The following is a 111,259-nucleotide window of genomic DNA, read 5'->3' on the forward strand; positions in this document are numbered from 1 at the left end:
ATCCGCGGCGATCACGGCGGCAAAGAAGATCGCCGTGAAGGCGAGAAAAAAACCGACGGCGACATACATCGGCGCGTCGCGCCATTCTGTCATCGTCATCATCGAGATGACGCCGCCGATGTTGAACACGATCAGCAGCACCAATAACGGCATGATCGCGGCGGGAAACCTCAGCCCGCACAGCACCCAGATGCCCACAAGCCCGACCATGTAGAGTTCGTAAGGGGCCGGCTCGTTGATGACGAAACCGCTCAGAAAAGCGCCGACCCAAATGGCAAAGGCGGCCAGAAGGCCGCCCAGCACGCGGTTCCTGTCCACCGCCGGAAGGGTGAGGGCCACATCGGTCAATAGGCGTTTTCCGTGTTGAACAGGCTCATCGGCGTCAGGAACAGGATTTTCAGATCGAACAGCAGCGACCAGTTCTCGATGTAATAGAGATCATATTCGGTGCGTTTCTTGATCTTTTCGTCGCTGTCCACTTCGCCGCGCCAGCCATTGATCTGCGCCCAGCCGGTGACGCCGGGCTTGACGCGATGGCGCGCGAAGTAACCATCGACCACTTCACCGTAAAGCTTGTCGCGGGTCTGGGCATGGACGGCGTGGGGGCGCGGGCCGACCAGCGACAGATCGCCCTTGAGCGCGTTGAAGAACTGCGGCAGTTCGTCGATCGACGTCTTGCGGATGATCCGGCCGACCGGCGTGACGCGCGGATCGCCCCTGGTCACCGCGTTGCGCGCGGTGGCGTCCTGCTGGTCCACATACATCGAGCGGAACTTGTAGACGTTGATGATCTCATTGTTGAAGCCGTGCCGCTTCTGCACGAAGATCGCCGGCCCCTTCGAGGTCAGCTTGACGGCGATGGCGGTCGCCAGCATGACCGGCGACAGCACGATGATGCCCACAAGCGAGAAGAAGATGTCGAAGCCGCGCTTTGCGACCCTGTCCCAATCCCGGATCGGCCGGTCGAAAATGTCGAACATCGGCACCTTGCCGATGTAAGAATAGGTGCGCGGTCGGAACCGCAGCCGGTGCGAATGGGCCGAAAGGCGGATGTCGACGGGCAGAACCCACAGCTTCTTGAGCATGTGCAGAACGCGCTTTTCCGCGTCCAGTGGCAGCGAGACGATCAGCATCGAAATGCGCGCGCGGCGCGTGAATTCGACGAGTTCCTCGATGTTTCCCAGCTTGGGATAGCCGGCGACCACCAGCGGAGAGCGTTCATCGTCGCGATCGTCGAAGATGCCGCAGATGCGCACGTCATTGTCCGGCTGGGCTTCCATCGCGCGGATCAGCTTTTCGGCCGGCGTGCCGCCGCCGACGATCACCGCGCGGCGCTCCATGGTGCCATTGCGCGCCCACCGGCGCACGCGCCAGTTGAGCAACAGCCGCGTCAGGAAGAGAAAGACCAGCCCGCCCAGAAACCATGAGCCGAACCAGACGCGCGAATAGTCCTCCGATGCCTTCATGAAGAAGGCGGCCAGCGTCATCACCGCGAACGCTGCGGTCCACATCAGGGCGACGCGCGGAAACCATCGCAGCGTGTTGCGGATCGCGCGGATCTGGTAGGCATCGACGATCTCGGCAAAGACCAGATAAAGCGTGGAACCGGCGAGGATCGCGGCCGGATACTCGACCATCATCGTATAGGGCACGCCGACATAGGCGAGCATGATGGCCGTGGAGATGAGCGCCAGTCCAACGAACTCGCCGACCCGCAGCAGTCCGGTCACCATCGATGGCGACACCGTGTCCTTGCGATACTCGTCGGCGATACGCGCGGCCAGCGAATTGAGCTGGCCATCCTTGACGACCAGCTCGTCACCGATCTGATACGCCCTGACGCTTTCGGGCGTGTAACGCAGGCGCGGATCGATCTCGTTCATCATACTGTCCGTTGGCGATTGCCGCCGGACGCTAGCGCGTTCGGCTTAAGAAACGCTTGATGCGCCGTTGGTCTTCGGGCCGGCCGGCGAACGCTGTATCGCTGCCGGACGGGCGCGCGTCAGCGCCTCGCGATAGGCATTGACGATGCTTTCGGCCATTACAGCGGCGCTGAACCGGGACTTCAGCGTGGTCACGGGCACCATCTGGTTGCCGAGCCAGCCCGGCTGGTCGAGCGACCGGCGCATCGCGTCGGTCAGGGGGACAAGCGCCGGTTCGACCAGCGCAGCGTTGTTCTCGCCCATGATCTCGGGAATGCCGCCGACCTTTGTGGCGATCAGCGGCATGCCGGCGGCGAGTGCTTCGAGGACGATATAGGGCATGGCTTCGGCCCGCGACGGCATGACGACCGTACGGGCAAGGGCAAAGGCGTCCCGCGCGGGCATCGGTTCATGCATCGTGATGGCCCCGGCAAGGCCTTGCGCCCTGATGCGCTCCGCGATCGCTGCCCGATCGGGTCCGGCGCCGACCATCACCGCCCTGACATCATCATGGCCGCCGGAGCGCAGCGCGGCGATCGCGTCCACGAACAGATCCGGCCCCTTCAGCATTCGGATTTCGCCGATGAACAGGAACGCCGCGGCCTGGCTGGCGGGCACCACCGGCTCGAACTCGGCCGGTGTCAGTCCGTTATGGACCACTTGCGTCGTGCAGCGCGGCGTGCCGATCTTGGCCGCATAGACCGATCGCTCATAGTCGGCGACGAACAGGATGGTTTCGCAGGCGCGTTCCAGCAAGCGCTCGACGGTGAAATAGAGCTTTCCCTTGCGGCTTTGCGGGTCGAAATGCAGGCTTCCTCCGTGCGGGGAGTAAAGCCGGGCTGGGCGCGCATCGCGATTGGCCAGCGCGCCGATGGCACGCGCATAAACGCCGCCTTTCGCACCGTGGCCATGGACGATGTCGGGTTTCAGCCGCTTGAGCACCGAAAGCGATGCGCGGGCGCTGGCAATGTCGCCAAACCCGACGGCGCGGGCCATGGCGACCCGGTGCAGGCCGAGCGGTAGGTCGCCGGCCAGCAGTTCCAGCATGGTTTCGTTGTAGCCGTCGGTGCCCCGGACATCGCAGATGAGCGCGACCCGATGGCCGGCATCGACCTGGGCCAGCACCAGATCGCGCACATGGCGCAGGACACCGCCCATCGGTGCGCGGAGCAGATGAACGATGCGCAGGCCGGCCGTGTCGGACATGGCCGTCAGCTCCCGTCAGAACAGCCGTTCGCGGACATAGATGGTATCGCCGGGCATGATCGGATCGGAGATCAGCACGCGGCCGGTCATCACGCGGCCATTGATATGGCGTGTGATGTCGGCATTGGCCTGATTGGCGCGCGCCGAAAACCCTCCGGCCGATGCGATCGCGGTCTGCACCGTCATGCCGGGAACATAGGCATATTGGCCGGCCGAACCGACCTCGCCCATGATGAAGACCGGTCGGTACTGGTCGACCTGAACCGAGACGTCCGGGTCGCGCAGGAAACCCTGCCGCAGCTTGGCGGCGATCGCGCTTTCCATCTGTTGGACGGTCCTGCCTCGGGCCGGCACGGCGCCGACGAGCGGGAAGGAAATGTAGCCGGACTGGTCGACCGCATAGGAATTGGTCAGATCGACCTGGTCGAACACGGTCACCCGAACGCTGTCGCCGGCATCGAGCGTGTAGGGCTGGCTGATCGCTTCGTGAAACGCCGCCGGCGCGGGGCGGTACCCCGAACAGGCCGCCAGCGAGACGAGGGCGGCGGCTACAAGGCCTGTCGTCAAAAAGGAGCGCAACTGAACACCCATTGGCACATCCAAACGTCGAAAAGCAGAAGTGCGTGTGCACCTCGATCAGACGCCGTTATCGCCCTGTTAGGGTTAATGGCCGGTAAAGCGGCGGGCACGACCATTGCGCGCGCCGAGCGGCGGGGCGGGCGGTTTACCTATCGTCAATCGAGATGAACGAACCCTCAACGGCCGGTTTACGCGGTGGTTACCATAAACCTTTAGAACGGACGGCCAGTACTGCGTATCCGGAGTAATCAAATGGCCGTTTCGTCCTATCAGTCGCGCGACGCCGATATCGATATCGGCCGGCTCTCTGCGGCCGTCTGGCGCGACAAGTGGATCATCCTGATTGGTTCGTTGGTCATCACCGCGCTGGTCGCGGTTGCCCTGATGCTTGCCACCCCGCAATACCGGTCCGACGCGCGTGTGCTCATCGATGCCGGCGAATCCGTCTTCACCCGGCCCGAACGCGACCCGCTCGCCGATCAGACCCGCCTCGACCAGGAAGCGGTGGCCAGCCAGGTCGAAATCATTACATCGACCGATCTTTTGATGCAGGTGGCCGGGGAACTCGATCTGGCTTCCCGCAGCGAATTCAANTGCCGGGGAAAAGCGCGTCCTTGATGCGATGCGCGAGCGTCTGACTGTCTTTCCGGTCGAAAACTCGCGGGTGATCGTCATCGGCTTCCGCTCGTCCGATCCCGAGCTTGCCGCGCGCGTCCCCAATGCGCTGGCCCGGGCCTATGTGGCGCTTGAAAGCCGCGCCCAGTTGCAGAACACCGGCGCGGCCGCGGACTATCTGGAAAGCGAGATCGGTCCGCTCCAGGACGAGGTGCGCGCCGCAGAAGCGGCCGTTGCCGAGTACCGCGCCGCCAACGGCCTTTTCATGGGCCAGAACAATTCGGTACTTGCGACCCAGCAGCTCGCCGAACTGTCGACGGAACTGTCGCGCGTGCGCGCCGAACGCTCCGCGCTGGAAGCGCGCGTCCGCAGCGTCGAAAGCGCGCTGGACAGCGGCACGTCGGTCGACACGCTTCCCGACGTTATCGCCTCGCCCATCGTCGCCCGGCTGACCGAACAGCGCGCCAATCTGATGGCGCGTCAGGCCGATCTTTCGACGACGCTGTTGCCCGGCCATCCGCGCATGCAGGCCTTGCAATCGCAGATCGGCGGCCTGGAGGCCCAGATACGCGATCAGGCGCGCAACGTGTTGGCCGGCCTGCGCAACGAGGCGAGCATTGCGCGCGGCCGCGAGGAAGAGCTCAATGGCGATTTGAACACGCTCAAGGCCGCGTCCGCCGATGCCGGCGGCAGCGAAGTGGAACTGCGAGCGCTCGAGCGCGAAGCCGCCTCCAAGCGGGCACTGCTCGAAACCTATCTTCTGCGCTACCGCGAAGCCCAGTCGCGCGACCAGGGCGAATATGCGCCAGCCAAGGCGCGGCTGATTTCAAGCGCCACCGTGCCGCTCGAGCCATCCTTCCCGCGCATGGTGCCGATGGTCGGCGCGACATTCTTCGTCTCGCTGGTTCTGATGGTGGTGGTCACGCTGATGCGCGAACTGTTCTCCGGACGTGCGCTGGTGCCCGCGGCCGTTGCCGCGGGGTCCGGGGCAATCCCAACGGCAGATCGCGATGATGCGCCCGTGCTGCGGGACCGTGTCGCTGTCGAGCCGCCGACAGATGTCGATGAGCCGGCTGCCGCGCCGCCGGCCAACGACAATTTCTCGGTCGCCGCCGTTGCGTCCAAGCTGGTGCGCCGGGGTGCCGGCCGCGCTCTGATCGTCAGTCCGGCAGGCGGATCGGGCGCGCACAACACGGTCGCGATCGCCCGCGCGATCGACGCCAGGGGGCTGCGCGCGATCGTGCTCGATCTCAGCGGAACCGGGCTTGCCAGCCGGTTGATGGACGCCGATCCCGCCGATCCGGGCATCACCGACCTGCTGGCGGCCGAGGCTTCCTATTCCGATGTGATCTTCGGCGACGGCGCGTCCGGCGCGCACATCATCGCCGACGGCAATGCCGATCCCGACCGGGCCGTGTCCGGCATCGAACGTCTGCCGATCATCCTCGACGGGCTGTCGTCGGCCTACGATATCGTGCTGGTCGATTGCGGCGCGACCGACGCCGCCGGGCTCAACCGTCTTGTCAGCGCCGACAGCGAGATCGTCCTGTCGGTCGACGCGCAAAGCGGTGAAAGCGCGGTCGATGCGGCCCGCGACCTGTCCGAAGGCGGACATGACGATGTGCTGATCGTCATCGAGGAGGAGGGTGGAATGCCTGACCCCGTCGAACCCGAACCGATGCGCAAGGCCGGATAATGATGGCGGCCTGACGGCCCGCGGTCAGCGCCGGGCCAAAGCCCGGCGCGCCGTCTTGACCGCCGACCAGACCCGGTCGTTGGACTTGATGGCCCGCACGGCGCGGCTGCGGTTGGTCTGCGCGAATGCGCGTGCCTTGCCCGCCAGCGTCAGGCCGATGGTCGTGTCCATGTGAACCGTCTCGATGTCGCACCACGACCGCTTGTAGGGCTCGTCTCCGATCCCGAAATCAAAGATTTCGATGCCGGTTTCGCAGGCATGGGCGATCGCGCTGAAAAAGAGCAGTTCGCCGGGTCTCAACTGGGCATGTTCGGGCTCGAATGAACCGAATTCGACGGTCATCCGATTGGCGTGCCTGGTGCAGCCGATAACCGCGATGATCTCGCCGTCAAGCGTCAGCCCGTGCAGCGTGTGATCGGGCGCCCCGTCGGTGAAAAGATCGAGCAGGAAGGCCTTGATCCGGTCATCGCCGAAAACATTCGCAATTCCGGCCTGGCGAAACCTTTCGGCCTTGAGTGCCAGAAACCTGTCGAGATAGCGCGACACCTGTTCGGTCGGAACCGGATGGAGGAACTCGACCGATCCCTTCGCATCGAGCTTGCGGCGGTAGCTGCGCAACTTCTTGCGCTTGCTCTTGCCGCCATGGGTCTTCAGCACCGTGTCGAGGTCGCCATCGATGGAAAAGGACAATGCGATGTTCGGGCTGGCAACGCTCGATGCGAAGACGAACGGGTTGGCAAGGTTGTGCCATTTTGCGTGCTGGCGCTCGAGAAACAGCGAGTTGGCGGGAATGCCGGCCGCCTTGATGGCCGACAGGATCGCCGTTTCGCCGGCATCCGACAGCGCGGCGATGTCCTCGCGCCGCCCGACGGGGAAATTGCCGTTCGCGTGCCGCCCGCCGCAATAGCCGGCGACACCGTTGTCGCACCGTTCGAGCGGCAGCAGAACCGGACCATGTCCGACAACCGCGAACTTGAGGAACATCGGCGCGCAGCCGGCACTACCGACCCAGGCGGAAAGGAAGGCGGGGTGCTGGTATCCGGTGAACACCATGTCCGGTGTGATCGCTGCCACGGTGGCACGGATGACCTCGATGTCGGTGACGACATCGACCGCAATGCTGGCCGGCGCGGCCTTGGAAACGCGGCGGGGGGCCGCCATATTGGATGTCACGTCAACCATTGAATTAAGCCTCCGCACCCGATCTACGCCAATCGGGTTTCTTTTCCGTTGAGACGGGGCTTGAAAGGCGAACGGCCAAACAGGTTATCCGCTGTCGGTTTCCCTTGGGCGGCGTTCCATCCACGAGATGACGAACATGGCGGGCACCACCCAGAAGACGCCCGAAAAGGCGAAGAAGGCGAGATGCACGTACCACGCGCTTTCGGCCAGACGGTGTGACGCAATGGCCGTGGCGACAAGCGCGTAGATGACGACCAGCGCGACCAAAACCAGCATGCCGATGAATTTCTTGAGACGATAGGGCATGTTCTCTCCCGCGATGGGCTGCCATGTAGCACGACGGTCGCCATTGCCAAGGCCGTCAAGTGATGCCGCCATGCGGCAAAGCGGCACTTGAAAGGCCGAGTCCGATTTGCAATCAGGCGCGCACACTGCGTTTGGTGAAAGACATTCGATGACCGCCGCCACTGATCTCGCCGACACCGTCTCCGTGCCCGCCATGGCAACAGGCCGCGATTCCGAATTGCGCAATAGGGCGCAGGTTCGCGGCTGGCTCTATTTCACCGCGCTCGTGCTTCTCGTGCTGGTCGTTGTCGGCGGGGCGACACGGCTCACCGATTCAGGCCTGTCGATCACCGAATGGGCGCCGATCCACGGCGTCATACCGCCGCTGACAGAAGTTCAATGGCAGGAGGAACTGGAGCGCTACCGGCAGATCCCCGAGTACCAGCTGGTGAACAAGGGCATGTCGATGGCCGAGTTCCAGTTCATCTACTGGTGGGAATGGGGCCATCGTTTCCTTGCGCGCACGCTCGGCCTCGTCTTTGCCGTCCCGCTCGCCTTCTTCTGGCTGGCCGGACGGCTCGACCGGCGACTGAAATGGCCGCTCGTGGGTCTTCTTGCGCTTGGCGGCCTGCAAGGCTTCATCGGCTGGTGGATGGTCTCGTCAGGGCTGACAGAGCGCGTCGATGTCAGCCATTATCGTCTTGCCGTGCATCTGTGCATGGCCGCGCTGATCCTGGGCGGCATCGTCTGGGTGGCGCGCGCCATCGCGCCGCATGCGCCCGATCTCAAGCCGACGGCGAACTCCTCGCTCTGGGCCGGCGTCATCGCCGGTCTGGTCTTCGTCCAGATCTATCTGGGCGCGCTCGTCGCGGGTCTCGATGCGGGCTGGGTCTACAATGAATGGCCGATGATGGGCGAGGGGCTGTTCCCGACCATCATGTGGGAGCCGACGCTGGGCTGGCGCAACTGGGTGGAAAACCCAGCCATCGTCCAGTTCGCCCACCGCACCGGCGCGTATGCGCTGCTGCTGGTGGTGATCGCGCACGCCATCTCCTGCTGGCGCTGGGCGCCGGGCTCGACCCATGCGCGCCGTGCGGCTACGCTGCTTGCGCTGGTGGTCGGCCAGGCGCTGGTCGGCATCGTCACGCTGGTGATGGAAGTGCCGCTTTCCTGGGCGCTGGTCCATCAGGGGCTGGCCTTCTTCGTGCTGGCCTTTGCGGTGGCCCACTGGCGGGCCATGGTCGGCCCCATACCGCTTCTGGACGGCCGGCCGCACCGGCACGCCTGATCAGGCGCCGATCATCAGGTCGAGGTTCTGCACGGCGGCGCCGGACGCGCCCTTGCCGAGATTGTCGAGCGAGGCGATGAGGTTCATCTGCCCGTCGCCCGGCGTGCCGCACACATAGAGCTTCATCCGGTCGGTGCCAGCCATCTCGGTGGCATCGATGCGCACCGTCGCCGCGCTCTGATCCAGTTCGACCACCTCGACGATCGTCTGGCCGGAATAATGGTTTTCCAGCGCTTCATGCACGCGTTCCATCGGCGCATGGTCGTTCATATGCGCCGACAGCAGCGGCACATTGACCAGCATGCCTTGTGCGAACCGGCCCACCGATGGTGTGAAGACGGGCCGGGCGGTCAGGCCCGACCGCTCCATGATCTCGGGCACATGCTTGTGCCGCAGCGGCAGCGCATAGGCAAAGAACGGCGCGGCGATCCGGTCGTCGGCGGCCTGGTCCTCCATCTGCCGGATCATCTGCTTGCCGCCACCCGAATAGCCGGAGACCGCGTTGATGGTCACCGGATAATCCACCGGCAGGATGCCGGCCAAAACGAGCGGCCGCAAAAGCCCGATCGCGCCGGTCGAATAGCAGCCCGGATTGGAGACGAACTGCGCTTCGGCGATGCGGGTTGCCTGGCCCGGTTCGGCCTCGGCAAAGCCGTAGACCCAATCAGGATCGGTGCGGTGCGCGGTCGATGCATCGATGAAGCGCGTGCCGGCGCCATCGGCCAGTCTGACGGCCTCGCGGGCCGCATCGTCGGGCAGACACAAGATCGCAATATCCGCCTCGCGCAACAGCGCGGTGCGCTTGTCCATGTCACGCCTGTCGGCTTCGGCAAGCGAAAGGAGCGCGATGTCGGACCGCGCCGCAAGCCGGTCGCGGATTTGCAGTCCGGTCGTCCCATGTTCGCCGTCGATGAAGATTGTCGCTGCCATGTCGGTCCCGAAAGCTCTTTGTTTTCAATTCTTTTCCTGCGCTATCGGAATCAGCGTGAAAACACGTTGAATCATGGTGCCAAGCGCTTGAATCAGTCTCTCAACGGCCGGCTTTCCGCGCCGCGAGAAGACCCAGATAATGCATCGCCACCGCCGCACCGGCAATCGCGGTGATATCGGCATGATCATAGGCCGGCGCAACCTCGACGACGTCTGCGCCCACCATTTGGAGGTTCTTGAGGTGCATCAGCGTCGCCAGCATCTTGGCGCTCGACGGCCCTCCGGCGACCGGTGTTCCGGTGCCCGGCGCAAAGGCGGGGTCCAGGCAATCGATGTCGAAGGTGATGTAGGCCTTGCCGCCGCCGACCCGCTCGTAGATCGCCTCGGCGATCTCGACGGCACCCATCTCCTCGACCTGATGGCCGTGGAGGATCTCGATCCCGCAATCCTCGGGCGCATGGGTGCGGATGCCGATCTGGATGGATTTGTCCGGATCGATCACGCCGTCCCGAACCGCGCGGCCGACGAACGATCCGTGGTCGATGCGCTGCCCATCGTCGAACCATGTGTCCTGATGGGCGTCGAACTGGACCAGCGCCAAGGGGCCGTGCCTGGCGGCATGGGCCATGAGAAGCGGCCATGTGACGAAATGGTCGCCGCCCAGCGCGAGCAGAAACACGCCCTTGTCGATCACCGCGCGCGCGGCAGCTTCGATGGCGCCCGGCGTCGCGGCGTGATTGCCATAGTCGAGCAAGACATCGCCATGGTCGATCACGGCGAGCGTGTCGAAGAGATCGGCCGAGAACGGGTATTGCGGATCATTGTCCATGATCGCGGAGGCGCGGCGGATCGCCTGCGGGCCGAACCGCGCCCCGGGCCGGTTGGAGACCGCGGCATCGAACGGAATGCCCAGCACGGCCACATCCGCGCCGGACAGGTCCTTTGTGTATTTGCGGCGCATGAAGGACAGCGCGCCCGCATAGGTCGGGTCGCTTGCGGCGCCGGTCAGCGGGCCGGGCGTGATGGCATGATCGACAGTCTCGGAAGGCATGGTCGGCTCGTCAAAGCGGTGACACGTCCATCGCGTTCAACAGCTTTCGCGCCCCGTTGGCAACCGATTTGCGCCGATCGTCGCCCAGCGCGCGGGCGCGGATTTCGATGCGCGGGATGATGGCGGCGTCTTGTTTCACCCAGCGCTCCAGCGTCTTCATCGCCATGTTGAGCGCGATCCAGTCGTCTTCTTCGTGCAGGGTGCGGATCAGGATTTCCGTCGCCTCGGCGCGCTGCTCCGGCGTCAGCCGCCTCTGATGTTCGAGAAAGAGTTGCGCCAGCGTCCATTTGGCCGACGGCTGGTCGATCTGTGCGATCTCGCCGATGAACCGGTCGGCATAGGTCTCGAACCAGTCCGGCCGTTCCTTGAAAACACGCCGGCAGGCATTGGACGTGCGCAGGCGGACGATCTCGTCATCGCTGAAATAGCACTGGTAGAGCTCTTCCATGCGCGCCGGCTCGTCAAGCACGATCTCGACCACGTCCAGCGTGCGCCCGAGCGAATTGGGATGGCCGCCGGTGAGCATATGACGGAACGGTTCCATGGCGAGAACCTAGCGGTGCAACGCGCACAAAAAAAGCGGGGCCGGGGCCCCGCTTCGATCTCTGCTGACACGTTCCGAAAAATCAGCGCTTGGAGAACTGGAAGCTCCGGCGCGCCTTGGCCCGACCATACTTCTTGCGTTCCACCACGCGGCTGTCGCGCGTCAGGAAGCCGCCCTTTTTGAGGATCGAGCGAAGCTCGGGCTCATAATAGGTCAGCGCCTTGGAGATGCCGTGGCGCACCGCGCCGGCCTGGCCGGACAGTCCGCCGCCCTTGACGGTGGCGACGATGTCGTACTGGCCGTTCCGGTTCACCGCGACGACCGGCTGGCGCAGGATCATCTGCAGCACGGGGCGGGCGAAATAGGTGTCCATGTCGCGGTCGTTGACGGTCACCTTGCCGGTGCCGGGCTTCAGCCAGACGCGGGCGACGGCGTCCTTGCGTTTGCCTGTCGCATAGGCGCGGCCATGCTCGTCCAGCTTCTGGACGTGGACGGGCGCTTCGGGCGCGGCGGCCGGTGCCGCCTCGGTGCCGGCAACGGCATCGCCCAGTTCTTCAAGCGAAGTCAGATCAGCCATGGGTGTCATGCTCTCTTGTTCTTGGCGTTCATTGCGGCGACGTCGAGCACTTCGGGCTGCTGCGCCTCATGGGGGTGTTCGGCGCCGGCATAGACGCGCAAATTCTTCATCTGGCGCCGGCCGAGCGGGCCGCGCGGGATCATGCGTTCGACGGCCTTTTCGACGACGCGCTCGGGAAAACGTCCGTCAAGCAGCTGCGCAGCGGTGCGCTCCTTGATGCCGCCCGGATGGCCGGTGTGCCAGTAATACTTCTTGTCGCCGCGCTTGTTGCCGGTGAAGACCACCTTGTCGGCATTGATGACGACCACGTTGTCGCCATCGTCGACATGGGGTGTGAAGCTCGGCTTGTGCTTGCCGCGCAGGCGGTTGGCGACGATCGTGGCGAGGCGGCCGACAACCAGGCCTTCCGCATCGATCATCACCCATTTCTTCTGCACGTCGGCAGGCTTTTGCGAAAAGGTCCGCATGGGAGTGTCCTTGGTTCATCGGTCCCGTCGGGCTGTCACCGTCGGGGCTTTTCTTGTTGCTTGGATTGCCGGCAGAAGACCAGTGATCTTCGGGCAAAAACAAACGCGCGGAGGCTTGCTCCGCACGTCATGGCGGGCATCTAGACGCGTGACATCAAACTGTCAAGCCATATTTCGGGAGCGACCCAAGAAAAGCCCAGCAATTTCAGGAACTTAGAGATAAGGTATTATTTTACCGTATCTTTTCGGCCCGGTGGGATCGAATATGTGGCGGTGGCGTGCGCAACGATGGTGTCTTTCTCGTCGGTGATCGTCGCCTCGACCACCGCCAGCCGCCGACCCAGCTTGAGCAGCCGTCCGGTGCAGAAGATCGGCCCGGGCGCCGCCTTGTGCATGAAATTGATGTTCAGATTGGTCGTCACCGTGTGCTTGGCCGGCCCGATATGCGCCAGGATCACCATGTAGGCGCACACATCGGCCATCGTGAACAGGGTCGGGCCGGAAACCGTGCCGCCCGGCCGCAAATGCCGCTCCTTCGGTTCGAGCCGCATCGTCGTCGCGCCCGGCTCGACGGATGCGATGTGAAACACCCGCCCGTCCATGTGCACCTGCGGGAAATCGCGCTCGATGAAGGCTTCGAGGTCGGCCACGCTCATGATGGGCTTGTAGGGTGTGTCCGCCATGATCTCCGTCTTGCTCTCTGGTCGCGGCTTGCCGTGGCGGCGCCGCTTTGCGACAAGGGCGCTGTTACCGTTCCGCCGGCAGGGGAGGCAAGGCCCATGAGCGCCACCGTGACATCGTTGAGAAAGCCCGGCGGTCTGGTTCTGGCCGGCACCGAAGGCCCGATCCGCCGCCTTACGCTGAACAGCCCGCCCGCGAACGCGCTGTCCATCGCCATGATGGAGACGCTGCTGGCGTCCCTCAAGGAAGCCGCCGCCGACAAGGACGTCCGCGTTGTCGTGATCCGCTCCGACGAGCGCGTGTTCTGCGCGGGCCATGATCTGAAGGAACTGACCGCCCATCGGGCCGACGCCGACGGCGGAACGGCGTTCTTCAAGAAAACCTTCGATCTGTGCGCCGAACTGATGACGGCCATCGTCCGCCTTCCCAAGCCGGTGATCGCCGAGGTGGACGGACTGGCGACCGCCGCCGGCTGCCAGCTTGTCGCCAGCTGCGATCTGGCGATCTGTACGGACAGTTCGGGCTTCTGCACGCCGGGCGTCAATATCGGCCTGTTCTGCTCGACGCCCATGGTCGCCTTGTCGCGCAACGTCCACCGCAAGCAGGCGATGGAGATGCTGCTGACCGGCGAGACGATCGACGCGTCGACGGCCAGGGAGTTCGGCCTCGTCAACCGGATCGTGCCGCGCGAATATCTGAATCAGGTTGTCACCAAATATGCGCAAGCCATTGCCGAAAAATCGGCTTTCGTCGTGCGCACCGGCAAAGAGGCCTTCTACCGGCAGGCCGAGATGGATCTCGACGCGGCCTATGTCTACACGGCCGAGATCATGGTCGAGAACATGATGGCCGCCGATGCGGAGGAGGGTATCGGCGCGTTCCTGCAGAAGCGCAAGGCGCAATGGACGGACGAGCAATGAGCCGCAGCGAAACCGGCCTTTGCTGGACATGTGAGATGGCTTGCCGGGCGGCATGGCCGGCGGCCATCGAAGTGCGGCACGGAGATTGGACGGCGCGCTATGACGGAAGTCCGATCCGGCGCACCAACTCGCTCAACCCGCTGCCCGGCGCAACAGGGCCCACCCGCGATGTTCGCCAAGCCGCCGAGTCCTTTTATGCCGGTCGTGGGCGCCGGACGGTGATCCGTCTTCTCGATTTTGCCACGTCGGATCAAACGGCTCTTGAGAATGAAGGATATCGCTCTGAGAGCATCACTCGGACGCTCCACGCCCGGCTCAACGCGGATATTGCCGGAATCGGGCCGGACACCACACTGCACGACCATGCCTCAGCGGGCTGGCTTGGCCTGCGGGAAACGCTCAATCCCGATGCTGGCGGCTTCCGCGCCATGCTGCAGCGGATCGAAGCACCACTCTGTTTCGCCGAAACGAAGGTTGATGAGCGGGTTGCGTCCATCGCCTATGGCGTTCTCATCGACGATCTTCTGGTCGTCGAGGCCGTTGCCACCGATCCTGACTTCCGCGGGCGTGGCCTGGCTCGCCAGACCGTCGGTGCGCTGATCAACTGGGCCCGGCGGCAAGGCGCTGGGCAAGCCACCCTGCAGGTTGTCGCCGAAAACGCGCCCGCCCAGGCGCTCTACCGGAGGCTGGGCTTTGACAGGCTGTTGTTCTCATACAGCTACATGTATGCGCCGGAGCAGAACGATACGCAATGAACCACGCACAGAACCATGACGCCTATCCGGACGAACTGATCCGTTCGGTTCTGACCAGCGTCAAGTCCATCGCGGTCGTTGGCGCGTCGCCCAATCCGGCGCGTCCGAGCCATGGCGTGACCGGCTTTCTGGTGCGCAAGGGGTTCACGGTGTTCGCCGTCAATCCCGGTCATGCCGGCAAGACGATCGCCGGCGCGCCGGTGGTCGCAACGCTCGCCGATCTGCCGCAGCCCGTCGACATGATCGACGTGTTCCGCCGGTCGGAACATCTGGGCGCTGTGGTCGATGCGGCGCTCGCGCTCGATCCGCTGCCCAAGGTGATCTGGAGCCAGTTGGGCGTGCGCGACGATGCCGCCGCGGCCCGCGCCGAGGCTGCCGGGCTGACCGTCATCCAGGACCGCTGCCCGGCGATCGAGATGCCGCGCCTGGGCCTGTGATCCCGCAAAACCGTTGCGCCAGACGGCTCAGGCCAGCGTTGGCGCAACGCGAAATGGCTCCGACGCGCAAATTTGTTCTTTGCATTCGACCGGCCGCTCGCCGATAACGCCCCGGGACCAACGACAACCGACCATCCGGGAGGCACTTCATCATGGCAGACCACACGCCGGGCTTCGAGACGCTCGCCATTCACGCGGGCGCGCAGCCCGATCCGACCACCAATGCGCGCATCACGCCGATCTATCAGACGACATCGTTCGTCTTCGACAGCGCCGACCATGCGGCACGGCTGTTCGGCCTTCAGGAATTCGGCAACATCTACACCCGCATCATGAACCCGACCAATGCGGTGCTCGAAGAGCGCGTCGCGGCGCTGGAGGGCGGCACCGCGGCGCTGGCGGTGGCATCGGGCCATGCCGCGCAGCTCCTGGTCTTCCACACGCTGATGAATTCCGGCGACAATTTCGTCGCCTCGACGCGCCTTTACGGCGGATCGATCAATCAGTTCGGCCAGGCCTTCAAGAATTTCGACTGGCAGGTCCGCTGGGCCGACATGGACGATGTCGCCGCGCTCGAAGCGCAGATCGACGACCGCACCCGCGCTGTCTTCGTGGAAAGCATCGCCAACCCCGGCGGCGTGATCACCGATATCGAGGCGGTTGCCAAGGTGGCGCACAAGCACGGCCTGCCGCTGATCGTCGACAACACGATGGCGACGCCATACCTTATCCGGCCGATCGAGCACGGCGCCGACATCGTCGTCCATTCGCTGACCAAGTTCATCGGCGGTCACGGCAACTCCATGGGCGGCATCATCGTCGATGGCGGCACGTTCGACTGGTCGGCCTCGGGCAACTATCCGATGCTGTCGGCGCCGCGCGAGGAATATGGCGGCGTGGTGCTGCACGAAGCGCTCGGCAACATCGCCTTTGCCATCGCCTGCCGGGTGTTGGGCCTGCGCGACTTCGGCCCGGCGCTTTCTCCGTTCAACGCTTTCCAGATCCTGACCGGGCTCGAAACGCTGCCGCTGAGAATGCAGCGCCATTGCGACAATGCGCACGAGGTTGCCAAGCACCTCAACAAGCACGATGCCGTCGCCTGGGTCCGTTATGCCGGCCTGAAGGGCGACACCTACAAGGATCTGCAGAAGAAATATGCGCCCAAGGGCGGCGGATCGGTTTTCACCTTCGGCCTGAAGGGCGGCTACGAGGCGGGCGTCAAGTTTGTCGAAGGCCTCGAACTGTTCTCGCACCTTGCCAATATCGGCGACACGCGCTCGCTTGTGATCCATCCGGCTTCGACCACCCACCGGCAATTGAGCGACGAGCAGCGTGACGCCGCCGGCGCGGGCAACGATGTGGTGCGCCTGTCGGTCGGCATCGAGAATGTCGATGACATCATCGCCGACATCGACCAGGCGCTGGCCAAGGCCGGCTGACCGGGCATCAGAACCGCTTGTTTAGAGGGCCGCCCATGTGCGGCCCTTTTTGGTTGCGCGTATTGACCTGCCGCAAGGCGGACGGAGCGGCGGGATGCTTTTGTGAACCCAGGAGACGCAGGAAAACGGGAGTGCGCCGATGCGCCATCAGATCATCGCTTTTTCCGCCGCCGTGTTGGTGGCGGCAAGCCTGCCCGCGCTTGCCCAGTCCACCGACCCGGCGTGGCTCGATGCCGTCTCCGAGCAGTTGGCGCGAGACCAACAGTGCCAGGTCGAGTATTTCGTCAACATCCGTGAGGGCGAACTCGCCGGACGAAGAACGTTCGAGGCACGCGCCCAATGCCGGGACGGCCGACAGTTTGATGCGGCGCGCACCGAGCCGGAAGCCGAATTCACGCTCAAGATCTGCGAAGTCACGGTCTGCTGATCACCGCCAGCCAAGCACTGCGCGCTCCAGCCCGTGAAAATGGTAGGCGTCGGCATAGCGCGGCGTCTCGGCAAAGCGGATGCCCGGCAGCCGCGCGAACAGGACCGACAGCGCTTCCTGCAGTTCGATCCGCGCCAGCGGCGCACCGATGCAGAAGTGAAGACCGGCGCCGAAGGTGACATTGGCCTGACCGGTCCGATACGGGTCGAACCTGTCCGGATCGGCAAAGCGGCGCGGGTCGCGGTTGGCCGCGCCGAGCAGCAGGCCGATCCGGTCGCCCTTCTTCAGCGCGACCATCGTGCCATCGGCTTCCAGTTCCATGTCTTCGAGCGCATAGCGCGTGAACATGTGCAGCGGCGCGTCATGGCGCAGGCACTCCTCTACCGTTGTCGCCGTCGCCTCGGCATCGGCAAAGAGCCCGCGTGGATCAAGCTTCGAAGCCAGGATCGAGCGCATCGCATTGCCGATCTGGTGCACGGTCGCTTCATGACCGGCATTGAGCAGCAGGATCACCGTCGACACCAGTTCGTCCACCGACAGCGTCTCGCCGTCATCTTCCGCAGCGATCAGCGCCGAAAGCAGATCGTCGCCCGGATCGGCGCGCTTTTCGGCGATCCGGGCGCGCAGGAAGCCGGCGAAATCGCGAGCAGCGGTGTTCGCCGCGATCTGGTCGCCCATCGGCGGGTCGAGCACATACATTTTGACGATCGCATGAGACCAGCCGAGCAGTTGCGGCCCGGCTTCCACCGGCACGCCCAGCAGGGTGCAGATCGTTGTCAGCGGGATGGGCGTTGCGTAGGCCGACAGCAATTCGACCTGTCCGTCGGCCTCGAACCCGTCGATCAAAGCATGGCAGAGCGCGTTGATCTGCGGGCGTAGCCGTTCCACCTGCCGCGCGACGAACGCCTTGGTGATCAGCCGCCTCAGCCGCGTATGCGCCGGCGGCTCCAACTCCAGGAGCGAGTGCCGTTCGACGGCGTCGAAATCGGCCAGATGCGCCGGGCGCGGCGGCCAGCCCAGTTCCTCGCGCGTGGCCACATGCAGCACCTGCCGGCCGAACCGCCGGTCGCGCAGGAGCCGATCGACGGTCTCATATCCGGCAAAGCACCAATGCCCGTATTCCTCCCAGAAGAAAGCCTGACCATCGGCATGCCAGCGCCCGTAGGCGCGATAGACGTCCTGCACGAAGTGCGGATTGCGCGGGTCGACCGAACGTGCGCGCGGGCCGCTGCGTGGTGGGGTTCCGGCATTCACGATTACGTGTCCCTGATGGCTTGGTCCGGCCGCGTTCTGCGGCGTTTTCCATCGCCGGGCAACCAATTGGCCGGCCTCTCTTGCGAACCGCCCGGTGCCCGCCCTATCTAGATGGCCAGTTTGACACTGATTCCCGCCGTCCTGCCCGCGTTTGCGCGGCAAAACCCCGAAAAAGGTGACGCATGCCAAGCCCGATCGATACCGTGATGAATCTCGTGCCCATGGTCGTCGAACAGACCAACCGTGGCGAGCGCGCCTATGACATCTTCTCGCGCCTGCTCAAGGAGCGCATCATCTTCATCACCGGCCCGATCGAGGACGGCATGGCGTCGCTGGTCTGCGCGCAGCTTTTGTTCCTCGAGGCCGACAATCCGAAAAAAGAGATCGCCATGTACATCAATTCGCCCGGCGGCGTCGTTACGGCCGGGCTGGCGATCTACGATACGATGCAGTTCATCAAGCCGCCCATTTCCACGCTGTGCACCGGCCAGGCCATGTCGATGGGCTCGTTCCTTCTTGCCGCCGGCGCCAAGGACATGCGCTTTGGCCTGCCCAACGCCAATGTGATGGTGCACCAGCCGTCCGGCGGTTATCAGGGTCAGGCGACCGACATTCTCATCCACGCCGAATTCACCCAGAAGCTGAAGCGCCGCCTGAACGAAATCTATGTCAAGCACACCGGTCAGGATTACGAGACAATCGAAAAGGCGCTCGAGCGCGACAATTTCATGAGCGCCGAGGAAGCCAGGGACTTCGGGCTCATCGACAAGGTGATCACCTCGCGCGAGGCGATGGAGAACGAAGCCAAGGGCGACTGAGCCGATAATGCGCGCCGGGTGCGGCACATTTGCCACGCATTGGTGATTGCTCTGGGCGCGCGACGCGCTAGGGTTCCTGTCCGGAGCGCTTGGCGCGTTAAGGTCTTGTTGACAAAGGCAGCCTTAGCCTTTGATGATTCGGGTGTCGGGTTTGTGTCTTTGCTGCTTGTGTATATGGTGCCGAAGGGTTTTGACCCCGGCGTGGTCTGAGTGCTCCGTGATTGCGCGATCGCCGGCCCGGCCAGGCAGGTGGCCGCCCAGGTTCGGCGCAGGAAAGGATAGACGATGAGCAAGGTTTCCTCGAGCGGTGGCGGCGGCGACGCCAAGAACACGCTCTATTGCTCATTCTGCGGCAAGAGCCAGCACGAGGTCCGCAAGCTGATTGCCGGGCCGACCGTGTTCATCTGCGATGAGTGCGTCGAACTGTGCATGGACATCATCCGCGAGGAGAACAAGTCCTCGATCTCCAAGTCCAAGGAAGGCGTACCCACGCCGCAGGAGATCCTGGGCGTCCTCGACGACTATGTGATCGGCCAGGAGCGCGCCAAGCGCATCCTTTCGGTTGCCGTCCACAACCACTACAAGCGCCTCGCCCATGCCGAGAAGAACGAGGATGTGGAGCTTGCCAAGTCCAACATCCTGCTCATCGGCCCGACCGGCTGCGGCAAGACGCTGCTCGCCCAGACGCTGGCGCGCATCATCGACGTGCCGTTCACGATGGCCGACGCGACCACGCTGACCGAGGCGGGCTATGTCGGCGAGGATGTCGAGAACATCATTTTGAAGCTGCTCCAGGCGTCCGACTACAATGTCGAGCGCGCCCAGCGCGGCATCGTCTATATCGACGAGATCGACAAGATTTCGCGCAAATCTGACAATCCCTCGATCACCCGCGACGTGTCGGGCGAGGGCGTCCAGCAGGCGCTTTTGAAGATCATGGAAGGCACGGTCGCCTCGGTGCCGCCGCAGGGCGGACGCAAGCATCCGCAGCAGGAGTTCCTGCAGGTCGACACCGCCAACATCCTGTTCATCTCGGGCGGCGCCTTCGCCGGCCTCGACAAGATCATTTCCGACCGCGGCACCAACACGTCGATCGGATTTGCCGCCACCGTCGAGGCCGCCGACGAGCGCAAGACCGGGGAACTGTTCCGCAAGGTCGAGCCCGAAGACCTGTTGCGCTTCGGGCTGATCCCCGAGTTTGTCGGCCGCCTGCCGGTCTTGGCGACGCTTGAGGATCTCGATGAGGAAGCGCTGGTGCAAATCCTGACCGAGCCCAAGAATGCGCTCGTCAAGCAGTATCAGCGCCTGTTCGAGATGGAAAACGTGCAACTGACGTTCCACGAGGACGCCCTGCGGGCCATCGCCCGGCGCGCCATCGAGCGCAAGACCGGCGCGCGCGGCCTGCGCTCGATCATGGAAACGATCCTGCTCGACACCATGTTTGAGCTTCCGGCGCTGGAAGGCGTTCGCGAAGTCGTGATTTCGGACGAGGTCGTCACCGGCGGCGCGCGGCCGCTCTACATCTATTCCGACAAGGAAGACGAGGCCGAGGCCACCGCCGAGAGCGCGTGACGTTTTAGCCCGGCTGCCGGGGCCACCGGCCAGTGCATGAGTGAATCATCTTTGGGTTTCGCCGTCGCGGCACCATTGTCGCGATTGTGCGAATCTGCGTTCGGCGCGAAGGTGGACATCAGGGCCCGGCCGCAATGGTTGAAATGACGGTCTTCCGGCGCCAGTTAACCACCAGGGCATGACATGCCCGCTCCTGCCGCCGGGACTTCGGTACGGCGGCCAATCCGGCAAATGGCCGATATCGGCCAAAAGCCTTGAAAGGACGAAACGCATGACAGATGCAAACGAAACGGTGATGGCGGGTGGACCGGACGGGCTTTATGCCGTTCTTCCGCTGCGCGATATCGTCGTTTTCCCGCACATGATCGTGCCGCTCTTTGTCGGGCGGGACAAATCGATCCGTGCGCTTGAAGAGGTGATGGAGAACGATCGGCAGATCCTTCTCGCCACCCAGATGGATGCGGCCGACGACGATCCGTCCACCGATGCGATCTATACGACCGGCACGCTCGCCAACGTGCTGCAGCTTCTCAAGCTGCCCGACAACACGGTCAAGGTGCTTGTCGAGGGTGTAGAGCGCGTCGCCATCGAGCGGTTCTCCGACCGCAAAGACTATATGGAAGCGCAGGCCGTCGCGGTCGATGTACCCGATGAGGACGAGGTCGAAGTCGCCGCTCTCGCCCGTTCGGTGGTGGGCCAGTTCGAAGACTATGTGAAGCTCAACAAGAAGATTTCGCCCGACGTGGTCGGTGCGGTCGGCCAGATCGACGATCATGCCAAGCTGGCCGATACGGTCGCTTCGCATCTCGCCGTCAAGATCGGCGACAAGCAGGAGCTTCTCGAAACGTTGCCCGTCAAGGAGCGGCTGGAAAAGGCGCTCGGCCACATGGAGGCGGAAATTTCCGTCCTTCAGGTGGAAAAGCGCATCCGCAGCCGCGTCAAGCGGCAGATGGAGAAGACCCAGCGCGAATACTATCTCAACGAGCAGATGAAGGCGATCCAGAAGGAGCTGGGCGACGGCGAGGACGGTCAGGGCGAACTGGCCGAACTCGAAGAGCGCATCGAAAAGACCAAGCTCTCCAAGGAAGCGCGCGAAAAGACCGAGGCGGAGTTCAAGAAGCTCAAGCAGATGAGCCCGATGTCGGCCGAGGCCACCGTCGTGCGCAACTATCTGGACTGGATGCTCTCCATTCCCTGGGCCAAGAAGTCCAAGATCAAGTACGATCTGGAGCTGGCCGAAGAGGTGCTCGACACCGACCATTACGGCCTCGAAAAGGTCAAGGAACGGATCGTCGAATATCTCGCCGTGCAAAAGCGCCAGAAGAAGCTCAAGGGGCCGATCCTGTGCCTCGTCGGACCGCCCGGCGTGGGCAAGACCTCGCTCGCCAAGTCGATCGCCAAGGCGACCGGCCGCGAATATGTGCGCATGGCGCTTGGCGGCGTGCGTGACGAAGCGGAAATCCGCGGTCACCGGAGGACCTATATCGGCTCGATGCCCGGCAAGATCATCCAGTCGATGAAGAAGGCCAAGAAGTCCAACCCGCTCTTCCTGCTCGACGAGATCGACAAGATGGGCATGGATTTCCGCGGCGATCCGTCCTCGGCGCTGCTCGAGGTGCTCGATCCGGAACAGAACAACACCTTCATGGACCACTATCTGGAGGTGGAGTACGACCTGTCGAACGTGATGTTCATCACCACGGCCAACACGCTCAACATCCCCGCGCCGTTGATGGACCGGATGGAGATCATCCGCATCGCCGGCTACACCGAGGATGAAAAGGTCGAGATCGTCAACCGGCACCTGATGCCCAAGGCCATCCGCGACAATGCCCTCCAGGAAGGCGAGTTCGAGGTGACCGAGGCGGCCGTGCGGAAGATCGTCAGGCTCTACACCCGCGAGGCGGGCGTCCGTAATCTCGAGCGCGAACTGATGAAGCTCGCCCGCAAGGTCGTCACCGAAATCCTGCGCTCGGACGTCAAGACCGTCCGTGTCGATGAGGACAATCTGGACGACTATCTGGGCGTGCCGAAGTTCCGCTTCGGCGAGATCGACCAGGAGGATCAGGTCGGCGTCGTCACCGGGCTTGCCTGGACCGAGGTGGGCGGCGAACTGCTGACCATCGAGGGCGTCATGATGCCCGGCAAGGGCAAGATGACCGTCACCGGCAACCTCAAGGATGTGATGAAGGAATCGATTTCCGCCGCCGCATCCTATGTCCGGTCGCGGGCGATCGACTTCGGCATCGAGCCGCCCATCTTCGACAAGCGCGACATCCACGTGCACGTGCCCGAGGGCGCAACGCCCAAGGACGGGCCGTCGGCGGGCATTGCCATGGCGACGGCGATCGTCTCGGTGCTGACCGGCATCCCCGTGCGCAAGGATATCGCCATGACCGGCGAGATCACGCTACGGGGAAGGGTGCTGCCGATCGGCGGCCTCAAGGAGAAGCTGCTGGCCGCCGTGCGCGGCGGTATCACCAAGGTGCTGATCCCCCAGGACAATGCCAAGGACCTTGCCGACATTCCGGACAACGTCAAAAGCGTGCTGGAGATCATCCCGGTCGGTCACATCGGCGAAGTGCTCGGCCACGCTTTGACGGCCGAGCCCGAGCCGATCGAGTGGACAGAGGAGGACGAGAAGATGGCCGCGGCCGCGCTCGCCGCCTCGTCCGGTTCGGCGCCAAGCGTCGCCCACTGAGCCGCACAGGGCCTGCCAGACAATCCGAAAGGCGCCGTTTCGACGGCGCCTTTTTTGATTTGTGCACCTCAAGCGCGTGATTTTGTGTTGAATTCCGCCGATTGCCGATCGTTTGACGCCTAAATGCTTAGGAATCGCCCAGATTCCGGCTAGTGTCGCGCCATCGTGACGATGGGTAAGCGATTCGCGCCCGCGCCGAACAATTCCGAACGAGGGGAGATCACCCATGAACAAGAATGAACTCGCAGCAGCCGTCGCCGACAAGGCCGGCCTTGCCAAGGGCGACGCAGCGTCGGCCGTCGATGCCGTGTTTGCAACCATCACCGAGACCCTGTCGTCGGGCGGCGATGTCCGCGTGCTTGGATTCGGCAATTTCGTCGTCCAGCAGCGCGCCGCCACGACCGGCCGCAACCCGATGACCGGCGCCGCTGTCGACATTCCGGCCAAGCGCGTTCCGAAGTTCTCCGCCGGCAAGGCACTCAAGGAAGCCGTCAACAGCTGACGTGTCTCGCGCCGGCTCAGGCCGGTCGATGCGAAAACGACCAAGCCGTCCGGGCCACCGGGCGGCTTTTTTCGTTGGGGTGGTCGCTGAAACTCCGCCGACCGCTTGACGTTTGGCAGGATAGTGGTGGGCGATGAGAGACTCGAACTCCCGACATCTTCGGTGTAAACGAAGCGCTCTACCAGCTGAGCTAATCGCCCCCTGCGCAACCTTTGTGCGCCGTTCCGATCTAATGGGCGCGGGGCGCACATGCAAGCGCCGTCGCGCGCCCGGCGCGGCCGCCGACAATCGCCTTCCGGACCGCTTGACACCATCGGCCCTTCCACTTAAGTGACCCGAACGCCGGCCATGCCGGCGGCCAGCAAATGCGGGTGTAGCTCAGTTGGTTAGAGTGCCGGCCTGTCACGCCGGAGGTCGCGGGTTCGAGCCCCGTCACTCGCGCCATTTGCTGTCAAAGTCCGGTGGTCTCTATTGATCCGGCCTCCACTTTTCGAACTCCCAAGACGCGTTTGTTTCCAAAGCATTTTTCGCGTTGGCCGGGCCGCGCGCCAGCGCGCAGATATCCCAATGTGCCAGGCGAGACCGAGGCGGAAAAAGCGCTAGCGCGAAATCGGTATTGGCCACCCGTCCGCACCCTTGCGCGCGGCTCGGCAAACCGATAACTGCCCCTGCAAGACAAAAAAGGGCGTTCGGCTTGTGCCCCGTGCGGCTTTCGGCCATATGGTGCGGCGCGGGAAATCGGGCTAAGACGCCGATAAACGTTCATCGGGGTTCGCACACATGGAAGCCGTCGTCGCCTCCTACCTGCCCATCATCATCTTTCTGCTCGTCTGTATCGGCATCGGCGCGGCGCTTCTGATCGCGCCGTTCATCGTTGCCTATCAGAGCCCGGACCCCGAAAAACTGTCCGCCTATGAATGCGGCTTCAACGCGTTCGACGATGCGCGCATGAAGTTCGACGTGCGTTTCTATCTCGTCGCCATCCTGTTCATCATCTTCGATCTCGAAGTGGCTTTCCTGTTTCCCTGGGCGGTGTCGTTCGGCGAACTGGGCATGTTCGGTTTCTGGTCGATGATGGTGTTTCTGGGCGTTCTGACGGTCGGCTTTATCTATGAATGGCGCAAAGGAGCGCTGGAATGGGATTGAACGACGACCAGACCCTCGTCGCCCCGCAGCCCAAGGGCATCATCGATCCGAAAACCGGCAGGCCGGTCGGCGCGGACGATTCCTTTTTCGGCGAGATCGACAATGAACTGGCCGACAAGGGCTTTCTTGTCACCTCGACCGACGAACTGATCAACTGGGCCAGGACCGGCTCGCTGATGTGGATGACGTTCGGCCTGGCCTGCTGCGCCGTCGAGATGATGCACACTTCGATGCCGCGTTACGATGCCGAGCGGTTCGGCGTCGCCCCGCGTGCCTCGCCGCGCCAGTCCGACGTGATGATCGTCGCCGGCACGCTGACCAACAAGATGGCGCCGGCGCTGCGCAAGGTCTACGACCAGATGCCCGAGCCGCGTTACGTCATCTCGATGGGCTCGTGCGCCAATGGCGGCGGCTATTACCACTATTCCTATTCGGTGGTGCGCGGCTGCGACCGCATCGTGCCGGTCGACATTTATGTGCCCGGGTGCCCGCCCACGGCCGAGGCGCTGCTGTACGGCATATTGATGCTGCAGAAGAAAATCCGCCGCACCGGCACGATCGAGCGCTGACGGCGTCTCGGCGGCGGCACGACAGGGAAGCCATGCATGGCCACGCTTGAAAATCTTGATGATCTGGCGACTGCCGTTTCCGATGCGTTGGGCGAGATCGGCTACGAGCCGGCGATGGCACACGGCGAACTGACCATCACGGTTGCCATCGAGGACATTGTCGCCGTGCTGACGCGGCTGCGCGACTCGATGCAGACGCGGTTCGTCTCGTTCATCGACATTTCGGGTGCCGACTATCCGGCGCGCGACAAGCGGTTCGACGTGGTCTACCACCTTTTGAGCCCGACGCTGAACCAGCGCCTTCGGGTCAAGCTGATGACCGACGAGGAAACGCCCGTGCCGTCGGTGACCGGCGTTTATCCGGGCGCCAACTGGTTCGAGCGCGAGGCCTACGATCTCTACGGCATCCTGTTCACCGGCCATCCCGACCTGCGGCGCCTTCTGACCGATTACGGTTTCGAGGGCCATCCGCTGCGCAAGGACTTCCCGCTCACCGGTTTTGTCGAGGTGCGTTACGACGACGAGGCCAAGCGCGTCGTCAACGAGCCGGTCAGCCTGCGACAGGAATTCCGCGACTTTGATTTTCTTTCCCCCTGGGAGGGCACAGACTATGTGCTTCCCGGCGACGAGAAGGCCGACGGCAAGTGACCGAACACAACGTCCGCAACTTCAACATCAATTTCGGCCCGCAGCATCCGGCGGCGCACGGCGTTCTGCGCCTGGTGCTGGAACTGGACGGCGAGGTCTGCGAGCGCGTCGATCCCCATATCGGCCTTTTGCATCGCGGCACCGAAAAACTGATCGAGGCCAAGACTTATTTGCAGGCCGTGCCCTATTTCGACCGGCTCGACTATGTCGCGCCGATGAACCAGGAGCACGCTTTCGCGCTCGCCGTCGAACGGCTTCTGGAGATCGAGGTGCCGCGGCGCGGCCAGCTCATCCGCGTGCTCTATTCCGAGATCGGCCGGATCCTGTCGCATCTCCTCAACATCACCACGCAGGCGCTCGATGTCGGTGCACTGACCCCGCCGCTCTGGGGATTTGAAGAGCGCGAAAAGCTGATGATGTTCTACGAGCGGGCCTGCGGCGCGCGCCTGCATGCCGCCTATTTCCGCCCTGGCGGCGTGCATCAGGACCTGCCGCCCGAACTGGTTCAGGACATTGGCGACTGGATCGATCCGTTCCTCAAGGTTGTCGACGAAATCGACGGGCTTCTGACCGAAAACCGCATCTTCAAGCAGCGCAATGTCGATATCGGCGTCGTCGATCTGGACGATGCGTGGGCCTGGGGTTTCTCCGGCGTCATGGTGCGCGGATCGGGCGCCAAATGGGACTTGCGACGCTCGCAGCCCTACGAATGCTACGAGGAAATGGAATTCCAGATCCCGATCGGCAAGAACGGAGACTGTTTCGACCGTTATCTCATCCGCATGGAGGAAATGCGGCAGTCTGCCTCGATCATGCGCCAGTGCGTGGACAAGCTGCAGAGCGCGGACGGGCAGGGCCCCATCTCCAACACCGACGGCAAGATCGTGCCGCCCAAGCGCGGCGAGATGAAGCGCTCGATGGAAGCGCTGATCCACCACTTCAAGCTCTACACCGAGGGATACAAGGTGCCCGAGGGCGAGGTCTATGCGGCGGTCGAGGCGCCCAAGGGCGAGTTCGGCGTCTATCTGGTCTCCGACGGGTCCAACAAGCCCTATCGCTGCAAGCTGCGCGCGCCGGGCTTTGCCCATCTGCAGGCCATGGACTTCATCTGCCGCGGCCACATGCTGGCCGACGTCTCGGCGGTCCTGGGTTCGCTCGACATCGTGTTTGGAGAGGTCGACCGGTGACGGCATTGGTCGCACTGCTGGTGGTCGGCGGGGCAGCCTTCTTTTTCGTCGTGCTGCCCATCGTGGGGCAGGCGTTGAAGCATGCGCGCCCGATGGCCGAGGCCGACATGTTCGATCAAACCGATATGCACAAGAACGTCATCGGCTTTGGCGCCGCCATCTCCTGGCTTTTTGTCTGGCTTGAGCGGTTCGGCACGCAGCTGTTGAACCTGGCGTCGCGCGTTTGGGGGTTTGTCGGGTTCGTGATGGGCGTCTTGGTCTCGCTGTTCGCGCCCGAAATCAGAGCATTTTTGGGGATTGCCTAATGTCCGTTCGCCGTCTTGCCGAAGACACCGTCCAGCCGGAAGGCTTCAAGTTCGACCGTGCGCGGTCGGCCGAAGCCAAGGTCTGGATCAAGAAATATCCCAAGGGCCGCCAGCAGTCGGCGGTGATTCCTTTGCTGATGCTCGCCCAGGATCAGGAAGGCTGGGTCACCAGGGCATCCATCGAGCACATCGCCGAATTGCTCGACATGCCGCTGATCCGCGTGATGGAGGTTGCCACCTTCTACACCCAGTTCATGCTGCAGCCGGTCGGCACCAGGGCCCATATCCAGGTGTGCGGCACAACGCCGTGCATGCTGCGCGGCGCCGAGGATCTGATGAAGATCTGCCAGCGCAAGATCAACGAGCGGCAGTTCCACCGCAACGCGGACGGCACGCTCTCCTGGGAAGAGGTCGAGTGCCAGGGCGCCTGCGTGAACGCGCCTATGGTGATGATCGGGCGCGATGCCTATGAAGACCTGACGCCGGAACGGCTCGAAGAGATCATCGACGCGTTCGAGGCCGGCAAGGGCGACACGATCACGCCCGGCCCGCAGATCGACCGCGTCTTTGCGGCGCCGGTTACCGGCCTGACCAGCCTTCTCGACGACGTAAAACCGGCCTCGGGCAAGCGCGCGAAGGCATCGGCGAAAGCAGGCGGCAAGGCGTCCAAATCTGCGGGCACGTCCGGTGCCGCAACCAGGACCGGCGCTCGCAAGGTGAGCTCCACCGCCGAAATCGCGAAGACGGCGAGCGCGGTGCGCCCCAAAAGCAAACCGCCCGCGAAGACAGTCGAGGGCGGCAATTCGACAATGAAGCTGGCCGCCACCGCCTCGGGGCGCGCCAAGCCGCCGGCAAAATCGGCCAAAGCCGCAACGACCAAGGGCGCCACAACGGATGCCGGTAAAACCGGGGTGGACGACAAGAACCGGCCGCCCGTGATCGACAAGCCTGCGCAGCCCGACGATCTGAAGCTGATTTCCGGCGTCGGCCCCAAGCTGGAGGGCACGCTTCATTCGCTTGGCATCTACACGTTCGCGCAGGTTGCAAAGTGGAAGAAGGCCGAACGCGAATGGGTCGACGGCTATCTGAAGTTCAAGGGACGGATCGACCGCGACGACTGGGTCAAACAGGCGAAGGTCTTGGCCAAGGGCGGCGTAGACGAATATGTTCGGGTCTTCGGCAAGAAGCCGCGCTAGGAGTGCATGATGCTCGCTGACAAGGACCGCATTTTCACCAACATTTACGGCCTGCGCGACAAGTCGCTCAAGGGCGCGATGAGCCGTGGACACTGGGACGGCACCAGGGCGCTGATCGACAAGGGCCGCGACTGGGTGATTTCCGAGATGAAGGCTTCGGGCCTGCGCGGCCGCGGCGGCGCCGGTTTCCCGACCGGGCTCAAATGGTCGTTCATGCCCAAGGAAGTGGGCGAACGGCCGCATTACCTTGTCGTCAATGCCGACGAATCCGAGCCCGGCACCTGCAAGGACCGCGAAATCCTGCGCCACGATCCGCACACGCTGATCGAGGGTTGTGTGATCGCCGGTTTCGCCATGAATGCCCATGTCGCCTACATCTATGTGCGCGGCGAGTTCATGCGCGAGCGCGAGGCGCTGCAGGCGGCCATCGACGAGTGCTACGAGGCCGGCCTTCTGGGCAGGAACAACAAGTGCGGCTGGGACATGGACGTCTACGTCCATCATGGCGCCGGCGCCTATATTTGCGGTGAGGAAACCGCGCTTCTCGAGAGCCTCGAAGGCAAGAAGGGCCAGCCGCGCCTGAAGCCGCCGTTCCCGGCCAATGTCGGCCTCTATGGCTGCCCAACCACGGTCAACAATGTGGAATCGATCGCCGTCGCGCCGACCATTTTGCGCCGCGGCGCGGGCTGGTTCGCCGGGCTGGGCAAGGAAAACAACACCGGCACGAAGCTGTTCTGCATCTCCGGCCACATCAACGCGCCGTGCACGGTTGAAGAGGAAATGTCGATCCCGTTCCGCGAACTGATCGACCGCCATTGCGGCGGCGTTCGCGGCGGGTGGGACAATCTGCTGGCCGTCATTCCCGGTGGCTCGTCGGTGCCGCTGGTCCCGGCCGAGCAGATCATCGATGCGCCGATGGATTTCGACTCGCTTCGCGGGCTGCAATCGGGTCTCGGCACGGCGGCCGTGATTGTGATGGACAAGTCGACCGACATCGTCAAAGCGATCGCGCGGCTCTCCTACTTCTACAAGCACGAGAGCTGCGGCCAGTGCACGCCCTGCCGCGAGGGTACCGGCTGGATGTGGCGGGTGATGGAGCGCATGGTGGTCGGCAACGCCCACAAGCGCGAGATCGACATGCTGCTGGATGTCACCAAGCAGGTGGAAGGCCACACGATCTGCGCTCTGGGTGACGCTGCGGCCTGGCCGATTCAGGGGCTGATCCGGCACTTCAGGCCCGAGATCGAGCGGCGGATCGACGAGTTTTCCCACAATTCGCACCAGACCAGACCGGTTCTGGAGGCGGCGGAGTAGCTTTTTTCCGCGATTTATGCTGCAATGCAACAAATGAGGCCGGACACGCGCCTAATGTCGTGCTGACAGGGCCGCGTGTTTCAGCATAGAAGACGACAATGAGACCGGAACCGGTCCGGCCGTGCGGCGCTTTTGCGGCGACGCGGCAAGAGGAAACACCACGGAACGGCGGACGCAAGCGACTTTGAGGAGAAAACCGATGTCGATGTTTCCGTTCGCAGAGAACATGATCAGCCCGCAGGCGAAGGAAAACCCGTTTCTGGCGCTGATGCCGGGCATGGAGCCGCTGCAGAAGACCACCGAGAGCTTCATGAAAGGTATGGGTGTGCCCAATATGCCCAAGCTTCCGCCCATGCCGTTCTCGCCGATGATGGCGGACGCTGACGCGATCGAAGCCAACATCGAAACGATGATGAAGGCCGTCCCCGGCTTTGAAGGCATGCCCAATCTGGCCACCCACCCGATGGCGGCCATGGCGGCGGGTGCGGCCGTCTCGATGGGCGCGACCAGCCAGATGATGGGCACCATGTTCGGCGCAATGACCGGCATGATGGACAATGCCGTGCGGATGCAGAAGGCAACGCGCGACATCTCGCCCTTCGCGCCGCCGGCGCTCGACGGCGTCAACCCGCTGAAATTCGAATGGGCCTTCGGCACGGGTGAAGCAACCGCCGAAGCCAAGGCGCCGGCTGCCAAGACCGCGGCCACGCCGGCGCCGAAGCGCAAGGCCGAGACGGCCGTCAAGACGGCGGTTGCCGCCAAGGCGAAACCGGCCGCCAAAGCCGCGCCCAAGTCCGGCGTGAAGGCCGACGCAACGGCCGCCCCCAAGCCGGTCAAGGCACCCAAGGTGAAGGCCGCCGCGCCGGCGCCCGCGGCCGCGCCCAAGGCGTCCGCCAAGAAAGCCAACGGCACCGCCGAGGCCAAGGCTGCCGAGACATCGGTCGTCCGGCTGGTGCCGTCCGCCGAGCCGGTGGCGTCCGTGCCCGCACGCCCGGGCGGACCCGCATCGGCGGCTGACATCATGCCCGAGGACTTCAAGCAGCCCTCCAAGGCGGAAAAGCCGGCCAAACCGGACGACCTGAAGATGATTGCCGGCGTCGGCCCCAAGCTTGAATCGGTGCTCAACGGCCTTGGCATCTGGACCTTCGGGCAGATCGCCGAGTGGACCGCCAACGAAGTCGCCTGGGTGGATGACTATCTGCAGTTCAAGGGCCGTATCGAACGTGACGACTGGATCGCGCAGGCTGCCGCGCTCGCCAAGGGCGGCCGCGACGAATATGTCAAAAAGTTCGGCAAGGAGCCGCGCTGAGACGGACCCATCGGCCCGGGCGCCCAGGCGTCCGGGCCGGCCCATTGACCGGCCCGCGACAGAAGGCCGGCAGGACACGGAGGAAGGCTCGTGCTTCTGGCCGAGGCCAACATTGCCCGCGCGAAGCATCCGCTCGACGATCCGGCCATGGCCGGCTTCGTGCAACGCCTTGATGCGGTCAACGCGGTTGCCGACCGGTCGCCCGGTTTCGTCTGGCGCTTCCAGGGCGCCGATCTTGCCGCGCTCGGCAGACGCCTGTTCGGCAATCCACACGTCATCCTGAACCTGAGCGTCTGGCAAACGCCGGCCGACCTCGAACACTATGTGTGGAACACCGTCCACAAGCAGGTCTATCGCCGCAAGGCCGAATGGTTTGATGCGATCGCATCACACCATTTTGCCATGTGGTGGGTGGAGGATGGGCATCGACCTTCGCCTCTGGAGGCGCGCGAACGGCTTGACCATTTGGCCCGGCACGGCAATACGGACCATGCGTTCGACTGGGCGCATCTGCCGCACGGCAAGCTGTGGCAAGACCAGCGCTGCGCGTGAGACAAACGACGGATATGACGGAAAGCTTCCATGGCCCTGATCAAGGTTGACGGCAAGGAAATCGAGGTCCCGGACCACTACACGCTGTTGCAGGCGTGCGAGGAGGCGGGCGCCGAGATTCCGCGCTTTTGCTATCATGAGCGCCTGTCGATCGCCGGCAATTGCCGCATGTGCCTGGTCGAGGTGAAAGGCGGTCCGCCCAAGCCTGCCGCGTCGTGCGCCATGGGCGTTCGCGACCTGCGCCCCGGACCCGAAGGCCAGCCGCCGGAGGTGTTCACCAACACACCGATGGTCAAGAAGGCCCGCGAAGGCGTGATGGAGTTCCTGCTGATCAACCATCCGCTCGACTGCCCGATCTGCGACCAGGGCGGCGAGTGCGATCTGCAGGATCAGGCGATGGCCTATGGCATCGATTCCTCGCGCTTCCAGGAGAACAAGCGCGCCGTCGAGGACAAATATATCGGCCCGCTCGTCAAGACGATCATGACGCGCTGCATCCACTGCACGCGCTGTGTCCGCTTCACGACCGAAGTCGCCGGCATTTCCGAACTGGGCCTGATCGGCCGTGGCGAGGATGCCGAGATCACCACCTATCTCGAACAGGCCATGACGAGCGAATTGCAGGGCAATGTGATCGATCTGTGCCCGGTCGGCGCGCTCACATCGCGCCCCTACGCCTTCCAGGCCCGTCCGTGGGAACTGACCAAGACCGAGTCGGTCGACGTCATGGACGCGGTCGGCTCGGCCATCCGCGTCGATACGCGCGGCAAGGAAGTCAAGCGCATCATGCCGCGCGTCAACGAAGCGGTGAACGAGGAGTGGATCTCCGACAAGACGCGCTTCATCTGGGACGGGCTGCGCACCCAGCGTCTCGACCGTCCTTATGTGCGCGGCACTGACGGCAAGCTCAAGCCGGCCTCGTGGAGCGAGGCGTTCGGCGCGGTCAAGACGGCGCTTGACGGCAAGTCCGGCGAAGCGGTCGGCGCCATCGCCGGCGATCTGGCCGGTGTCGAGGAGATGTTCGCGCTCAAGACGCTGATGGAGAGCCTTGGTTCGGCCAACATCGATTGCCGCCAGGACGGTGCCGCACTCGATCCGGCGCGCGGCCGCGCCTCCTACATCTTCAACGCGACCATCGACGGCATCGAGGATGCCGACGCGATCCTGATCGTCGGCGCCAATCCGCGATTTGAAGCGTCGGTGCTCAACGCCCGCATCCGCAAGGCGTGGCGTGCCGCACCGCTGCCGATCGGCGTAATCGGCGACATGGGCGACTTGCGTTACGACCATGAATCGCTGGGCGCGGGTCCCGAAACGCTCAAGGATCTGGCCGACGGCAACCACAAATTCGCCTCCAGGCTGAAAAAGGCCAAACGCCCGCTGATCATCGTCGGGCAGGGCGCGATCGCGCGCGGCGATGGCGCTGCCATACTCGGACTGGCGGCCAGGCTGGCCGATCAGGTCGGCGCCGTTTCCGAAGACTGGAACGGCTTTTCGGTGTTGCACACGGCGGCGGCACGTGTCGGCGGGCTCGATCTGGGCTTCGTACCGGGCGAGGGCGGGCTCGACGCGGCCAGGATGGTCACCGACACCGATGTCCTGTTCCTGCTCGGCGCGGACGAACTCGATCTGCGCAAACGCAAAGACGGCGCGACCACCATCTACATCGGCACCCACGGCGACGTCGGCGCACACCATGCCGACATCATCCTGCCGGCTGCCGCCTACACGGAAAAATCGGCCATCTATGTGAACACGGAAGGCCGCGTGCAGGCCACCAACCGCGCCGGGTTCGCGCCGGGCGACGCGCGCGAGGACTGGGCAATCCTGCGCGCCCTGTCCGATGTGCTTGGCCACAGGCTGCCGTTCGATTCGCTTGGCCAGCTGCGCGCCAAGCTTTTCGAGGCGCACCCGCATTTCGCCGATGTCGGCGCCATCGAACCGGGCCTTGCGTCCGATGTTCAGGCCTTGGCCAAAAAGGGTGGGCGCCTTGGCAAATCGGCGTTTGCATCGCCGGTCAAAGACTTCTATCTGACCAACCCGATAGCGCGCGCATCGGCAGTCATGGCCGAATGCTCCTCACTGGCGCGCAAGGGTTTTGCGGAAGCTGCGGAATGAGCGGTGTGACAGCCATGATGGAACGGACCACCGGCCATGTTTGAGACCTACGTGCTTCCCGGCATCCTGATCCTTGTCCATTCGCTGGCGCTGCTGGTGGTGCTGCTCGTTTTCACCGCCTTCATCCTCTATGCCGACCGGAAGATCTGGGCGGCCGTGATGTCGCGCCGCGGCCCCAACGTGGTCGGCCCGTTCGGCCTTCTGCAGTCGTTTGCCGATCTTCTGAAGTTCGTGATCAAGGAACCGATCATCCCGTCGGGCGCCAACAAGGGCATCTTCCTGCTCGCGCCCCTGGTCTCCGCGGTTCTGGCGCTCGCCGCATGGGCGGTGATCCCGGTTCAGCAGGGCTGGGCGGTTGCCAACATCAATGTCGGTATCCTGTTCGTCTTCGCCGTCTCGGCGCTCGAGGTCTACGGCGTGATCATGGCCGGCTGGGCTTCGAACTCAAAATATCCTTTCCTCGGCGCCCTGCGCTCGGCCGCGCAAATGGTGTCCTATGAAGTCTCCATCGGATTCGTCATCGTCACCGTTCTGCTGCTGGTCGGTTCGCTCAACATGACCGACATCGTCCTGTCGCAGCAGGATGGACTTGGCACACGTCTCGGCCTGCCCAACACCTTGCTGGACTGGCACTGGCTGGGCCTGTTCCCGATGTTTGTCATCTTCTTCATCTCGGCGCTGGCCGAGACGAACCGTCCGCCGTTCGATCTTGTCGAGGCCGAATCCGAACTCGTCGCCGGCCACATGATCGAGTACTCCTCGACGCCCTACATGCTTTTCATGCTCGGCGAATACATCGCCATCCTTCTGATGTGCGCGCTGACGGTGATCCTGTTCATGGGCGGATGGCTGCCGCCGTTCGATTTCGCGCCGTTCACATGGCTGCCGGGCGTCTTCTGGTTCATGTTCAAGCTGTGCCTGGTGTTCTTCATGTTCGCCATGGTCAAGACGATCGTGCCGCGTTACCGCTACGACCAGCTCATGCGTCTTGGCTGGAAGGTGTTCCTGCCGATCTCGCTGTTCATGGTGGTGGCCACCGCCGCCTTCCTGAAGCTGACGGGCTGGGCATAAGAAGGGAAGAGAGCAGATGAGCACATTCGCACAAGCCGCCAAGTCGCTGCTTCTGGCCGAATTCGTCAGCGCCTTCTTCCTGGCGATGCGCCGGTTCGTGGCGCCCAAGGCGACGATCAACTACCCGCACGAGAAGGGCAAGCTGAGCCCGCGCTTCCGTGGCGAACATGCGCTGCGCCGCTATCCCAATGGCGAAGAGCGCTGCATCGCCTGCAAACTGTGCGAGGCGATCTGCCCGGCGCAGGCCATCACGATCGAAGCCGGACCGCGCCGCAATGACGGCACGCGGCGCACGGTGCGCTACGACATCGACATGGTCAAATGCATCTATTGCGGCTTCTGCCAGGAAGCCTGCCCCGTCGACGCCATCGTCGAGGGACCCAATTTCGAGTTCGCCACGGAAACCCGTGAGGAACTCTATTACGACAAGGACAAACTGCTGGCCAACGGGGACCGGTGGGAACGCGAGATCGCCCGCAACATGGCGCTCGACGCTCCCTACCGCTAGCCGGCCGGCACAACGACAACAACAGGGCCGACGCGTTCAACCAAATGCGTCTGGTCCCGATAGGCCGGGACTGCTAGAGGGCAGCCGGCAGACCATCGATCGGGGGAACACATGCTGTTGACCGGCATCGCAGCGGCGTTCTTTTACATGTTTGCATTCATTGCAGTCGCCAGCTCCGTCATGGTGGTGGTGGCGCGCAATCCCGTGCATTCGGTGCTCTATCTGATCCTCACCTTTTTCAACGCGTCTGCGCTGTTCGTGCTGACCGGTGCCGAGTTCCTCGGCATGATCCTTCTGGCCGTCTATGTCGGCGCGGTCGCGGTCCTCTTCCTGTTCGTCGTCATGATGCTGGAAGTGAACCGCGTGACGTTCAGGAAGGGCATCGCCGAATATGCGCCCATCGGCGTTCTGGTCGGCGTCGTCATCGCAGCCCAGCTTCTGATCGTCGTCGTCGGCCAGTCTCTGGCGATCGAGCCGTCTGGCACGCCCGCCCTGCCAACACCCGATCCGGCAGCGCGGCCCAACACGGCGGCGCTCGGCGACATCCTCTATACGGACTATGTCTATTTCTTCCAGATCGCGGGGCTCGTGCTTCTGGTCGCCATGATCGGCGCCATCGTGCTGACGCTGCGCGACCCCCGGCCGCACATCAAGCGCCAGAACATTGGCGAGCAGGTCGCCCGCGACCCCGAAAAGGCGGTCGAGCTTGTCGACGTCGAAAGCGGCAAGGGACTTTGAGACCGATCACATGACCATCACCATTGCCCATTATCTGACCGTCTCGGCGCTGATGTTCGTCATCGGCATCTTCGGCATCTTTTTGAACCGCAAGTCCGTCATCGTCATCCTGATGAGCGTCGAGCTGATCCTTCTGGCGGTGAACATCAATTTCGTCGCCTTCTCGGCGCATCTGCAGGATCTGGTCGGCCAGGTCTTCGCGCTGTTCGTCCTGACCGTCGCGGCTGCCGAAGCGGCCATCGGTCTCGCCATACTGGTCGTCTTCTTCCGAAATCGCGGCTCGATCGCCGTCGAAGACGTCAACATGATGAAGGGCTGATCGCACCCATGTATCACGCCATCGTCTTCCTGCCGCTTCTGGGCGCGCTGATTGCCGGCTTCGGCGGCCGCGCGCTGGGCGCCAAGGCCTGCGAATACATCACCTCCGGCTTCCTGGTGATTGCCGCGATCCTGTCCTGGATTGCGCTGATCACGGTCGGCTTTTCGGAGGCCGAGCCGCGCACCGTTCAGGTGATGCGTTTCATCGGGTCGGGCAATCTGGACGTCAACTGGGCCTTCCGCATCGACACGCTGACGGTCGTCATGCTGGTCGTCGTCAACACGGTCTCGTCGCTGGTGCACATCTATTCGATCGGCTACATGCACGACGATCCGCACCGGCCGCGCTTCTTCGCCTATCTGTCGCTGTTCACCTTCGCCATGCTGATGCTGGTGACGGCCGACAATCTGGTCCAGATGTTCTTCGGCTGGGAGGGCGTCGGTCTCGCCTCCTATCTGCTGATCGGCTTCTGGTACAAGAAGGCATCCGCCAACAACGCGGCCATGAAGGCCTTCATCGTCAACAGGGTGGGGGACTTCGGCTTCATCCTGGGCATCTTCGGCGTTTTCGTGTTGTTCGGCTCGGTCAATCTTGACACGATCTTTGCCAATGCCGCCGCCTTCGCGTCCGTCGATGGCGAGGCGTCCGAAGCCGCCCGCGAAGTGCTGTTCCGCTTCCTGTGGATGGACCTGACCGCCGGCGAGGCGCTGACCGTGGTCTGCCTGCTCCTGTTCCTGGGCGCGATGGGCAAGTCCGCCCAGTTCATGCTGCACACCTGGCTGCCCGACGCGATGGAGGGCCCGACGCCCGTCTCCGCGCTGATCCATGCCGCCACGATGGTCACGGCCGGCGTCTTCATGGTCGCACGCCTGTCGCCGATCTTCGAATTCTCGCCCGACGCGCTGACCGTCGTCACCATCGTCGGCGCGATCACGGCCTTCTTTGCGGCAACCGTCGGTCTCGTTCAGAACGACATCAAGCGCGTCATCGCCTATTCGACCTGTTCGCAGCTTGGCTACATGTTCGTCGCGCTGGGCGTCGGCGCCTATGGCGCGGCGATGTTCCACCTGTTCACCCACGCCTTCTTCAAGGCGCTCCTGTTCCTGGGTGCCGGCTCGGTGATCCATGCGGTGTCCGACGAGCAGGACATGCGCAAGATGGGTGGCCTTCGGAAGCACATCCCGATGACCTACTGGATGATGATCATCGGCACGATCGCGCTGACCGGCGTCGGCATTCCGGGCACCTACATCGGCACCGCGGGCTTCTTTTCGAAGGACGCCATCATCGAGAGCGCGTTTGTCGGCCACAACGCGGCGGCGGGCTTTGCCTTCGGCATGCTGCTGATTGCTGCGGTCATGACCTCGTTCTACTCGTGGCGGCTGATCTTCATGACCTTCCACGGCAAGCCGCGCGCCACCGCCGATGTCATGCACCATGTCCATGAATCGCCGCCGGTGATGCTGGTGCCGCTCTACATCCTCGCCGTCGGCGCGCTGCTGTCGGGCTTTTTCTTCTATTCGGCCTTTGTCGGCCACGGCCATCATGAGGGCTGGTACAACGACTTCTTCCGCACCGCTTTGTTCGCCGGTCCGGACAATCACATTCTCGAAGAGTTCCACGAGGTGGCGTTCTGGGTGAAGGCCAGCCCGGCGGTGGCCATGCTGATCGGCCTCGTCACGGCCTGGTACATGTATATCCGCTCGCCCGAAACGCCGGCGGCTCTGGCCCGCCAGCATCGCGGCCTTTACCAGTTCCTGCTCAACAAATGGTACTTTGACGAACTCTACGACTTCCTGTTTGTCAATCCGGCCAAGCGCCTGGGCACCTTCCTTTGGAAGCGCGGCGATGGCTGGCTGATCGACGGTTTCGGACCCAACGGCGTCGCCAAACGCGTCACCGATGTGACCGGCCGCGTGGTCCGCCTGCAGTCGGGATATCTCTACCACTACGCCTTTGCGATGATGATCGGCCTGGCCGCGCTCATCACCTGGATGATGCTCGGAGGAGCCCTGTGATGGCCGGCATGCCGCTGCTTTCGCTCGTCACCTTCCTGCCGCTGGTCGGTGTCCTCGTCATCTTCTTCATCTCCGACGAGACGGAGCTTGGCCTGCGCAACATTCGCATGGTCGCGCTGCTGACGACGGTCTTCACCTTCCTGGTCTCGCTCCTGATCTGGGCCGGATTCGACACGTCCAATCCCGGCTTCCAGTTCGTCGAGGAGGCCGCATGGCTCGGCGGCGGCTTGACCTACCGGATGGGCGTCGACGGCATCTCCATGCTGTTCGTCATCCTGACGACCTTCCTGATGCCGATCTGCATCCTGGCGAGCTGGGACGCGATCAAGGACCGCGTGAAGGCCTACATGCTGGCCTTCCTGATCCTTGAAACGCTGATGATCGGCGTCTTCTGCGCGCTCGACATCGTCCTGTTCTACGTCTTCTTCGAAGGCGGCCTGATCCCGATGTTCATCATCATCGGCGTATGGGGCGGCAAGCGGCGGGTCTACGCCTCGTTCAAGTTCTTCCTCTACACACTGCTCGGCTCGGTGCTGATGCTGCTGGCGATCATGGCGATGTACTGGGAGGCCGGCACGACATCGATCCCCGAGCTTCTGGCCCACGATTTCCCGCCGCAAATGCAGTTCTGGCTGTGGCTGGCCTTCTTCGCCTCCTTTGCGGTCAAGATGCCGATGTGGCCGGTGCACACCTGGCTGCCCGACGCCCACGTCGAGGCGCCGACGGCGGGCTCGGTCATCCTGGCGGGTGTTCTTCTGAAGCTCGGCGGCTACGGCTTCATCCGCTTCTCGCTCGCCATGTTCCCGCTCGCCTCGGCCGATCTGGCCTGGCTTGTCTTCGCTCTTTCGGTCATCGCCATCATCTACACCTCGCTGGTCGCGATGATGCAGCAGGACATGAAGAAGCTGATCGCCTATTCGTCGGTCGCTCATATGGGCTTTGTCACAATGGGCATCTTCGCCGCCAATGTGCAGGGCGTCGAAGGCGCGATCTTCCAGATGCTGTCGCACGGCCTTGTCTCCGGCGCGCTATTCCTGTGCGTCGGCATCGTCTACGACCGGCTGCACACGCGCGAAATCGCCGCCTACGGCGGGCTGGTGCACAACATGCCGGCCTACGCGGTCACCTTCATGGTCTTCACCATGGCCAATGTCGGCCTGCCGGGAACGTCCGGCTTTGTCGGCGAATTCCTCACCCTGATGGGCCTGTTCCGGGTCAATACATGGTTCGCGGTCTTTGCGGCCACCGGCGTGATCCTGTCGGCCGGCTATGCGCTGTGGCTCTATCGCCGCGTCATCTTCGGTGCGCTGGAAAAGGAAACGCTCAAATCGCTGCTCGACCTGACGACGCGCGAAAAGGTGCTGCTCTATCCGCTCGTCGTCCTGACCATCTTCTTCGGCGTCTATCCCGCGCCCGTCCTTGACGTGATCGGACCGTCGGTCGAGGCCCTTCTTGTCGATTACAATGCGGCGCTCCAGGCGGCAGCCGCGGCCGGCGATGTCGCCGCGCAGATGAACTGAACGGACCGCTCCCGATGACCGCACAAGAACTCGCACAAAGCCTTGTGATCGCCGCGCCGGAACTGCTCATCGCCATCGGCGCGATGGCGCTTCTGATGGTCGGCGTTTTCGTCCGCAAGGAAAGCGCCAACGCGATCGTCACTTCGCTGACCGTCGCGCTGCTGGTCGCCGCGCTCGGCTGGATGGTGTTCTTCGCGCCCATGGGCCCGGCCTTCGGCGGCGCCTACGTGCACGACGCCTTCACCTTCTTCATGAAGATGCTGGTGCTGATCGGCTCGATCGTGGCGCTGGTCATGTCGGTGGGCTTTGCCCGCGAGGAGAAGTTCGACCGGTTCGAGTTCCCGATCCTGATCGCGCTGTCGACGCTCGGCATGATGCTGATGGTGTCGGCGGACAATCTCCTGTCGCTCTACATGGCGCTCGAACTGCAGTCGCTGGCGCTTTACGTGATTGCCGCCATCAACCGCGACAGCGCCCGGTCGACCGAAGCGGGCCTGAAATACTTCGTCCTCGGCGCGCTTTCCTCCGGCATGATGCTGTACGGCATCTCGCTCATCTACGGCTTCACCGGCCATATCGGTTTTGACGAGATCGCCGCTGCCGTCACCGGCGGAGAGCGTTCGATTGGCGTTCTGTTCGGCCTTGTCTTCCTGCTGACCGGGCTGGCCTTCAAGATCTCCGCCGTGCCGTTCCACATGTGGACGCCCGACGTCTATGAAGGCGCGCCGACGCCGGTGACCGCTTTCTTCGCGGCGGCCCCCAAGATGGCCGCCATGGCGATGCTCGTGCGCGTCGTCATGGACGCTTTCCAGCCCGTGACAGCGGACTGGCAGCAGATCATCGTCTTCATCTCGATTGCCTCGATGGTGCTCGGCGCATTCGCCGCGATCGGCCAGCGCAACATCAAGCGCCTGATGGCCTATTCGTCGATCGGCCATATGGGCTACGCGCTTGTCGGACTTGCCGCCGGCACCGTGGCCGGCGTTCAGGGCGTCATGCTCTATATGGCGATCTATCTCGCGATGACGCTCGGCACGTTCGCCTTCATCCTGGCCATGCGGCGCAAGGACGAAGGCAATGTCGAGCAGATCAGCGATCTGGCCGGCTATGCGTCCAACAACCCGCTGATGGCCGCCATCCTGACCGCGCTGATGTTCTCGCTGGCCGGCATTCCGCCGCTCGCCGGCTTCTGGGGGAAATGGTACGTCTTTCTTGCCGCTGTCGAAGCGGGCCTTTGGCCGCTCGCCATCATCGGCGTTCTCTCCTCCGTGGTCGGCGCCTACTATTATCTGCGCATCGTCAAGATCATGTGGTTCGACGATGCCGAGGGCCGGTTCGTGGCGCCCGCTGGCGAGTTGCGGCTGGTGATGGGCGCCAGCGGCGTGTTCGTTCTGGCCTATATCGTCTTTGGCGGGCCGATTGCCGCCTATGCCGAAGCGGCCGCGCGGACCTTCTTCTGACGCATGTCCGAGACGCTCGTCTTCGAGCCGATCCCCGGTCTGCCCGACTGGCGCGCTGCCCACGTGGCGACCACCGGCTCGACCAACGCCGATCTTGCCGCGCTGGTGCGCGAACGGTCAGCGGGCGAGGGACGCTTGTGGCTCACCGCCGGCGAACAGACCCAAGGGCGCGGCCGGCGTGGCCGGCCCTGGTCGTCGCCGCCGGGCAATCTGTTCGGCTCGCTCGTGCTGGTCGATCCGGCTCCCGTCGATCGGATCGGCTTTTTGCCACTGGTGACGGGTCTGGCCGTGCGTGACGCGGTAGCAGCCGAACTGGGCGAGGGCGGTCCATCCATCGAACTGAAATGGCCGAACGACGTCCTGATCGATGGCGCCAAATGCTGTGGCATCCTGCTTGAAAGCCTGTCGGCGCCGGACGGCACGAACGCCGTCATCATCGGCTGCGGCATCAATGTTACGGCGCACCCCCTTGATACGCCCTATCCGGCGACCCATCTCACCGCTCATCGGCCGGATGCAACGTCGCGGTCGTTGTTTCACCATCTGGCCGGCGCATTCGCCAAAGTCCTCAATGACTGGAATCGCGGCCGGAACACCACAGCGATCCGTGAGCGCTGGCTCGATCACGCGCGGGGCCGCGGACAACCCCTGACCGTCACGCTCGACAATGCGACCCATCAGGGCATCTTCGAGGATATCGACGCGGACGGATATCTGATCTTGCGCCTGCCCGACGGCACGTCCACAACGTTTGCCGCAGGCGATGTCTTCTTCAAACAACCAGGGCGGTAAACGCCGCCCGCGCCGCTTGGCGGCAAAGGAACTACATGACTGAATTGGTATTTGTACCCCTGGGCGGTGTCGGCGAGATCGGCATGAACTTCGCCCTTTACGGCTATGGGCCGAAGGAACGCCGGCAATGGCTGATCGTCGACTGTGGCGTCACCTTTCCGGGTCCTGACCTGCCGGGCGTCGACCTGGTCCTGCCGGACATCCGTTTCATCGAGGCCGAGCGCAAGAACCTCGCCGGCATCGTCATCACCCACGCACACGAGGACCATTACGGCGCGCTGCTCGCGCTGTATGAAAAGCTCTCGCCCGACGGCGCCATGCCTGTTCACATGACGCCGTTCGGCGCCGGCATGCTGGAGGCAAAGGCGCAGGGTGAACATGGCGCGCCGAAAATTCCGGTTGAAATCTACGATGGCGGCCAGCGCTTCACGATCGGCCCGTTCGAGATCGAGGCGATCGCCGTGACCCATTCCATCCCCGAACCGGTATCGCTCGCCATCCGGACGCCGGCGGGCATGGTGCTGCACACCGGCGACTGGAAGAACGACACCGACCCGGCGCTTGGCCCGCTGACCGACGAGCCACGGTTCCGCGCGCTCGGCGACGAAGGCTTGCTGGCGCTGGTCTGCGATTCCACCAACGCGATGCGCGAAGGCGAATCGCCGTCGGAGCGGCAGGTCTCCGAAGGCCTCGCGGAGGTCATCACCAACGCCTCGGGCCGCGTCGCGGTGACGACCTTTTCGTCCAATGTCGGCCGCATCAAGTCGATCGCCGAGGCGGCGCAGACCGCCGGACGCCGCGTGCTGCTGATGGGTCGTTCGATGAAGCGCGTCGTCGATGTCGCGACCGACCTTGGCTACATGGAGGGGCTCGATCCGTTTCTCGGCGAGGACGAGTTCGGCCATATTCCCCGCAACCAGGTCGTGATCATCCTGACCGGCTCGCAGGGCGAGCCGCGTGCGGCGCTGGCCAAGCTCGGCCGCGACGAGATGCGCGATGTGAAGCTGACCGCCGGCGATACGGTCGTCTATTCCTCGCGCACCATCCCCGGAAACGAGAAGGCGATCCTGGAGACCAAGAACCGGCTGATCGACATGGGCATCGAGGTGATCGAGGACACGGACGCGCTGGTGCACGTTTCGGGTCACCCGCGCCGCAACGAACTGCGGCAGATGTACAAATGGACGCGGCCGAAGATCGGTGTCCCGGTCCATGGCGAGGCGGCCCATCTGGCGGCCCACGCCAAACTGATGCGCGAGGAGGGCATTGCCGACGTCATGGACGCGCGCAATGGCGACATGGTGAGGCTGGCACCCGGCGCGCCGGAAATCATCGACGATGTGCCGCACGGACAGATCTTCAAGGACGGCAAGATCATCGGCGACGATGATGCGGTTGGTGTCAATGACCGGCGCCGCCTGTCGTTTGCCGGTCATGTTTCGGTCTCGGTCATTCTGGACCGCAAGCAGGAAATTGCCGCCGAACCGCAGGTCGTCGCCATTGGCCTGCCGCGAGCCGACGCCCATGGCGAGGATCTCGAAGACATCCTGTTCGAGGCGGTTGTCGGTGCGGTTGAAAGCATGCCGCGCGGGCGCCGCAAGGACCTCGACGCTGTCGAGGACGCGGTGGGCCGTGCCGTGCGCGCAGCCGCCCGCAACGCCTGGGGCAAAAAGCCGCTCGTGACGGTGCTGGTCGACCGGGTGTAGGGAAGGGCCATGATCGGACGTTTGAACCATGTGGCCATCGCCGTGCCGGATCTGGCGGCAGCGGTGCGCAAATACCGCGACACGCTCGGAGCGACCGTCTCCGAGNGAGCCTTTGGGCGAGGGCTCGCCTGTGGCCGCGTTCATCGAGCGCAATCCGGCCGGCGGCATCCATCACATGTGCTATGAGGTCACCGACATCATCGCCGCTCGCGACCGGCTTTCGGCGCAGGGCGTGCGGGTGCTCGGCGACGGAGAACCGAAGATCGGCGCGCACGGCAATCCGGTGCTGTTTCTGCACCCCAAGGATTTCGACGGCACGCTGATCGAACTGGAAGAGGTGTCCGGCTGATGGGCTGGCTTTCGGCGGTCGCCATCTTCTTCATCATCTGGTGGGTGACGCTGTTTGCCGTGCTGCCCATCGGCGTGCGCTCGCAGGCCGAGGCCGGCCATGTCGAACCGGGCACGGAAGCCGGCGCGCCGGTCGCGCCGCGCATCGGCTTCAAGCTGTTGCTGACGACCGCCATCGCAATCGCCGTGTTCGCGGTCTTCTATTTTTTGACGGTCGTCATGGGCTGGAGCGTCGACGATCTGCCGCGCATCGTGCCGGACTACAGTTCGCGGGATTGACCGGTGGGCGTTTTCGCGCCGCCACAAGCAAAATGGCAGGACCGAAGTCCTGCCATTTCAAAACGGGTGATTTTCGTCCTCTTCCGCAGGGGAAGCGGCAGCTCCAAGAGCGCCAGAAAATCGGTTCCTCCCAAGACCTTGACCCGTTTCCGACCACGAGCGGCAAGCCGCCCTGCAGTCGAGGCCGGAAGCTAGCAACAGCGATGGCGCTTGTCACCCGTAAATTCAGGCTAACTTTTGATCCAAACGTCATAAATCGCGCCCTTTGCCTCCGTTGCGGACAAATTCGGGCCGCTTTCCCTTGAGCCTTTGCATTCGGTACCGCCCGGTCTAGAAGGTCCGCACGCGGGCCTTACGCTTGACTGATTCCGCGGCTTACATGCCGCCCTGCCTGAAGCCGGAACCTCCATGCGCCTTTCCAGATACTTTCTGCCGATCCTGAAGGAAAACCCCAAGGAAGCCGAGATCATCTCGCACCGGCTGATGCTGCGCGCCGGCATGATCCGCCAGCAGGCCGCCGGCATCTATTCGTGGCTGCCGCTGGGCAAGAAGGTGCTCGAGCGCATCAACGATATCGTGCGCGAGGAACAGAACCGCGCCGGCGCCATCGAGATCATGATGCCGACCATCCAGCCCGCCGATCTGTGGCGCGAAAGCGGGCGTTATGACGATTACGGCCAGGAGATGCTGCGCATTACCGACCGGCACGAGCGCGACATGCTGTACGGGCCGACCAACGAGGAAATGGTCACCGACATCTTCCGGTCCTACGTGCGCTCCTACAAGGATTTGCCGCTGAACCTCTACCACATCCAGTGGAAGTTCCGCGACGAGGTGCGTCCGCGCTTCGGCGTCATGCGCGGCCGTGAGTTCCTGATGAAGGATGCCTATTCGTTCGATCTCGATTACGAGGGCGCCAAGGCGGCCTACAACCGCATGTTCGTCGCCTATCTGCGCACCTTCGAGCGCCTCGGCCTCAAATCGATCCCGATGCGCGCCGACACGGGTCCGATCGGCGGCGACCTCAGCCACGAATTCATCATCCTGGCCGAGACCGGCGAATCGGAGGTCTTCTGCCAGAAGGCGTTCATGGACATGGGTGTGCCCGGAGAGGATGTCGACTTCGGCGACGACGGCGCCATCGCGGCGATCGTCGATCGGTGGACGACGCCCTATGCGGCGACCGACGAGATGCATGACGAGGCCGCATGGGCCGGCATCGCGGAGAGCGACAAGGTCTCCGCGCGCGGCATCGAAGTCGGCCACATCTTCCATTTCGGCACAAAGTACTCCGAGCCCTTGGGCGCGACGGTCGCGGGCCCTGACGGCAAGGATGTGCCGGTCTCGATGGGCTCCTATGGCATCGGGCCCTCGCGCCTGATCGGTGCGATCATCGAAGCCTCGCACGACGACAATGGCATCATCTGGCCGAAAAGCGTCGCACCCTTCGGCGCGGTGATCATCAACATGAAGCCTGGCGATGCCGATTGCGACGACTGGTCGGAGCGTGCCTACGGCGCCCTGGTCAATGCCGGCATCGATCCGCTCCTGGACGATACCGACCAGCGACCGGGCGCAAAATTCGCCACCGCCGACCTGATCGGCTTGCCATGGCAGATCGTCATCGGCCCGCGTGGCGTCAAATCCGGTGTGGTCGAACTCAAGGACCGCGCGACCGGCGAAAAGCATGAACTCGATCTCGACGCCGCGATCGCCCGCGTTTCGGAGGCCTGATCGCGGTGCGCGCCACAACGCCTGAAGCGACCGAGACACAAGCGGCCGGCAACGGCCGCACGGACGGATCCGCCGGACCGTTCTCGGCCTTCGAGCGCATGATCGCCTGGCGCTATCTGCGGCCCCGCAAGAAGGAGGCAGCGGTCTCCATCGTCACGATCATCTCGTTGGTCGGCGTGACGCTGGGCGTCGCCGCGCTGATCATCGTCATGGCGGTGATGAACGGCTTCCGCGCCGAACTTCTCGACCGCATCTTGGGGCTGAACGGCCATGTCATCGTGCAGCCGATCGAGCGCCCGCTCGACGACTATGACGCAGTCGCGGCCCGCATCACCGCCGTCGATGGCGTCACGCTGGCCGTGCCGCTGATCGAGGGGCAGACGCTGGCATCGGGCAATGTCGGCGCCGGCACGGGCGCGCTGGTGCGCGGCGTGCGCGCCGAAGACTTTTCGCGCCTTGAATCGATTTCCGGCAATCTGACCGAAGGATCGCTCGTGCCGTTCGCGGCGGGTGAGGGCGTCGTTATCGGCATCCGCATGGCGCGCAATCTCGGCCTGATCGCCGGCGACCGGATCACGCTCGTTTCGCCCGACGGCGATGTGACGCCGTTCGGCACGACGCCGCGCGTCAAGTCCTATCCGGTGGCGGCCATCTTCGAGATGGGCATGAGCGAATATGACGGTTCGATCATCTTCATGCCGTTCGAGGAAGCCCAGCTTTATTTCAACTCCGAAGGCGTCGCCCAACTGATCGAGATCTTCATCGACGATCCCGACGCGGTCGACGCCTACCGGCCGCTGATCGAGGAGGCCGGCGACCGGCCGATGTTCCTGGTCGACTGGCGCCAGCGCAACTCAGCGTTCTTCTCGGCGCTGGTGATCGAGCGCAACGCCATGTTCCTGATCCTGTCGATCGTCGTCCTTGTCGCTTCGCTCAACATCATCTCCAGCCTGATCATGCTGGTGAAGGAAAAGGGCAGGGGCATCGCCATCCTGCGCACCATGGGTGCCAGCCAGTCGTCGATCCTGCGCATCTTCATCATGGCCGGCACGGGCGTCGGCGTCGTCGGCACCGCCGCGGGCGTGCTGCTCGGCGTGATCGTGTGCTGGAACATTCAGGGCATTCAGCGCTTCATGAACTGGGTGTCCGGCGCCGAGGTCTGGGACCCGACGATCCGCTTCCTCAGTGAGATACCGGCCCGCTTGAACCCCGGCGAGACGCTGGCCGTCGTTTTGCTGTCGCTGGCCCTGTCGTTCCTTGCCGCGATCATCCCGGCCCGCCGGGCCGCCAAGCTCGATCCCGTCGAAGCGCTGAGGTATGAATGATGGCCGATCCGGTGCTGAAGCTGGAAGCCGTCGAGCGCGCCTATGAAGAGGCCGGCCATACGCTCGAAGTGCTGCGCGGCGCCGACCTTTCGCTGAAGCCCGGCGAAATGGTCGCGCTGGTCGCCCCGTCCGGCGCCGGCAAATCGACGCTGCTGCACACCGCCGGCCTGCTGGAGCGGCCCGATGGCGGCGAAGTGTACCTGTCCGGCCAACCCTGCGGCTCGCTCAGCGACCGCGAGCGCACCGCCCGCCGCCGCAACGACATCGGCTATGTCTACCAGTTCCACCATTTGCTGCCGGAATTCTCGGCGCTCGAGAACGTCATGATCCCGCAAATGATTCGCGGCCTTGCCCGCCGCGAGGCGGAGACGCGGGCGCGCGAACTGCTCGACTATATGCGCATCGGCCCGCGCGCCGCCCACCGGCCCGCCGAGCTGTCGGGCGGCGAGCAGCAGCGCGTCGCCATCGCCCGCGCCGTCGCCAATGCGCCGCTGGTGCTTCTGGCCGACGAGCCGACGGGCAATCTCGATCCCGAGACGTCGTCCTACGTGTTCGAGGCACTCGAAGCCTTGGTGCGCCAGTCCGGGCTGGCGGCGCTGTTCGCCACGCACAACCATACGCTGGCCCGCCGGATGGACCGGATCGTCACCATGGACGAAGGCCGGCTGGTGCCCTTCGCCGCCGCCTGAGCGTCCCGGCACCCTTCACGCTTTGATAACCATCGGACTGCCCCGTGCAGTGGCCACCATTATGGACCCTTTACAAGCGAGCAGAAAGAGAACATGATAAGAACATAAAGGGAATAGGAGTGAATAATGCCGGAACTTGCACGCGATTTTGCCGCCTTCTTTTCGATCGCTTCCTTCGTGGCGACACTCGCCCTGATGATTGGATATCTGTGAGCCGAGCGGCCTGAACATCGGGGATTTCGCCGCACGTCTCTGGACTCTCGCCGGCCCGCAAATGACGATGGATCGTCCGCTTGGCAAAGGCGCGCGATTCCGCGCGGAAGCGGCAGGGAGAAGACGGTTTGGCACCTCAGGACCCAGCGGGCGGCGCATCGCTCATCGAGCCCGGTTTCGTTCATCTGCGCGTCCACTCGGCCTATTCGCTGCTTGAAGGCGCGCTCAAGCTGCCGCGTGTCATCGATTGGGCAAAAGACAATGGCGCCCCGGCCATTGCCGTCACCGACACCGCCAACCTGTTCGGCGCGCTTGAATTCGCGCAGAAGGCTTCGGCAGCCGGCGTCCAGCCCATCATCGGGTGCCAGTTGCCGATCCGGTTCGATGGCGAGGGCGACGATGAGCGCGGGCAGGGACGGGGCGGCAAGGGCATGACGACCGACGCGGCGATCGTGCTGCTGGCGGCCAACGAGACCGGCTACCGCAACCTCGTCGAACTGGTCAGCCGCGCCTATCTCGACGAAGACGATCTCGATTGCGTGCGCATCCATGATGGCTGGCTGGCTCAACGCGCCGAAGGAATCATCTGCCTGACCGGCGGGCCGTCGGGGCCCGTCGGCAGCGCCCTTGCCGACGGGCATGGCAGGCTGGCCGAACAGCGTCTCGTCACTTTGAGGACCTTGTTCGGCGACCGGCTTTATGTCGAACTGCAGCGGCACGGATCGTGGGACCGTGCCCTTGAGGCACGGACGGTGGAACTGGCCTACCGCCATCATCTGCCGCTGGTTGGGACCAACGAGGCGTTCTTTCTGAACCGCGCGGACTTCGAGGCCCATGACGCGCTGATCGCCATCGCCGATGGCGCGCTCTTGTCGATGGACGACAGACGCCGATTGACGCCCGACCATTGGCTCAAGCCGGCGGCTGACATGATCCGGCTGTTTTCGGACCTGCCCGAGGCGACCGCCAACACGGTCGAGATCGCGCGGCGCTGTTCCTGGTTCCCGCGCAAGATCGATCCGATCCTGCCGCGCTTTGCCGCCGTGCTCGACGGCGCGACCGCCGCCGAGGCGGAAAAGGCCGAGGCGGACGAATTGCGCCGGCAGGCGATCGAGGGCCTGAACGCGCGCCTCGAACATCAGGGGATGGCCGATGGCTATACCCGCGAAGACTATGACAAGCGGCTCGATCACGAACTGTCGATCATCGAGGGGATGAAGTTCCCCGGCTACTTCCTGATCGTTGCCGACTTCATCAAATGGGCCAAGGCCAGGGACATTCCCGTCGGTCCGGGCCGCGGCTCGGGCGCGGGTTCGCTCGTTGCATGGGCGCTGACCATCACCGACATCGACCCGTTGCGTTTTTCGCTCCTGTTCGAGCGCTTCCTCAATCCCGATCGCGTGTCGATGCCGGACTTCGACATCGACTTCTGCCAAGAACGGCGTGACGAGGTGATCCGCTACGTCCAGGACAAGTATGGCCGCGATCAGGTCGCCCAGATCATCACGTTCGGAACGCTGCAGGCGCGCGCCGTGCTGCGTGACGTGGGTCGCGTGCTGGAGATGCCCTATGGCCAGGTGGACCGGCTGTGCAAGCTCGTGCCCAACAATCCGGCCAATCCGACGACGCTCGCCAAGGCCATAGAGGGCGAAGCCAAGTTCGCCGAAGAGCGCGAGCGCGAACCGATCGTCGGCCAGTTGCTCGACATGTCGCTCAAGCTCGAAGGGCTTTACCGGCACGCCTCGACCCATGCGGCGGGCATCGTCATCGGCGACCGGCCACTGTCGCAACTCGTTCCGCTCTACCGCGATCCGCGCTCGGACATGCCGGTCACCCAGTTCAATATGAAATGGGTCGAGGATGCGGGACTGGTCAAGTTCGACTTTCTCGGTCTGAAGACGCTGACGGTGCTCGAGACGGCGGTGAAGCTGCTGGCGCGGCGCGGTGTGACGATCGACCTGTCGGCGCTGCCGCTCGACGACCGGCCCACCTACGAGATGATGGCGCGCGGCGAGACGGTCGGCGTCTTCCAGGTGGAAAGCCCGGGCATGCGCAAAGCGCTGGTCGGCATGAAGCCGGACCGCATCGAGGACATCATCGCGCTGGTCGCGCTCTACCGGCCCGGCCCGATGGACAACATCCCCACCTACAATGCCCGCAAGCATGGCGACGAACAGATCGCCTCGATCCACGAGAAGATCGACCATCTGGTCGAGGAGACGCAAGGCGTCATCGTTTATCAGGAACAGGTGATGGAGATCGCCCAGGTCCTGGCCGGCTATTCGCTCGGTGAAGCGGACCTTTTGCGCCGTGCCATGGGCAAGAAGATCCGCGTCGAGATGGACAAGCAGCGCGTGCGCTTCGTCGACGGCGCCGTCGAGCGCGGCGTCTCCAGGCCGCAGGCCGACTTCATCTTCGATCTGCTGGCCAAGTTCGCCGATTACGGCTTCAACAAGTCGCACGCGGCCGCGTACGCGATGGTCGCCTACCAGACCGCCTATCTGAAGGCGCATTATCCGGTCGAGTTCCTCGCCGCGTCGATGACCTTCGACATGGCCAACACCGAAAAGCTCAACGATTTCCGGCGCGACGCGCTGCGGCTCGGCATCGAGGTCACGCCGCCATCGGTGCAGACCTCGCACCGGATGTTTGAAGTGGGCGAGAACCGCATCTTCTGGGCGCTGGCGGCGATCAAGGGCGTCGGCGAGGCGGCGGTCGATCACATCGTCGCCGTGCGTCCCGAGGGCGGTTTTGACAGCCTTGAGGATTTCGCCCGGCGCATCGATCCCAGGATCGTCGGCAAGCGCGTCTTCGAGGCGCTGATCGATGCCGGCGCGCTCGATTGTTTCGGCCATGATCGTGCCGCACTTTCCGCCGGGCTCGAAAGGATCATCGGCCTGTCGCAGCGCGTTGCCGAAGAAGCGGCGAGCGGGCAGGGCGACATTTTCGGGTCGATGGAAGCGGTGCAGCCCGAACGGCTGGCGCTACCGACGGATGCGCAATGGTCCGACGCCGAAAAGCTGATGCGCGAACTGCGTGCCATCGGTTTTTACTTCTCCGCCCATCCGCTGGACGCCTACCAGCCGATTCTCGAAAAGATGCGCGTGCAAACGCATGCCGACTTCGCCATCGCGATCAAGCGCGGCGCCGAGGCAGGCCGGCTGGCGGGCACGGTGGCGGCCCGGCAGGTTCGACGCACACGCACCGGCAACAAGATGGGCATCGTCACCCTGTCCGACGCCACCGGCCAGTATGAGGTGGTGATGTTCTCGGAGATGCTCGACCAGTATGGCGACATGGCCGAGGTCGGAAAGAGTTTCGTCCTGACGGTCACCGTGCGCGAGCGCGAGGACGGCTCGGTCTCGCTGATGCTGACCTCGATGAGCACGCTCGACGAGCAGGCCGGCGCCGATGCGGCCCATGTGCTGCGCGTCTTCATGCGCGATGCGGAACCCGCCAAATCGGTGGCGCGCCATCTGCGCCAGAAGGGGCCGAGCCCGGTTTCGCTGATCCTCATCAAGCCCGATGGTGCGGGTGAGGTCGAGATCGAGCTGCCGGGTCAGTATGCGGTCACAGGGCCCGTTGCCAGCGCGATCAAATCCGTGCCGGGCGTGGTCGACGTCGAACTTGTCTGAGCCATTCATGGTTCCTCCAATCCGGTTCGCCACCGAACGGCTGGACGTGTCTCCATGGGATGAGCTTCTCGATGACGCCGGGGCACGGCCCGGCTTCGTCGCCACACTGATCGACCTGCTGGCCCCCGAGGTGACCCGCTACCTGCCGCCGGCGTGGCAGATCGAACGCAAGCCCGAAGACATGGATGGCTGGATCGCCGCGCGGCGCGCGGCGAGCGCAGTCGCCTGTGTGAATGAACGCCAAGGCGGCGCGCTTGCCGGCCTGTTGGTGACCAGGCCGGGGTCCGAGGATGATGCGCTGATCGTTGGCTATCTGTTCGGCACCGCATATTGGCAACGCGGCTTTGCCACCGAACTGGTTCGCGGCGTCATCGGATGGGCAACCCAAAACGGCTACGCGCGCCTCGAGGCGGGCGTCGTCTCCGAAAACGCAGCCTCCGCTGCCGTGCTGGTCAAGACCGGTTTCACACGGGCCGGCGTCACCGGCGATGGCGTGGATGCCTATCGCCTCGACATCGGCTCCGGATGAAGGCCGCGCGCAGCCCTCTCGCGCAGGAATGCAATCATCGCCCTGGTCTTGAGCGGCAGATGCGCGCGGCTCGGATAAATCAGCCAGGCCGCCGTGTCGAAGCTGGTGGCCGTCACCTCATGGTCGGCGAACAGGTCGATGGCGCCTCCCGAAGCGAGCGGCCCGCTGACCAGCCAGTCCGGCAGAAGCGCCGGGCCGAGGCCCGCCAGCATGGCATCGGCCATGGCGCGCGGGTTGGAAAAGGAAAGGTTGCCCTTGAGGGGCACCTCGATGACGGGGTCGCCGGCGCCTCTCCGGAACAGCCAGCGGTCGCTGAAGGGAGAAAGCGTCAGGCGCAGGCAATCAAGTTCGCCGAGCGCCTCGGGGCGGTCGGGCCGGCCGTGGACGGCGATCCAGGACGGGGTGGCGGCAACATGATAGCGCGTGGGCATCAGCCGGGTGCAGATGACATCTGCCTGGACACGCGGGGCAAGGCGAACAGCCAGATCGATCCGCTCTGCGGCGAGATCGGCATTGTCGTCGCTCAGGATCAGTTCAACAGACAGATCGGCAAAACGCGCACGAATCTCCGCGAGCAGCGGCACAAGGACGATCTGGCCGAACGAGACGGACGCGCCGAGCCGCAGGGTGCCCGTAACCGCATCGCCCGCTTCCGAGAGCCGGGCGCGGGCGCCCTCGAGCCCATCGATGGCATCTTGTGCCGCCGTCAGGAACAGCCGGCCAGCCTCGGTCAGGGCCAGGCTGCGCGTGCTGCGGTGGAAAAGGCGCGCGCCGAGCTCGGTCTCCAGGCCGGCAACTGCGCGCGACACGGCCGACGGGTCGCAGCCATGCGCCCGCGCTGCCGCCGCAAAGCTGCCGAGCCGTGCCACATCGCAGAAAAGCGTCAGGTTCCGAAGGTCCATTCATGCACATTATGCATGAACCAGGTGCGCCGCCACCGCTTTCGGCAGCCGGCGCCTTGTGGCAGAAAAGCATGGTCACAGGAGACAGGACATGGATCAGCTTGCCAGTCAGACAGCCATCGTAACCGGTGCCTCGCGCGGTATCGGCGAAGCCGCCGCGCGCGAACTGGCCAAGGCGGGCATGAATGTCGTGCTTGCGGCGCGGACGGCCGACGACATCGAACGAGTTGCGGCCGGGATCGCCGAAGATGGCGGCACGGCGCTGGCCCTTGTCTGCGACGTGGCGCGTCACGCCTCGGTCGAAGCGTTGGTGGAGCGGACGGTCGAGACCTTTGGCGGCGTCGATGTACTGGTCAACAATGCCGGTGTTATCAATCCCATAGCGCGGCTTGCGGAATCCGATCCTGAAGCGTGGGGCAATGCCGTCGACATCAATCTCAAGGGTGTCTATCACGGTGTTCGCGCGGTCCTGCCGGCCATGGTCGAGAACGGCTCGGGAACCATCATCAACCTGTCGTCGGGCGCCGCCTACGGTCCGATGGAGGGTTGGAGCCACTACTGCGCGACCAAGGCCGCGGTTCTGATGCTGACCCGGGCGGTTGACAAGGAGTATCGCGACCGGGGCATTCGGGCGGTCGGGCTGAGCCCGGGAACCGTGGCGACGCAGATGCAGGTCGACATCAAGGCATCGGGCATCAATCCGGTCTCGCAGATGGACCCGTCCGTGCACGCGCCGCCCGAATGGATCGGCCGCGCCATCGGCTGGCTGGCGGGCGAGGGGGCCGACAATTATCTCGGCGACGACCTTCAATTGCGCTCAGACGCAGACGCCCGCACCGCAATCGGGCTGCCGCCGGCCGCCTGAGGCAGCCGGCGCTATTGCGGCTTGAGAAGCCGCCGCAGCGAGGCGTCCATCACCTGCAGGAAACGCGAGCGGTCGGCCCTGGTGAACGGCGCCGGCCCGCCGATCTGCTCGCCACCGGCCCTCAGGTCCGCCATGATCGCCCGTGTCGCCACCGCCGCGCCGATCGAATTTTCCGTGAAGGCCGTCCCCTTGGGCGAAAGGGCGGCGGCGCCTGCCTTAAGGCATCGCTCCGCCAGGAGTATGTCGGCGGTGATCACCAGAGCCTGCCCGTGCGCGTGCTCGACGATCCAGTCGTCGGCAGCGTCGAACCCGTCGGAGACGATCACGCGGCTGATCAGCGGATCGTCGGGAATGCGGATGAAGCTGTTGGCAACGATCGTCACCGCAACCGCGTAGCGCTCGGCGACCCGATAAACCTCGTCCTTGACCGGACAGGCGTCGGCATCGACGAGGATCAGCGGTGCGGGCGGTTCGGGGTCCTGGCTCATGCGCCGCCTTATCGGCCTGCCGGCATCCAGGTGCAACCGCAAACGGGCCCGAGCGGTTCGGCGGCAAACGGGCTCAGCCGTCCCGCTGCGGACGGCCGCGATGACCGGTCCCGAACGTGTAGCCGGTTTCCACGGCGCGATCGCCGAACTTGCCGCGCAACGCGTCGATCGCCCGCTCGGCCTTTGCGCGCCGCGTTGCTTCGATATCGACCAGATCGTCCGGATCGGCGAGTGCGGGATGGGCGAAGTCGGCGACGCCAACGCCCAGAAGCCGGTACTGCGTGCCGTCCAGCTCGTTTTCCAGAAGCGGCAATGCCGCGCGGAAGATGCGGTCGGCCAGTTGCGTCGGATCGGAAAGCTGTCGGTTGCGCGTCTTGGACCGGAATTCGCGGTCCTTGAGCTTGAGCGTCACCGTCTTGCCGGCCAGGCCCTTGGCCTTGAGGCGCGCCGAGACCTTTTCGGTCAGCGACCGCAGCACCGGGACCAGCGTCGCCGCATCCCCGTGATCGTCGTTGAACGTCGTCTCGTGGCTGATCGACTTGGCGCCCCCGCGCGGCTCCACATGGCGCGTATCGTGGCCGCGCGACAGATGAAAAAGCCGTCGGCCCATCACGCCATAGCGCTTCATCAGCGCGGTTTCGTCCATCGACTGCAACTGGCCGATCCGGGTGATGCCGTCCCTTTCCAGCTTTGCGGCGAACGCCTTGCCGACGCCCCAGATCAGCGTCACCTTCTGGCGGGCGAGAAAATCGAGCGCCTCGGCCTCTCCGATCACCGAAAAGCCGCGCGGCTTTTCAAGGTCCGAGGCGACCTTGGCCAGAAACTTGCAATAGGACAGGCCGACGGACACCGAGATGCCGATCTCGTCTTCCACACGCCGCGCAAAGCGTGCCAGCGTGCGTGCGGGCGTGTCCTTGTGAAGGCGTTCGGTGCCCGTCAGGTCGAGAAACGCCTCGTCGATCGAAAGCGGTTCGACCAGCGGCGTCAGCTCTTCCATCATCGCCCGCACCTGCCGGCCGACGGCGGCATATTTCGCCATGTCCGGCTTGATCACCACCGCGTCCGGACACGCTTTCAGCGCCTTGAACATCGGCATGGCCGACTTCACGCCATGGATGCGGGCGATGTAGCAGGCCGTTGAAACGACTCCTCTTTTGCCGCCGCCGATGATGACTGGCCGGTCGCGCAGCTCCGGCCGGTCGCGCTTTTCGACCGCCGCATAGAAGGCGTCGCAATCCACATGGCCGATCGACAGCCGGGACAGTTCGTCATGGCGCGCCATGCGCGGACTGCCGCACGCCAGACAACGGCGCTCGGAACCGGTTGCCGGCGCCAGGCAGTCGCGGCAGAAGGCGCTTGAAACGTCGGCTTCATTCATCGCTTGAACATAGCACGAACAGGCGCCGCCGACGAAGGCGCGCAATGGTGTCAGAGGACATCGCCGGGACCAGGCACCGCGCCGCCCGACAGCCGCAGGCCGGCTTCCTGCACCCGGGCCGGGTCCAGCCCGTTATCGTCGCAAAAGCGCATCAGCGTCGGCTCGTGGGCGAGGAGGAAGTCGAGAACGCCGGCAAGAAAGCCCGGTTCGGTGGCCGCTTGCCGGATCTGAACCGGCTCGATGCCGCTCAGCGCGCAGAACCGGCTCATCATCTCGCCGTCGGCGGCAATCCAGGACAGGGCGGCAATGGCGACCGACGCGGCGTCGGCGTTCATCGCGCCATTTTCATCGGTTGCCGGCATCTGCGGTTTTCTCATCGCCGCCTTCGCTCTTTTTCAATCATCTGGCGCTATAGCCAAACGCGGACAAGCCCGGGCACAATGCGCCGCAAGGCGATTCTCGCACCGCCCGACCGCCGGATGGGGATGGACATGGCCAAGACCGTCATGATCGTAGAAGACAATGAGCTCAATATGAAGCTCTTCCGCGATATCATCGAGGCCAGCGGCTATGAGACCGTGCGCACGCGCAACGGCCTGGAGGCGCTCGATCTGGCGCGCGCCCATCGGCCCGACCTGATCCTGATGGACATCCAGTTGCCCGAAGTGTCGGGTCTTGAGGTCACCAAATGGCTCAAGGCGGACGACGACCTGCATACCATTCCGGTGATCGCGGTGACCGCCTTTGCGATGAAGGGCGACGAGGAACGCATCCGCCAGGGCGGGTGCGAGGGCTATATGTCCAAACCGATTTCGGTTCCTAAGTTTATCGAAACGATTAAGTCCTATCTTGGCGAGGCTTGAGCGCACCGCGCTCGCCCGTTCGGGATGGAAGACACATGACCGCACGCATTCTCGTCGTCGACGACAACCAGCTCAATCTGGACCTCCTGAACGCGCGTCTGACGATGGAGTATTACGAGGTGCTGACGGCGATGAACGGCGCCGAGGCGCTGGACACGCTCGAACGCGAGAACATCGACATCGTCCTCCTGGACGTCATGATGCCCGGCATTGACGGGTTCGAGGTCTGCCAGCGGATCAAGGCCAATCCGGCGACGATGGACATTCCGGTCGTCATGGTCACCGCGCTCGACCAGATGGAAGACCGGGTGCGCGGCCTTCAGGCTGGCGCCGACGATTTTCTGACCAAGCCGGTCAACGAGATGCAGCTTCTGGCTCGCGTCAAGAGCCTGGTGCGCCTGAAGATGCTGACCGACGAGCTGCGCCTGCGCGCGCACACAACGCGCGACATCGCGATCGAGGAACTGCTGCGCAATCAGGGCAAGGCCGGCCACGAGCCTGCCGAGGTGTTGCTGATTGACGAGCGCATCTCGGTCTTCGAGCGGTTTTCCGGAATCATGCGCGGTGCGGCCCGGCTGCACCATGTCAACGACCCCAAGGCGGGTGTTCAGGCGGCCGCCGAAGGACGGTTCGACTGCGCAATCATATCCGCCGACTTTTCCGATTTCGATCCGCTGCGCGTCATTTCCCAGCTTCGCTCGCTTGACCGGACACGCTTCCTGCCGATCATCCTGTCCAGCGATATAGAGAACGACACGCTGATTGCCCGCGCGCTCGAACTGGGCGTCAACGATTATGTGGTCCGGCCGGTCGATCCCAACGAGTTCGTCGCGCGCCTGAAGACGCAGGTGCGCCGCAAGGCCTATCATGACGGGCTGCGGTCCAACGTCGCCGAATCGATTGAACTGGCGGTCACCGACGGTCTGACCGGCCTGCACAATCGCCGCTATCTTGACACCCACCTGGAAACGCTCGTGGAACGGGCGCACAAGCGCGGCCGCGCTTTGTCGCTTCTGATCACCGACATCGACCATTTCAAGGCGGTCAACGACACCCATGGCCATGACGGGGGCGATGAGGTGCTGCGCGAGTTCGCGCGCCGGCTGCGCAACCAGGTGCGCGGCATGGATCTGGTGTGCCGCTATGGCGGCGAGGAGTTCGTCATCGTCATGCCGGACACGCCGGCGCTGATGGCCGCCGAGATCGCCGAGCGGCTGCGGTTCGACATCGCGGATACGCCATTCGGGCTGGGCGAGGGCTGCATGGAAATCGCGGTGACGGCATCGCTCGGGGTCGCGACGCTCGACAGCGATGCCGGCGAAACCGCGGCGAACCTGATCAAGAAGGCCGACACCGCGCTCTACGAGGCCAAGGCCGGCGGCCGCAACCGGGTCGTGGCCAAGGCCGCCTGACGCGCACGGGGTTTTCCATCATGGCCCAAGCAAAACCGCCGGGGCAGCGCCGCCGGCGGTTCGCGTGATGCCGCAAGGGCCGATCGGTGAAGGCGGGCGCCTTACTTGATCTTGGCTTCCTTGAACTCGACGTGCTTTTTGGCGACCGGGTCGTACTTCCGCTTGACCATCTTCTCGGTCATGGTGCGGCTGTTCTTCTTGGTCACGTAGTAAAAGCCCGTATCGGCTGTCGATTGCAGCTTGATCTTGATGGTTGTGGCCTTGGCCATGGTCGATGCGCCTTGTGATCGGTACGGTACGGTCGGACAAAAAATAGCCGGCGCGCGCAAAGGGCCGCTCCGGCGTTGCGATGCAGATGACCCATCGGGCCCGGAAAGTCAAGCGCTTGTCCCGGTCAGGGGAACCAGCCGGTCGCCGGATATTCGATGATGCGCCGGCCGTTGCGCACCCGGTAACACGGCACCGGCGGATCGGTTGCGAGCGGCGGATCGTCGGCCAGCCGCGCGGTCGCGATGCGCATCACTTCGGCTGTGATCGCATGCAGCCGTTCACCGTGATCCGTGTCGGCGCGGTACCAGCCGATCGCCGACAGTTCGCCGTCTGTTCCTTCGAACCGCACCTGGCCGCGGTCGACGACGGCGAGGAAGAAGCGGGTGTCGTAGCGGCGCACCTGGCCGGGCGGCGTGATCGCCCGCGCAATGTAGCGCAGCGGCGTCAAAAGGGCCCTGCTTTCAAGAACAAGACCGGTTTCCTCCCCGGTCTCGCGCATCGCGCAGGCGGCAAAGGCGGTGGCGCGGCTGTCGCTCGCGCCGGTGCCCAGTTCGTTGCGAAGCCAGGCCATGTCGGCATCGGGGACGACCGGCGGAACGGGTAAATGGCTGTCGGCCTTTTCCACCCGTCCGCCCGGAAAGACACGGTTGTGCGCCATGAAGACGTGTCCGCCCGATCGCTCGCCCATCAAGAACGCCGGTGCGCCATCCGAAAGGTCCGCCAGAAGCAGCGAAGCGGCGTTGCGCGGACGAAGGTGGGGACGGCCGGACATGCGTGCCTTCAGCCGTGCTGTGCCGGATCGATGTCGGGATCGGCGACACCGTCCTCGGTGCCGCCGAATCCGTGCATCCGGTTGGCCCATTGGAGGCCGATCACCGCACCCTTGATCGGCGGGATCAGCGCGAACGCCAGGATCAGGGTGAGGGGAATCCAGACCGCAAAATGCAGCCAGGAAGGCCAGTCGGTGACCCGTTCGACCATCAGAAAGCCCGCAACGACGACATGGCCGACGATGAAGACGTTCAGATAGGCGGGCAGATCGTCGGCGCGATGATGATGCATGGCCTCGCCGCAGGTCGAACACGCATCGACGGATTTGGCATAGGAAGCAAACAGCGCGCCCTCGCCGCATTGCGGGCAGCGGGATTTGAGGCCGCGCCCGATGGCGCGCCACAGCGGCCGCCGCGGCTCGTGTCCGGTGCCGCCGAAAATGTGCGTGTCCATCGTCTGGCTCATCTGGTGTCCGAAGCTCCTATCGGCGTCTGCGGCCCCGGTTGCCGGCCTTGCGCGCCATCTGCTTGCCGCGTCCCTTGTGGCGCGATGTCATCGACATGCCCAGATCGCGCGGTTCGCTCTCCATGTCAAAGCGGATCGCGCCCGCCATCGCCTGCACTTCGGCCAGCCGCACCTCGACGCGATCGCCCAACCGGTAGCCGGCGCCGCTGCGTTCGCCGACCATGGCGTGCAGCGCCTCGTCATGGCGATAATAGTCCTCGCCCAGTTTCGAGGCGGGAATGAACCCGTCCGCGCCGAGCCCGTCAAGGGTGACGAAGAGGCCCGCGCCCGCCATGCCGGAGACGCGCGCATCGAACGTGTCGCCGACACGGTCGGCCAGATGTTCGGCGATCAGCCGGTCGACCGTGTCGCGCTCCGCACTGACCGCGCGGCGCTCGGCCGACGAGATAAGGCCGGCGATCTCGCGCAGCCGGTCGATCTCCATTTCGGGCAGTTCGTCGCCGCCATCGCCAAGGCCCAACGCCCCGATCAGCGCGCGGTGCACGATCAGGTCCGCATAGCGCCGGATTGGTGAGGTGAAATGGGCATAGCGTTTCAGGTTCAGGCCGAAATGGCCGATATTGTCTGGCGAATATTCGGCCTGGCTCTGCGAGCGCAGCACCACGCCATGCACAAGCGGCGAATGGTCCGTGTCCTCGACCCGGGACAGGATCGCGTTGAAGGCGGACGGCCGCAATTGCGCGCCGCGGGCCAGCGGGATGTCCAGCGTCTTGAGGAACTCGCGCAGCGCCTCCTGCTTGGCGAGCGCAGGCGCGTCATGGATGCGGAAGACCAGCGCCTGCTTCTTCTTTTCCACCGTTTCTGCGGCCGCGACATTGGCCTGGATCATGNAAAAGGATCTTGCGTTCGGGAATGTCCAGTTCGAGCGGCTCGCGGTTTCGCCTGCCTTTCAGCAGGCATGCATAGGCGGCCCAGAGCGGTTTGAGGATCGTGTCCAGGACCGGTTTGGCGATGGCGTCCGGCGCGCCGTCGATGGCCTGCTGCGCCTGTTCGTAGGAGAGTTTGGCGTGGCTCCGCATCATGATGCGGTGGAAGGAGTGGGACTTCTTGTGTCCCGAGGCGTCGAACACCATGCGCACTGCCATGGCCGGCCGGTCTTCCTTCTCCCGCAATGAGCACAGATCGTTGGAGATGCGCTCGGGCAGCATCGGCACGACGCGGTCGGGGAAATAGACCGAGTTGCCGCGCTTTTGCGCTTCCCGGTCGAGCGCCGAGCCGGGCCGGACGAAATGGGCGACATCGGCGATGGCCACGGTGACGATATGGCCGCCCGGATTGGACGGATCGTCGTCCGGCATGCCGTGCACCGCATCGTCATGATCCTTGGCCGTTGCCGGGTCGATCGTGATCAGCGGCACGTCGCGCCAGTCCTCGCGCGGCGGCTCGATCCCGGGCCGTTTCGCCGCCTCGGCTTCGGCCAGCACTTCTTCGGGGAAGATATGCGGGATGCCGTGCGCATGAATGGCGATCATCGACACCGCCTTCTCGCTTTTCAGCGAGCCGATCACCTCGAGCACCTTCCCCTTGGCGAGGCCATGCCGGCCGGAGCGCGTCTCCGAGACCTCGACCAGATCGCCGGGCCTGGCGTCGCCCAGGTCGGCCTTGTCGATTTCCAGTTCGTTTTGCTTGCGCTCGGTCGGCTCGATCCGGTAGCCGCCCTTGTCGGTGCGGCGCACGACGCCGAGGATCGCTGCCTTCTTCCTTTCGAGGCGCTTGATGACGCGGCCCTGATAGCTGCCGTCGCCGGCCTGTTCGCCGATCCGCGTCAGCACGCGGTCGCCGACGCCCGGCAGGATGATCTTCGCGCGGCCCTTTTTCGGCGCAGAGATGGTCACGAGCGGCAGCGCGCCGCGTTCCTCGTCCCATTCGGCCGGCCGCGCGATCAGCCCGCCATCGGCGTCGCGGCCGGTCACTTCGAGCACCATCACCGGGGGCAGGGTGCCGGGCGCCGCAAGGCGCTTGCCGCGTTTTTCGACGAGCCCTTCCTCTTCCAGTTCGCGCAGCAAATGTTTCAGCGCCACGCGCGCGTCGCCTTTCAGGCCGAACGCGCGGGCAATGTCGCGNGCCGCCTCCGCCGCGCGGCGGTTTACTCATCTGCAGCCGCCGAGGCGGCGGTCTTGGCCTTGCCGGCGGGTTTCTTCTTCGGCGCCGGCTTCTTTTTGGCCGCGGTCTTCTTCTTGGCGCCCGACGGGCCGGCCACCTTCTTGCCCGCCTTTTCGGCGCGCGCGGCGATCAGTTCGACGGCCTTCGCCAAATCGACGCTCATCGGATCGGTGCCCTTGGGGATCGTCGCATTGATCTTGCCGTGCTTCACGTAAGGGCCATAGCGCCCGTCATGCACGGTGATCGGCCCGCCCACTTCCGGATGTTCGCCCAGTTCATTCAAAGCCGCCGGGGCCGACCGTCCGCGCCCGCCGCCCTTGGCGGCTTTTTCGGCGATCACGGTGACGGCATGGTTCAGCCCGATCGTGAAGACGTCCTCGACGCTTTCGAGGTTGGCATAGGTCCCGTCATGCAGGACGAACGGGCCGTAGCGTCCGATGCCGGCCGAGATCATCTTGCCCGTTTCGGGATGCGCGCCGACATCGCGTGGCAGAGCCAGCAGCGCCAGCGCCTTTTCATGATCGATCTCTTCGGGCTTCCAGCCCTTGGGCAGGCTGGAGCGCTTGGCCTCCTTGCCTTCGCCGCGCTGGACGTAAGGCCCGAACCGGCCGGTGCGCAGCGTGATGTCCTCTTCGGTGAACGGGTCCTTGCCGAGCACTTTCGGCCCGTCGGCGAACGCGTCGGCATCGCCATTGCCTTCCTGGCCGAGCTGGCGCGTGAAACTGCATTCGGGATAGTTTGAGCAACCGACGAACGAGCCGAACTTGCCGAGCTTCAGGCTGAGTTTGCCGGTCCCGCATTTGGGGCAGATGCGCGGGTCCGATCCGTCCTCGCGCGCCGGGAAGACGAGCGGTTCGAGCCGCTCGTTGAGCGCGTCGAGCACGTCCGTGATGCGCAATTCCCTGGTCTCATCCACATGGGCCGAGAACTCGCGCCAGAAATCGCGCAACACGTCCTTCCAGGCCAGCTTGCCGTCGGAGATCAGGTCGAGCTTCTCTTCCAGCGAAGCGGTGAAATCGAACTCGACATAGCGCTCGAAGAAATCCTGCAGGAACGCCGTGACGAGCCGTCCCTTGGGTTCAGGCACCAATGCGCGCTTTTCAAGCCGCACATAATCACGGTCCTTCAGGGTCGAGACGGTCGCCGAATAGGTGGACGGCCGGCCGATGCCGATCTCTTCCATCTTCTTGATCAGCGAGGCCTCCGAATAGCGCGGCGGCGGCTCGGTGAAGTGCTGGGTCGCCTCGATCGAGTCGCGTGCGCAAGCCTCGCCCTGCCGCATGGCGGGCAGGCGCTTGTCGTCGTCGCCATTGTCGTCGTCGGCGCGCTTTGAATCGTCCTTGTGCTCTGTATAGGCGGCAAAGAAGCCCTCGAACTGGACCACCGAACCGGTCGCGCGCAGTTGCGCCTGCTTGCCATCGCCTGCCGCGGTGATCTCGACGGTGGTCCGTTCCAGCCGCGCCGACTCCATCTGGCTGGCGATGCCGCGCTTCCAGATCAGATCGTAAAGCTTGAACTGCTCGTCCGTCAGCGTGCTGCGAATGTCGTCCGGCGCGCGGTCGAAATCGGTCGGCCGCACTGCCTCGTGTGCTTCCTGCGCGTTCTTTGCCTTGGAGGAATAGTGCCGGGGCTTGTCGGGCACGAATTCGCCGCCGAACCGGCTGCCGATCGCCGCGCGGGCGCCATCGATGGCTTCTGGCGCCATCTGCACGCCGTCGGTCCGCATATAGGTGATCAGGCCCGCCGTTTCGCTGCCCAAATCGACGCCCTCATAGAGTTTCTGGGCGATCTGCATGGTTCGCGCCGGCGCAAAGCCGAGCTTTGCCGAGGCTGCCTGCTGCAGCGTCGAGGTGGTGAAGGGCGGCGGCGGGTTGCGGCGGACGGGCTTGGCCTCGACCGATGTGACCGAGAAGGCCGATGCCTCGAGCATGGCCTTTATGGTGTTCGCCGTTTCGCCGTCGCGCACGCCCATCTTGGTCAGCTTTTCGCCGTCGAACCCGGTCAGGCGGGCAACGAACGGCGCATCGGCCGCCGTCTTGAGATTGGCCAGGATCGACCAGTATTCCTCGGGCTTGAACTGTTCGATCTCGGTTTCCCGGTCGCAGACAAGACGCAGCGCCACCGACTGCACCCGCCCGGCGGAGCGTGCACCGGGCAGCTTCCGCCAAAGGACGGGAGAGAGCGTGAAGCCGACAAGATAGTCGAGCGCGCGCCGCGCCAGATATGCGTCGACCAGCGGCCCGTCGATCTCGCGCGGGTTGGCAATCGCATCGAGCACCGCCGCCTTGGTGATCGCGTTGAAGACGACCCGCTTGACCGGCTTGTCCTTGATCGCCTTTTTCTTGTTGAGCACTTCCAGCACGTGCCAGGAGATCGCCTCGCCCTCGCGGTCGGGGTCGGTCGCGAGAATAAGGCCGTCGGCCGACTTAACGGCGGCGGCGATCTCGTTGAGCCGCTTGTTGGACGCCGTGTCGACCTGCCATGACATGGCGAAGTCTTCGTCGGGCTTGACCGAACCGTCCTTGGCCGGCAGGTCGCGCACATGGCCGAACGAGGCCAGCACCTTGTAGCCGGACCCCAGATATTTGTTGATGGTTTTCGCCTTGGCGGGCGATTCGACGACGACGACTTCCATGGATGATCCATTCCGGAAAAAGGCCAGCGCGCAGGGCGCGGCGGGCATGGACATGGCGGCATGAAGGCGCCGGGTCAAGGGCGGACGCGGCGTTTTGTATCTCCCGACGGCCTGTCGGCGTGCGGGAAAATACACGCTTTACGAGTATAATTTCCGGAGTATCGCTTGTTTTGCAACTTATGGTGATCTATCTTCGCGCCAAGCCGCTTTTTTCTTTCCGCGTCGCGCCAGGAGCATTCAGTGCCAGACAATCATCGCGAAACGCGTGCCGACAGACTTGGCTATATTCAGTCGATGCTCGGTCAATTGCGGACGATGGCCGAGGCCGAGCGTTGCGACCTTCTGACCTACCTGATCGAGATGGCCTATATCGAGGCCAGCGATGCCATGCGCGGCCAGCAGCCGTCACGGGGCGGGGACAAGAAGCGAGACACGGTTGCCTGAATGCCGCTCGATGCGGCCGGCAAGGTCCAGTTCCATGATGATCAGGAACATCTGCGGTGCGCCCAGCCCCGCTTCGACAATCAGTTCATCGACTGCCACCGGGGTCGGTCCCAAAAGGGCCAGCACCTTCTCGCGCGCGTCGTCGTCGGGCGGCAATGCCATCATCGCGGTCAACTCCATGGGCGCTGGCGGCGGCTGGTAGAACTCGGCGGCCGGATCGAGCGGGCTGATCGCTTCGATCACGTCGTCGGCCGACCGTACCAGCGTGGCGCCGTCGCGTATCAGCGTGTTGGTGCCGTGTGCACGCGGATCGAGCGGTGAGCCGGGAACCGCAAGGACGAGCCGCCCCAGTTCTCCGGCCAGCCGCGCCGAAGTCAGCGAGCCGGACCGTGCGGCGGCTTCGACGACCACCAGCGCCATCGACAGGCCGGCGATCACGCGGTTGCGGCGTGGAAAGTCCTTGGCGCGGGGCTGCCAGCCAAACGGCATCTCCGTGATCGAGCAACCCTTGCCCTCCCGCTCGATCCGCGCCAGCAGATCGACGTTCTCGGGCGGGTAGGGCTTGTCGGGGCCGCCGGCCAGGACCGCGATTGTTCCCGTCGCAAGCGCCGCCTCGTGCGCCGCACCGTCAATGCCGCGGGCAAGGCCCGAGACGATGGCGTGCCCCTGTTCGCCCAGCTCCGAAGCCAGGCGGCGCGCCATGGTCAGCCCGGCCATCGACGCGTTGCGCGAGCCGACGATCGCGACGGCAGGGGCGTGGAGGATGCTCGTTTCGCCGGTCACCGTCACCAGCGGCGGTGCCTGGTCGGCAAGACGCAAGAGCGGCGGATAGTCCGGCTCGCCGATGCCGATCAGGCGCGCGCCATGGGCGGCGATGGCCTCCAGCTCGGCCGCAGCTTCCTCTTCGGACGGAATGTGCGGGTGGCGCCGGCGCCCACCGCGCGTCGACAGTTCCGGCAGCATGGCGAGAGCCTGTTCGGCCGACCCGCAATGGTTGATCAGGTCACGGAAGGTGGCCGGCCCGACATTTTCCGCGCGCCAAAGGCGCAGCCATGCCAGCCTCTGCCGGTCCGACAACACGAAGCGAACCGCCTGCGGCTCGGTATCGGCCTGGCCGTCCTCCGGCACGCCTGGTCTCCCGTCATCCCTTTTGGCCGATCCGGCTCTCGGTGCCCTCGCGCAGCCGCGCAATATTGGCGCGATGCTTGAAGAACACCAGAGCGGTCAGGCCGACATAAAGCCAGCCCAGCATGTTTTCGCCAAGGATGAACAAAGTCAATGTGGCCACGCAGACGCCGACAAGCGCGGCCAGCGACGAATAACGCGTGATGAAAGCCGTCAGCAGCCATCCGGCGGCGAACGGCAACAGAACCATCCAGGAATAGCCCAGCGATATACCGGCGAAGGTCGCAACGCCCTTGCCGCCGCGAAAGCCCAGCCAGACGGGGTAGAGATGGCCGACAAAGGCGCCGAACCCCGCCGCCATCGCCGCCTCGGTGCCGAAGGCCTTGGCGATGAGAACCGGCGCCAGCCCCTTGAGCGCATCGAGCAGCAGGGTCAGCGCGGCAAGGCCCTTGTTGCCGGTGCGCAGCACATTGGTCGCGCCGATATTGCCCGAGCCGATCGATCGTATGTCGCCCAGCCCGGCCAGGCGCGTCAGAATCAGGCCGAACGGGATCGAGCCGCACAGATATCCGCCGACAAGCGCAGCCAAAGCGGTCAGAAGGCTGAATTCACCGATCGTGTCCATCACATCCTCCCGGCGCGGTGCCGATCATGCCGCAAAGACCGTGCGTCCGGCAACGACGGTTCGCACCGAGCGCCCGGTCAGGCGGGCTTCGTCGAAGGCGGTGTTTTTCGACAGCGACCGCAATTGCGCCGCATCGAGAACGAAGGGCTCGTCGATATCGATGACGGCGAAATCCGCCGGCGCACCCGGGCGCAGCGTGCCGGCATCGAGCCCGAGCCGGCGCGCAGGCGCGGTGCTCATCGCCTCGATCAGGCGCGGCAGCGGCACGTCGCCCGAATGATGCAGGCGCAGCGCCGCGCTGAGCAGCGTCTCGAGGCCGACCGCGCCGTCCTCGGCCTCGGCGAAGGGCAGGCGCTTGGTGTCGACATCCTGCGGGTCGTGGTCCGAGCAGATCGTGTCGAGCGTGCCGTCATTGAGAGCGGCGATCATCGCCTGCCGGTCGTCTTCGTGGCGCAGCGGCGGCGACAGTTTGAAGAAGGTCCGGTATTCGCCGATATCGTTCTCGTTCAGCGTCAGATGGTTGATCGACACCCCGGCCGTCACGTCAAGCCCGTCGGCCTTGGCCCGGCCGATTGCGTCGGCGGCTGGCGCGCACGAAATCTTCGCCGCATGATAGGCCGCGCCGGTCAGGCGGGCAAGGCGCAGATCGCGGTCGAGCGGCAGGAGTTCGGCTTCGCGCGGGATGCCGGGCAGCCCCAGAAGGCTGGCGAACAATCCTTCATTCATCACGCCCGCGCCGGCCAGATCGGCGTCGCGCGTGCAATGATCGATCACCGCGTCGAAATCGCGCGCATAGGTCATCGCGCGCCGCATTACCGCGGCATTGGCGATGGTCTTGCGGCCCTCGGTGAACATGACCGCGCCCGCACCGCGCAGATTGCCCATTTCGGTCATTTCGGCGCCGCCAAGGCCGATGGTGATCGCCGCCGCCGGATGGACACGCACGGCGCCGGTTTCGCGCGCCGTGCGCAGCACGAATTCGACCAGCGCGACATCGTCGATGACCGGGCTCGTGTCCGGCATCATCACGATCGAGGTGACACCGCCCGCCGCCGCCGCTTCGCAGGCCGACGCAATCGTCTCGCGATGCTCGCCGCCCGGTTCGCCGATATGGACGCGGTTGTCGACGAGGCCCGGCACGATGGTCAGCCCGGTGCAGTCGATGCGTGTCGCACCGTCCGGCAATCCCTGGTTGCGCGCGCCCGCACCGGAGGCGGCGATCACGCCGTCGGTGACGATCAGCGTGCCGGTCTCGTCGATGCCGCGCGACGGATCGACAATGCGGGCATTGTCATAGACCGATGTTCCGGTGGCGGGCGTCATGGCGCCACCGCCTCGTTCCGGCGCGGATCGAGCAGCGCTTTCATCACCGCCATGCGCACGGCGACGCCCATCTCCACCTGTTCCTCGATCACCGACTGCGGCCCGTCGGCAATCTCCGAGGCGATCTCCACCCCGCGGTTCATCGGCCCCGGATGCATGACCAGACAATCGGGCCTGGCATGGGCGAGCTTGGCCGCATCGAGCCCGTAATGGCGGAAATATTCGCGCACGGACGGCACGAACCCGCCGGCCATGCGCTCGCGCTGAAGGCGCAGCATCATGACGACATCGGCGTCGTGAATGCCGTCCTCCAGCCGGACATGATGTTCGGTGCCCATCTCTGCAATCCCCGCCGGCATCAGCGTCGAGGGTCCGACGGCGCGCACCCGCGCGCCCATCGTGTTCAAAAGGATGATGTTGGAGCGCGCGACGCGGCTGTGCAGGATGTCGCCGCAGATCGCCACCGTCAGCCCGTCGAGCCGCCCCTTGTGACGCCGGATCGTCAGCGCGTCGAGCAGCGCCTGGGTCGGATGTTCGTGCGCGCCGTCGCCGGCATTGATCACCGCGCAGCCGACCTTGCGGGCAAGCAGCGCGGCGGCGCCGGCAGCGCCGTGACGGATCACCAGAATGTCCGGATGCATGGCGTTCAGCGTCATCGCCGTGTCGATCAGCGTTTCGCCTTTTTTGACCGAGGACGAGGCGACCGCCATGTTCATCACATCGGCGCCGAGCCGCTTGCCGGCCAGTTCGAACGAGGCCTGGGTGCGTGTCGAGGCTTCGAAGAAAAGGTTGATCTGCGTCAGCCCGCGCAGCACGGCCTTCTTCTTTTCGCGCTGGCGCGAGATATCGACGGCTTCGTCGGCCCGGTCGAGCAGGGTTGCGATGTCCGGATAGTTGAGCCCGGCGATCCCCAGAAGGTGCCGGTGGCCGTACAGAGGGTGGTCTGCGGATGCTGTCATGCTGAATGTGCCGCTTAAGCGCAATCGGTGCCGGTCGCAAGCGAGCGGGCGCGCGATCACAGCTTTTTGGGTGCCCATTCGCAGTGTGCGGCCGATGGGCTAGGCTGCAGCCGACAACCGGAATCACCATGCGGGATGCTGCCGTGAACACCTCGCCGACCCATGCCGTCACCAATCAGCCGCCGCCGCGCGCCGGCGGCAACGCCTATCGCGACGATGCGCTGCTTCTGGCCCTGACCAAGGCGATGAGCGGCGAGACGGTGCGCGAACTGGACCAGATCGGCCGCTATGTTCTGGCGCCGGAAGCGCTCGATCTGGCGCGTCTTGCCAACGAATCCCCGCCGCGTTTGAGGACCCATGACCGCCAGGGACGCCGCATCGACCAGGTCGAATTCCATCCTGCCTGGCACGCGCTGATGCGGCGCTCGGTCGGCTGGGGCCTGTCCAGTTCGGTCTGGGAGGAAGTGCCGCGCAAGGCCGGCAATGCCCATGCCACGCGCGGCGCGCGGTTTTTCATGATGGCGGGGCTCGAAACCGGCCATCTGTGCCCGCTCACCATGACCAGTGCCGCCATGGCCGCGCTGATGGTCTCACCGCAGCTTGCGCGCGAATGGGGCCCGCGCCTGATGACCCGCCAATATGACAGCGCCAACCGCGCACCGGTCGAAAAGGCCGGCCTTCTGATCGGCATGGGCATGACCGAAAAACAGGGCGGCAGCGACCTGTCGGATCTTTCGAGCCGCGCCGAACCCGCCGGCAACGGGCTCTACCGGCTGACCGGCCACAAATGGTTCATGTCGGCTCCCATGTGCGATGCCTTCCTCATGCTGGCGCGTACGGCAAACGGCATATCGTGTTTCCTCGTGCCGCGTTACCTGGCCGGCGGCGAGCGCAACGGCCTTGCCTTCCAGCGCCTCAAGGACAAGCTCGGCAACCGGTCCAACGCGTCGTCCGAGGTCGAGTTTTCCGGCGCGATCGGCCAGCTTGTGGGTGAAGAAGGCCGCGGCATCAGGACGATCCTCGAAATGGTCACGCTGACCCGCCTCGATTGCGCGCTGGCCTCGGCGGGCCTCATGCGGTCGGGGCTCGCCGAAGCCGTCCATCATGCCCGGCATCGCAAGGTGGCCGGCGGCGCGCTCGTCGACAAACCGCTGATGACGCGGGTTCTTGCCGACATGGCACTCGATGTGGCGGCGGCGACGGCCCTGTCGTTCCGGCTGGCGCGCTCGTTCGATGGCGCCGGCGGCGATGCGGCCGAAGGCGCCTTTGCCCGGGCGATGACGCCGGCAATCAAATACTGGGTCTGCAAGACCGCGCCGCCACTCCTCGCCGAGGCGATGGAGAGCCTTGGCGGCAATGGCTATGTCGAGGAAGGCATTCTGGCCCGGCATTTTCGCGAGGCTCCCGTCAACGCGATCTGGGAGGGCTCGGGCAACATCATGGCGCTCGACGTCATGCGCGTTCATGCGCGCTCGCCCGAAACGTTCGATGCCATCGTCGACGGCCTGTCTCACGATCTGGGCAAGGCCGGCACGCGCACGATCGAGGTGGTGCGGGCGGCACTGGCGCTGGCCGCGCGCGACGAAGGCGCGGCCCGGATCGCCACCGAACAGCTGGCGCTGGCTGCCGCCGCCGCCGAGTTGCGGCGCCTGGGCATGGGCGCGCTCGCCGATGCGTTTGCCGAGACCCGGCTTGGCGGCGCCTGGCGGGCAACTTACGGCATGCTGGACGCGCGGTTCGACGCGCGCGCGATCCTTGACGCGCTCTATGTCCCGGCCAGTTGAGCGGTGATCGCCAGAACGGCGGGGATCGACAGGAAGGCGATGGCCGTTTGCACGGTCACGGCAGCCGCATAGGCTTCCGCGTCGCCGCCCATCTCGCGCGCCAACACATAGCCGTTCATCGCCGTCGGCACGGCGGCGCACAGCGCCAGATAGTGCAGCTCGAGACCGTCAATGCCCATCAGGATCGCCAGCCCGATCATCAGCACCGGCAGGACGGCAAGCTTGAGGACGGAGGGTGCGATGACGGCCCATCCGGTCAGCATCCGCACATTGCCCTTCAGGCCGGCGCCGATGGCCAGTAGACCCATGCCGAGGGCGGCACGACCGACCAGATGCAGTGCGTCCATGATCGGGCCGGGCAGGGGGAAGGGCAGCAGCCGGACGATGATCGCCAGCGCCGTGCCGACGATAAGCGGGTTTACGGCGACTTTGCGCAGCGTCGCGCCAAGGCTCGGCTTGGCGTTGGTGAACCATGCGACCACCGAGACCGTCGCCACATTGATAGGGATGATCACCACCGCCATGGCGAGCGCGACCATGGCCGCGCCTTCGGGCGGAAACAGCTTTTCGGCAACGGCGAGCGCGATGAAGCCGTTCCAGCGGATCGATGCCTGAAAGACCGATGAGTAGGTCGGACGCGACAGGCCCTGCCGGCGCAGCAGCGGCCACAATGCGAGCGCCAGGAACCCCAGAACCGTCACCGCCGCCAGAAGGACAAACATCGCCGTGCCGAGCGACAGTCCGGAAAAGTCGGCGCGCACGATCGTGGTGAACAACAGCACCGGATAAAGGACGTAGAACCCCATCCGGTCGAGGCCGCGCCAGAAGTCTGGCTGGAAAAGGGGCAGGCGTTTCAAGCCATTGCCGGCGAAGATGAGAATGAAGATCGGTGCGATGGAGGCGAAGATGGCGGCCATGATGGCCGCTCCTTACGCCTCGGTGCCGTTTCCCGCAACGCATGCCGAGTCGCCCCCGAGAGGGTCCGCGGCGCGTTAACCCTAACAAATGGTTTCATTTGTCTGTCGCGTTGCGCTGATCGATAGTGCCATGGGCACAAGCGACGGGCGGAGAGCGGATGCGCTATGTATTTTGGTTCTGGTTTGTGCCCATGGGTTTCCTGTGGAGCTGGTTTTTCCTGTCGTATCACGACATCAGCTTCGGCCTGCGCTTCTTCTCCCGCCAGACCCATGACCTCGTCTTTCTGATCTATGGCCATGTCTTGGGCATGGAAAAGGACGTCGTCGTCCAGCTCCTCGTCAAAGCCTGCATCGTCGACACGTTCCTGATCATGGGCATCCTCGCCTTCCGGCGCCGGAAGGCGATCCGCGCATGGTGGCAGGAGCGGCAGGCTGGCGGCCCGGCGCCGACGCCCGTCCAAGCGAAGGCGGCTGATCAGATCGTTGCGCCGGCCGAATAGAGCCTGTCCAGAACACCTTGCAGAATGAAGGCGGCCGCGGCCGAATCGATGCGCTCGCCGCGCTTTTTCCGGCTCATGTCCTGGTCGATGAGTGCGCGCTCGGCGGCGACCGTCGACAGCCGCTCGTCCCAGAACGCATGGGGCAGGGCGATCCGGCTCGCCATGTTGCGGGCGAATGCCCGGGTCGATTGCGCGCGCGGGCCTTCGCTTCCATCCATGTTGACCGGCAGGCCCAATATGATCGCCCCCACATTGTCCTTGTCGAGTTGCGCGGCCAGCGCGCTCACGTCCGCGGTGAACTTCTTGCGGCGGATGACGGGCCGGGGATGGGCGAACGAAAGCCCGGCATCAGACACCGCAATGCCGATGGTCTTCGTACCCAGATCGATCGCGGCCAGCGTCTGGCCCTTTTCGAGCCCTTCGGCGATGGCTTCGATGGCGGTTTCCGGCATTTGCGTTCCCGGCGCGATGGACTGTGTCAGGCGCGCTTTCTAGAATGGGCCGGTCCCAATTGCGAGGAGGCAATGCGATGAAGCTCACTTGGTTCGGCCATTCCGCGTTTCGTATCGATCATGGCGATGCCCACATCCTCATCGACCCGTTCCTGTCGGACAATCCGTCATGGGGTGGCGGCTGGGAGGCGGCTGCCGACGGCGCAACCCACGTGCTTTTGACGCACGGCCACGCCGATCATATCGGCGACAGTGTCGCTATCCTCAACGCGAGCGGCGCGATGCTGGTCGCCAATTTCGAGATCTGCCGGTACCTGGTGGGGCAAGGCGCCGACGAGGCGAGCATCAACCCCGGAAACTTTGGCGGAACGGTGGATTGCGGGCCATTCCGGACGTCGTTCGTCCGTGCCGAACATTCTTCGTCCATGCCGACCGGCGACGGTCAGAACGTCTATCTGGGCAATCCGGGCGGCCTGGTGCTCGCCTTCGACGATGCGCCGAGCGTCTATCACATGGGCGACACGGACATCTTCTCCGACATGGCATTGATCGACGAGTTCCACCGCCCACAGGTGGGGCTTGTGCCGATCGGCGACCGGTTCACCATGGGCGCCTCGGCCGCCGCGCTCGCCTGCCGGCGCTACTTCAACTTCACGACGGTCATTCCGTGCCATTACGGCACGTTTCCCCTTCTCGACCAGACCGCGGACGCGTTTCTCGAAGCGATGGAGGGCGATGCCGAAACGGTGACCGTGCCGGAAATCGGCAAGCCGATCACGCTCTGACGCCGATCGGATACGGAGGACCTCAGGCCCCCGGCGCCCCGTTGCGCCGCCGACCGCGCGCCGTTATAGCGGGGCCAGCACTTTCGATTTCCCGGAGCCATCGATGTCCGTCGATACCGCCACCGTCAAACGTGTCGCCAAGCTCGCGCGCATCCGCGTCAGCGACGATGAAGCTGCCCATCTGGAAGGCGAGCTGAACGCTATTTTGGGCTTTGTCGAGCAATTGTCCCAGGTCGACATCGAAGGCGTCGAGCCGATGACATCGGTGACCGAAATGGCGATGAAGAAGCGCCAGGACGCCGTCACCGACGGCGGCAAGGCCGCCGACATCACCGCCAACGCGCCCAATTCGGAAGACAATTTCTTCCTCGTGCCCAAAGTCGTCGAATAACAGCCATTAGCGGGTTTCCCCGACACATGACCGACCTGACAAGCCTGACCATTGCCGAGGCGCGCGACCGGCTCGCCGCCAAGGATTTCACCGCCCTCGAACTGACCGACGCCTATCTGGCGGCGATCGACGGCGCCAACGGTGCCCTGAACGCCTATGTGGCGACGACCCCCGACCAGGCCCGCCGGATGGCTTCCGCCTCCGACGAACGCCGCGCAAGCGGAACAGTCGGCGCGCTCGAGGGCATCCCGCTCGGCGTCAAGGATCTGTTCGCGACCGATGGCGTCCACACCCAGGCCGGCAGTCACATTCTGGACGGCTTCAAGCCGCGCTACGAATCCACAGTCACGGCCAATCTGTGGGCCGACGGCGCGGTCATGCTCGGCAAGCTGAACATGGACGAGTTCGCGATGGGCTCGTCCAACGAGACGTCGTATTACGGCCCCGTTGTCAATCCGTGGCGCGCCAGGGGCTCGAACGTGGATCTGGTGCCCGGCGGCTCGTCCGGCGGCTCGGCCGCCGCCGTCGCCGCCCATCTTTGCGCCGGCGCCACCGCCACCGATACGGGCGGCTCGATCCGCCAGCCGGCCGCCTTCACCGGCACGGTCGGCATCAAGCCGACCTATGGCCGTTGTTCGCGCTGGGGCATTGCCGCTTTCGCGTCCTCGCTCGACCAGGCGGGCCCGATCGCCCGCGACGTGCGCGATGCGGCGATCCTGCTCAAGTCCATGGCCAGCGTCGACGCAAAGGACACGACCAGCGTCGACCGCCCGGTTCCAGACTACGAGGCGGCGCTTGGTGGTTCGGTGAAAGGCATGACGATCGGGATCCCGGCCGAATACCGGATGGACGGCATGCCGCGCGAGATCGAAACGCTCTGGCAGCAAGGCATTGCGTGGCTCAAGGACGCTGGCGCCGAGATCAAGCCGATCTCGCTGCCGCACACCAAATATGCGCTGCCGGCCTATTACATCGTCGCGCCGGCGGAAGCCTCGTCCAATCTGGCACGCTATGACGGCGTCAAATACGGCCTGCGCGTGCCCGGCAAGGACATCGTCGAGATGTACGAGAACACGCGCGCGGAGGGTTTTGGCGCAGAGGTCAAGCGCCGCGTGATGATCGGCACCTATGTGCTGTCAGCGGGCTACTACGACGCCTATTACCTGCGCGCCCAGAAGGTCCGCACGCTGATCAAGCGCGACTTCGAGACGGTCTTCGGCGACGGTGTCGACGCGATCCTGACGCCGGCGACACCGTCCGCGGCCTTTGGCATTGGCGATCAGGACATGGCCGCCGATCCGGTGAAGATGTATCTCAACGACATTTTCACGGTCACGGTGAACATGGCCGGGCTTCCCGGCATCGCCGTGCCGGCCGGGCTCGACGGGCAGGGGCTTCCACTTGGCCTCCAGCTGATCGGCAAGCCGTTCGACGAGGAAACTCTGTTCCGCACCGCGCATGTGATCGAACAGGCGGCGGGGCGCTTTGAACCGGACAAGTGGTGGGGTTGAACCGTCCAGTTGAACCTGAATATAGTGGTCGCCACGCTTTCAATAAAAGTGCGACGGGGCGATGAACAAACAAGAATTGATCGATCAGGTTGCCGCAAGCACGGGTCTTTCCAAGGCTGAAGCAACGGCCGCCGTCGATGCCGTTTTCGCAACCATCGCGCAGGAGATCGCCAGCGGCGACACCGTGCGGGTTCCCGGTTTCGGCAATTTTGGCGTGGCGGACCGGGCTGCCCGCCAGGGGCGCAATCCCGCGACCGGAGAGCCTTTGGCGATCCCGGCCAGGCGGCTGCCGAAGTTCGGGCCGGCCAGGACGCTCAAGGATGCGGTGAACGACGAAAACACCGGCATCATGTCGGTCGGCAAGGGCACGACACCTCCCTGACATCCGCAAGGGTCCGGACATGGATTTCAGCAAGATCGTTGGCCTGTTCGACCGTGAGTTCTTCGTCGGCTATCTCAATCCCGTTCTGATATTCGGGTTTCAGCTGTTCATCATCGGTCAGGTGTTCCAGACCGACCTTTTGTTCGGTCTGGTCGATGGGCTGGACCAGTTGGTGACGGTTGCCGCGGTCGCGCTGATCGCGGTTTCGCTGTCGGTCACGTTGATGATTGCCGGTCCGCTGTCCCTTCTGTTTGTTCAGGGATATGTTCTGGAAGGCGTGACCGACGGCATGGCGCTCATCGCGCGGCACCGTGACCACTATCGCCTGCGGCTGAAGCCGGCGGTGGAGTTCCAGGAGCGCATCGACAAAGCGCGCGCTACCGGCAAGAAGGAGCCCGCACCGGCCGATCCGGCAGGTCATCAGGCGCGCATGCGCGAGGCCGTGGAGAACTATCCGGACAATCCGGGTAACTTCCTGCCCTTCATGTTGGGCAATGTCCTGCGGGCGGGGGAAGTGCATCCGCGCGTTGTCTACGGGCTCGATGCGGTGGGATCGTGGGAGCGCCTGCAACCGCTTTTGCCCGAGGCAATGAGCGCCATCGTCGCCGGCAGCCGGTCGCAGCTTATGTTCTTCGTCAATCTGTTCCTGCTCAGCCTGGTTTCGTTCGTCGCGCTCGTGTGGCTGTGCTTGCGCGCCGGTGACCTGGAGAGCGGTTTCGTCGCGATCGCCCTGGCGCTGTTTGGTCTCTGGGCGATCCTGAGGCTGACCCGCCTTGCCGGACGTTCGCACATGCGGTCCGTGGCGGCATGCTACGATCTCTATCGCTCAAAGCTCGCCGATCAGTTGGGCCTCGCCATGCCGCTGAACGCCAGTGAGGAACGGCAGATGTGGATCGACGTCACTCGCGTGTTCCAATACCGCTCCGCCAAGGCGTGGGAGCGTCTGGACGCCTATCGAAAATCGCCGGAGCCGGAAGAACCGGACAATCAGGACAAGCCGAAATCCTAGAGCGGCCACAGGCGCAAGACCGGGGGCCGAATGCGAAACCGCAATCGGCCCCCGGTATCATCTGTCAGCGATTGTCGAGCTGGCTGCGCACGAGGCCAAGCCCGCGCCGCGTGATGCGGTAGGCGCCGCCATTGAGCGAGCGGATCGCCTTGCGGCGCTTGAGCTTGCGGAACAGGTCGAGATCGAGCCCGGGATAGCGCCACCCCTCGCGGGTGAAGCAGTCCACATGAACGAAACGCTTGTGAGCCTTGATGGCCTGAATGTGCCCGCCTTGCGCGAGCAGGTGGAGAATGCGCTGTTCGGCGCGTGAAATGTCCATGGTTCTGAGGTCCGGAAATGCGGCCGTCTGGCCGCAGACAAAGGCAAGCCGCCCGGCGGGCGGCCGGTTGCTCTCTTGTCTGGCCCTGATCGTCTTGCGACGGTCAGGGCACTACCGGGTCTCGGTGGAACCGAACATGAAAACTCCTGATGGGCGGGCATATAAGCGCCGGCATCGCGCCTGTAAAGGTGCGCGACCAACGTCACGCCGCGGCGGTCAGCAAGCAAAAAAAGACCGGGCTCATCGAACGATGAAAGCCCGGCCAGTCGGTTGGGAGAGATGAAACTTTCTAGGCGTGTTGAAGCTTCTCGGCTTCGATATCGTGCTTGAGCCGCTCGAACAGGTCGTGGTTGCGGCAATAGCCGGGCGCCTCTTCGGCTCTGTCATGGCCGGCCAGCCACTTCTCGCAGGCATCGGGCTCGGCGCACGTCATGCAGCGGTTGGCGGCGCGGCGCAGCACATTGGCATGATCGGCCCGGCTCTGCAGCGCATCGCGCGCATCGACCGTGTCGATCATCTTTTCCATCAGGTCCGCCTTGCGGATCATGCGCCGGTACATGGCCAGAAGAGACATGGTTGTTACTCCCTTTCGACCAAAAATGAGGCGATTCCGGCGGGCCGGCTTTGACTTCGATCAAGCGTTCTGCGCGTGCGGCCTGTGCCCTTCGGTGCGGTGCCGGCCCTTGCGGGCAGGGCCCGCTTGGACTAACGAGCGGTGTGGATTTCCCTTCCCCGTTTGACCGAGAAACCGACCGACATGACGCTCGTTGACACACGCACGCCCGATCCCAAACGCCTGATCGCCGGCGCCACAGGCGACTGGGAGATCATCATCGGCATGGAGGTGCACGCGCAGGTCACCTCGCAGTCCAAGCTTTTCTCGGGCGCCTCGACCTCGTTCGGTGCCGAGCCCAACGCCAACGTGTCGCTGGTCGACGCGGCGATGCCGGGCATGCTGCCGGTGATCAACCAGGAATGCGTCCGCCAGGCGGTTCGCACCGGTCTCGGCCTGAAGGCCGAGATCAACAAGAAGTCGGTCTTCGACCGCAAGAACTATTTCTACCCGGACCTGCCGCAGGGCTACCAGATTTCCCAGTTCAAGCAGCCCATCGTCGGCGAGGGCACCGTGCAGGTCGCCGTCGGCCCCGACAAGAAGGGCGAGTATGAAGAGGTCGAGGTCGGCATCGAACGGCTGCATCTGGAGCAGGATGCCGGCAAGTCGATGCACGACCAGCATCCGACCATGTCCTATGTCGACCTGAACCGCTCGGGCGTCGCGCTGATGGAGATTGTCTCCAAGCCCGACATGCGCTCGGCGGACGAAGCCAAGGCCTATCTGACCAAGCTGCGCCAGATCCTGCGCTATCTTGGCACCTGCGACGGCAACATGGACGAGGGGTCGATGCGCGCCGACGTCAACGTGTCCGTCCGCCGGCCGGGCGCCGACTTCGGCACGCGATGCGAGATCAAGAACGTCAACTCGATCCGCTTCGTCGGTCAGGCGATCGAGTACGAGGCCCGTCGCCAGATCGCCATCCTCGAGGATGGCGGCTCGATCGACCAGGAAACGCGCCTGTTCGATCCGGGCAAGGGCGAGACGCGGTCGATGCGCTCCAAGGAAGAAGCGCACGACTATCGCTATTTCCCGGACCCCGACCTGTTGCCGCTGGAGTTCGACGACGCCTTCATCGAGGAACTGGCCGCCGGCCTGCCCGAACTGCCCGACGACAAGCGGTCCCGTTTCATGGCCGAGGGCCTGACCGCCTATGACGCCTCGGTGCTGGTCTCCGAAAAGGCCATTGCCGACTATTTCGAGCAGGTCGTCGAGGGCCGTGATGCCAAGACGGCGGCCAACTGGGTGATCAACGACCTTCTGGGCGCCTTGAACAAGGCCGGTCAAACCATTGACGAGACTCCCGTTTCGCCTGACCAGCTCGGGGCGATCATCGACCTGATCAAGGAAGGCACGATATCGGGCAAGATCGCCAAGGAACTGTTCGAGATCGTCTGGTCGGAGGGTGGCGATCCGGCTCGCGTCGTCGAGGAACGCGGCATGAAGCAGGTCACCGACACCGGCGCCATCGAGGCCGAGGTCGATGCCGTCATCGCTGCCAATCCCGACAAGGTCGAGCAGGCCAGGGAAAAGCCGAACCTTGCGGGTTGGTTCGTCGGCCAGGTGATGAAGGCGACCGGCGGCAAGGCCAACCCGCAGGCCGTTCAGGCGCTTGTGAGGCAGAAGCTCGGGATCGAGGACTGACATCCGGGCGCGACCCGTAACGGGCGCGCCAAACCTCGCCTCTTGTCATTTTGACGCATTGTGGCAAGGATGCGCCCGCAAACCGCCCGAGAGGACGAGACACAAGCGATGTGGATCCGCACCGCGTCCACCGAAGACCTCGAAACGATCTCCGCCATGCTGACCGAGACATGGCATGACACCTACGATCAGATCTATGGCCGCGAAAAAGTGGCCGAACTGACCGGCGCCTGGCATTCGGTGGCGGCCCTCAAGCAACGCATGAACAAGCCCCGTTCGGAGTTCATCGTCTGCGACGATGGCGCCGAGATATCGGGCATGGCCTATGTCACCCAGGTCGATGGCGAGACATCCATGCTGCACCAGCTCTATGTGCGCCCGACCACCCAGGGGCAGGGCATCGGCCAGAAGCTTCTGGTCGAGGTCGAGGCCTGCTTCCCCGATGTCCGCAAGATCCGCCTCGAAGTCGAGGAAGCCAATGAGCGCGCCGTCAAATTCTATGGCGACAACGGGTTCAAGAAGGTCGGCACGACGCCCGATTGCGGCGTCAAGGGCTCCGGCATCCCCGCCGTGATCATGGAAAAGGTGATCTGGTAGCGAGCCGGGCGATTCGCGGTTTTTCTGCGCCAGTAACGATCAGATGTATTGGACGCTGACGCTTTTTCCACAGCGTTGATCGTGCATTTTTCAGAAGATTCAAAGAACTAGAAAAGTGTTGCGAAGATTCCGCGTCAGCCGTTGATCGATATTCGATATGTGCTCAAATCACCAAGTGAGCGGGGCTACATATGATCAACATTGCCAGAATTGTTCCGATTGTCTTTTTTCTAAGCGCGTGCAACGCCAACTTTCAAATCCCGTCAATCCAGTACGCTGACGATGATTACATAATCGGTCGAGCTGGTTGGATTTTTGGGGTCGATTGTCCAGAACAGGAGATGAACGGGGCAGAACGGTGTCCGGAAAGGTATGCACCGAAACCAAGGACGATCGGTGAGATCAAGAGGCACGCCGAGCAGATCAACGGAATGAACGCGATTATACCAGCGGCGAATTCAGCCGAACAACAAGGCAATGGTGTCGGGTCAGTCACCAGTGCCTCAGAAGTGCTGGTTGACAGCACTTTGCGCAATTCGGTTCAAACACTTCTGATGATGCACGCAGATGAAGTCTGCAGCAATTATCAGTACCGATTGCTTGGCACGGTGGTTGGTGCGCGGATCGGCGCAAACGCGTTGGACCAGGCTATCGGGTTGCTGGCAGGCGTTGTCACAGGTTCCCTTGCGAGTGAGTTTCTCGGGCAAGTGCGTGGGGCGTTCAGCTCATCAGCTGGTTTTCTCGATGACGACTTTCTGAAAGCCTCCTTTTTCTTGAGAGAGTTCGAAGGTGTTCAAAAGCGCAAGCGCATCATGAAGAGCATAATATTGGTTGCTCAAAGCTATCCGCTGAAAGCACCCGACCCCGCCGTTGGTAAGGTCAACGAAAGATACTCGATGATGGAAGCGATATCAGACGCGGCAGCATATCACCGGATATGCGACATCGGATATATCTTGGCGGCAGGAAGCGAGCTCGACAATGCACAAAAACACCTGTTTGCTTGGCGCTTCAGCGGCGAATTTAGCCAAATGGCCCGCGCTGGCGATCTTCCGGAGAACTAAAGGTCTGTAGCAAAAAATCCCGCACTCACCACTCCATCAGTGTTCCGCCGTCCGGATCGTAGACCTGCACCACCGCGCATTCGATCAGATAGGGCCGCGCGTCGCGGTCGCACAGCGCTTCGCCCACATTTCGGGCAATCTGTTCGTCCGGCAGACCGCACACCACCTCGTGCCAGTGCGGGCCTTCGGAGTGCTGCAGGAAGACATCGACGCTGAAGCCCGCCGGCTCGCACCAGTTGGTCCTGATGCAGTCTTCCTTGAGCGCGCCCGATTCCATGCATTGCGCCACCGCCTTGCCGAACGCTTCCTCCATCGTCGCGCCAATGGCCACGCCGCTGCCCTGTTCGGGCGCCTGAACGAAGGCGATGCCATCGGCAAGGGCCGGCGTGATGGCCAAAAGGCCGGCGAATGCTGTGCCAACAAGCGTTTTGGTCCGGGCGGTCATGGACGTCTCCTCAATGTGATCGGCGCGCACTGTTCGCGCGCACCATAGCGGCCTAAGGTGACGGCGCGAACTGATCCTTTGAGGAAAACGCCATGCGCCGGTTTCTGGCGATCGCCATCCCCGTCTTCGCGCTGGGCTTTGTGTGCGGCGCGGCGGCCTGGTACCTGTTCTCGCCGCTGATCATCGATGAGGTCGTCTCCGAGGAACTGCCGGCCGGGCTGGTCGTCACGGAGGTCGCCAGCGGCCAGTTCCGGGACGCCGACCGCGCCCATCGCGGCACCGGCAATGCGCAGCTTCTTGAAACGGGGACCGGCGCGCATCTTCTGCGCTTCACAGAATTCGAGGTCACCAATGGTCCCGATCTCGAAGTGTGGCTGGTCGCCGAACCCGATCCGCAAACGTCAGGCGATGTGACCGCCAGCCAGTGGCTGTCGCTGGGCCAGCTCAAGGGCAATGTCGGCGACCAGACCTATGTGATCCCGGAAGGAACCGACATTTCCGCCTATGGCTCGGTCGTCATCTGGTGCCAGCAGTTTTCGGTGCTGTTCTCTCCTGCAACGCTCGAATTTGCGACGGAAGGCTGACAATGTCCGAGACGATCATCCGCAATCCCGGCAATCGCGATCATCTCGCCCGAATCCGGCCGCTCGGCCGGACGGTGACCGTGACGTCGGGTGGAGCGACGCTAGCCCGGTCGGACGCCGCGTTCGTCCTCGCCGAGGAAGCACCCCGGTACGGCAAGCTGCCCGAGGTCATCTACATTCCGTCCGCCGATGTCAGCGGGCTGACGCCCGTCGAAGGCAAGTCGACCCATTGTCCGCTGAAGGGAGACGCGTCCTATCTCGCCCTTGATGGCAGGGAGGTGGCATGGACCTATGATCGCTGCATCGACGGAGCGGACGTGCTGTCGGGCTACATTGCCTTCTATGCCGACCGGGTGGCGATCGAGACGCAAAGCGCGGCCTGACGCCGGATGCCTCCCTTCGTCCCTCTTGCAATGCGTTTTGTGCGGCGCCATAACCGCGCCAGACGGACAAGGCGAACCCGATGAAAACCTTCCTGACGCAATTCTTCACATGGTGGAACGGCCAGACGCTGGGCACGCGTTTTTTCACCTGGCGCCATGGCACGCGGGTCGGCGAGGACGAGTTCGGCAATGTCTATTACACCGGCGGCAGCGATGCCGATGGCGCCACGCGGCGCTGGGTGATCTATAATGGCTACGCCGAAGCGTCGAGCGTTCCGCCCGGATGGAGCGGCTGGCTGCATCACCGCGTCGACACGCCGCCCAGCGAGGAAGACTATACGCCGCGCGAGTGGCAAAAGCCCCATCTGCCCAACCTGACCGGTTCGTCCGCCGCCTACCGGCCCAAGGGCTCGATGCTCAATCCCGAGACACGGCCCGTCACCGACGGCGATTACGACGCCTGGACCCCGGGCAGCTGACCCGACCGCTCCACTGGTTAATCAATTATTGACCCTGTTTTGGCCATAAGCGGCGGTTAGCCCGCGTGCCATGAAGAGAAGCGCATCGATGAATCGCCGGGGACCGGTCCGATCGGGATTGAAGCGGCTTGTGCCGGCACTGATGCTGGGCATGCTCGCCACGTCTGCCGCTGCCCAGCAGGCCGGTGAACCGGCGGCCAAGACGGCCAATCCGGTCGCCGAGTTTTCCGGCATCGACAAGATCACCGGCCGCATCATCACGTTCGACGTCTACATCGACGAGACGGTGCAGTTCGGCGCGCTGCAGATCACGCCGCGCGTGTGCTATTCGCGCGCCCAGAATGCGCCGCCCGGTTCGTCCACATTTGTCGAGGTCGATGAGATCACGCTCGACCGGAAGATCCGCCGCATCTTCTCGGGCTGGATGTTCGCCGACAGCCCCGGCCTGAACGCCATAGAACACGCGGTCTATGATGTGTGGCTGAAGAGCTGCAAGGCCGAATCGGACGTTCCGCCGCCGCAGTCCTGAGCCATTTCAGCGCGGTTCAATCGAACCTGGCGGTGCCGACGAGCGCCTCCGCAAGCATATGCTCATATTCGGCGCGCGGCACATCCACCGCTCCGAAACGCCTGAGATGATCGGTGGTGAACTGCGTGTCCAGCAGCGCAAAGCCGCGCTCCTTCAGGCGTTCGACCAGATGCACGAGGCAGATCTTCGAGGCATCCGGGCGGCGCGAGAACATGCTCTCGCCGAAAAAGGCCCGGCCCAGGGATACGCCGTAGAGACCGCCGACGAGCTGGTCGTCGTCCCACGCTTCCACCGAATGGGCGTGGCCGAGCCTGTGCAGGTCCGTATAGAGCGACAGGATCGTTGCGTTGATCCACGTCTTGCGGCGTCCGGGCGCCGGCTCCGCGCAGGCGCGGATCACCGGGCCGAAGGCGGCGTTGAAGGTGACATGATAGCGCGCCTGCCGGACGGTCTTGGCAAGGCTCCTCGGCACATGAAACCGGTCGAGCGGAATGATGCCGCGCATCTCCGGCTCGACCCAGTAGAGCGTCGGATCGCCGGCGTCCTCGGCCATCGGAAACAGCCCGACCGAATAGGCTTTCAGCAGCACCTGCGGCGTGATACGGCCCTCGCCATTGCCGTCACGCCCGATCATCGGATCCGCCGTCGGCCGATTGGAGGCGGGGTAGCGCGCACGCGTCAGGTGTCTTCCGCCTGCCGGGCGAGATATTTTTCCAGCCAGTGGATGTCATAGTCGCCATTGGCGATGTCCGGGTTTTCCACCAGGTCCTGAAACAGCGGCAGCGTCGACGAAATCCCGTCGATGACGAACTCGCCCAGCGCGCGCCGCAGCCGCATCATGCATTCGACGCGGTTGCGCCCATGCACGATCAGCTTGCCGATCAGACTGTCATAATAGGGAGGGATCGCATAGCCGGCATAAACGCCCGAATCGACGCGCACGCCCAGGCCGCCCGGCGTATGGTAATGGCTTATCGTGCCCGGCGAGGGCATGAAGGTCCGCGGATCTTCGGCGTTGATACGGCATTCGATGGCATGTCCGTTGAAGCTGATCTGCTCCTGTGTCGCCGATAGGCCTGCGCCGGAGGCGACGCGCATCTGTTCGTGGACCAGATCGATGCCGGTGATCGCCTCGGTCACCGGATGCTCGACCTGCAGCCGCGTGTTCATCTCGATGAAGTAGAATTCGCCGTCCTCGTAGAGGAACTCGACTGTGCCCGCGCCGCGGTAGCCCATCTCCGCCACCGCATTGGCGCAGATCATGCCGATCCGGTCGCGCGCCTCGGCGTTCAGCGCCGGCGAGGTCGCTTCCTCCCACACCTTCTGGTGGCGGCGCTGCAGCGAACAGTCCCGCTCGCCCAGATGGATGGCCTTGCCGTCTCCGTCGCCGACGATCTGCACCTCGATATGGCGCGGCTTGTCGAGATATTTCTCGATATAGACCGCATCGCTGCCGAAGGCGGCTCCCGCCTCGGTCCGCGCCGTGTCCAGAGCCACCGAAAGTTCGGCCTCCGACCAGGCGACCTTCATGCCGCGCCCGCCGCCGCCGGCCGCCGCCTTGATGATCACCGGATACCCGATCTCGGCCGCAATGCGCTTGGCCTCGGCAATTTCCGTCACGCCGCCGTCCGAGCCCGGCACCACGGGAATGCCGAACTTGGCTGCCGTGCGCTTGGCCTCGATCTTGTCGCCCATGATCGAGATGTGGTGTGCGGTCGGGCCGATGAAGGTAATGTTGTGCGCTTCGAGGATTTCGGCGAACTTGGCGTTTTCCGACAGGAACCCGTAACCCGGATGCACGGCGTCCGCGCCGGTGATTTCGCAGGCGGCGACGATCTGGTGGATGTTGAGATAGCTGTCGCGCGACGGGGGCGGTCCGATGCACACGCTCTCGTCGGCGAGACGCACATGCATGGCGGTTTCGTCGGCCGTCGAGTGGACCGCGACGGTCGGAATGCCGAGCTCCTTGCAGGCACGCAGGATGCGCAGCGCGATCTCTCCGCGGTTGGCGATCAGGACCTTGTTGAACATGGGTTTCGCCCGCGCTTACTGGATGACCAGAAGCGGCTGGCCGAATTCGACCGGTTCGCCATCTTCGATCAGAATGTCCGTCACCGTGCCGGTGCGCGGCGCGGCGATCTGGTTCATCACCTTCATCGCCTCGATGATCAGCAGCGTTTCGCCCTCGGTGACATTGGCGCCCACCTTGACGAACGGATCGGATTCGGGCGCGGGCGCCAGATAGGCCGTTCCGACCATCGGCGCGGGCACCGCGTTTTCATGGCTGGCCGCCGGCGCCGCCGCGGGTTCCGGCGTGACCGAAGGCGTCGCGGCGGGGTGGGCAGGCGCTGCGGCCGCCGGAGCCGGCATCGCAGCATGGGCGAAAGCCTGCGGCGCAGGCTCGCGGCTGACGCGGATGCGCATGTCGCCCTGTTCGACCTCGATTTCGGTCAGGTCGGTCTCGTTCAGGATTTGCGCCAGATCGTTGACCAATTGCTTGTCAAAGGCTGTTTTCTTGTCAGACATGTTGTCCTCTTGTGCCCCGTGCGCGTGTGCCCGCGCGTGTCGAAAGTACCGCTTAAGCGCCGTCCGGCGTCTCCGCAAGGGCGCGGATCGCCAGCAGATAGCCATCGGTGCCCAGCCCGACGATCGTGCCCCTGCAGACCGCCGACAGCATGGACCGGTGCCGGAAACGCTCGCGCGCATGAATGTTGGAAATGTGCACCTCGATCACCTCGGCGTTCGATCCGGCGATTGCGTCGCGCAGGGCGATCGAAGAGTGCGTGTATGCGCCGGGGTTGAAGACGATCGAGATGCCGGCCAGCCCCGCTTCCTGCACCTTGTCGACAAGCGCGCCCTCGTGATTGGACTGAAAGTGCGAGATTTCCAGCCCAAGTTCCGCGCCGAGGCGCTCGCACTGCGCGTTCAGATCGTCGAGCGTCTGGTCGCCATAGACCTCCGGTTCCCGCTTGCCGAGCAGGTTCAGATTGGGTCCGTGAAGGATCAGAACATGTTTGCCCATGGCGCCGTCAGCCCCGATTGCCGTCAGGACTGACTAGTCGCGGGCGCAACCCACGGCAAGCCCCGGGCCGGCGGCGAAAGGTCGGAGACGCCGAAAACCACACGTTTCTCGCGCGATCGGCGGCCTGGCGGGTCAGTTCGTTGCATCGCGGACACTGGCGATCGTGTCGCGCAGCGTCCGTTCGCCGAGCGCGCCGGGAACCATCTGGTCGCCGATGACATAAGACGGTGTTCCGGTGATGCCCAGCGCCTCGGCCAGAAGATAGGTGGTCTCCACCGAGCGCGCGTTTTGCGGGTTGGCCATTTCCCGGCGCAGCGCCGCCTCGTCGGCGCCGAGCGCGACGGCGATCCGCACCGCCGCCTCTTCGTTGGCGCGGCCGTCGACATTCATGAGCTGCTCGTGGAACGCGGCATAGCTTTGCGGCATCAGCCGGTTGAAGGCCAGCGCGACCATGTGGGCGGCCTGCGAATCCTCGCCCAGGATCGGGAATTCCTTCAGCACGAAACGCAGGTTCGGATCGGTTTCGATCAGCGCGTTCATGTCTTCCATCGCACGCCGGCAGAAGCCGCAATTATAGTCGAAGAACTCGACGATTGTGACATCGCCATCGGGGTTGCCGAGCACCGGGTCCGCGGGATGGCGAAACAGATCGTCGGCCGCCGACGCGATCACATCCTTGCGCCGCTGGTCCTCCTCGGCGGTTCGCTGCGCTTCCAGCGCTTCCTGAACCTCGATCATCACCTCGGGATTGGCGAGCAGATAATCGCGCACGATTTCGCCGATCTCGGTGCGCTGTGCCTCATCGAAGCTTTGCGCCCACGCCGGTGTGAGGGGCAGGGCCACGCACAGGGCAAGAGCGGCGATGGCTTGAACGGCAAATCGGGGCATTGGAAAACCTTGGGTTGGCGTGCCGCGCCGGGGTTCAGCGCGGCAGGCGGAAACGGTGAATGTCATCGGCACGCAGCCATTGCGGTGCGCCTTCGTTAAAGCGTCTTTTGGCGCGCGCGGCAAACCGGCGCGCCTCCTCATAGCGTCCGGCGTGGAAGTTGGCTTCCGCGGTGGCCAGTTCCGCCTCGCCGGTCGCGCCGAGCCGGCCATAGGCCATCGCCAGGTGCTGGTAGGCGCGCGGATTGGCCGGATCGAGCGTGATCGCCACTTCCAGTTCGCCGATGGCGCGCCGCAGATTGGCCTCGCCGCCGGCCAGCACCAGCGCATGGCCGAGCGCCACCTGCATGGTTGGCGCGTTGCCGCCGGCGAGCCGCACCGCGCGGCCGAACGAATCGACCGCGCCCTGCGCATCCTGGGCGCGCAGCAGGATTTCGCCTCTGGCCTCATGGAAGTAGGGATCGTTCGGGCTTTCGGCGATCAGCTGGTCGATGATCGGGACGGCGGCACGCGGCGATCCGTTCAGGAAGGTCGACAGCGCCTTGCCGTATCGCGCCGCCTGCGATCCCGGATTGTCGCGGAAACGGCTTTCCACCGCGCCGGGCCCGTAGCTGTAGGCGAGGATTTTGGCGCGTGCCCGGTCGTGACGGCGCTGCAGGGCGGCGCTGTCGGTCTTGTTGAAATGCGGGCTCTCCTTGGCGATCGTTTCCAGGGCCACGCGGCGCTCGCGGGGCAGGGGATGGCTGATCCGGTAGGGGTTGATCTGCCGGCCGGCAAGGCTCAGTTCGCGCTCGAAGCGGTCGAACGTGGTCAGGAGCCCCTTCGACGACTGCCCGGTCCTGTTCAGATAGTCGACCGCTGCCCGGTCGGCGGCCAGTTCCTCGGTGCGCCGGTATGACAGAAGGCCGCGCTGCGCCGCCTCCGCGCCGCCCATCGCGATGCCGCCGCCGGCGCCCACCGCATCGCGATTGCCCGACAGGCCGCCGGCGATTGCCGCGCCGACGCCGAGCACGGCGGTGACGGCGGCAATGGTCTGCGCCCGGTCGATCTGCTGACGCAGGCGGTCCTGATGGCCGCCGGCCAGGTGTCCGACCTCATGGGCGATGACGCCGATGATCTCGTTGGGTGTCTCGGCCTGCACGATGGCGCCGATATTGATGAAGATCTTGCGGCCGGAAACGAACGCGTTGAACGAGCGCTGGTTGACCAGAACGATGTCGGTGCGGCTGCGCTTGACGCCGGCAACCCGAAGGATCGGTTCGGCATAATCGGCGAGCAGCGCTTCGATCTCGGCATCGCGCACGATCGGCACGCTTCCCGATTGCGCATGCGCCGGCAAAACGCCCGCCAAAGCGAAGCACAAGGCGATCAGCGCTGTGGCAAGACGACCGGCCAAGGTGTCCCACTTTCCGTTTTCGATTGCGCGGAGCGGACAAATGCCCTACCGGCGGTACCGCCGTTTGCGCATCAATAACAGCGAAAACATGGCGGTTCACGTGAATTTCAATAGCCCGCATCAAGGTTCGGTGCACCCATGATCCGGATATCGCAGCGCGGCACGGTCGCCCCCTTTTACGCCATGGACGTGCTGGCCGAAGCCAACCGTCTGGCGGCCGAAGGCAAGCCGGTCCTGTCTCTGGCGGTGGGCCAGCCGGGCGCGCAGGCGCCCGAAGCGGTGCGCAGGGCCGCCGCGAACGCGGCCATTACGGCGCGTTTGGGCTACACGGACGCGCTGGGCCGGCTCGAAACCCGTCAGGCCATTTCGGACCATTATCGCGACCAGTACGGCATCGCCGTCCCGGCAAGCCGGATCGCCGTCACCACCGGCTCTTCGGCGGGCTTCTCGCTGGCCTTTCTCGCGCTGTCGGAGCCGGGCGGCCGTGTCGCCATAGCCTCGCCCGGCTATCCCGCCTATCGCAACATCATCAAGGCGCTGTCGCTCGAAGCGGTCGAACTGCCGATGAAGGATGGCGATTTCGATCTCGATGCGCTGCTTGCCGCCCATGCGGAAAAACCGATCGACGTGCTGCTGCTGGCCAGTCCTGCCAACCCCACCGGCGCGGTGATCCAACGCGATGCGCTGGGCGGGATCGTCGAAGCGTGCCGCGATGCCGGCATCGCCTTCATCTCCGACGAGATCTATCACCGGCTTCGCTACACCGGCGACGATGTCACCGCGCTCGCCTTCGGCGACGATGCGGTCGTCATCAACTCGTTCTCCAAATATTACTGCATGACGGGCTGGCGCATCGGCTGGATGGTGCTGCCCGAAGCGCTTGTGCGCCCGGTCGAGCGGCTGGCCCAGAGCCTTTACATATGCGCGCCTGACCTGTCGCAGATCGCCGCGGCACGGGCCTTTGCGTGCACTGACGATTACGAAGCGATCAAGCAGGGCTATGAGGCCAACCGCAAGCTGTTGCTGGAGCGATTGCCGAAGATGGGCATCGGCTTTGCCGCGCAGCCGGACGGGGCGTTCTATGCCTGGTGCGACGTCTCGCGGCACACCAACGATTCAATGGATTTCGCGCGCCGCATGCTTGCTGAAATCCACGTGGCGGCGACACCTGGCGCCGACTTCGACCTGTTCGAGGGCGAGCGGCACATGCGGTTTTCCTACGCCGGCCCGACCGAAGCGATTGCCGAGGCGCTGGACCGGATCGAGGCCTGGCTCTAGATCGCCGATAGGACCGTCCAGGAAGGAAAAACCGCGCTCAACCAGTGGGTTGGCGCGGTTTTCGGAATCGGAAGCGCAGGCCCGCGATCAGAAGAAGCTCTTGCCGCGCGCCCACCATCCGGCCCGCTTGGGCTTTTCGTCGTCCGACTTGTCCGTTTCGGATACGACGACCGGTTCCACATCGAGATTGAGATTGGCGGCTGTCGCCCGCTTGCGCGCAGGCGTTTCTTCCGCTTCGCTCCCCGATGCCGCATCGCCGTCGGCGTCGTCATTGGCCGGCGCCGGCACATCCTCGGCAGTGACCGAGCTGCCCTCCGGGGCGCTGTCGACGGCTTCGACGACATCGGCGGCCTGTGTTGGCTCGCCAGCCTGCTCGGCGACCGGTACGCTTTCCTGTGATGTTTCCGGCGCATCGGATTCCGTGTCGGTGTCCTGACGCGCTTCGGCACTTGCCTGTTCTTCGGTCTTGCTATGCGCTTCGGCAGCGATCAGGTCGGCCAGCGGCCCGACCGGTTCGGCATCCGGAATGCGCGGGCCGCGGTCGCGCCGGTTGCGACCGCCGCGGCGGCCCCTGGACCGCCGCTTGCGCCGCCGCCCGCCCGATTGCTCGTCGTCATCCTCGCCGTCGTCGGCGGCGTCCGCACGGCTTTCGGCACCGTCGTCCTCACCGTCCTTGTCGCGTCCGCGACGGCCGCGCCGTCGCTTGCGGCGCGGACGGTCCTCGTCTTCTTCGTCCGTGGTCTCGACCTCGACGTCGACCGCTGCAACCGCGTCCTCATCGTCGTCTTCGTCAAGACCGATGCCGATGGCCGGGCTTTCGATCTTCGGCAGATCGGAAATCGCGCCCTTTTCGATGGCGAACATCTCCGCGCCGATGTCATCGTCCATCTCGATGGTGATCTTGACGCCGAACCGGCCTTCCATCTCGACCAGCGTGTCGCGCTTGTTGTTGAGAACGTAGAGCGCCGTCGCCGCCTGGGTCCGCACCGTCACATGGTGCTTGGAGTTTTTCAAAAGATGCTCTTCCAGCGACCGGATCACATGCAGCGCCACCGATTGCGGCGAGCGCACATAGCCGGTGCCGTTGCAGGCCGGGCACACCGACATCGTGCTTTCCAGAACCGAGGCGCGCATCCGCTGGCGGCTCATCTCCAGAAGGCCGAAATGCGAGATGCGGCCGACCTGGATGCGGGCCCGGTCGTGCTTGAGGCAATCCTTGAGTTTCTTTTCCACCGCCCGGTTGTTGCGGTTCTCGTCCATGTCGATGAAGTCGATGACGATCAGGCCGGCAAGGTCGCGCAGGCGCAGCTGCCGCGCCACTTCCTCGGCCGCTTCCAGGTTCGTGGCGAGCGCGGTCTCCTCGATCGAGTGCTCGCGGGTCGACTTGCCGGAGTTGACGTCGATGGCGACCAGCGCCTCGGTCTGGTTGATGATGATGTAGCCGCCCGACTTGAGCGTCACCTGCGGCTGGATCAGCTTGTCGAGCTGCGCTTCGATGCCCGTGCGCGCCAGGATCGGCGCGGTTTCGCGCCACGGCTTGACCGCCTTTGCCTGGCTCGGCATCAGCATCTTCATGAAGTCCTTGGCTTCACGATAGCCGTCTTCGCCGGCGACGATGATCTCGTCGATGTCCTTGTTGTAGAGATCGCGGATCGACCGCTTGATCAGGCTGCCTTCCTCGTAGACCAGCGAGGGTGCGCTCGACGACAGCGTCAAGTCGCGCACATTGTCCCAGAGCCGCATCAGATAGTCGTAGTCGCGCTCGATCTCGGCCTGGGTGCGGTTGGCACCCGCCGTGCGCAGGATGACGCCCATGCCCTTGGGCACATCGAGCTTGCGGACAAGGTCCTTCAGCCGCTTGCGGTCGGACACGGTGGTGATCTTGCGCGAAATGCCGCCGCCGCGCGCCGTGTTCGGCATCAGCACGGAATAGCGGCCGGCCAGCGACAGATAGGTGGTCAGCGCCGCGCCCTTGTTGCCGCGCTCTTCCTTGACGACCTGCACCAGAATCACCTGGCGCCGCTTGATCACTTCCTGGATCTTGTACTGGCGTCGCGAGGGACGTCGGCGCGGGCGGCTCTCCTCGAGCGCATCGTCTTCGCCGACATCCTCGAAATCGCTGTCCTCGTCATCGCCGTCATCGGAGGCCGCGGCATCTTCCGAGACGGTATCGCCATTGTCTGCGCGTGCGGCCCGCGCATCGCCGCCATCCTCATCCTCATCCTCGTCGTCGAGTGCGGCGAGGATGTCGTCCATCGCAACCGGCTCGGCGTCCGGCACCTGTGTCTCGCGGCGTTGGGACTTCCCGTTTCGACGCCCCCGGCCGCGGCGCCGGCGGCCCTTGCGGCCGCGTCCATTGTCGCCATCGTCCTCATCGTCGTCGAAATCGGTTTCGGCCTGCGCGGCTTCTTCGTCGAGCAGGGCCTGCCGGTCGGCGAGCGGAATTTGGTAGTAGTCGGGATGGATTTCCGAAAAGGCGAGAAAGCCGTGGCGGTTGCCGCCATAATCGACGAACGCGGCCTGCAGCGAGGGTTCGACGCGCGTCACCTTCGCCAGATAGATGTTGCCGCGTATTTGTTTCTTGTGCTGGGATTCGAAGTCGAATTCTTCGAGGCGGTTACCTTTGACGACGACTGCGCGTGTTTCCTCCGGGTGGGAGGAATCGATGATCATTCTGTTTGACATAAGTTTTGTATCCGCCGGGCGGAGCGGCAAGCCGGCACGCCCTTTCGGGGTCGGCCGAGGTTGGCAGTGCACGCGGTGCAGGGACGGAACGGCATTCGCCGACCGTGCGCCCTTTGCCCGGATTTCTGTTAGTGGCCGTCCGCTGGCGCTCCGCCTCACGCCGCGCCGGGGCGATGTGCCCCGTAACGGGCGGGCGGTGCGAAAATGTCGAATGTCTCAACGACATGGCGGTCAGCAATTTACCAAACGGGGTCCGCCTTCGGGCGAACCGTGACATGCGCTTCAAGCATGAAGCGGGAAACAGCGAAGCGGTTTCCGAACAAACCTCGGCGGCGGCAATTGCGACGCGTCGGCAATTCTCTGTTGCGGAAGCGGCACATTCATCGTGCGCCGAACCGCTTTGTACAAGTTAGGTTTTTGCCATTGGAACCGCAAGCAGTTTTATTCTGGCACGGCCATCCGGCAGCTCCCACGCAGGAGTTCGGCAATGTCAAAAACGACACTCGGGCATGTCGCACACAGCACATGCCCTTGCATATCAGATCGATTAGCCACATATGCCGGCGGTCCGCGATGTGCATCCGAGACGGCTGAACAACTGCCCTTGGGACATCATCGACAGCGCGCTGCCATCCATCACCCACGACGTTTTGAGCGCGCGCTCAACCTGATTCGAAAATTGCAATGCCACGCTCCGCAACGCCAACGCTCGACGATACCAGAAACAGCTACCGCGAACGGGTTGCGCTGTGCACGACGACCTACGACCTGTTGCGCCTGGTCCGTGAAGTCGCCGCCGAACACGATTTCAAGTTCTTCGCGATTGCCCCGCTGCCGTCGGCGAAGGACGAAAAGCTTGCGCCGCTTGCCGTCTTGACCAACTGGCCCGAGGAGCTTCTGCGGCGTTACGACGAGTTGGAATTGCTCAAGGACAGCCCGATTTTCGGTGCGTTGCGGGCAAGCACCAAGCCCGTCGTCTGGTCCAACCGAGCCGGTGCCCGCCATTCGATCAAGGGCCATCCCCGCGAAATCCAGGACATGTTCTGTTCGTTCGGCATGTATGAGGGCGTGCATTTCAGCGTCCAGGAACCTGGCGGCAAGCGGGGTGCCGTCGGCTTTTCCGGCGACCGACCGCCGCCGGGCGAGGCCGAAATGGCCGAGCTGAACTTCGCCGCAAATTTGATCTACGAGCGCCTGCTGGAGTTGGACAAGGGTTCCAAACCGCAGAAGACGCAAAAGCTCAGCCAACGCGAAGGCGAGTGCCTGATGTGGACGGCGTCGGGCAAGACGAGCGCGGAGATCGCCATCATCCTGAAGCTGTCCGAGCACACGGTGAACCATTATCTGACGGCCGCATGCCAGAAACTGGGCGCCACCAATCGTGCCCATGCCGTCTACAAGGCCATGCGCGCGGGTTATCTGGACTGACGGGCCAGGGGGAGGAGACAAATGGACCAACCGCTGCAATTTGCCGTTCATGACGGTCCGCGACCGGCACAGCCCATGGAGCACGTGACCGTCGACGGATCGACGATCCTCGAAGTGCTGGCCCAGTTCGAGCCGTTCGGTCTGTGGCGCATGGATCTGGATACCGGACTGGTCTACTGGACCCGCGACATCTACGAGATCCACGAGATCCCCTACCGGGACGGCCCCGTCAACGTGAAGATGGCGATCGACGCCTATCACCCGGATGACCGCGGTCTGGTGGTCGATTGCCTCGAAGACGTCGTGGCGCGCAAATCCGGATTTCATTTCGTTCTGCGCATCGCGACCGCCGATGGGCGCTACAAGAAGGTCAAGGCGGTCGGCAAGTTCCACGTCAACGAAGACGGGCGCGAGGAACTGATCGGTACGTTCCAGGAAGACCCCGGTGGGGTGCGCGGCGTGGTGATCAAGCAGTAGCGCGACGTGTCTGCCCGATCACGAAAGGGCAGGGGGCGGCCCCGGCGTATGACCGGGCGAGAAGCTGTTGCAATGGAACGCGCGCTCCATCGTCGCCCGGCTGGCCTTGTGCAGACGCACGGCAGGGGCGCCCGAACCCAGATGCTGGAGTTCGATCGCCGCGTGATCGTCGCGGATGATCAGCCGGACGCGGGCTTCAAAGCGCGCAGCGGCAATGCTCACCCCGAGCGATACGCTCGGGCGTTCCCCCCAGTCCAGCGACAGGCCGCTGTCCCGGTCGTAGTGAATGAAGCCGGGCGCGAAATGCAGTTCCGCCGCCGCGGCAACGATCTCGGCCATGTTTGCCTCGCGGCCATTGATCACATGGTCGGCAAAAGTCGCCAGGTCGGTCAGCCGCAACTCGTCCAGAAGCGGCCGCAGGTGCCTGGCCAATACCTGTTCCAGCGCCATGTGATGCGGGTCGGTCAGCATCGCCGTCACGCCTTCTTCTTGTTCAGGTAGACGATGATCTCGGCCACCGCCTCGAAGAATTCCGGCGGGATCGTCTGATCGATGCCGACCGCCTTGTACATGGCCCGCGTCAGCGGCGGGTTTTCGTGCACCATCACCTCGTTCTCGGCGGCGATTTCCTTGATGCGCTGGGCGATCAGGTCCTGGCCCTTGGCCACCACGACCGGCGCGGGGTCGGTCGGCGGGTTGTAGCGCAGCGCGATCGCGTAGTGGGTCGGGTTCGTCAGCACCAGCGTCGCGTTCGGGACCGCGCCCATCATCCGCTTGCGTGCCCGCTCGCGCGCGACCGACTGCATGCGCGCCTTCATCAGCGGGTCACCCTCGGCCTGCTTGTGCTCGTCGCGGATCTCCTTGTGCGACATGCGCAGATCCTTGAGCCATTCGCGGTTGGTCCACAAAAGGTCGGCCACCGCGATCACGGCCATGGCCAGAACCATGGTGAACAAAAGCCCGAACAGGATGCGTGCCACCTGCGCCAGAAAGATCTCGGAACTGGTGATCGGCCCTTCTGCGAGCACCGGCATGATTCCGCCGGCAAAGGCCACCACACAGCCGCCGGTAAAGGCAATCTTGGCCAGCACCTTGAAGAATTCGGCCCAGCCCTTGGCGCCGAACATGCGCTCGAAGCCCTTCTTCAGCGAAATGCGCGACAGTTCGGGCTTGATGCGCTTGAAGACGATGCGCGGCGGGTTCTGCGCGAACGATCCGGCGAGACCCGCAAAGGCGAGCCCGAGCAGCACCGGCGCCAGAATGACCATGGTGACCTCGAAGTAGCGGGTCATGACGGTCATCGTGTCGGCGGTGGTCGCCAGGGAATACTGGCCGGCCCGGTCGAGCAGGATCTCGAGCTGGGTCTTCAGGTTCGCCGTCAGCGCGTTTGACGCAAAGCCGATGATCGCGGTGATCGCGGTCAGCGTGAACAGGACCGGCAGTTCCTTGGAGAAGGCAGTCTGCCCCTTTTCGATGGCATCCTGCTTCTTCTTCTCGGTCGGTTCCTCGGTTTTGCTGTCCTTGTCGTCCTCATCGGCCATGGCCGGTCACCATGCCGTCAGTCGCGCTTGGGCAGCGCGATGCGGCCCTCGGAGGCCAGCTTCATGGCGAGTTGGGCGATCGACTTGCGCGCATCCTCGATCGCCGCCGGCGTGTCCTGCCCGCCGCCCGACAGTTCGGATTCGATCATCTTGCGCGCCCGCTGGCTGATCGAGGACAGAACGGCCTCCTTGAGGTCACCATCGGCACCGCGCAATGCGCGCACAAGTAGGTCGCTCGGCAGTCCGTCGACCACCAGCGTACGGGCGCCGGCTTCCAGCAGCACCAGGTCGTCGAACCGGAACAGCCGCGATTCCAGCGCGGCCAGCTTCTTGGGATCGATCGATTCCCGCACCTTCTTCATCAGTGTCTCGCTGGCATCCTTCTGCATCGCGTTCATGATCTCGGCGACCCGCATGGGTGCTTCGTCGCTGCCGCCTGCATTCCCCTTGGCATCCAGCTTGAAGTCCTTGACCAGCGCGTGACCGACATGGGCCAGCCGTTCGCCCGGTATGTCACGCGCGGTCATCATCGCCGTCACGATGGGCGTCTGCCGTTCGTCGGGCATCGATTCGAGAACGCCGGCCGCCTTGGCCGGAGGAAGTTGCGCCATCAGCGCGGCGACGAGCTGCGGCGGTTCGCTGGCCAGCCGGCCGACGAGCACCTCATCGTCGACCGTGGCGATCAACTCCCAGGGCGACTTTTTCGGCTCCGCCGGCTTGGCGGGCTCGCCGGGCGCCTCCGGTTCGTCCTCGGGCAGCGAATCGTCCATGATCGCGTTGATCGCGTCGCGGCTGTCGATGATGCCCGATCCCTCGACGAATGCCGCCTCGAACTCGCTGACCAGCGCATCGACGTCGGTCTGCGGCAGGTTCTTGAGCGTGTGGCCCGCATCGATCATGCGGCGCAGTTCATCGCCCTTGAAGTATTTCAGCAATTGCTTGGCACGCGGCTTGCCCATCGCGATCAGCACGGCGGCCGCCTTCTGCGACGTGGACAATGTGTAACGCTGCTGCATGATCTGCTAAGCCCCGGTCAAGTCAGGCAAACACGTTGGTGACCTTGAAGGCGAACCGGTCCGGCTCTTCCTCGGACACCTGCATCTGTCCGGTGGCGACCTTGACCCCGTTGACGAAGATGTCGATGGGATCGCCGACCCGGCTGTCGAGCGGGATGGTCGTACCCTTCTGAAGGGCGTTCAGTTCGGCAACGGACAGTTCGGCGCGACCGATGACGGCCTGCACCTCGAGCGGGATCTCACGCAGCGTGCGCGAAAGGCCCGCGGTCGTTGCCTCATTGTCCTTGTCGACCACGTCCTGCAGGTCGTTGATCGCCTTTTCGAGCGCGTCGTCCGGGTCCAGCTTCGTTTCGTCTTCGGCCTCGACGAACGCGATATGTTCTTCTTCGGCGGCATCGGCCATGTCATTGACCCCCTTTGATCGTGTGTTGGTGGGCATGCGCGCGCAGGGCGGCGGCGATCGGCGCGATCGGCCCCTGGATGCGCACGGCGTTGGCGTGGCCGACCCGGCCGATCTGCGTCGTGAACAGATCGCGGCCCTTGGCACGCAGGACGGCATCTCCGCCGGCGGCGGGCGCGCTTTCTATCACATCGCCCGGCTTGAGCCGCGCAACCTCGGCCAGCGTCATTTCCGCCAGCGGCAGGATCACCTCCACGGCGAGATCGAAATCGGGCACCTTGAACTCGTGGCGCTGGTTCGCGTGCGCCGCGCGCGCTTCGTCGGCGGCAAGCGTGGCCGAAAGGTCGATCAGAAGCCGGTGCGGCACGTCCAGCCAGCACCATGCACGGTTGACGCCGAACGTGATCGAAAAGGACAGCGTCGCAACCGCGTCGCCTGTCTCGTCGATCAATGCGGGATCGTCGCCGCGATAGATGTCGACCCGTCCGAACCCGAGCAGCGGCCGGTCGGTCTGCCGCGTCTGCCCGGCGGCGACCGCCAGCGAATGCAGAACGCCGATCTCAAGCTGCGAAATCTCTCCTGCCGATGGCGGCATGTCCGCTTCCGGGTCGCAGCCCAGAAGCGCGCCGTTGACGAGGCCGGCCGCCTGCCGGTCCAGATGCAGGGCCAGCCGGCACCGTTCCTCGGGATAGTAGAATGTGAAGCCGGCGGTTTCGGCGTTTCCGGCGGGGGGCTTGCCGGGCCGCGACGGGTCGCTCATCGTCTCGAACGCCATCACCAGATCGGGCGACAGCGTCTGCATGCGCGCCGTCATGTGCGCCTGGAACGCCGTTCCCAGGCGCTTGATGACGTTCTTCAGCCCGTCTTCGCTGACGCGCTTGCGCAAGATGCGGTCGGCAACGTCGCGGTCCTCCGGCGCCAGATCATATCTGTGCGCGAGCGTACTCACGCCGCCTGGGCCTCATTGGCGCGCCCGGCCTCTTCCTCGACCTCCTCCAGCGAAGGCCGGTAGTAGGCCGAAATCGTCTTGCGGCCGAACTCCAGCGCCACCTGCGGCATCGAGCCGTTCATGTATGCGATCAGCGTCTGCTTGGCGACATAGTAGAGCCGGATGCCCTTTTCGCGCACGCCCTTGACCTTGGTCGCAATCGGCCCGACCACCGCATAGGCAAGGAAGATGCCCAGAAAGCTGCCGACGAGCGCCGCCGCGATCAGTCCGCCGAGGATCTCCGGGCTCTGGTCGATGGCGCCCATCGCCTTGATCACGCCCAGGATCGCCGCGACGATGCCGATCGCAGGCAGTCCGTCCGACGAATTCTGCAGGGCCTGGTAAGGCTTGAGCTTGTCGCCCTTGATGGTCGCGATTTCCTCTTCCATCAATGCTTCAACCTCGTGTGGGCGCGCATTTCCGACAATGATCAGCCGCACATAGTCGCAGATGAAATTGGTCAGATCCTCCCGCTCGAGAACCGCCGGGTACTCGGCAAATATGTCTGATTCCTCCGGATTGTCGATATGCCCCTCGACCTCGTTGCGCGGCTTGGTCTTCAATTCGCGCATCAGCCGGTGGAGCAGCCCGAGCAGTTCCAGATAATCGTCGCTTCCAGGCACCTTGTTGGTCAGCGCTTCCATGATCGCCTTGCCGGTGTCCTTGATCGACGACATCGTGTTGGCGACGATGAAGATGCCGACTGCCGCGCCGACGATGATGACCACCTCGAAGGGCTGCCAGAGCACTTTGACGTAGCCGCCCATGGCCATGTAGCCGCCCAGCACGCAGCCGAAGGTTACAACCAGACCGATGATGATGCCCACGGGGAACTCCTCTTGAGGTTAACCAAAAGCTAAGCCGCAAACCTTGCATGAACCTGTGCTGGCGGCGCGCCTCCAGATGGCACGCGCGCGGGCGCGAGCGGAAAGGTTCGCGCAAGAAGTCTGCGTTAGCCTGCGCCAGTCATGGGCAAGGTGCGGGCATGAATACAACGCTGGTTTCGCTCAATCTGATCACGCGCGACATGGGTGCCAGCATCGAGCGGCTGGAATCGCGCGCCGATATCCAGCGCGAGGTCGACTACTACAACGAGACGATCGGGACGATCAAAACGCCCGAACAGCTCGTCGGCGACACGCGGCTGTTCAACTTTGCCATGAAAGCGCACGGGCTTGAGGACATGGCCTACGCCAAGGCCTTCATGCTCAAGGTTCTCAAGGAGGGGCGCGACGCGGACGACGCTTTTGCCAACACGCTGGCCGATCCCCGCTATCGCGATTTCGCCGACACGTTCGACTTTGCCCGGCACGGCGAGACGGCGACGATCTTCACCAAGGCGCAGCAGGGTGTGATCGACAAATATCTCGTCCAGACGCTCGAGACCGAAGCGGGCGAAACCGACCAGGGCGTCCGGCTCGCGCTCTACTTCCAGCGCAAGGCGCCGCAGATCAGTTCCTATTTCGACATTCTGGCCGACCCGGCCCTGAGTCAGGTGGTGCGCACCGCCCTCAGCATTCCCCAGGAAACGGCGGCCATCGACATCGACAAGCAGGCCGCCATGATGGCCGACCGGCTGCCGCTGTCCGATCTCAAGGATCCCGAAAAGCTCGACGAGCTGGTCGAGCGTTTCGCCAATCTCTGGCAGGTCCAGAATGGCGGGACCCAGGGCGGCATTCCGCCCGGTTCGCCGGCACAGCTGCTGATGCCGGCCAGTCCGATGGGCATCTCGGCCGACCTGATGCTGCAGATCGCGCAACTGAGGCGATAGGAGCAGTGCGATGAATGATGGCTTGACGGTTGGCCTGTCCGCCCAGTTGGCGCTGGAAAAGCGCCTGACGACGATCGCATCCAACATCGCCAACACGCGCACGGTCGGCTTCCGCGCCGCCGAGGTGAAGTTCGAGGATCTGATAGCGCGCCAGCGGGTCATCGAGGGCGTCAACACGGTGGCCTATGCCTCCGACGGGGCCGAATTCGCCAACACCGGGTCGGGCGCTCTCGAAAAGACCGGTTCGCCGCTTGATTTCGCCATCAATGGCGATGCCTGGTTCGCGCTGGAAACCCCCGCAGGCATCGCCGTCACCCGCGACGGACGTTTCACGGTCCGTGGCGACGGTGCCGTCGTCTCGCTGGCCGGCCACGCCGTGCTCGATCCCGGCGGCGCGCCGCTCGAGGTCAATCCGGACGGAGGCCGTCTCGATGTCGGCGCCGACGGCTTCATCCGCCAGGACGGCAATCAGGTCGGCGCCCTGGGCGTGTTCGCCTATCAGCCCGGCGCGGACTTCGTCCGCCATGGCTATTCCGGCATTCTGGTCGAGGGCGATCCCCAGCCCGTCGTCGATGCGCCCGATGTGACCATCGTCCAGGGCTATGTCGAGCAGTCCAATGTCGATCCGGTCGAGGAACTGACGCAGCTGATCATGGTGCAGCGCAGCTTCGAGAACGCCAATGCGATGATCCGCGACACCGAAGACTCCATGAAAAAGCTGATCGATGCATTCCACCGCTGATCGCGCTCCCGTCGATCTCGACACGCTGGTCGCCGGGCTCAAGGCCTTGCCGGACCAAGACGCGCTGGTGGCGCATGGCGGCATCGTCACCGCCGTCAGGCCCGACGCCGTGGTGGTCGAAGGCCTGCCGCGCACGGCCTGCATCGGCGACATCGTCCGCTTCGGTCCGGCCGCCCGCCGCGCGCTGGGCGAAATCCTGCACATCGAGGCGGGCGAATTCGTCGTTGCGCCCGTTACCCCGCTCGACCGGCTCTCGGTCGGCGATGTCGCGCTGCATGCCGGCGATGTGGCGCCGGTGCCCGATGCGGGCTGGCTCGGCCGCGTCGTCAACGCGCTCGGCGAGCCGGTCGACCGGCGCGGGCCGTTGCCGTCCGGACGGGCCGCGGCGCCCTTCGTGCCGTTCGGCGCGCTCGGCCGCGCGCGCGTCACCGAACCCTTCAGCACCGGCATCCGGGTCATCGACCTGTTCACGCCGCTTTGCATCGGTCAGCGGTTCGGCATCTTTGCCGGCAGCGGCGTCGGCAAGTCCACGCTTTTGTCGATGCTGGCGCGCGGCGGCGAATTCGACGCCGTGGTCGTCGCGCTGGTCGGCGAACGGTCGCGCGAGGTGCGCGAATTCGTCGAGGACACGCTGGGTGAGGAGACGATGGCGAAATCGCTGATCGTCGTCGCGACCGGCGATGAAAGCGCGATCATGCGACGCCGCGCCGCGCCGCTGGCGATGCGGTTCGCCGAGGCGCTGCGCGACCAGGGCAAGCGCGTCCTGTTCCTGCTCGATTCCGTCACCCGCTTCGCTCACGCGCTGCGCGAGACGGGGATTTCCGCAGGCCAGCCGCCGGTGCAGCGCGGCTACCCGGCGACCGTCTTTTCCGAACTGCCGATGCTGCTCGAACGGGCCGGGCCGGGCGGCGACAATGGCGGCTCGATCACCGCGATCGTAACGGTTCTGATCGATGGCGATGACCACAATGATCCCATCGCCGACACGGTGCGCGGCATTCTGGACGGGCATCTGGTTTTGGAACGGGCGATCGCCGACGGCGGCCGCTACCCGCCGGTCAACGCGCTCGCATCGATCTCGCGGCTGGCGGCCCGCGTCTGGAAACCGCAGGAGGCCGAGCTGGTTGCCGGTCTCCGGGCGATGATGGCGCGCTTTGAGGAAACCCGCGATCTGCGGCTTCTGGGCGGCTGGAAGCCGGGCAACGATCCGCAGCTCGATCAAGCTGTTACCACCGTGCCCCAACTCTACAAGGCGTTGAACCAGACGCCGTCCGATCCGCTGTCGACCGATCCGTTTGCCGAACTTGCTGAGGTGATGCGCAATGAAGCCAGCCGATCGTAAGCCCCGCCGGCGAGGTCCTTTGCGCCGCACATGGCGAACGCTGCGCAAGGCCAGGGCCGGCGACTTCGCCTTCTGGGCTGGCGCGCTGTCGCTGGCGGCCCTGTCGGCCTATCTGCCTTGGGACGTCTATCTCAATCAGGCGCGCTACGGCCCGCCCGAATTCCAGTTCTCGCGCAGCGGCGAAGTGCCCGCCGACGTCGTCGCGCTGCAAGAGGGCAGGGCGCCATTGTTCGACATGGTCGCCGAGACCTATGTCGGCGACCCGCCGCCGCGCCCGCTTGACGACCCCGATGGCGTCGATCCGTTCACGACGGCGGCGATTCCGCTCGACACGGGCGAAGAGGAAGCCGAGCCCCGGCAGCTGCCGCCCGGTGTCGATCCGATCACCACCGCCAGCGTGCCTTCGAGCGGGGGTGCGGCCGCCCACAGCTACACGCTTCTCGATGCCGGGCGCGGCCTCGCGCTGATCGCCGACCAGGACGGCATCTATATTGTCCGGCCCGGCACGCTTTTGCCCGACGGCCGGCGCGTCTCCGCCATTGTCGGGCGCGGCCCGCACGCGCAGATCGTTCCCGACGACGACACCGAAGTCCGGCTGGACTGACCAGCAGATCGCAAGCCACGCGCAAGTCAGCACCGATATCCTCACCAATGGTGAAAGGATGTCATGATGACACCAGTGCAACTGTTCGATCTCGCTTCGCGTCAGGCCGACTGGCTGTCGGTGCGGCAGGCTGCCGTGGCCAGCAACATCGCCAACGCCAACGTCTCTTCCTATCAGGCCAAGGACGTCACGCCCTTCGAGGATCAGATCAAGTTCGCCCAGGTCCGCCTTGAGGCGACCCATGGAACCCATGTCGGCGTTCGCAGGGGTGCGGACGATCCCGGTGCCCCGCCCGGCGCGGAAATGCGGACCGTCGGCGGTCCCGTGGTGCTTGAGACCGAGCTGGCCAAATCCGGCCAGGTCCGTGCCGGCATGGAGCTCAACACGGCCATCGTCTCGGCCTTTCACCGCATGACGCTGATGGTCTCGAAGGGGTAGCCGCATGGATCCGTTGACGACAGCGCTGAAGGTGGCGGGCTCCGGCCTTCATGCGGAATCGTCGCGCCTGCGCGTCGTGTCCGAAAACATCGCCAACGCCAATTCGACCGGCGACACGCCCGGCGCCGATCCCTATGCCCGCAAGACGATCGCCTTCCAGAGCACGGTCGACCGGGCCACGCAGGCCGCCCTTGTCGGCATCAAGGACATCGACACGGACAAGGCTGCGTTCGTCCAGAAATTCGACCCGTCCCACCCGGCCGCGGACCCGGACGGCTATGTGAAGCTGCCGAATGTCAATCCGATCGTCGAAATGGCCGACATGCGCGAGGCCAATCGCAGCTACCAGGCCAATCTTCAGGTGCTCAAACAGGCACGTGAACTGATTTCCATGACCATCGACCTGATGAGGGCGCGCTGATGATCGAGCAGCTTCAAGCGGTCGCCGGTGCCGGTTCCGTCCGCACCGAACTGGCCCGGCAGGCTTCCGGCGCCGAAACCATCGAAATCGCCGGCGCCGGATCGTTCGGCGACATCCTGCGCGATCAGATCGCCGCGACCGTCAATTCGGTCAAGACCGCTGACAGCGCCGCGATGGCCGGCATCAACGGCAAGATGGACACGCGCGCGGTTACCGACGCGGTCATGGAGGCCGAGCGCAGCCTGCAGGCCGCCGTCGCCATCCGCGACAAGATCGTCACCGCCTATCTCGACATGACCCGCATGGCCATCTGAGGAGTATCGCGTATGAAAGCCCTTGCCATCGCCGCCACCGGCATGAACGCGCAGCAGACCAATCTCGAGGTCATTGCCAACAACATCGCCAATGTGAACACGACCGGCTTCAAGCGGGCGCGGGCGGAGTTTTCCGATCTTCTCTACCAGGTCGAGCGGGTGGCCGGCGTGCCGAACCGGGCCAACGAGAACATCGTGCCCGAAGGCAGCCATATCGGTCTTGGCGTGCGCACCGCCGCGATCCGCGAAATCCACCTGCAGGGTGCTTTGAATTCGACCAACAACAAGCTCGACCTGGCGCTGACAGGCGAGGGCTTCTTCCAGATCGAGGGCGCCGGCGGCGTCACCCACTACACGCGCGCCGGCGCGTTCAACACCAACGCCGAGGGCCAGATGGTCACGGTCGATGGTTACACCGTCGAGCCCGAGATCGTCGTTCCGGAAAACGCCGTCGAGATCGTCGTCAATGAGAGCGGCCAGGTCTATGCGCGCATCGCCGATCAGCTCCAGTTGCAGGAGCTCGGTCAGATCACGCTTGCCACCTTCTCCAACAATGCCGGCCTCAAGCCGCTGGGCGGCAATCTCTACGCCGAGACCGAGGCCTCCGGCGCCGCCGTCGTCGGCGTGCCGGGCGATCCCGGCTTCGCGACTGTGCGTCAGGGTTATCTGGAGCAATCCAATGTCGATGCGGTGCGCGAGATCACTGAACTGATCGCCGCCCAGCGCGGATACGAGATGAACTCCAAGGTCATTCAGGCCGCCGACCAGATGATGTCGACCGTCTCCAACGGCTTGAGGTGATGAAACGTGCGACCGGCTGGCTTGATCGCAGCACTGGCATTTTTTCTGCAGGCGGTGGCGCTTCCCGGTGCCGCCGCTGATGCATCGTTCGACTATGCGGTTGTCGAGCGCATCGTCTATCCCGGTCAGACCATCGGCATGGACAATGTCGCCGTGCGCCAGCACACGCGCGCCATCCCCGACGACTACCCGGTCGTGCGCACACGGGCGCAACTGGCCGGCATGGTCGCCACGCGAACCCTCTTGCCCGGCCGCGCCATCGCACCCGACATGCTGCGCGCCCCGTTCGCGATCAAGCAGGGCGAACTGATTTCCGTCAGCCTTCAGGAAGGCCCCCTTTCCATCGTCATGAAGGCGATCGCGCTGCAGGACGGCACGATCGGCGAGACGATCCGCGTGCGCAATGCGCATAATGGCCGCTCGGTCTGCGCCATCGTGCGCTCGCCATCACTTGCCGAGGTGTGCTGATGATCCGCACGCTGGTCTGCGCCCTGTGTCTCGTCGTCGTGGCGGCGGTCGATGCGGCGGCGACATCGCGTATCAAGGACATCGCCATCCTCCAGGGATCGCGCGACAACCAGCTGATCGGCTATGGACTTGTGGTCGGCCTTCAGGGGACCGGCGACAGCCTGCGCAACGCGCCGTTCACCGAACAGTCGATGCGCTCCATGCTTGATACGCTCGGCGTCGCCACGGCCGAGGGCAGGGCGCGGCTCAAGAACATTGCCGCCGTGATGGTCACCGCCAACCTGCCGGCGTTCGCCACCTCAGGCGCACGGATCGATGTCACCGTCTCATCGCTGGGCGACGCCACTTCGCTGGGCGGCGGGCAGTTGGTGATGACGCCGCTGCTGGGGGCCGACGGGCAGATCTATGCGGTTGCACAAGGCTCGGTCTCGATCGCCGGATTTTCCGCCGAAGGGCAGGCCGAAACGGTGAGCCAGGGCACGCCGACTGCCGGCCGCATTGCCGGCGGTGCGATCGTCGAGCGCGAGGTTCCGGTCAATTTCAGCCAGGAAGGCGCCTTCCTTCTGCAGCTGCGCAATCCCGACTTTTCGACCGCCGTCGCCGTCACGGACGCGATCAACGCCCATGCGCGGCAGGCCTTTGGCGCGCCGGTGGCCAAGGAGCTCGATTCGCGCACCGTACGGCTCAACAAGCCCGACGGCATGTCGCCGGCGCGTTTTATAGCCGCGATCGAGAATTTGAGCGTGCAGACCGATCAGCCTGCCCGCGTGGTGCTCGACGAAAAATCCGGCACCGTCGTCATCGGCGCCGATGTGCGTGTCTCGCGCGTCGCCGTCAGCCATGGCGCGCTGACCGTGCGGATCACCGAGGCACCCACCATCATCCAGCCCGCACCCTTTTCCGATGGGGTGACGGCGGTCGAGCCGTCGACCTTCATCGATGTCGACGAAGAGGGCACGCAGATCGGCACGATCGACGGCGTCGACCTTCAGAGCCTTGTCGAGGGGCTGAACCGTCTGGGCGTGCAGCCGCGCGATGTCATCTCGATCCTGCAGGCGATCAAGAGCGCGGGCGCGCTGAACGCGGAACTGGTTGTGCAATGAGGACGCCATGAGAAAGAGACGCCCGGCCAAAGCTGTGCGCACACTGGTCATCGTCTGGGCCGTTGCGGCGCCGGCGGCCATGCCCGTTGCCGTCAACGCCCAGGACAGGGCGCCGGCAGACGTCCAGAACTTCTGTGCCAACATTGTCGATGATGCGCGCGAGCGTCGCTACGCCATCCAGCGCGAGGAATTGGAAACGCTGCGCGCCGATATCGAGGCCAAGATCGTCATCCTGGAAGAACGCCGCGCCGCTTACGAGCTATGGGCGCAAAAGCGCGAGGAGTTCGCCGAAGCGGCCAATGAGGGCCTCGTCGCGGTCTATGCCAACATGCGGCCGGACGCTGCGGCCGTGCGCATGGAGGAACTGCCGGCCGAACTGTCGGCCGCGCTGCTGACCAAACTCAAGCCCCGCGCCTCGGCGGCCATTCTCAACGAGATGTCCACGCAGGACGCCGCGCTGATCACCCAGATCATGGCCGCCGTCGGTGATGTCGGCCTTCCGGATGGGGACGGCTGATGACGATGGCCCGAACCCGTCTGCGCCTGTTCGCCGCCTTGGCCGCGGTGTTTTTGGTCGCCGGCTGCAGCGCCACCAAGGACCTTGGCAGCCCGCCGGCGCTGTCGCCGGTCGGCTCGGGTATCGACAACCAGTTGCCGCCATCGATGATCGAATCCAAATATCCCGGCCGGCCGCTCAACAAATACTCCACCTGGGACGACCGAACCGCGAGCCTTTTCACCGCGCGCAAGGCGCTGACGCGCGGCGACACGCTGACCGTCCTCATCGACATTGCCGACCGCGCGCAGCTTCAAAGCGATTCCGAGCGGTCGCGCAGCTCGTCCCGGTCGTGGAACCTGGGCGCTTCCGGTAACTGGAACGGCACGAGCGGTGCCGCATCCGGCGATGCCAACTTCGGCGGCGACACCGATTTCTCCGGCGAAGGCGCCACGTCGCGATCCGAGCGGATCGATCTGCGCGTTGCCGCAACCGTCGTGGACGTCCTGCAGAACGGCCATCTCGTCATCCGCGGCACGCAGGAAGTGCGCGTCAATGCGGAGGTCCGCATTCTGACCGTGGCGGGCATCGTGCGGCCGTCCGACATCGATCCGTCGAACACGATCGCCTATGACCGCGTTTCCGAGGCGCGCATATCCTACGGCGGCACGGGACATATTTCCGAGGTCCAGCAGCCGGCTTACGGCCAGCAGTTCATCGACCGCATTTCACCGTTCTAGGGCACCAGCAACGTGGCCGACGCTATCGCCGACGACGAACCGGAAGAGGAGGAGAAGGGCTCATCGCCGCTCATGGCGGTGGTGTTCATTCTTGTCGCCGCGCTTCTGGCCGGCGGTGTCGGGTTCGGCGTCGGCCAGACGCTTTTCGCGCCGATGATCGCCGGTGCCGACGCGCCCGTCGCCCAGGAGACCGGGCCGCAAGCTCCCAATGCCGCCGACGGCGGCCAAGGCTCCGATGACGGATATGGCGCCGATGAGGATGGCCACGGCGCGGACAGCGAAACCTCGCTGCGCGGCCTCGACTTTGCCTCGCTCGAAGTGCTCGAACTCGAACCGATAACCACCAACATCGGCGTTCCATCCGACGTTTGGGTGCGCATGGAGCTGTCGTTGGCCATCGAGCCGGTCGACGAGGAGGAAGCCATCGATCCGGTGATGATCGAAGCCATTCATGCCGATTTCCTCGCCTACATGCGCACCACGCGGCTGCAATCTCTGGCCCTTCCCAGCGGGTTCCAGCACATGGTGACCGACCTTGAAAGCCGCGCCGCCCTGCGCAGCGGCGGCATTGTCAAGCGCGTGTTCGTCAAGGCGCTGTTGCTCGAATGATCCGGATCGCGCCCTTTGTGCTGGTCATGCTCGTTGTCCTCGTCCCGGTGCCGGCCGCTGCGCAGGGGCTGGGCGGATTCGGCCTGCCCGACGAGATCGGCGGGCTGACCAGCGCCAACATCATCCAGCTGTTCGGCCTGATCACCGTGCTGGCGATTGCGCCCGGTCTGTTGATCATGGTGACGAGTTTCACGCGCTTCATCATCGTGTTTTCGATCCTGCGCACCGGATTGGGACTGCAATCGACACCCGCCAACATCATTCTGATTTCGCTGGCGCTGTTCATGACCTTCTACGTCATGGCGCCGACCTTCGACCGCGCCTGGCAGAACGGCCTTCAGCCGCTTCTCAACAATGATATCCAGGAAGAGCAGGCGCTGTCGGAGATCGTCGCGCCGTTTCGCGACTTCATGCTGGAGAACACGCGCGACGAGGATCTCGACCTTTTCACCGGGCTCGCGCGCGAACGCGGTCAGGACGTGGTGGTCAACGGCACGATCGACATGCGCGTTCTTATCCCGGCCTTCATGATCTCGGAAATCCGACGCGGCTTCGAGATCGGCTTTCTCGTCGTGCTGCCGTTTTTGGTGATCGATCTGATCGTTGCGACCATCATCATGGCGATGGGCATGATGATGCTCCCGCCCTCGGTCATTTCGTTGCCGTTCAAGATCCTGTTTTTCGTCATGATCGACGGTTGGAACCTTCTGGTCGGCAGTCTGGTGCGCTCCTTCGTCTGACCGGCCGCATCATTGTCCGGCGCGAACCCGCGCCCTGCAAAAATCTGCGGGGCGCGTGTTTCAGCGCTTGTTAAGGTCTGGCGGCATATAACCCCGTCAACAGCAGGCGCCGCCATGCGCGGCCGGCATGATGCCCCCCTGCCGTACCGGCTTGCCCGGAATGTCCCTTGTTTGTTTTGAGTAGAAAGGGACACTCATATGTCCAGCTTGATGACCAACGTATCTGCAATGACGGCGCTGAAGTCGCTGCAGCAGACCAATTCCGCCCTCGAAACCACCCAGTCGCGCATCGCCACCGGCTTCCGCGTCGCCGAGGCTTCCGACAACGCCGCCTACTGGTCGATCGCAACCACCATGCGTTCGGACAACAAGGCTCTTGGAACCGTTCAGGACGCTCTGGGTCTTGGCGCGGCCAAGGTTGACGTCGCCTACACCGGTGTCAACAGCGCCATCGAAGTCGTCGACGAGATCAAGTCCAAGCTCGTTGCGGCCCGCGAGCCGGGCGTTGACCGCGCCAAGGTTCAGGCAGAAATCTCTGAACTGCAGAACCAGCTGACTTCCATCGCTTCGTCGGCCGGCTTCAACGGCGAAAACTGGCTGAACGTCGACTCCAGCGTCGCCGGCTACTCGGCCACCGAAAGCATCGTCGCATCGTTCGACCGCGATGCCGCCGGCGCCGTTTCGGTTGGCACGATCTCTGTCGACAAGTCGACAACGGCTCTGTTCGACGGCAACGCTGCCGCGACCGGTATCCTCGATACCGAATTCACCACGACGGGCGCCGGTGCGGTGACGGTCACGGTCGCCAACCTCGACCTGACCGCTGCCAACGTCGACGAAACCGATATCGACGACATGATCTCGGGCGTCGAAACGGCGCTGCAATCCATGACCACGGCCGCTTCGGACCTTGGTTCTGCCAAGAAGCGCATCGATCTTCAGAGCAACTTCGTCGGCAACCTGATGGATGCCGTCGATCGCGGCATCGGCCAGCTCGTCGATGCGGACATGAGCGCCGAATCGAGCCGCCTGTCGGCCCTGCAGGTCCAGCAGCAGCTCGGCATTCAGGCCATGTCGATCGCAAACGGCAACTCGCAGGCCATCCTGTCGCTGTTCCGCTAACACCAAGCGAGCTCCGCTTGTGGGAGGGCCGCCTTCGGGCGGCCCTTTTATGCTGCGTGCGTGAGCCTCGGCACGTTCATGCCGAGCGGGCGTTCAGCCCATAAGTATCTGAAAAAAAATGACTCTCTGCTGCCGCTGGCCATCTGGCTTGCGGCCGCTTGCGCATGCGCCGTCGCCCTGATTTTCCGCGGGTCGCCCCGTTTAGCTTTTGTTAGCCATTCCTGTTTACCTTAATGAAGTGACAACAGACGTGCGTCGGCATTTCCGAGCCGGCGCGGCA

116 protein-coding genes, 2 tRNA genes and 2 pseudogenes (1 of these 120 cut by a window edge) are annotated in these 111,259 nt (G+C 64.4%); 75 read left to right on the top strand and 45 right to left on the bottom strand.

Features of this window, described 5'->3' with window-relative positions; genetic code table 11:
- The 4 genes in view from DEM25_RS11805 to DEM25_RS11820 are tightly spaced (at most 45 nt apart) and all read right to left on the bottom strand, a layout consistent with a single transcriptional unit that may run on beyond the window.
- Positions 1 to 339: the beginning of an O-antigen ligase family protein gene (locus DEM25_RS11805; protein WP_342633482.1), read on the bottom strand. The gene continues 900 nt to the left of window position 1, outside the view; the window shows 339 of its 1,239 coding nt (coding positions 1–339); its start codon is at positions 337 to 339; the stop codon falls past the left edge of the window.
- Between the two features lie 5 nt (positions 340 to 344).
- Positions 345 to 1,883 carry an undecaprenyl-phosphate glucose phosphotransferase gene (locus DEM25_RS11810; RefSeq protein WP_109765952.1) on the bottom strand — a complete coding sequence of 513 codons (1,539 nt, stop codon included), beginning with the start codon at positions 1,881 to 1,883 and terminating at the stop codon, positions 345 to 347.
- Positions 1,884 to 1,928: 45 nt separating this feature from the next.
- Complete coding sequence (locus DEM25_RS11815; protein WP_245412886.1) at positions 1,929 to 3,128, bottom strand: glycosyltransferase; 1,200 nt, start codon at positions 3,126 to 3,128, stop codon at positions 1,929 to 1,931.
- Between the two features lie 15 nt (positions 3,129 to 3,143).
- The gene (locus DEM25_RS11820; RefSeq protein WP_109765953.1) at positions 3,144 to 3,719 is read right to left on the bottom strand and encodes a polysaccharide biosynthesis/export family protein; all 576 of its coding nucleotides are present in this window, start codon (positions 3,717 to 3,719) and stop codon (positions 3,144 to 3,146) included.
- Between the two features lie 240 nt (positions 3,720 to 3,959).
- Here DEM25_RS11820 and DEM25_RS18195 point away from each other — a divergent pair, with 240 nt between their 5' ends.
- Together DEM25_RS18195 and DEM25_RS11825 are read left to right on the top strand one after the other, a co-directional pair.
- Positions 3,960 to 4,325, top strand: coding sequence for a Wzz/FepE/Etk N-terminal domain-containing protein (locus DEM25_RS18195; RefSeq protein WP_245412887.1), 366 nt, complete (start codon positions 3,960 to 3,962; stop codon positions 4,323 to 4,325).
- 4 nt (positions 4,326 to 4,329) lie between these two features.
- Positions 4,330 to 6,018 (top strand): GumC family protein, encoded by a 1,689-nt coding sequence (locus tag DEM25_RS11825; RefSeq protein ID WP_245412888.1) that lies wholly within the window; start codon positions 4,330 to 4,332, stop codon positions 6,016 to 6,018.
- 24 nt (positions 6,019 to 6,042) lie between these two features.
- Here the strand turns inward: DEM25_RS11825 and DEM25_RS11830 are convergent, their stop codons facing one another.
- Positions 6,043 to 7,200, bottom strand: coding sequence for a GNAT family N-acetyltransferase (locus tag DEM25_RS11830; RefSeq protein WP_109765955.1), 1,158 nt, complete (start codon positions 7,198 to 7,200; stop codon positions 6,043 to 6,045).
- A gap of 84 nt (positions 7,201 to 7,284) precedes the next feature.
- Positions 7,285 to 7,506 carry a DUF2842 domain-containing protein gene (locus tag DEM25_RS11835; protein WP_109766167.1) on the bottom strand — a complete coding sequence of 74 codons (222 nt, stop codon included), beginning with the start codon at positions 7,504 to 7,506 and terminating at the stop codon, positions 7,285 to 7,287.
- 148 nt (positions 7,507 to 7,654) lie between these two features.
- Between DEM25_RS11835 and DEM25_RS11840 the strand changes: the two genes are divergently transcribed.
- Positions 7,655 to 8,773 carry a COX15/CtaA family protein gene (locus DEM25_RS11840; protein ID WP_109765956.1) on the top strand — a complete coding sequence of 373 codons (1,119 nt, stop codon included), beginning with the start codon at positions 7,655 to 7,657 and terminating at the stop codon, positions 8,771 to 8,773.
- Here the strand turns inward: DEM25_RS11840 and argC are convergent, their stop codons facing one another.
- From argC to DEM25_RS11870, 6 genes are all read right to left on the bottom strand, one after another.
- The gene (argC, locus tag DEM25_RS11845; protein WP_109765957.1) at positions 8,774 to 9,703 is read right to left on the bottom strand and encodes an N-acetyl-gamma-glutamyl-phosphate reductase; all 930 of its coding nucleotides are present in this window, start codon (positions 9,701 to 9,703) and stop codon (positions 8,774 to 8,776) included.
- 100 nt (positions 9,704 to 9,803) lie between these two features.
- Positions 9,804 to 10,754 carry an agmatinase gene (speB, locus tag DEM25_RS11850; protein WP_109765958.1) on the bottom strand — a complete coding sequence of 317 codons (951 nt, stop codon included), beginning with the start codon at positions 10,752 to 10,754 and terminating at the stop codon, positions 9,804 to 9,806.
- A gap of 10 nt (positions 10,755 to 10,764) precedes the next feature.
- Entirely contained in the window at positions 10,765 to 11,298 is a 534-nt protein-coding gene (locus DEM25_RS11855; protein ID WP_109765959.1) for a hypothetical protein, read from the bottom strand.
- An 82-nt stretch (positions 11,299 to 11,380) separates the two neighbouring features.
- A complete protein-coding gene (gene rpsI, locus DEM25_RS11860; protein WP_109765960.1) occupies positions 11,381 to 11,875 on the bottom strand; it encodes a 30S ribosomal protein S9 in 495 nt (164 codons plus the stop codon).
- A 5-nt stretch (positions 11,876 to 11,880) separates the two neighbouring features.
- The gene (gene rplM / locus DEM25_RS11865; protein WP_109765961.1) at positions 11,881 to 12,342 is read right to left on the bottom strand and encodes a 50S ribosomal protein L13; all 462 of its coding nucleotides are present in this window, start codon (positions 12,340 to 12,342) and stop codon (positions 11,881 to 11,883) included.
- 227 nt (positions 12,343 to 12,569) lie between these two features.
- Positions 12,570 to 13,025 (bottom strand): PaaI family thioesterase, encoded by a 456-nt coding sequence (locus DEM25_RS11870; RefSeq protein WP_109765962.1) that lies wholly within the window; start codon positions 13,023 to 13,025, stop codon positions 12,570 to 12,572.
- 96 nt (positions 13,026 to 13,121) lie between these two features.
- Here DEM25_RS11870 and DEM25_RS11875 point away from each other — a divergent pair, with 96 nt between their 5' ends.
- From DEM25_RS11875 to DEM25_RS11895, 5 genes are all read left to right on the top strand, one after another.
- Complete coding sequence (locus DEM25_RS11875) at positions 13,122 to 13,943, top strand: enoyl-CoA hydratase (protein WP_109765963.1); 822 nt, start codon at positions 13,122 to 13,124, stop codon at positions 13,941 to 13,943.
- A 35-nt stretch (positions 13,944 to 13,978) separates the two neighbouring features.
- Entirely contained in the window at positions 13,979 to 14,698 is a 720-nt protein-coding gene (locus DEM25_RS11880) for a GNAT family N-acetyltransferase (RefSeq protein WP_439650685.1), read from the top strand.
- Positions 14,695 to 15,135: a CoA-binding protein gene (locus DEM25_RS11885; RefSeq protein WP_109765965.1), complete on the top strand. Its 441-nt coding sequence runs from the start codon at positions 14,695 to 14,697 to the stop codon at positions 15,133 to 15,135. The genes DEM25_RS11880 and DEM25_RS11885 overlap by 4 nt, the downstream gene beginning before the upstream one ends.
- A 152-nt stretch (positions 15,136 to 15,287) precedes the next feature.
- On the top strand, positions 15,288 to 16,574 hold the full coding sequence (locus DEM25_RS11890; RefSeq protein WP_109765966.1) for an O-acetylhomoserine aminocarboxypropyltransferase: 1,287 nt from the start codon (positions 15,288 to 15,290) through the stop codon (positions 16,572 to 16,574).
- A 139-nt stretch (positions 16,575 to 16,713) separates the two neighbouring features.
- Entirely contained in the window at positions 16,714 to 17,001 is a 288-nt protein-coding gene (locus tag DEM25_RS11895; protein WP_109765967.1) for a hypothetical protein, read from the top strand.
- Here DEM25_RS11895 and DEM25_RS11900 read toward each other — a convergent pair whose 3' ends face one another.
- Positions 17,002 to 18,255, bottom strand: coding sequence for a cytochrome P450 (locus DEM25_RS11900; protein WP_245412889.1), 1,254 nt, complete (start codon positions 18,253 to 18,255; stop codon positions 17,002 to 17,004). It lies immediately after the preceding gene.
- Positions 18,256 to 18,437: 182 nt separating this feature from the next.
- On the opposite strand from DEM25_RS11900, the gene DEM25_RS11905 reads away from it, so the two are divergent.
- The 4 genes from DEM25_RS11905 to DEM25_RS11920 all read left to right on the top strand — a co-directional run bounded on the left by DEM25_RS11905 (position 18,438) and on the right by DEM25_RS11920 (position 23,848).
- The gene (locus DEM25_RS11905; protein WP_109765968.1) at positions 18,438 to 19,073 is read left to right on the top strand and encodes an ATP-dependent Clp protease proteolytic subunit; all 636 of its coding nucleotides are present in this window, start codon (positions 18,438 to 18,440) and stop codon (positions 19,071 to 19,073) included.
- A gap of 285 nt (positions 19,074 to 19,358) precedes the next feature.
- Complete coding sequence (gene clpX, locus DEM25_RS11910; protein ID WP_109765969.1) at positions 19,359 to 20,645, top strand: ATP-dependent Clp protease ATP-binding subunit ClpX; 1,287 nt, start codon at positions 19,359 to 19,361, stop codon at positions 20,643 to 20,645.
- Positions 20,646 to 20,916: 271 nt separating this feature from the next.
- Positions 20,917 to 23,346, top strand: a complete 2,430-nt coding sequence (gene lon / locus DEM25_RS11915) for an endopeptidase La (protein WP_109766169.1) — start codon at positions 20,917 to 20,919, stop codon at positions 23,344 to 23,346.
- A gap of 226 nt (positions 23,347 to 23,572) precedes the next feature.
- Positions 23,573 to 23,848 (top strand): HU family DNA-binding protein, encoded by a 276-nt coding sequence (locus tag DEM25_RS11920; RefSeq protein ID WP_109765970.1) that lies wholly within the window; start codon positions 23,573 to 23,575, stop codon positions 23,846 to 23,848.
- 124 nt (positions 23,849 to 23,972) lie between these two features.
- On the opposite strand, the gene DEM25_RS11925 is transcribed toward DEM25_RS11920, so the two are convergent.
- Positions 23,973 to 24,048, bottom strand: a tRNA-Val gene (locus DEM25_RS11925).
- A gap of 167 nt (positions 24,049 to 24,215) precedes the next feature.
- Here DEM25_RS11925 and DEM25_RS11930 point away from each other — a divergent pair.
- From DEM25_RS11930 to DEM25_RS12060, 27 genes and pseudogenes are all read left to right on the top strand, one after another.
- A tRNA-Asp gene (locus tag DEM25_RS11930) sits at positions 24,216 to 24,292 on the top strand.
- 336 nt (positions 24,293 to 24,628) lie between these two features.
- Entirely contained in the window at positions 24,629 to 24,994 is a 366-nt protein-coding gene (locus DEM25_RS11935) for an NADH-quinone oxidoreductase subunit A (protein ID WP_109765972.1), read from the top strand.
- Positions 24,985 to 25,563, top strand: a complete 579-nt coding sequence (locus tag DEM25_RS11940; protein ID WP_109765973.1) for a NuoB/complex I 20 kDa subunit family protein — start codon at positions 24,985 to 24,987, stop codon at positions 25,561 to 25,563. Before DEM25_RS11935 ends, DEM25_RS11940 begins: the two co-directional genes overlap by 10 nt.
- 36 nt (positions 25,564 to 25,599) lie before the next feature.
- Positions 25,600 to 26,211: an NADH-quinone oxidoreductase subunit C gene (locus tag DEM25_RS11945; protein ID WP_109765974.1), complete on the top strand. Its 612-nt coding sequence runs from the start codon at positions 25,600 to 25,602 to the stop codon at positions 26,209 to 26,211.
- Positions 26,208 to 27,398, top strand: coding sequence for an NADH-quinone oxidoreductase subunit D (locus DEM25_RS11950; RefSeq protein WP_109765975.1), 1,191 nt, complete (start codon positions 26,208 to 26,210; stop codon positions 27,396 to 27,398). Before DEM25_RS11945 ends, DEM25_RS11950 begins: the two co-directional genes overlap by 4 nt.
- On the top strand, positions 27,395 to 27,703 hold the full coding sequence (locus tag DEM25_RS11955) for a hypothetical protein (protein WP_109765976.1): 309 nt from the start codon (positions 27,395 to 27,397) through the stop codon (positions 27,701 to 27,703). Before DEM25_RS11950 ends, DEM25_RS11955 begins: the two co-directional genes overlap by 4 nt.
- Positions 27,703 to 28,899 carry an NADH-quinone oxidoreductase subunit E gene (locus DEM25_RS11960; RefSeq protein ID WP_109765977.1) on the top strand — a complete coding sequence of 399 codons (1,197 nt, stop codon included), beginning with the start codon at positions 27,703 to 27,705 and terminating at the stop codon, positions 28,897 to 28,899. Before DEM25_RS11955 ends, DEM25_RS11960 begins: the two co-directional genes overlap by 1 nt.
- A 9-nt stretch (positions 28,900 to 28,908) precedes the next feature.
- Positions 28,909 to 30,213: an NADH-quinone oxidoreductase subunit NuoF gene (gene nuoF / locus DEM25_RS11965; protein WP_109766170.1), complete on the top strand. Its 1,305-nt coding sequence runs from the start codon at positions 28,909 to 28,911 to the stop codon at positions 30,211 to 30,213.
- A 199-nt stretch (positions 30,214 to 30,412) separates the two neighbouring features.
- Positions 30,413 to 31,522 carry a helix-hairpin-helix domain-containing protein gene (locus tag DEM25_RS11970; RefSeq protein WP_109765978.1) on the top strand — a complete coding sequence of 370 codons (1,110 nt, stop codon included), beginning with the start codon at positions 30,413 to 30,415 and terminating at the stop codon, positions 31,520 to 31,522.
- A 90-nt stretch (positions 31,523 to 31,612) separates the two neighbouring features.
- Complete coding sequence (locus DEM25_RS11975) at positions 31,613 to 32,074, top strand: DUF3291 domain-containing protein (protein ID WP_109765979.1); 462 nt, start codon at positions 31,613 to 31,615, stop codon at positions 32,072 to 32,074.
- A 30-nt stretch (positions 32,075 to 32,104) separates the two neighbouring features.
- Positions 32,105 to 34,192: an NADH-quinone oxidoreductase subunit NuoG gene (gene nuoG / locus DEM25_RS11980; RefSeq protein ID WP_109765980.1), complete on the top strand. Its 2,088-nt coding sequence runs from the start codon at positions 32,105 to 32,107 to the stop codon at positions 34,190 to 34,192.
- Positions 34,193 to 34,228: 36 nt separating this feature from the next.
- Positions 34,229 to 35,263, top strand: coding sequence for an NADH-quinone oxidoreductase subunit NuoH (gene nuoH / locus DEM25_RS11985; protein ID WP_109765981.1), 1,035 nt, complete (start codon positions 34,229 to 34,231; stop codon positions 35,261 to 35,263).
- Positions 35,264 to 35,279: 16 nt separating this feature from the next.
- Positions 35,280 to 35,771, top strand: a complete 492-nt coding sequence (gene nuoI / locus DEM25_RS11990) for an NADH-quinone oxidoreductase subunit NuoI (protein ID WP_109765982.1) — start codon at positions 35,280 to 35,282, stop codon at positions 35,769 to 35,771.
- Between the two features lie 111 nt (positions 35,772 to 35,882).
- Positions 35,883 to 36,509 (top strand): NADH-quinone oxidoreductase subunit J, encoded by a 627-nt coding sequence (locus DEM25_RS11995; RefSeq protein ID WP_109765983.1) that lies wholly within the window; start codon positions 35,883 to 35,885, stop codon positions 36,507 to 36,509.
- A 10-nt stretch (positions 36,510 to 36,519) separates the two neighbouring features.
- Entirely contained in the window at positions 36,520 to 36,828 is a 309-nt protein-coding gene (gene nuoK / locus DEM25_RS12000; protein ID WP_109765984.1) for an NADH-quinone oxidoreductase subunit NuoK, read from the top strand.
- 8 nt (positions 36,829 to 36,836) lie between these two features.
- Entirely contained in the window at positions 36,837 to 38,846 is a 2,010-nt protein-coding gene (nuoL, locus tag DEM25_RS12005; RefSeq protein ID WP_109765985.1) for an NADH-quinone oxidoreductase subunit L, read from the top strand.
- Positions 38,846 to 40,366: an NADH-quinone oxidoreductase subunit M gene (locus tag DEM25_RS12010; protein ID WP_109765986.1), complete on the top strand. Its 1,521-nt coding sequence runs from the start codon at positions 38,846 to 38,848 to the stop codon at positions 40,364 to 40,366. Before nuoL ends, DEM25_RS12010 begins: the two co-directional genes overlap by 1 nt.
- A gap of 14 nt (positions 40,367 to 40,380) precedes the next feature.
- Positions 40,381 to 41,826, top strand: coding sequence for an NADH-quinone oxidoreductase subunit NuoN (gene nuoN / locus DEM25_RS12015; RefSeq protein ID WP_109765987.1), 1,446 nt, complete (start codon positions 40,381 to 40,383; stop codon positions 41,824 to 41,826).
- Positions 41,827 to 41,829: 3 nt separating this feature from the next.
- Positions 41,830 to 42,618, top strand: coding sequence for a biotin--[acetyl-CoA-carboxylase] ligase (locus DEM25_RS12020; RefSeq protein ID WP_109765988.1), 789 nt, complete (start codon positions 41,830 to 41,832; stop codon positions 42,616 to 42,618).
- Between the two features lie 35 nt (positions 42,619 to 42,653).
- Positions 42,654 to 44,324 (top strand): ribonuclease J, encoded by a 1,671-nt coding sequence (locus tag DEM25_RS12025; protein ID WP_109765989.1) that lies wholly within the window; start codon positions 42,654 to 42,656, stop codon positions 44,322 to 44,324.
- Between the two features lie 9 nt (positions 44,325 to 44,333).
- Positions 44,334 to 44,673 (top strand): annotated as a pseudogene (locus DEM25_RS12030) (VOC family protein).
- Positions 44,673 to 44,951: a DUF1467 family protein gene (locus DEM25_RS12035; protein WP_109765991.1), complete on the top strand. Its 279-nt coding sequence runs from the start codon at positions 44,673 to 44,675 to the stop codon at positions 44,949 to 44,951. Before DEM25_RS12030 ends, DEM25_RS12035 begins: the two are co-directional and overlap by 1 nt.
- Before the next feature lie 408 nt (positions 44,952 to 45,359).
- Positions 45,360 to 46,685, top strand: coding sequence for a proline--tRNA ligase (gene proS / locus DEM25_RS12040; protein ID WP_109765992.1), 1,326 nt, complete (start codon positions 45,360 to 45,362; stop codon positions 46,683 to 46,685).
- 98 nt (positions 46,686 to 46,783) lie between these two features.
- Positions 46,784 to 48,010, top strand: coding sequence for a lipoprotein-releasing ABC transporter permease subunit (locus tag DEM25_RS12045; RefSeq protein WP_109766171.1), 1,227 nt, complete (start codon positions 46,784 to 46,786; stop codon positions 48,008 to 48,010).
- A complete protein-coding gene (locus tag DEM25_RS12050; RefSeq protein ID WP_109765993.1) occupies positions 48,007 to 48,699 on the top strand; it encodes an ABC transporter ATP-binding protein in 693 nt (230 codons plus the stop codon). Before DEM25_RS12045 ends, DEM25_RS12050 begins: the two co-directional genes overlap by 4 nt.
- A 341-nt stretch (positions 48,700 to 49,040) precedes the next feature.
- Positions 49,041 to 52,547: a DNA polymerase III subunit alpha gene (gene dnaE, locus DEM25_RS12055; protein WP_109766172.1), complete on the top strand. Its 3,507-nt coding sequence runs from the start codon at positions 49,041 to 49,043 to the stop codon at positions 52,545 to 52,547.
- Between the two features lie 7 nt (positions 52,548 to 52,554).
- A complete protein-coding gene (locus tag DEM25_RS12060; RefSeq protein WP_158585254.1) occupies positions 52,555 to 53,076 on the top strand; it encodes a GNAT family N-acetyltransferase in 522 nt (173 codons plus the stop codon).
- Here DEM25_RS12060 and DEM25_RS12065 read toward each other — a convergent pair.
- Positions 53,049 to 53,978, bottom strand: a complete 930-nt coding sequence (locus DEM25_RS12065) for a LysR family transcriptional regulator (protein ID WP_109765995.1) — start codon at positions 53,976 to 53,978, stop codon at positions 53,049 to 53,051. The genes DEM25_RS12060 and DEM25_RS12065 overlap by 28 nt on opposite strands.
- A gap of 91 nt (positions 53,979 to 54,069) precedes the next feature.
- Between DEM25_RS12065 and DEM25_RS12070 the strand changes: the two genes are divergently transcribed.
- Positions 54,070 to 54,843: an SDR family oxidoreductase gene (locus DEM25_RS12070; protein ID WP_109765996.1), complete on the top strand. Its 774-nt coding sequence runs from the start codon at positions 54,070 to 54,072 to the stop codon at positions 54,841 to 54,843.
- Between the two features lie 11 nt (positions 54,844 to 54,854).
- Here DEM25_RS12070 and DEM25_RS12075 read toward each other — a convergent pair whose 3' ends face one another.
- The 3 genes from DEM25_RS12075 to DEM25_RS12085 all read right to left on the bottom strand — a co-directional run bounded on the left by DEM25_RS12075 (position 54,855) and on the right by DEM25_RS12085 (position 57,086).
- Complete coding sequence (locus tag DEM25_RS12075) at positions 54,855 to 55,331, bottom strand: YaiI/YqxD family protein (RefSeq protein ID WP_109766173.1); 477 nt, start codon at positions 55,329 to 55,331, stop codon at positions 54,855 to 54,857.
- 73 nt (positions 55,332 to 55,404) lie between these two features.
- The gene (locus DEM25_RS12080) at positions 55,405 to 56,709 is read right to left on the bottom strand and encodes a DNA polymerase IV (RefSeq protein WP_109766174.1); all 1,305 of its coding nucleotides are present in this window, start codon (positions 56,707 to 56,709) and stop codon (positions 55,405 to 55,407) included.
- 50 nt (positions 56,710 to 56,759) lie between these two features.
- Positions 56,760 to 57,086: a DUF3572 domain-containing protein gene (locus DEM25_RS12085; protein ID WP_245412890.1), complete on the bottom strand. Its 327-nt coding sequence runs from the start codon at positions 57,084 to 57,086 to the stop codon at positions 56,760 to 56,762.
- A gap of 114 nt (positions 57,087 to 57,200) precedes the next feature.
- Between DEM25_RS12085 and DEM25_RS12090 the strand changes: the two genes are divergently transcribed.
- Together DEM25_RS12090 and DEM25_RS12095 are read left to right on the top strand one after the other, a co-directional pair.
- The gene (locus tag DEM25_RS12090; protein WP_109766176.1) at positions 57,201 to 57,572 is read left to right on the top strand and encodes a response regulator; all 372 of its coding nucleotides are present in this window, start codon (positions 57,201 to 57,203) and stop codon (positions 57,570 to 57,572) included.
- A 35-nt stretch (positions 57,573 to 57,607) separates the two neighbouring features.
- On the top strand, positions 57,608 to 58,984 hold the full coding sequence (locus tag DEM25_RS12095) for a PleD family two-component system response regulator (RefSeq protein ID WP_109765997.1): 1,377 nt from the start codon (positions 57,608 to 57,610) through the stop codon (positions 58,982 to 58,984).
- Between the two features lie 101 nt (positions 58,985 to 59,085).
- Here DEM25_RS12095 and rpmG read toward each other — a convergent pair whose 3' ends face one another.
- From rpmG to topA, 5 genes and pseudogenes are all read right to left on the bottom strand, one after another.
- Complete coding sequence (rpmG, locus tag DEM25_RS12100; protein WP_109765998.1) at positions 59,086 to 59,253, bottom strand: 50S ribosomal protein L33; 168 nt, start codon at positions 59,251 to 59,253, stop codon at positions 59,086 to 59,088.
- Between the two features lie 125 nt (positions 59,254 to 59,378).
- Positions 59,379 to 60,026, bottom strand: coding sequence for an NUDIX hydrolase (locus DEM25_RS12105; protein WP_158585255.1), 648 nt, complete (start codon positions 60,024 to 60,026; stop codon positions 59,379 to 59,381).
- Positions 60,027 to 60,034: 8 nt separating this feature from the next.
- Positions 60,035 to 60,490: a DUF983 domain-containing protein gene (locus DEM25_RS12110; RefSeq protein WP_109766000.1), complete on the bottom strand. Its 456-nt coding sequence runs from the start codon at positions 60,488 to 60,490 to the stop codon at positions 60,035 to 60,037.
- A 16-nt stretch (positions 60,491 to 60,506) separates the two neighbouring features.
- Positions 60,507 to 62,607: pseudogene (locus tag DEM25_RS12115) on the bottom strand (ribonuclease R family protein).
- Positions 62,608 to 62,636: 29 nt separating this feature from the next.
- On the bottom strand, positions 62,637 to 65,288 hold the full coding sequence (topA, locus tag DEM25_RS12120; protein WP_109766177.1) for a type I DNA topoisomerase: 2,652 nt from the start codon (positions 65,286 to 65,288) through the stop codon (positions 62,637 to 62,639).
- A gap of 240 nt (positions 65,289 to 65,528) precedes the next feature.
- Here topA and DEM25_RS12125 point away from each other — a divergent pair, with 240 nt between their 5' ends.
- Positions 65,529 to 65,732: a hypothetical protein gene (locus tag DEM25_RS12125; protein WP_109766002.1), complete on the top strand. Its 204-nt coding sequence runs from the start codon at positions 65,529 to 65,531 to the stop codon at positions 65,730 to 65,732.
- On the opposite strand, the gene dprA is transcribed toward DEM25_RS12125, so the two are convergent.
- Genes dprA through DEM25_RS12145 form a run of 4 tightly spaced genes read right to left on the bottom strand, consistent with a single transcriptional unit; the run spans position 65,694 to position 69,764 of the window.
- Positions 65,694 to 66,860 carry a DNA-processing protein DprA gene (gene dprA, locus DEM25_RS12130; RefSeq protein ID WP_245412891.1) on the bottom strand — a complete coding sequence of 389 codons (1,167 nt, stop codon included), beginning with the start codon at positions 66,858 to 66,860 and terminating at the stop codon, positions 65,694 to 65,696. The genes DEM25_RS12125 and dprA overlap by 39 nt on opposite strands.
- A 13-nt stretch (positions 66,861 to 66,873) precedes the next feature.
- Complete coding sequence (gene plsY / locus DEM25_RS12135) at positions 66,874 to 67,482, bottom strand: glycerol-3-phosphate 1-O-acyltransferase PlsY (RefSeq protein ID WP_109766003.1); 609 nt, start codon at positions 67,480 to 67,482, stop codon at positions 66,874 to 66,876.
- 24 nt (positions 67,483 to 67,506) lie between these two features.
- Positions 67,507 to 68,805: a dihydroorotase gene (locus DEM25_RS12140; RefSeq protein WP_109766004.1), complete on the bottom strand. Its 1,299-nt coding sequence runs from the start codon at positions 68,803 to 68,805 to the stop codon at positions 67,507 to 67,509.
- Positions 68,802 to 69,764 carry an aspartate carbamoyltransferase catalytic subunit gene (locus DEM25_RS12145; RefSeq protein ID WP_109766179.1) on the bottom strand — a complete coding sequence of 321 codons (963 nt, stop codon included), beginning with the start codon at positions 69,762 to 69,764 and terminating at the stop codon, positions 68,802 to 68,804. Before DEM25_RS12145 ends, DEM25_RS12140 begins: the two co-directional genes overlap by 4 nt.
- A gap of 143 nt (positions 69,765 to 69,907) precedes the next feature.
- Between DEM25_RS12145 and DEM25_RS12150 the strand changes: the two genes are divergently transcribed.
- Complete coding sequence (locus DEM25_RS12150; protein WP_245412892.1) at positions 69,908 to 71,548, top strand: acyl-CoA dehydrogenase family protein; 1,641 nt, start codon at positions 69,908 to 69,910, stop codon at positions 71,546 to 71,548.
- On the opposite strand, the gene DEM25_RS12155 is transcribed toward DEM25_RS12150, so the two are convergent.
- A complete protein-coding gene (locus DEM25_RS12155; protein ID WP_109766006.1) occupies positions 71,530 to 72,465 on the bottom strand; it encodes an AEC family transporter in 936 nt (311 codons plus the stop codon). The genes DEM25_RS12150 and DEM25_RS12155 overlap by 19 nt on opposite strands.
- A 158-nt stretch (positions 72,466 to 72,623) precedes the next feature.
- Between DEM25_RS12155 and DEM25_RS12160 the strand changes: the two genes are divergently transcribed.
- Positions 72,624 to 72,965: a DUF6105 family protein gene (locus DEM25_RS12160; protein ID WP_109766007.1), complete on the top strand. Its 342-nt coding sequence runs from the start codon at positions 72,624 to 72,626 to the stop codon at positions 72,963 to 72,965.
- Here DEM25_RS12160 and ruvX read toward each other — a convergent pair.
- Complete coding sequence (gene ruvX, locus DEM25_RS12165) at positions 72,941 to 73,417, bottom strand: Holliday junction resolvase RuvX (RefSeq protein WP_109766008.1); 477 nt, start codon at positions 73,415 to 73,417, stop codon at positions 72,941 to 72,943. The genes DEM25_RS12160 and ruvX overlap by 25 nt on opposite strands.
- Before the next feature lie 77 nt (positions 73,418 to 73,494).
- Here ruvX and DEM25_RS12170 point away from each other — a divergent pair, with 77 nt between their 5' ends.
- The 5 genes from DEM25_RS12170 to DEM25_RS12190 all read left to right on the top strand — a co-directional run bounded on the left by DEM25_RS12170 (position 73,495) and on the right by DEM25_RS12190 (position 77,495).
- Positions 73,495 to 74,202, top strand: a complete 708-nt coding sequence (locus DEM25_RS12170; protein ID WP_109766009.1) for a metal-dependent hydrolase — start codon at positions 73,495 to 73,497, stop codon at positions 74,200 to 74,202.
- Between the two features lie 103 nt (positions 74,203 to 74,305).
- Positions 74,306 to 74,593 (top strand): Asp-tRNA(Asn)/Glu-tRNA(Gln) amidotransferase subunit GatC, encoded by a 288-nt coding sequence (gene gatC / locus DEM25_RS12175; protein WP_109766010.1) that lies wholly within the window; start codon positions 74,306 to 74,308, stop codon positions 74,591 to 74,593.
- A 26-nt stretch (positions 74,594 to 74,619) separates the two neighbouring features.
- Positions 74,620 to 76,104, top strand: coding sequence for an Asp-tRNA(Asn)/Glu-tRNA(Gln) amidotransferase subunit GatA (gene gatA / locus DEM25_RS12180; RefSeq protein ID WP_109766011.1), 1,485 nt, complete (start codon positions 74,620 to 74,622; stop codon positions 76,102 to 76,104).
- 61 nt (positions 76,105 to 76,165) lie between these two features.
- Entirely contained in the window at positions 76,166 to 76,486 is a 321-nt protein-coding gene (locus DEM25_RS12185; RefSeq protein WP_109766012.1) for an HU family DNA-binding protein, read from the top strand.
- Positions 76,487 to 76,505: 19 nt separating this feature from the next.
- Positions 76,506 to 77,495, top strand: a complete 990-nt coding sequence (locus tag DEM25_RS12190) for a hypothetical protein (RefSeq protein ID WP_109766013.1) — start codon at positions 76,506 to 76,508, stop codon at positions 77,493 to 77,495.
- Between the two features lie 64 nt (positions 77,496 to 77,559).
- On the opposite strand, the gene DEM25_RS12195 is transcribed toward DEM25_RS12190, so the two are convergent.
- Complete coding sequence (locus tag DEM25_RS12195) at positions 77,560 to 77,814, bottom strand: YjhX family toxin (RefSeq protein WP_109766014.1); 255 nt, start codon at positions 77,812 to 77,814, stop codon at positions 77,560 to 77,562.
- Positions 77,815 to 78,103: 289 nt separating this feature from the next.
- Positions 78,104 to 78,388 (bottom strand): DUF6455 family protein, encoded by a 285-nt coding sequence (locus tag DEM25_RS12200; RefSeq protein WP_109766015.1) that lies wholly within the window; start codon positions 78,386 to 78,388, stop codon positions 78,104 to 78,106.
- 183 nt (positions 78,389 to 78,571) lie between these two features.
- On the opposite strand from DEM25_RS12200, the gene gatB reads away from it, so the two are divergent.
- The 3 genes from gatB (at position 78,572) to DEM25_RS12215 (ending at position 81,732) form a co-directional block, all read left to right on the top strand.
- The gene (gene gatB, locus DEM25_RS12205; protein ID WP_109766180.1) at positions 78,572 to 80,071 is read left to right on the top strand and encodes an Asp-tRNA(Asn)/Glu-tRNA(Gln) amidotransferase subunit GatB; all 1,500 of its coding nucleotides are present in this window, start codon (positions 78,572 to 78,574) and stop codon (positions 80,069 to 80,071) included.
- Between the two features lie 108 nt (positions 80,072 to 80,179).
- Positions 80,180 to 80,668, top strand: a complete 489-nt coding sequence (locus tag DEM25_RS12210; protein WP_109766181.1) for a GNAT family N-acetyltransferase — start codon at positions 80,180 to 80,182, stop codon at positions 80,666 to 80,668.
- 191 nt (positions 80,669 to 80,859) lie between these two features.
- Complete coding sequence (locus DEM25_RS12215; RefSeq protein WP_109766016.1) at positions 80,860 to 81,732, top strand: hypothetical protein; 873 nt, start codon at positions 80,860 to 80,862, stop codon at positions 81,730 to 81,732.
- Between the two features lie 25 nt (positions 81,733 to 81,757).
- On the opposite strand, the gene DEM25_RS12220 is transcribed toward DEM25_RS12215, so the two are convergent.
- Positions 81,758 to 82,177, bottom strand: a complete 420-nt coding sequence (locus DEM25_RS12220) for a hypothetical protein (RefSeq protein WP_196780366.1) — start codon at positions 82,175 to 82,177, stop codon at positions 81,758 to 81,760.
- A 92-nt stretch (positions 82,178 to 82,269) separates the two neighbouring features.
- On the opposite strand from DEM25_RS12220, the gene DEM25_RS12225 reads away from it, so the two are divergent.
- The 4 genes from DEM25_RS12225 (at position 82,270) to DEM25_RS12240 (ending at position 84,152) form a co-directional block, all read left to right on the top strand.
- Complete coding sequence (locus DEM25_RS12225; RefSeq protein WP_109766017.1) at positions 82,270 to 82,761, top strand: DM13 domain-containing protein; 492 nt, start codon at positions 82,270 to 82,272, stop codon at positions 82,759 to 82,761.
- Positions 82,762 to 82,763: 2 nt separating this feature from the next.
- Complete coding sequence (locus tag DEM25_RS12230; RefSeq protein WP_109766018.1) at positions 82,764 to 83,144, top strand: DUF427 domain-containing protein; 381 nt, start codon at positions 82,764 to 82,766, stop codon at positions 83,142 to 83,144.
- Positions 83,145 to 83,224: 80 nt separating this feature from the next.
- Positions 83,225 to 83,623, top strand: a complete 399-nt coding sequence (locus tag DEM25_RS12235) for an NADH:ubiquinone oxidoreductase subunit NDUFA12 (RefSeq protein WP_109766019.1) — start codon at positions 83,225 to 83,227, stop codon at positions 83,621 to 83,623.
- 151 nt (positions 83,624 to 83,774) lie between these two features.
- Entirely contained in the window at positions 83,775 to 84,152 is a 378-nt protein-coding gene (locus DEM25_RS12240; protein WP_245412906.1) for a DUF2155 domain-containing protein, read from the top strand.
- 16 nt (positions 84,153 to 84,168) lie between these two features.
- Here the strand turns inward: DEM25_RS12240 and aat are convergent, their stop codons facing one another.
- From aat to DEM25_RS12270, 6 genes are all read right to left on the bottom strand, one after another.
- On the bottom strand, positions 84,169 to 84,786 hold the full coding sequence (gene aat / locus DEM25_RS12245; protein ID WP_109766021.1) for a leucyl/phenylalanyl-tRNA--protein transferase: 618 nt from the start codon (positions 84,784 to 84,786) through the stop codon (positions 84,169 to 84,171).
- A 44-nt stretch (positions 84,787 to 84,830) separates the two neighbouring features.
- Positions 84,831 to 86,183: an acetyl-CoA carboxylase biotin carboxylase subunit gene (gene accC / locus DEM25_RS12250; RefSeq protein ID WP_109766022.1), complete on the bottom strand. Its 1,353-nt coding sequence runs from the start codon at positions 86,181 to 86,183 to the stop codon at positions 84,831 to 84,833.
- Positions 86,184 to 86,198: 15 nt separating this feature from the next.
- The gene (gene accB, locus DEM25_RS12255; protein WP_109766023.1) at positions 86,199 to 86,678 is read right to left on the bottom strand and encodes an acetyl-CoA carboxylase biotin carboxyl carrier protein; all 480 of its coding nucleotides are present in this window, start codon (positions 86,676 to 86,678) and stop codon (positions 86,199 to 86,201) included.
- A 52-nt stretch (positions 86,679 to 86,730) separates the two neighbouring features.
- A complete protein-coding gene (aroQ, locus tag DEM25_RS12260) occupies positions 86,731 to 87,174 on the bottom strand; it encodes a type II 3-dehydroquinate dehydratase (protein WP_109766024.1) in 444 nt (147 codons plus the stop codon).
- 132 nt (positions 87,175 to 87,306) lie between these two features.
- On the bottom strand, positions 87,307 to 88,062 hold the full coding sequence (locus DEM25_RS12265; RefSeq protein ID WP_109766025.1) for a DsbA family protein: 756 nt from the start codon (positions 88,060 to 88,062) through the stop codon (positions 87,307 to 87,309).
- Positions 88,063 to 88,096: 34 nt separating this feature from the next.
- On the bottom strand, positions 88,097 to 89,455 hold the full coding sequence (locus tag DEM25_RS12270; RefSeq protein WP_245412893.1) for a M48 family metalloprotease: 1,359 nt from the start codon (positions 89,453 to 89,455) through the stop codon (positions 88,097 to 88,099).
- Positions 89,456 to 89,593: 138 nt separating this feature from the next.
- On the opposite strand from DEM25_RS12270, the gene DEM25_RS12275 reads away from it, so the two are divergent.
- Positions 89,594 to 90,733, top strand: a complete 1,140-nt coding sequence (locus tag DEM25_RS12275; protein ID WP_196780367.1) for a pyridoxal phosphate-dependent aminotransferase — start codon at positions 89,594 to 89,596, stop codon at positions 90,731 to 90,733.
- An 87-nt stretch (positions 90,734 to 90,820) separates the two neighbouring features.
- Here DEM25_RS12275 and DEM25_RS12280 read toward each other — a convergent pair whose 3' ends face one another.
- Positions 90,821 to 93,418 (bottom strand): Rne/Rng family ribonuclease, encoded by a 2,598-nt coding sequence (locus DEM25_RS12280; protein WP_109766027.1) that lies wholly within the window; start codon positions 93,416 to 93,418, stop codon positions 90,821 to 90,823.
- A 684-nt stretch (positions 93,419 to 94,102) separates the two neighbouring features.
- Between DEM25_RS12280 and DEM25_RS12285 the strand changes: the two genes are divergently transcribed.
- Both DEM25_RS12285 and DEM25_RS12290 read left to right on the top strand, forming a co-directional pair.
- Positions 94,103 to 94,846: a helix-turn-helix transcriptional regulator gene (locus tag DEM25_RS12285; RefSeq protein WP_109766029.1), complete on the top strand. Its 744-nt coding sequence runs from the start codon at positions 94,103 to 94,105 to the stop codon at positions 94,844 to 94,846.
- A 21-nt stretch (positions 94,847 to 94,867) separates the two neighbouring features.
- Entirely contained in the window at positions 94,868 to 95,323 is a 456-nt protein-coding gene (locus DEM25_RS12290) for a PAS domain-containing protein (protein ID WP_109766030.1), read from the top strand.
- An 18-nt stretch (positions 95,324 to 95,341) separates the two neighbouring features.
- Here the strand turns inward: DEM25_RS12290 and DEM25_RS12295 are convergent, their stop codons facing one another.
- Genes DEM25_RS12295 through motA form a run of 6 tightly spaced genes read right to left on the bottom strand, consistent with a single transcriptional unit; the run spans position 95,342 to position 100,095 of the window.
- On the bottom strand, positions 95,342 to 95,794 hold the full coding sequence (locus DEM25_RS12295) for a BspJ family T4SS effector nucleomodulin (RefSeq protein WP_120222731.1): 453 nt from the start codon (positions 95,792 to 95,794) through the stop codon (positions 95,342 to 95,344).
- A 5-nt stretch (positions 95,795 to 95,799) separates the two neighbouring features.
- A complete protein-coding gene (locus tag DEM25_RS12300; RefSeq protein ID WP_109766032.1) occupies positions 95,800 to 96,864 on the bottom strand; it encodes an EscU/YscU/HrcU family type III secretion system export apparatus switch protein in 1,065 nt (354 codons plus the stop codon).
- Positions 96,865 to 96,881: 17 nt separating this feature from the next.
- On the bottom strand, positions 96,882 to 97,880 hold the full coding sequence (locus tag DEM25_RS12305; RefSeq protein ID WP_109766033.1) for a FliG C-terminal domain-containing protein: 999 nt from the start codon (positions 97,878 to 97,880) through the stop codon (positions 96,882 to 96,884).
- A gap of 22 nt (positions 97,881 to 97,902) precedes the next feature.
- Positions 97,903 to 98,283 carry a FliM/FliN family flagellar motor C-terminal domain-containing protein gene (locus DEM25_RS12310; protein ID WP_158585256.1) on the bottom strand — a complete coding sequence of 127 codons (381 nt, stop codon included), beginning with the start codon at positions 98,281 to 98,283 and terminating at the stop codon, positions 97,903 to 97,905.
- Between the two features lies 1 nt (position 98,284).
- Positions 98,285 to 99,229, bottom strand: a complete 945-nt coding sequence (locus DEM25_RS12315; RefSeq protein WP_109766035.1) for a FliM/FliN family flagellar motor C-terminal domain-containing protein — start codon at positions 99,227 to 99,229, stop codon at positions 98,285 to 98,287.
- The gene (motA, locus tag DEM25_RS12320; protein WP_109766036.1) at positions 99,226 to 100,095 is read right to left on the bottom strand and encodes a flagellar motor stator protein MotA; all 870 of its coding nucleotides are present in this window, start codon (positions 100,093 to 100,095) and stop codon (positions 99,226 to 99,228) included. Before motA ends, DEM25_RS12315 begins: the two co-directional genes overlap by 4 nt.
- Positions 100,096 to 100,253: 158 nt before the next feature.
- Here motA and DEM25_RS12325 point away from each other — a divergent pair, with 158 nt between their 5' ends.
- The 15 genes from DEM25_RS12325 to DEM25_RS12395 all read left to right on the top strand — a co-directional run bounded on the left by DEM25_RS12325 (position 100,254) and on the right by DEM25_RS12395 (position 110,979).
- Positions 100,254 to 101,039, top strand: a complete 786-nt coding sequence (locus tag DEM25_RS12325; protein WP_109766183.1) for a DUF1217 domain-containing protein — start codon at positions 100,254 to 100,256, stop codon at positions 101,037 to 101,039.
- A gap of 10 nt (positions 101,040 to 101,049) precedes the next feature.
- Positions 101,050 to 101,781 (top strand): flagellar basal-body rod protein FlgF, encoded by a 732-nt coding sequence (flgF, locus tag DEM25_RS12330; protein ID WP_109766037.1) that lies wholly within the window; start codon positions 101,050 to 101,052, stop codon positions 101,779 to 101,781.
- Positions 101,765 to 103,123, top strand: a complete 1,359-nt coding sequence (locus DEM25_RS12335; RefSeq protein WP_109766038.1) for a FliI/YscN family ATPase — start codon at positions 101,765 to 101,767, stop codon at positions 103,121 to 103,123. The genes flgF and DEM25_RS12335 overlap by 17 nt, the downstream gene beginning before the upstream one ends.
- A gap of 19 nt (positions 103,124 to 103,142) precedes the next feature.
- On the top strand, positions 103,143 to 103,727 hold the full coding sequence (locus tag DEM25_RS12340; protein ID WP_109766039.1) for a hypothetical protein: 585 nt from the start codon (positions 103,143 to 103,145) through the stop codon (positions 103,725 to 103,727).
- Between the two features lie 66 nt (positions 103,728 to 103,793).
- Entirely contained in the window at positions 103,794 to 104,165 is a 372-nt protein-coding gene (locus tag DEM25_RS12345; protein WP_109766184.1) for a flagellar basal body protein, read from the top strand.
- A 4-nt stretch (positions 104,166 to 104,169) separates the two neighbouring features.
- Positions 104,170 to 104,586 (top strand): flagellar basal body rod protein FlgC, encoded by a 417-nt coding sequence (gene flgC / locus DEM25_RS12350; protein ID WP_109766040.1) that lies wholly within the window; start codon positions 104,170 to 104,172, stop codon positions 104,584 to 104,586.
- A complete protein-coding gene (gene fliE, locus DEM25_RS12355; protein ID WP_109766041.1) occupies positions 104,586 to 104,900 on the top strand; it encodes a flagellar hook-basal body complex protein FliE in 315 nt (104 codons plus the stop codon). Before flgC ends, fliE begins: the two co-directional genes overlap by 1 nt.
- Before the next feature lie 12 nt (positions 104,901 to 104,912).
- Positions 104,913 to 105,701, top strand: coding sequence for a flagellar basal-body rod protein FlgG (gene flgG, locus DEM25_RS12360; protein ID WP_109766042.1), 789 nt, complete (start codon positions 104,913 to 104,915; stop codon positions 105,699 to 105,701).
- A 21-nt stretch (positions 105,702 to 105,722) separates the two neighbouring features.
- Positions 105,723 to 106,169 (top strand): flagellar basal body P-ring formation chaperone FlgA, encoded by a 447-nt coding sequence (gene flgA / locus DEM25_RS12365; protein WP_158585257.1) that lies wholly within the window; start codon positions 105,723 to 105,725, stop codon positions 106,167 to 106,169.
- Positions 106,169 to 107,272, top strand: a complete 1,104-nt coding sequence (locus DEM25_RS12370; protein WP_109766185.1) for a flagellar basal body P-ring protein FlgI — start codon at positions 106,169 to 106,171, stop codon at positions 107,270 to 107,272. The genes flgA and DEM25_RS12370 overlap by 1 nt, the downstream gene beginning before the upstream one ends.
- A 7-nt stretch (positions 107,273 to 107,279) precedes the next feature.
- A complete protein-coding gene (locus DEM25_RS12375) occupies positions 107,280 to 107,789 on the top strand; it encodes a MotE family protein (protein WP_147393318.1) in 510 nt (169 codons plus the stop codon).
- Entirely contained in the window at positions 107,789 to 108,508 is a 720-nt protein-coding gene (locus DEM25_RS12380; RefSeq protein WP_245412894.1) for a flagellar basal body L-ring protein FlgH, read from the top strand. The genes DEM25_RS12375 and DEM25_RS12380 overlap by 1 nt, the downstream gene beginning before the upstream one ends.
- 12 nt (positions 108,509 to 108,520) lie before the next feature.
- On the top strand, positions 108,521 to 109,117 hold the full coding sequence (locus DEM25_RS12385; protein WP_109766045.1) for a flagellar basal body-associated FliL family protein: 597 nt from the start codon (positions 108,521 to 108,523) through the stop codon (positions 109,115 to 109,117).
- Entirely contained in the window at positions 109,114 to 109,857 is a 744-nt protein-coding gene (fliP, locus tag DEM25_RS12390) for a flagellar type III secretion system pore protein FliP (protein ID WP_109766046.1), read from the top strand. The genes DEM25_RS12385 and fliP overlap by 4 nt, the downstream gene beginning before the upstream one ends.
- A gap of 198 nt (positions 109,858 to 110,055) precedes the next feature.
- Complete coding sequence (locus DEM25_RS12395) at positions 110,056 to 110,979, top strand: flagellin N-terminal helical domain-containing protein (protein ID WP_109766047.1); 924 nt, start codon at positions 110,056 to 110,058, stop codon at positions 110,977 to 110,979.
- Positions 110,980 to 111,259 lie beyond the last annotated feature (280 nt).

The organism is Oceaniradius stylonematis, from assembly GCF_003149475.2.
Taxonomy (GTDB): domain Bacteria; phylum Pseudomonadota; class Alphaproteobacteria; order Rhizobiales; family Rhizobiaceae; genus Roseitalea; species Roseitalea stylonematis.

Coding starts and splice junctions, on each gene's coding strand:
- DEM25_RS11810 (WP_109765952.1), bottom strand. CDS start 1,883: ATGAACGAGATCGATCCGCGCCTGCGTTACACGCCCGAAAGCGTCAGG.
- DEM25_RS11815 (WP_245412886.1), bottom strand. CDS start 3,128: ATGTCCGACACGGCCGGCCTGCGCATCGTTCATCTGCTCCGCGCACCG.
- DEM25_RS11820 (WP_109765953.1), bottom strand. CDS start 3,719: ATGGGTGTTCAGTTGCGCTCCTTTTTGACGACAGGCCTTGTAGCCGCC.
- DEM25_RS11825 (WP_245412888.1), top strand. CDS start 4,330: ATGCGCGAGCGTCTGACTGTCTTTCCGGTCGAAAACTCGCGGGTGATC.
- DEM25_RS11830 (WP_109765955.1), bottom strand. CDS start 7,200: ATGGTTGACGTGACATCCAATATGGCGGCCCCCCGCCGCGTTTCCAAG.
- DEM25_RS11835 (WP_109766167.1), bottom strand. CDS start 7,506: ATGCCCTATCGTCTCAAGAAATTCATCGGCATGCTGGTTTTGGTCGCG.
- DEM25_RS11840 (WP_109765956.1), top strand. CDS start 7,655: ATGACCGCCGCCACTGATCTCGCCGACACCGTCTCCGTGCCCGCCATG.
- argC (WP_109765957.1), bottom strand. CDS start 9,703: ATGGCAGCGACAATCTTCATCGACGGCGAACATGGGACGACCGGACTG.
- speB (WP_109765958.1), bottom strand. CDS start 10,754: ATGCCTTCCGAGACTGTCGATCATGCCATCACGCCCGGCCCGCTGACC.
- DEM25_RS11855 (WP_109765959.1), bottom strand. CDS start 11,298: ATGGAACCGTTCCGTCATATGCTCACCGGCGGCCATCCCAATTCGCTC.
- rpsI (WP_109765960.1), bottom strand. CDS start 11,875: ATGGCTGATCTGACTTCGCTTGAAGAACTGGGCGATGCCGTTGCCGGC.
- rplM (WP_109765961.1), bottom strand. CDS start 12,342: ATGCGGACCTTTTCGCAAAAGCCTGCCGACGTGCAGAAGAAATGGGTG.
- DEM25_RS11870 (WP_109765962.1), bottom strand. CDS start 13,025: ATGGCGGACACACCCTACAAGCCCATCATGAGCGTGGCCGACCTCGAA.
- DEM25_RS11875 (WP_109765963.1), top strand. CDS start 13,122: ATGAGCGCCACCGTGACATCGTTGAGAAAGCCCGGCGGTCTGGTTCTG.
- DEM25_RS11880 (WP_439650685.1), top strand. CDS start 13,979: ATGGCTTGCCGGGCGGCATGGCCGGCGGCCATCGAAGTGCGGCACGGA.
- DEM25_RS11885 (WP_109765965.1), top strand. CDS start 14,695: ATGAACCACGCACAGAACCATGACGCCTATCCGGACGAACTGATCCGT.
- DEM25_RS11890 (WP_109765966.1), top strand. CDS start 15,288: ATGGCAGACCACACGCCGGGCTTCGAGACGCTCGCCATTCACGCGGGC.
- DEM25_RS11895 (WP_109765967.1), top strand. CDS start 16,714: ATGCGCCATCAGATCATCGCTTTTTCCGCCGCCGTGTTGGTGGCGGCA.
- DEM25_RS11905 (WP_109765968.1), top strand. CDS start 18,438: ATGCCAAGCCCGATCGATACCGTGATGAATCTCGTGCCCATGGTCGTC.
- clpX (WP_109765969.1), top strand. CDS start 19,359: ATGAGCAAGGTTTCCTCGAGCGGTGGCGGCGGCGACGCCAAGAACACG.
- lon (WP_109766169.1), top strand. CDS start 20,917: ATGACAGATGCAAACGAAACGGTGATGGCGGGTGGACCGGACGGGCTT.
- DEM25_RS11920 (WP_109765970.1), top strand. CDS start 23,573: ATGAACAAGAATGAACTCGCAGCAGCCGTCGCCGACAAGGCCGGCCTT.
- DEM25_RS11935 (WP_109765972.1), top strand. CDS start 24,629: ATGGAAGCCGTCGTCGCCTCCTACCTGCCCATCATCATCTTTCTGCTC.
- DEM25_RS11940 (WP_109765973.1), top strand. CDS start 24,985: ATGGGATTGAACGACGACCAGACCCTCGTCGCCCCGCAGCCCAAGGGC.
- DEM25_RS11945 (WP_109765974.1), top strand. CDS start 25,600: ATGGCCACGCTTGAAAATCTTGATGATCTGGCGACTGCCGTTTCCGAT.
- DEM25_RS11960 (WP_109765977.1), top strand. CDS start 27,703: ATGTCCGTTCGCCGTCTTGCCGAAGACACCGTCCAGCCGGAAGGCTTC.
- nuoF (WP_109766170.1), top strand. CDS start 28,909: ATGCTCGCTGACAAGGACCGCATTTTCACCAACATTTACGGCCTGCGC.
- DEM25_RS11970 (WP_109765978.1), top strand. CDS start 30,413: ATGTCGATGTTTCCGTTCGCAGAGAACATGATCAGCCCGCAGGCGAAG.
- nuoG (WP_109765980.1), top strand. CDS start 32,105: ATGGCCCTGATCAAGGTTGACGGCAAGGAAATCGAGGTCCCGGACCAC.
- nuoH (WP_109765981.1), top strand. CDS start 34,229: ATGTTTGAGACCTACGTGCTTCCCGGCATCCTGATCCTTGTCCATTCG.
- nuoI (WP_109765982.1), top strand. CDS start 35,280: ATGAGCACATTCGCACAAGCCGCCAAGTCGCTGCTTCTGGCCGAATTC.
- DEM25_RS11995 (WP_109765983.1), top strand. CDS start 35,883: ATGCTGTTGACCGGCATCGCAGCGGCGTTCTTTTACATGTTTGCATTC.
- nuoK (WP_109765984.1), top strand. CDS start 36,520: ATGACCATCACCATTGCCCATTATCTGACCGTCTCGGCGCTGATGTTC.
- nuoL (WP_109765985.1), top strand. CDS start 36,837: ATGTATCACGCCATCGTCTTCCTGCCGCTTCTGGGCGCGCTGATTGCC.
- DEM25_RS12010 (WP_109765986.1), top strand. CDS start 38,846: ATGGCCGGCATGCCGCTGCTTTCGCTCGTCACCTTCCTGCCGCTGGTC.
- nuoN (WP_109765987.1), top strand. CDS start 40,381: ATGACCGCACAAGAACTCGCACAAAGCCTTGTGATCGCCGCGCCGGAA.
- DEM25_RS12020 (WP_109765988.1), top strand. CDS start 41,830: ATGTCCGAGACGCTCGTCTTCGAGCCGATCCCCGGTCTGCCCGACTGG.
- DEM25_RS12025 (WP_109765989.1), top strand. CDS start 42,654: ATGACTGAATTGGTATTTGTACCCCTGGGCGGTGTCGGCGAGATCGGC.
- DEM25_RS12035 (WP_109765991.1), top strand. CDS start 44,673: ATGGGCTGGCTTTCGGCGGTCGCCATCTTCTTCATCATCTGGTGGGTG.
- proS (WP_109765992.1), top strand. CDS start 45,360: ATGCGCCTTTCCAGATACTTTCTGCCGATCCTGAAGGAAAACCCCAAG.
- DEM25_RS12045 (WP_109766171.1), top strand. CDS start 46,784: ATGATCGCCTGGCGCTATCTGCGGCCCCGCAAGAAGGAGGCAGCGGTC.
- DEM25_RS12050 (WP_109765993.1), top strand. CDS start 48,007: ATGATGGCCGATCCGGTGCTGAAGCTGGAAGCCGTCGAGCGCGCCTAT.
- DEM25_RS12060 (WP_158585254.1), top strand. CDS start 52,555: ATGGTTCCTCCAATCCGGTTCGCCACCGAACGGCTGGACGTGTCTCCA.
- DEM25_RS12065 (WP_109765995.1), bottom strand. CDS start 53,978: ATGGACCTTCGGAACCTGACGCTTTTCTGCGATGTGGCACGGCTCGGC.
- DEM25_RS12070 (WP_109765996.1), top strand. CDS start 54,070: ATGGATCAGCTTGCCAGTCAGACAGCCATCGTAACCGGTGCCTCGCGC.
- DEM25_RS12075 (WP_109766173.1), bottom strand. CDS start 55,331: ATGAGCCAGGACCCCGAACCGCCCGCACCGCTGATCCTCGTCGATGCC.
- DEM25_RS12080 (WP_109766174.1), bottom strand. CDS start 56,709: ATGAATGAAGCCGACGTTTCAAGCGCCTTCTGCCGCGACTGCCTGGCG.
- DEM25_RS12085 (WP_245412890.1), bottom strand. CDS start 57,086: ATGAGAAAACCGCAGATGCCGGCAACCGATGAAAATGGCGCGATGAAC.
- DEM25_RS12090 (WP_109766176.1), top strand. CDS start 57,201: ATGGCCAAGACCGTCATGATCGTAGAAGACAATGAGCTCAATATGAAG.
- DEM25_RS12095 (WP_109765997.1), top strand. CDS start 57,608: ATGACCGCACGCATTCTCGTCGTCGACGACAACCAGCTCAATCTGGAC.
- rpmG (WP_109765998.1), bottom strand. CDS start 59,253: ATGGCCAAGGCCACAACCATCAAGATCAAGCTGCAATCGACAGCCGAT.
- DEM25_RS12105 (WP_158585255.1), bottom strand. CDS start 60,026: ATGTCCGGCCGTCCCCACCTTCGTCCGCGCAACGCCGCTTCGCTGCTT.
- DEM25_RS12110 (WP_109766000.1), bottom strand. CDS start 60,490: ATGAGCCAGACGATGGACACGCACATTTTCGGCGGCACCGGACACGAG.
- topA (WP_109766177.1), bottom strand. CDS start 65,288: ATGGAAGTCGTCGTCGTCGAATCGCCCGCCAAGGCGAAAACCATCAAC.
- plsY (WP_109766003.1), bottom strand. CDS start 67,482: ATGGACACGATCGGTGAATTCAGCCTTCTGACCGCTTTGGCTGCGCTT.
- DEM25_RS12140 (WP_109766004.1), bottom strand. CDS start 68,805: ATGACGCCCGCCACCGGAACATCGGTCTATGACAATGCCCGCATTGTC.
- DEM25_RS12145 (WP_109766179.1), bottom strand. CDS start 69,764: ATGACAGCATCCGCAGACCACCCTCTGTACGGCCACCGGCACCTTCTG.
- DEM25_RS12155 (WP_109766006.1), bottom strand. CDS start 72,465: ATGGCCGCCATCTTCGCCTCCATCGCACCGATCTTCATTCTCATCTTC.
- DEM25_RS12160 (WP_109766007.1), top strand. CDS start 72,624: ATGCGCTATGTATTTTGGTTCTGGTTTGTGCCCATGGGTTTCCTGTGG.
- ruvX (WP_109766008.1), bottom strand. CDS start 73,417: ATGCCGGAAACCGCCATCGAAGCCATCGCCGAAGGGCTCGAAAAGGGC.
- DEM25_RS12170 (WP_109766009.1), top strand. CDS start 73,495: ATGAAGCTCACTTGGTTCGGCCATTCCGCGTTTCGTATCGATCATGGC.
- gatC (WP_109766010.1), top strand. CDS start 74,306: ATGTCCGTCGATACCGCCACCGTCAAACGTGTCGCCAAGCTCGCGCGC.
- gatA (WP_109766011.1), top strand. CDS start 74,620: ATGACCGACCTGACAAGCCTGACCATTGCCGAGGCGCGCGACCGGCTC.
- DEM25_RS12185 (WP_109766012.1), top strand. CDS start 76,166: ATGAACAAACAAGAATTGATCGATCAGGTTGCCGCAAGCACGGGTCTT.
- DEM25_RS12190 (WP_109766013.1), top strand. CDS start 76,506: ATGGATTTCAGCAAGATCGTTGGCCTGTTCGACCGTGAGTTCTTCGTC.
- DEM25_RS12195 (WP_109766014.1), bottom strand. CDS start 77,814: ATGGACATTTCACGCGCCGAACAGCGCATTCTCCACCTGCTCGCGCAA.
- DEM25_RS12200 (WP_109766015.1), bottom strand. CDS start 78,388: ATGTCTCTTCTGGCCATGTACCGGCGCATGATCCGCAAGGCGGACCTG.
- gatB (WP_109766180.1), top strand. CDS start 78,572: ATGACGCTCGTTGACACACGCACGCCCGATCCCAAACGCCTGATCGCC.
- DEM25_RS12210 (WP_109766181.1), top strand. CDS start 80,180: ATGTGGATCCGCACCGCGTCCACCGAAGACCTCGAAACGATCTCCGCC.
- DEM25_RS12215 (WP_109766016.1), top strand. CDS start 80,860: ATGATCAACATTGCCAGAATTGTTCCGATTGTCTTTTTTCTAAGCGCG.
- DEM25_RS12220 (WP_196780366.1), bottom strand. CDS start 82,177: ATGACCGCCCGGACCAAAACGCTTGTTGGCACAGCATTCGCCGGCCTT.
- DEM25_RS12225 (WP_109766017.1), top strand. CDS start 82,270: ATGCGCCGGTTTCTGGCGATCGCCATCCCCGTCTTCGCGCTGGGCTTT.
- DEM25_RS12230 (WP_109766018.1), top strand. CDS start 82,764: ATGTCCGAGACGATCATCCGCAATCCCGGCAATCGCGATCATCTCGCC.
- DEM25_RS12235 (WP_109766019.1), top strand. CDS start 83,225: ATGAAAACCTTCCTGACGCAATTCTTCACATGGTGGAACGGCCAGACG.
- DEM25_RS12240 (WP_245412906.1), top strand. CDS start 83,775: ATGCTCGCCACGTCTGCCGCTGCCCAGCAGGCCGGTGAACCGGCGGCC.
- aat (WP_109766021.1), bottom strand. CDS start 84,786: ATGATCGGGCGTGACGGCAATGGCGAGGGCCGTATCACGCCGCAGGTG.
- accC (WP_109766022.1), bottom strand. CDS start 86,183: ATGTTCAACAAGGTCCTGATCGCCAACCGCGGAGAGATCGCGCTGCGC.
- accB (WP_109766023.1), bottom strand. CDS start 86,678: ATGTCTGACAAGAAAACAGCCTTTGACAAGCAATTGGTCAACGATCTG.
- aroQ (WP_109766024.1), bottom strand. CDS start 87,174: ATGGGCAAACATGTTCTGATCCTTCACGGACCCAATCTGAACCTGCTC.
- DEM25_RS12265 (WP_109766025.1), bottom strand. CDS start 88,062: ATGCCCCGATTTGCCGTTCAAGCCATCGCCGCTCTTGCCCTGTGCGTG.
- DEM25_RS12275 (WP_196780367.1), top strand. CDS start 89,594: ATGATCCGGATATCGCAGCGCGGCACGGTCGCCCCCTTTTACGCCATG.
- DEM25_RS12280 (WP_109766027.1), bottom strand. CDS start 93,418: ATGTCAAACAGAATGATCATCGATTCCTCCCACCCGGAGGAAACACGC.
- DEM25_RS12285 (WP_109766029.1), top strand. CDS start 94,103: ATGCCACGCTCCGCAACGCCAACGCTCGACGATACCAGAAACAGCTAC.
- DEM25_RS12290 (WP_109766030.1), top strand. CDS start 94,868: ATGGACCAACCGCTGCAATTTGCCGTTCATGACGGTCCGCGACCGGCA.
- DEM25_RS12295 (WP_120222731.1), bottom strand. CDS start 95,794: ATGCTGACCGACCCGCATCACATGGCGCTGGAACAGGTATTGGCCAGG.
- DEM25_RS12300 (WP_109766032.1), bottom strand. CDS start 96,864: ATGGCCGATGAGGACGACAAGGACAGCAAAACCGAGGAACCGACCGAG.
- DEM25_RS12305 (WP_109766033.1), bottom strand. CDS start 97,880: ATGCAGCAGCGTTACACATTGTCCACGTCGCAGAAGGCGGCCGCCGTG.
- DEM25_RS12310 (WP_158585256.1), bottom strand. CDS start 98,283: ATGGCCGATGCCGCCGAAGAAGAACATATCGCGTTCGTCGAGGCCGAA.
- DEM25_RS12325 (WP_109766183.1), top strand. CDS start 100,254: ATGAATACAACGCTGGTTTCGCTCAATCTGATCACGCGCGACATGGGT.
- flgF (WP_109766037.1), top strand. CDS start 101,050: ATGAATGATGGCTTGACGGTTGGCCTGTCCGCCCAGTTGGCGCTGGAA.
- DEM25_RS12335 (WP_109766038.1), top strand. CDS start 101,765: ATGCATTCCACCGCTGATCGCGCTCCCGTCGATCTCGACACGCTGGTC.
- DEM25_RS12345 (WP_109766184.1), top strand. CDS start 103,794: ATGACACCAGTGCAACTGTTCGATCTCGCTTCGCGTCAGGCCGACTGG.
- flgC (WP_109766040.1), top strand. CDS start 104,170: ATGGATCCGTTGACGACAGCGCTGAAGGTGGCGGGCTCCGGCCTTCAT.
- fliE (WP_109766041.1), top strand. CDS start 104,586: ATGATCGAGCAGCTTCAAGCGGTCGCCGGTGCCGGTTCCGTCCGCACC.
- flgG (WP_109766042.1), top strand. CDS start 104,913: ATGAAAGCCCTTGCCATCGCCGCCACCGGCATGAACGCGCAGCAGACC.
- DEM25_RS12370 (WP_109766185.1), top strand. CDS start 106,169: ATGATCCGCACGCTGGTCTGCGCCCTGTGTCTCGTCGTCGTGGCGGCG.
- DEM25_RS12375 (WP_147393318.1), top strand. CDS start 107,280: ATGAGAAAGAGACGCCCGGCCAAAGCTGTGCGCACACTGGTCATCGTC.
- DEM25_RS12380 (WP_245412894.1), top strand. CDS start 107,789: ATGACGATGGCCCGAACCCGTCTGCGCCTGTTCGCCGCCTTGGCCGCG.
- fliP (WP_109766046.1), top strand. CDS start 109,114: ATGATCCGGATCGCGCCCTTTGTGCTGGTCATGCTCGTTGTCCTCGTC.
- DEM25_RS12395 (WP_109766047.1), top strand. CDS start 110,056: ATGTCCAGCTTGATGACCAACGTATCTGCAATGACGGCGCTGAAGTCG.